The organism is Janthinobacterium sp. TPC_1, assembly GCF_056037845.1.
The window spans coordinates 1,486,794-1,598,792 of the sequence record NZ_CP195157.1; the positions used below are offsets into that span (position 1 = coordinate 1,486,794).

General features: G+C 63.5%; 104 protein-coding genes, 1 tRNA gene and 15 pseudogenes. 77 read left to right on the forward strand and 43 right to left on the reverse strand.

What is annotated here, in order from left to right:
- Window positions 1-6: 6 nt before the first annotated feature.
- Entirely contained in the window at window positions 7-327 is a 321-nt protein-coding gene (locus tag ACQVLG_RS07195) for a hypothetical protein (RefSeq protein WP_474293647.1), read from the reverse strand.
- Between ACQVLG_RS07195 and ACQVLG_RS07200 the strand changes: the two genes are divergently transcribed.
- Window positions 314-1,129 carry a type 1 glutamine amidotransferase domain-containing protein gene (locus ACQVLG_RS07200; protein WP_474293649.1) on the forward strand — a complete coding sequence of 272 codons (816 nt, stop codon included), beginning with the start codon at window positions 314-316 and terminating at the stop codon, window positions 1,127-1,129. The genes ACQVLG_RS07195 and ACQVLG_RS07200 overlap by 14 nt on opposite strands.
- A 14-nt stretch (window positions 1,130-1,143) precedes the next feature.
- Here the strand turns inward: ACQVLG_RS07200 and ACQVLG_RS07205 are convergent, their stop codons facing one another.
- Entirely contained in the window at window positions 1,144-1,884 is a 741-nt protein-coding gene (locus tag ACQVLG_RS07205; RefSeq protein WP_230540001.1) for a GntR family transcriptional regulator, read from the reverse strand.
- A 221-nt stretch (window positions 1,885-2,105) separates the two neighbouring features.
- Between ACQVLG_RS07205 and ACQVLG_RS07210 the strand changes: the two genes are divergently transcribed.
- The 14 genes and pseudogenes from ACQVLG_RS07210 (at window position 2,106) to ACQVLG_RS07275 (ending at window position 16,268) form a co-directional block, all read left to right on the forward strand.
- Complete coding sequence (locus tag ACQVLG_RS07210) at window positions 2,106-2,921, forward strand: serine hydrolase domain-containing protein (RefSeq protein WP_474293651.1); 816 nt, start codon at window positions 2,106-2,108, stop codon at window positions 2,919-2,921.
- The gene (locus tag ACQVLG_RS07215; RefSeq protein WP_474293653.1) at window positions 2,827-3,444 is read left to right on the forward strand and encodes a serine hydrolase domain-containing protein; all 618 of its coding nucleotides are present in this window, start codon (window positions 2,827-2,829) and stop codon (window positions 3,442-3,444) included. The genes ACQVLG_RS07210 and ACQVLG_RS07215 overlap by 95 nt, the downstream gene beginning before the upstream one ends.
- Before the next feature lie 130 nt (window positions 3,445-3,574).
- Window positions 3,575-4,399, forward strand: coding sequence for an FAD-dependent oxidoreductase (locus ACQVLG_RS07220; protein WP_474293656.1), 825 nt, complete (start codon window positions 3,575-3,577; stop codon window positions 4,397-4,399).
- Window positions 4,309-4,776, forward strand: coding sequence for an FAD-dependent oxidoreductase (locus ACQVLG_RS07225; RefSeq protein WP_474293658.1), 468 nt, complete (start codon window positions 4,309-4,311; stop codon window positions 4,774-4,776). The genes ACQVLG_RS07220 and ACQVLG_RS07225 overlap by 91 nt, the downstream gene beginning before the upstream one ends.
- Window positions 4,777-4,922: 146 nt before the next feature.
- Window positions 4,923-5,372 carry a YchJ family protein gene (locus ACQVLG_RS07230; protein ID WP_409027544.1) on the forward strand — a complete coding sequence of 150 codons (450 nt, stop codon included), beginning with the start codon at window positions 4,923-4,925 and terminating at the stop codon, window positions 5,370-5,372.
- Between the two features lie 40 nt (window positions 5,373-5,412).
- A pseudogene (locus ACQVLG_RS07235) lies at window positions 5,413-7,036 on the forward strand (carboxyl transferase domain-containing protein).
- A gap of 13 nt (window positions 7,037-7,049) precedes the next feature.
- Complete coding sequence (locus ACQVLG_RS07240) at window positions 7,050-7,838, forward strand: enoyl-CoA hydratase/isomerase family protein (protein WP_070223170.1); 789 nt, start codon at window positions 7,050-7,052, stop codon at window positions 7,836-7,838.
- 31 nt (window positions 7,839-7,869) lie between these two features.
- Window positions 7,870-9,210: an adenosylmethionine--8-amino-7-oxononanoate transaminase gene (bioA, locus tag ACQVLG_RS07245; RefSeq protein WP_474293660.1), complete on the forward strand. Its 1,341-nt coding sequence runs from the start codon at window positions 7,870-7,872 to the stop codon at window positions 9,208-9,210.
- Window position 9,211: 1 nt separating this feature from the next.
- A pseudogene (bioF, locus tag ACQVLG_RS07250) lies at window positions 9,212-10,407 on the forward strand (8-amino-7-oxononanoate synthase).
- Window positions 10,397-11,188, forward strand: coding sequence for a dethiobiotin synthase (gene bioD / locus ACQVLG_RS07255; RefSeq protein WP_474293662.1), 792 nt, complete (start codon window positions 10,397-10,399; stop codon window positions 11,186-11,188). The pseudogene bioF and the gene bioD overlap by 11 nt, the downstream one beginning before the upstream one ends.
- A gap of 38 nt (window positions 11,189-11,226) precedes the next feature.
- Complete coding sequence (gene bioB / locus ACQVLG_RS07260; protein WP_474293664.1) at window positions 11,227-12,276, forward strand: biotin synthase BioB; 1,050 nt, start codon at window positions 11,227-11,229, stop codon at window positions 12,274-12,276.
- A 94-nt stretch (window positions 12,277-12,370) separates the two neighbouring features.
- Window positions 12,371-14,400, forward strand: a pseudogene (locus ACQVLG_RS07265) (acetyl/propionyl/methylcrotonyl-CoA carboxylase subunit alpha).
- Window positions 14,401-14,411: 11 nt separating this feature from the next.
- Window positions 14,412-15,344, forward strand: coding sequence for a 2-hydroxyacid dehydrogenase (locus tag ACQVLG_RS07270; protein ID WP_474293666.1), 933 nt, complete (start codon window positions 14,412-14,414; stop codon window positions 15,342-15,344).
- Window position 15,345: 1 nt separating this feature from the next.
- Window positions 15,346-16,268, forward strand: a pseudogene (locus tag ACQVLG_RS07275) (hydroxymethylglutaryl-CoA lyase).
- 106 nt (window positions 16,269-16,374) lie between these two features.
- On the opposite strand, the gene ACQVLG_RS07280 reads toward ACQVLG_RS07275, so the two are convergent.
- Window positions 16,375-16,451 (reverse strand) — tRNA-Pro (locus tag ACQVLG_RS07280).
- 205 nt (window positions 16,452-16,656) lie between these two features.
- Here ACQVLG_RS07280 and ACQVLG_RS07285 point away from each other — a divergent pair.
- From ACQVLG_RS07285 to ACQVLG_RS07295, 3 genes are all read left to right on the forward strand, one after another.
- Window positions 16,657-17,250: a hypothetical protein gene (locus ACQVLG_RS07285; RefSeq protein WP_474293668.1), complete on the forward strand. Its 594-nt coding sequence runs from the start codon at window positions 16,657-16,659 to the stop codon at window positions 17,248-17,250.
- 89 nt (window positions 17,251-17,339) lie between these two features.
- Complete coding sequence (locus tag ACQVLG_RS07290; protein ID WP_474293670.1) at window positions 17,340-17,927, forward strand: nucleotidyltransferase domain-containing protein; 588 nt, start codon at window positions 17,340-17,342, stop codon at window positions 17,925-17,927.
- A complete protein-coding gene (locus ACQVLG_RS07295; protein WP_474293672.1) occupies window positions 17,866-18,303 on the forward strand; it encodes a hypothetical protein in 438 nt (145 codons plus the stop codon). The genes ACQVLG_RS07290 and ACQVLG_RS07295 overlap by 62 nt, the downstream gene beginning before the upstream one ends.
- A 5-nt stretch (window positions 18,304-18,308) precedes the next feature.
- On the opposite strand, the gene rsmI is transcribed toward ACQVLG_RS07295, so the two are convergent.
- Entirely contained in the window at window positions 18,309-19,217 is a 909-nt protein-coding gene (gene rsmI / locus ACQVLG_RS07300; protein ID WP_474293674.1) for a 16S rRNA (cytidine(1402)-2'-O)-methyltransferase, read from the reverse strand.
- Window positions 19,218-19,382: 165 nt separating this feature from the next.
- On the opposite strand from rsmI, the gene ACQVLG_RS07305 reads away from it, so the two are divergent.
- From ACQVLG_RS07305 to ACQVLG_RS07340, 8 genes are all read left to right on the forward strand, one after another.
- Window positions 19,383-20,249 carry a penicillin-binding protein activator gene (locus ACQVLG_RS07305; protein WP_474293676.1) on the forward strand — a complete coding sequence of 289 codons (867 nt, stop codon included), beginning with the start codon at window positions 19,383-19,385 and terminating at the stop codon, window positions 20,247-20,249.
- A 25-nt stretch (window positions 20,250-20,274) separates the two neighbouring features.
- Complete coding sequence (locus ACQVLG_RS07310) at window positions 20,275-20,586, forward strand: hypothetical protein (RefSeq protein WP_474293678.1); 312 nt, start codon at window positions 20,275-20,277, stop codon at window positions 20,584-20,586.
- 10 nt (window positions 20,587-20,596) lie between these two features.
- Window positions 20,597-20,956: a YraN family protein gene (locus tag ACQVLG_RS07315; RefSeq protein ID WP_474293680.1), complete on the forward strand. Its 360-nt coding sequence runs from the start codon at window positions 20,597-20,599 to the stop codon at window positions 20,954-20,956.
- A 57-nt stretch (window positions 20,957-21,013) separates the two neighbouring features.
- A complete protein-coding gene (locus tag ACQVLG_RS07320) occupies window positions 21,014-21,610 on the forward strand; it encodes a phosphoheptose isomerase (RefSeq protein ID WP_034752465.1) in 597 nt (198 codons plus the stop codon).
- On the forward strand, window positions 21,603-22,289 hold the full coding sequence (locus tag ACQVLG_RS07325) for a BON domain-containing protein (protein ID WP_230540020.1): 687 nt from the start codon (window positions 21,603-21,605) through the stop codon (window positions 22,287-22,289). Before ACQVLG_RS07320 ends, ACQVLG_RS07325 begins: the two co-directional genes overlap by 8 nt.
- 86 nt (window positions 22,290-22,375) lie before the next feature.
- Window positions 22,376-22,897, forward strand: a complete 522-nt coding sequence (locus ACQVLG_RS07330) for a peroxiredoxin family protein (RefSeq protein WP_474293683.1) — start codon at window positions 22,376-22,378, stop codon at window positions 22,895-22,897.
- Window positions 22,898-22,995: 98 nt separating this feature from the next.
- A complete protein-coding gene (locus ACQVLG_RS07335) occupies window positions 22,996-23,586 on the forward strand; it encodes a sigma-70 family RNA polymerase sigma factor (protein WP_230540022.1) in 591 nt (196 codons plus the stop codon).
- Window positions 23,583-24,278 (forward strand): anti-sigma factor, encoded by a 696-nt coding sequence (locus tag ACQVLG_RS07340; RefSeq protein WP_474293685.1) that lies wholly within the window; start codon window positions 23,583-23,585, stop codon window positions 24,276-24,278. The genes ACQVLG_RS07335 and ACQVLG_RS07340 overlap by 4 nt, the downstream gene beginning before the upstream one ends.
- 65 nt (window positions 24,279-24,343) lie before the next feature.
- On the opposite strand, the gene ACQVLG_RS07345 is transcribed toward ACQVLG_RS07340, so the two are convergent.
- Window positions 24,344-24,766: a PaaI family thioesterase gene (locus ACQVLG_RS07345; protein ID WP_070288962.1), complete on the reverse strand. Its 423-nt coding sequence runs from the start codon at window positions 24,764-24,766 to the stop codon at window positions 24,344-24,346.
- Between the two features lie 89 nt (window positions 24,767-24,855).
- Window positions 24,856-26,013, reverse strand: coding sequence for a PepSY-associated TM helix domain-containing protein (locus ACQVLG_RS07350; protein WP_474293688.1), 1,158 nt, complete (start codon window positions 26,011-26,013; stop codon window positions 24,856-24,858).
- Window positions 26,014-26,305: 292 nt separating this feature from the next.
- Here ACQVLG_RS07350 and ACQVLG_RS07355 point away from each other — a divergent pair, with 292 nt between their 5' ends.
- The 6 genes from ACQVLG_RS07355 (at window position 26,306) to ACQVLG_RS07380 (ending at window position 30,244) form a co-directional block, all read left to right on the forward strand.
- Window positions 26,306-26,776, forward strand: coding sequence for a YbhB/YbcL family Raf kinase inhibitor-like protein (locus ACQVLG_RS07355; RefSeq protein ID WP_474293690.1), 471 nt, complete (start codon window positions 26,306-26,308; stop codon window positions 26,774-26,776).
- Window positions 26,777-26,911: 135 nt separating this feature from the next.
- Window positions 26,912-27,586, forward strand: a complete 675-nt coding sequence (locus tag ACQVLG_RS07360) for a helix-turn-helix transcriptional regulator (protein ID WP_474293692.1) — start codon at window positions 26,912-26,914, stop codon at window positions 27,584-27,586.
- Window positions 27,587-27,653: 67 nt separating this feature from the next.
- The gene (locus ACQVLG_RS07365; RefSeq protein WP_474293694.1) at window positions 27,654-27,992 is read left to right on the forward strand and encodes a hypothetical protein; all 339 of its coding nucleotides are present in this window, start codon (window positions 27,654-27,656) and stop codon (window positions 27,990-27,992) included.
- 92 nt (window positions 27,993-28,084) lie between these two features.
- Complete coding sequence (locus ACQVLG_RS07370; protein ID WP_474293696.1) at window positions 28,085-28,339, forward strand: hypothetical protein; 255 nt, start codon at window positions 28,085-28,087, stop codon at window positions 28,337-28,339.
- Window positions 28,296-30,131 carry a TonB-dependent receptor gene (locus ACQVLG_RS07375; RefSeq protein WP_474293698.1) on the forward strand — a complete coding sequence of 612 codons (1,836 nt, stop codon included), beginning with the start codon at window positions 28,296-28,298 and terminating at the stop codon, window positions 30,129-30,131. The genes ACQVLG_RS07370 and ACQVLG_RS07375 overlap by 44 nt, the downstream gene beginning before the upstream one ends.
- A complete protein-coding gene (locus ACQVLG_RS07380; protein ID WP_474293700.1) occupies window positions 30,083-30,244 on the forward strand; it encodes a hypothetical protein in 162 nt (53 codons plus the stop codon). The genes ACQVLG_RS07375 and ACQVLG_RS07380 overlap by 49 nt, the downstream gene beginning before the upstream one ends.
- A gap of 72 nt (window positions 30,245-30,316) precedes the next feature.
- Here the strand turns inward: ACQVLG_RS07380 and ung are convergent, their stop codons facing one another.
- From ung to pdxR, 4 genes are all read right to left on the reverse strand, one after another.
- Window positions 30,317-30,985, reverse strand: coding sequence for a uracil-DNA glycosylase (ung, locus tag ACQVLG_RS07385; protein WP_474293702.1), 669 nt, complete (start codon window positions 30,983-30,985; stop codon window positions 30,317-30,319).
- Window positions 30,986-31,131: 146 nt separating this feature from the next.
- Entirely contained in the window at window positions 31,132-32,148 is a 1,017-nt protein-coding gene (gene lipA / locus ACQVLG_RS07390) for a lipoyl synthase (protein WP_474293704.1), read from the reverse strand.
- Entirely contained in the window at window positions 32,145-32,891 is a 747-nt protein-coding gene (gene lipB, locus ACQVLG_RS07395; RefSeq protein WP_474293707.1) for a lipoyl(octanoyl) transferase LipB, read from the reverse strand. The genes lipA and lipB overlap by 4 nt, the downstream gene beginning before the upstream one ends.
- Window positions 32,892-32,966: 75 nt before the next feature.
- Window positions 32,967-34,439, reverse strand: coding sequence for a MocR-like pyridoxine biosynthesis transcription factor PdxR (gene pdxR, locus ACQVLG_RS07400; protein ID WP_474293710.1), 1,473 nt, complete (start codon window positions 34,437-34,439; stop codon window positions 32,967-32,969).
- A gap of 126 nt (window positions 34,440-34,565) precedes the next feature.
- Between pdxR and ACQVLG_RS07405 the strand changes: the two are divergent.
- Window positions 34,566-35,770, forward strand: a pseudogene (locus ACQVLG_RS07405) (multidrug effflux MFS transporter).
- On the opposite strand, the gene ACQVLG_RS07410 reads toward ACQVLG_RS07405, so the two are convergent.
- The 3 genes from ACQVLG_RS07410 to ACQVLG_RS07420 form a co-directional block, all read right to left on the reverse strand.
- Window positions 35,763-36,059, reverse strand: coding sequence for a DUF493 family protein (locus ACQVLG_RS07410; RefSeq protein WP_070257888.1), 297 nt, complete (start codon window positions 36,057-36,059; stop codon window positions 35,763-35,765). The pseudogene ACQVLG_RS07405 and the gene ACQVLG_RS07410 overlap by 8 nt on opposite strands.
- Window positions 36,060-36,409: 350 nt before the next feature.
- A complete protein-coding gene (locus tag ACQVLG_RS07415) occupies window positions 36,410-38,203 on the reverse strand; it encodes a DUF6600 domain-containing protein (protein WP_474293712.1) in 1,794 nt (597 codons plus the stop codon).
- A gap of 111 nt (window positions 38,204-38,314) precedes the next feature.
- Window positions 38,315-38,956 (reverse strand): LysE family transporter, encoded by a 642-nt coding sequence (locus tag ACQVLG_RS07420; RefSeq protein WP_474293714.1) that lies wholly within the window; start codon window positions 38,954-38,956, stop codon window positions 38,315-38,317.
- 181 nt (window positions 38,957-39,137) lie between these two features.
- On the opposite strand from ACQVLG_RS07420, the gene ACQVLG_RS07425 reads away from it, so the two are divergent.
- The 10 genes and pseudogenes from ACQVLG_RS07425 (at window position 39,138) to ACQVLG_RS07470 (ending at window position 50,661) form a co-directional block, all read left to right on the forward strand.
- Window positions 39,138-40,085, forward strand: coding sequence for a DUF808 domain-containing protein (locus ACQVLG_RS07425; protein ID WP_230540037.1), 948 nt, complete (start codon window positions 39,138-39,140; stop codon window positions 40,083-40,085).
- An 84-nt stretch (window positions 40,086-40,169) separates the two neighbouring features.
- Window positions 40,170-40,601: an inner membrane protein YiaA gene (yiaA, locus tag ACQVLG_RS07430; RefSeq protein ID WP_230540038.1), complete on the forward strand. Its 432-nt coding sequence runs from the start codon at window positions 40,170-40,172 to the stop codon at window positions 40,599-40,601.
- 45 nt (window positions 40,602-40,646) lie between these two features.
- The gene (locus ACQVLG_RS07435; RefSeq protein ID WP_474293716.1) at window positions 40,647-41,822 is read left to right on the forward strand and encodes a diguanylate cyclase domain-containing protein; all 1,176 of its coding nucleotides are present in this window, start codon (window positions 40,647-40,649) and stop codon (window positions 41,820-41,822) included.
- Window positions 41,771-42,757 (forward strand): EAL domain-containing protein, encoded by a 987-nt coding sequence (locus ACQVLG_RS07440; protein ID WP_474295571.1) that lies wholly within the window; start codon window positions 41,771-41,773, stop codon window positions 42,755-42,757. The genes ACQVLG_RS07435 and ACQVLG_RS07440 overlap by 52 nt, the downstream gene beginning before the upstream one ends.
- A gap of 356 nt (window positions 42,758-43,113) precedes the next feature.
- Window positions 43,114-44,772, forward strand: coding sequence for a methyl-accepting chemotaxis protein (locus ACQVLG_RS07445; protein ID WP_230540040.1), 1,659 nt, complete (start codon window positions 43,114-43,116; stop codon window positions 44,770-44,772).
- Window positions 44,773-44,797: 25 nt separating this feature from the next.
- A complete protein-coding gene (gene hemN / locus ACQVLG_RS07450; protein WP_474293718.1) occupies window positions 44,798-46,246 on the forward strand; it encodes an oxygen-independent coproporphyrinogen III oxidase in 1,449 nt (482 codons plus the stop codon).
- Between the two features lie 9 nt (window positions 46,247-46,255).
- The gene (locus ACQVLG_RS07455; protein WP_474293720.1) at window positions 46,256-47,026 is read left to right on the forward strand and encodes a sulfite exporter TauE/SafE family protein; all 771 of its coding nucleotides are present in this window, start codon (window positions 46,256-46,258) and stop codon (window positions 47,024-47,026) included.
- A gap of 22 nt (window positions 47,027-47,048) precedes the next feature.
- A pseudogene (locus ACQVLG_RS07460) lies at window positions 47,049-49,477 on the forward strand (heavy metal translocating P-type ATPase).
- Window positions 49,478-49,479: 2 nt separating this feature from the next.
- The gene (gene ccoS, locus ACQVLG_RS07465; RefSeq protein WP_100875003.1) at window positions 49,480-49,662 is read left to right on the forward strand and encodes a cbb3-type cytochrome oxidase assembly protein CcoS; all 183 of its coding nucleotides are present in this window, start codon (window positions 49,480-49,482) and stop codon (window positions 49,660-49,662) included.
- 192 nt (window positions 49,663-49,854) lie between these two features.
- The gene (locus ACQVLG_RS07470; protein ID WP_474293722.1) at window positions 49,855-50,661 is read left to right on the forward strand and encodes a hypothetical protein; all 807 of its coding nucleotides are present in this window, start codon (window positions 49,855-49,857) and stop codon (window positions 50,659-50,661) included.
- A 458-nt stretch (window positions 50,662-51,119) separates the two neighbouring features.
- Here the strand turns inward: ACQVLG_RS07470 and ACQVLG_RS07475 are convergent, their stop codons facing one another.
- Window positions 51,120-53,255, reverse strand: a complete 2,136-nt coding sequence (locus tag ACQVLG_RS07475) for a T6SS effector phospholipase Tle3 domain-containing protein (protein ID WP_474293724.1) — start codon at window positions 53,253-53,255, stop codon at window positions 51,120-51,122.
- Window positions 53,256-53,501: 246 nt separating this feature from the next.
- On the opposite strand from ACQVLG_RS07475, the pseudogene ccoN reads away from it, so the two are divergent.
- The 6 genes and pseudogenes from ccoN to ACQVLG_RS07505 all read left to right on the forward strand — a co-directional run bounded on the left by ccoN (window position 53,502) and on the right by ACQVLG_RS07505 (window position 58,690).
- Window positions 53,502-54,928, forward strand: a pseudogene (gene ccoN / locus ACQVLG_RS07480) (cytochrome-c oxidase, cbb3-type subunit I).
- Window positions 54,929-54,943: 15 nt separating this feature from the next.
- On the forward strand, window positions 54,944-55,558 hold the full coding sequence (ccoO, locus tag ACQVLG_RS07485; RefSeq protein WP_086144255.1) for a cytochrome-c oxidase, cbb3-type subunit II: 615 nt from the start codon (window positions 54,944-54,946) through the stop codon (window positions 55,556-55,558).
- Window position 55,559: 1 nt separating this feature from the next.
- Complete coding sequence (locus ACQVLG_RS07490) at window positions 55,560-55,763, forward strand: cbb3-type cytochrome oxidase subunit 3 (protein ID WP_230540048.1); 204 nt, start codon at window positions 55,560-55,562, stop codon at window positions 55,761-55,763.
- On the forward strand, window positions 55,756-56,676 hold the full coding sequence (ccoP, locus tag ACQVLG_RS07495; protein WP_474293726.1) for a cytochrome-c oxidase, cbb3-type subunit III: 921 nt from the start codon (window positions 55,756-55,758) through the stop codon (window positions 56,674-56,676). Before ACQVLG_RS07490 ends, ccoP begins: the two co-directional genes overlap by 8 nt.
- A gap of 4 nt (window positions 56,677-56,680) precedes the next feature.
- Window positions 56,681-58,063: a cytochrome c oxidase accessory protein CcoG gene (ccoG, locus tag ACQVLG_RS07500; protein WP_474293728.1), complete on the forward strand. Its 1,383-nt coding sequence runs from the start codon at window positions 56,681-56,683 to the stop codon at window positions 58,061-58,063.
- Between the two features lie 102 nt (window positions 58,064-58,165).
- Window positions 58,166-58,690 (forward strand): FixH family protein, encoded by a 525-nt coding sequence (locus ACQVLG_RS07505; protein WP_230540051.1) that lies wholly within the window; start codon window positions 58,166-58,168, stop codon window positions 58,688-58,690.
- A 124-nt stretch (window positions 58,691-58,814) separates the two neighbouring features.
- Here ACQVLG_RS07505 and fnr read toward each other — a convergent pair whose 3' ends face one another.
- A complete protein-coding gene (fnr, locus tag ACQVLG_RS07510) occupies window positions 58,815-59,573 on the reverse strand; it encodes a fumarate/nitrate reduction transcriptional regulator Fnr (RefSeq protein WP_046681780.1) in 759 nt (252 codons plus the stop codon).
- Window positions 59,574-59,812: 239 nt separating this feature from the next.
- On the opposite strand from fnr, the gene ACQVLG_RS07515 reads away from it, so the two are divergent.
- From ACQVLG_RS07515 to ACQVLG_RS07525, 3 genes and pseudogenes are all read left to right on the forward strand, one after another.
- Complete coding sequence (locus tag ACQVLG_RS07515; RefSeq protein ID WP_474293731.1) at window positions 59,813-61,453, forward strand: cache domain-containing protein; 1,641 nt, start codon at window positions 59,813-59,815, stop codon at window positions 61,451-61,453.
- Window positions 61,345-61,581, forward strand: a pseudogene (locus ACQVLG_RS07520) (ATP-binding protein); the annotation flags it as partial. The gene ACQVLG_RS07515 and the pseudogene ACQVLG_RS07520, both read left to right, overlap by 109 nt.
- Before the next feature lie 193 nt (window positions 61,582-61,774).
- Complete coding sequence (locus ACQVLG_RS07525) at window positions 61,775-62,887, forward strand: response regulator (RefSeq protein WP_474293733.1); 1,113 nt, start codon at window positions 61,775-61,777, stop codon at window positions 62,885-62,887.
- A gap of 1 nt (window position 62,888) precedes the next feature.
- Here ACQVLG_RS07525 and ACQVLG_RS07530 read toward each other — a convergent pair whose 3' ends face one another.
- The 4 genes from ACQVLG_RS07530 to modA are packed head-to-tail and all read right to left on the reverse strand — an operon-like array spanning window position 62,889 to window position 65,862.
- Window positions 62,889-63,713, reverse strand: coding sequence for a TOBE domain-containing protein (locus ACQVLG_RS07530; RefSeq protein WP_474293734.1), 825 nt, complete (start codon window positions 63,711-63,713; stop codon window positions 62,889-62,891).
- Window positions 63,697-64,398 (reverse strand): sulfate/molybdate ABC transporter ATP-binding protein, encoded by a 702-nt coding sequence (locus tag ACQVLG_RS07535; protein WP_474295573.1) that lies wholly within the window; start codon window positions 64,396-64,398, stop codon window positions 63,697-63,699. The genes ACQVLG_RS07530 and ACQVLG_RS07535 overlap by 17 nt, the downstream gene beginning before the upstream one ends.
- 17 nt (window positions 64,399-64,415) lie before the next feature.
- A complete protein-coding gene (gene modB, locus ACQVLG_RS07540; protein ID WP_219134163.1) occupies window positions 64,416-65,087 on the reverse strand; it encodes a molybdate ABC transporter permease subunit in 672 nt (223 codons plus the stop codon).
- A 16-nt stretch (window positions 65,088-65,103) separates the two neighbouring features.
- Window positions 65,104-65,862, reverse strand: coding sequence for a molybdate ABC transporter substrate-binding protein (gene modA / locus ACQVLG_RS07545; protein ID WP_474293736.1), 759 nt, complete (start codon window positions 65,860-65,862; stop codon window positions 65,104-65,106).
- A gap of 523 nt (window positions 65,863-66,385) precedes the next feature.
- Between modA and ACQVLG_RS07550 the strand changes: the two genes are divergently transcribed.
- Entirely contained in the window at window positions 66,386-67,651 is a 1,266-nt protein-coding gene (locus ACQVLG_RS07550) for a DNA cytosine methyltransferase (protein ID WP_096238218.1), read from the forward strand.
- 90 nt (window positions 67,652-67,741) lie between these two features.
- Here ACQVLG_RS07550 and ACQVLG_RS07555 read toward each other — a convergent pair whose 3' ends face one another.
- The 3 genes from ACQVLG_RS07555 to ACQVLG_RS07565 all read right to left on the reverse strand — a co-directional run bounded on the left by ACQVLG_RS07555 (window position 67,742) and on the right by ACQVLG_RS07565 (window position 70,394).
- On the reverse strand, window positions 67,742-68,599 hold the full coding sequence (locus ACQVLG_RS07555; RefSeq protein WP_282409327.1) for a hypothetical protein: 858 nt from the start codon (window positions 68,597-68,599) through the stop codon (window positions 67,742-67,744).
- Window positions 68,600-68,817: 218 nt separating this feature from the next.
- A complete protein-coding gene (locus ACQVLG_RS07560) occupies window positions 68,818-69,831 on the reverse strand; it encodes a bile acid:sodium symporter family protein (RefSeq protein WP_474293739.1) in 1,014 nt (337 codons plus the stop codon).
- Between the two features lie 200 nt (window positions 69,832-70,031).
- The gene (locus ACQVLG_RS07565) at window positions 70,032-70,394 is read right to left on the reverse strand and encodes a BON domain-containing protein (RefSeq protein WP_034752546.1); all 363 of its coding nucleotides are present in this window, start codon (window positions 70,392-70,394) and stop codon (window positions 70,032-70,034) included.
- On the opposite strand from ACQVLG_RS07565, the gene ACQVLG_RS07570 reads away from it, so the two are divergent.
- Complete coding sequence (locus ACQVLG_RS07570; protein ID WP_474295922.1) at window positions 70,393-70,737, forward strand: hypothetical protein; 345 nt, start codon at window positions 70,393-70,395, stop codon at window positions 70,735-70,737. The genes ACQVLG_RS07565 and ACQVLG_RS07570 overlap by 2 nt on opposite strands.
- Here the strand turns inward: ACQVLG_RS07570 and ACQVLG_RS07575 are convergent.
- The 5 genes and pseudogenes from ACQVLG_RS07575 to ACQVLG_RS07595 form a co-directional block, all read right to left on the reverse strand.
- Window positions 70,672-72,044 (reverse strand): annotated as a pseudogene (locus ACQVLG_RS07575) (sigma 54-interacting transcriptional regulator). The gene ACQVLG_RS07570 and the pseudogene ACQVLG_RS07575 overlap by 66 nt on opposite strands.
- The gene (locus ACQVLG_RS07580; protein ID WP_474293742.1) at window positions 72,041-72,580 is read right to left on the reverse strand and encodes a hypothetical protein; all 540 of its coding nucleotides are present in this window, start codon (window positions 72,578-72,580) and stop codon (window positions 72,041-72,043) included. The pseudogene ACQVLG_RS07575 and the gene ACQVLG_RS07580 overlap by 4 nt, the downstream one beginning before the upstream one ends.
- Window positions 72,580-73,284 carry a sensor histidine kinase gene (locus ACQVLG_RS07585; protein WP_474295575.1) on the reverse strand — a complete coding sequence of 235 codons (705 nt, stop codon included), beginning with the start codon at window positions 73,282-73,284 and terminating at the stop codon, window positions 72,580-72,582. The genes ACQVLG_RS07580 and ACQVLG_RS07585 overlap by 1 nt, the downstream gene beginning before the upstream one ends.
- On the reverse strand, window positions 73,212-73,712 hold the full coding sequence (locus tag ACQVLG_RS07590) for a HAMP domain-containing protein (protein ID WP_474293744.1): 501 nt from the start codon (window positions 73,710-73,712) through the stop codon (window positions 73,212-73,214). Before ACQVLG_RS07590 ends, ACQVLG_RS07585 begins: the two co-directional genes overlap by 73 nt.
- On the reverse strand, window positions 73,706-73,993 hold the full coding sequence (locus tag ACQVLG_RS07595; protein WP_474293746.1) for a hypothetical protein: 288 nt from the start codon (window positions 73,991-73,993) through the stop codon (window positions 73,706-73,708). The genes ACQVLG_RS07590 and ACQVLG_RS07595 overlap by 7 nt, the downstream gene beginning before the upstream one ends.
- 280 nt (window positions 73,994-74,273) lie before the next feature.
- Here ACQVLG_RS07595 and ACQVLG_RS07600 point away from each other — a divergent pair, with 280 nt between their 5' ends.
- From ACQVLG_RS07600 to ACQVLG_RS07610, 3 genes are read left to right on the forward strand one after another with little or no spacing between them, the layout of a single operon-like run.
- A complete protein-coding gene (locus ACQVLG_RS07600; RefSeq protein ID WP_474293748.1) occupies window positions 74,274-74,843 on the forward strand; it encodes an insulinase family protein in 570 nt (189 codons plus the stop codon).
- On the forward strand, window positions 74,762-76,840 hold the full coding sequence (locus ACQVLG_RS07605; protein ID WP_474293750.1) for an insulinase family protein: 2,079 nt from the start codon (window positions 74,762-74,764) through the stop codon (window positions 76,838-76,840). The genes ACQVLG_RS07600 and ACQVLG_RS07605 overlap by 82 nt, the downstream gene beginning before the upstream one ends.
- A gap of 23 nt (window positions 76,841-76,863) precedes the next feature.
- The gene (locus ACQVLG_RS07610) at window positions 76,864-77,142 is read left to right on the forward strand and encodes a hypothetical protein (protein WP_474293752.1); all 279 of its coding nucleotides are present in this window, start codon (window positions 76,864-76,866) and stop codon (window positions 77,140-77,142) included.
- A 28-nt stretch (window positions 77,143-77,170) separates the two neighbouring features.
- On the opposite strand, the gene ACQVLG_RS07615 is transcribed toward ACQVLG_RS07610, so the two are convergent.
- Window positions 77,171-77,575, reverse strand: coding sequence for a VOC family protein (locus ACQVLG_RS07615; RefSeq protein WP_230540061.1), 405 nt, complete (start codon window positions 77,573-77,575; stop codon window positions 77,171-77,173).
- 57 nt (window positions 77,576-77,632) lie between these two features.
- Window positions 77,633-78,520, reverse strand: coding sequence for a helix-turn-helix domain-containing protein (locus ACQVLG_RS07620; protein WP_474293754.1), 888 nt, complete (start codon window positions 78,518-78,520; stop codon window positions 77,633-77,635).
- 132 nt (window positions 78,521-78,652) lie between these two features.
- Between ACQVLG_RS07620 and ACQVLG_RS07625 the strand changes: the two genes are divergently transcribed.
- Both ACQVLG_RS07625 and ACQVLG_RS07630 read left to right on the forward strand, forming a co-directional pair.
- Entirely contained in the window at window positions 78,653-79,696 is a 1,044-nt protein-coding gene (locus tag ACQVLG_RS07625; RefSeq protein WP_230540063.1) for a methyltransferase domain-containing protein, read from the forward strand.
- A 117-nt stretch (window positions 79,697-79,813) separates the two neighbouring features.
- A pseudogene (locus ACQVLG_RS07630) lies at window positions 79,814-80,565 on the forward strand (SDR family oxidoreductase).
- Here ACQVLG_RS07630 and ACQVLG_RS07635 read toward each other — a convergent pair.
- Window positions 80,562-81,461 (reverse strand): LysR substrate-binding domain-containing protein, encoded by a 900-nt coding sequence (locus ACQVLG_RS07635; RefSeq protein WP_474293757.1) that lies wholly within the window; start codon window positions 81,459-81,461, stop codon window positions 80,562-80,564. The pseudogene ACQVLG_RS07630 and the gene ACQVLG_RS07635 overlap by 4 nt on opposite strands.
- Window positions 81,462-81,573: 112 nt before the next feature.
- Between ACQVLG_RS07635 and ACQVLG_RS07640 the strand changes: the two genes are divergently transcribed.
- Window positions 81,574-82,842 (forward strand): MFS transporter, encoded by a 1,269-nt coding sequence (locus ACQVLG_RS07640; protein ID WP_474293759.1) that lies wholly within the window; start codon window positions 81,574-81,576, stop codon window positions 82,840-82,842.
- On the opposite strand, the gene ACQVLG_RS07645 is transcribed toward ACQVLG_RS07640, so the two are convergent.
- Window positions 82,839-83,498 carry a helix-turn-helix transcriptional regulator gene (locus ACQVLG_RS07645; protein ID WP_230540067.1) on the reverse strand — a complete coding sequence of 220 codons (660 nt, stop codon included), beginning with the start codon at window positions 83,496-83,498 and terminating at the stop codon, window positions 82,839-82,841. The two genes, ACQVLG_RS07640 and ACQVLG_RS07645, sit on opposite strands and share 4 nt — an antisense overlap.
- 125 nt (window positions 83,499-83,623) lie before the next feature.
- Between ACQVLG_RS07645 and ACQVLG_RS07650 the strand changes: the two genes are divergently transcribed.
- From ACQVLG_RS07650 to ACQVLG_RS07670, 5 genes and pseudogenes are all read left to right on the forward strand, one after another.
- Entirely contained in the window at window positions 83,624-84,106 is a 483-nt protein-coding gene (locus tag ACQVLG_RS07650; protein ID WP_474293761.1) for a DUF2165 family protein, read from the forward strand.
- A 56-nt stretch (window positions 84,107-84,162) separates the two neighbouring features.
- Window positions 84,163-85,275, forward strand: a complete 1,113-nt coding sequence (locus tag ACQVLG_RS07655) for an efflux RND transporter periplasmic adaptor subunit (protein WP_474293763.1) — start codon at window positions 84,163-84,165, stop codon at window positions 85,273-85,275.
- 12 nt (window positions 85,276-85,287) lie between these two features.
- Window positions 85,288-88,385: pseudogene (locus ACQVLG_RS07660) on the forward strand (MexW/MexI family multidrug efflux RND transporter permease subunit).
- 375 nt (window positions 88,386-88,760) lie between these two features.
- Complete coding sequence (locus ACQVLG_RS07665) at window positions 88,761-89,771, forward strand: efflux transporter outer membrane subunit (protein ID WP_474293765.1); 1,011 nt, start codon at window positions 88,761-88,763, stop codon at window positions 89,769-89,771.
- A 25-nt stretch (window positions 89,772-89,796) separates the two neighbouring features.
- Window positions 89,797-90,372: a DUF1349 domain-containing protein gene (locus ACQVLG_RS07670; protein WP_474293767.1), complete on the forward strand. Its 576-nt coding sequence runs from the start codon at window positions 89,797-89,799 to the stop codon at window positions 90,370-90,372.
- A 1-nt stretch (window position 90,373) separates the two neighbouring features.
- Here the strand turns inward: ACQVLG_RS07670 and ACQVLG_RS07675 are convergent, their stop codons facing one another.
- Entirely contained in the window at window positions 90,374-90,772 is a 399-nt protein-coding gene (locus ACQVLG_RS07675; RefSeq protein WP_474293769.1) for a DUF4440 domain-containing protein, read from the reverse strand.
- A complete protein-coding gene (locus tag ACQVLG_RS07680) occupies window positions 90,769-92,190 on the reverse strand; it encodes an MFS transporter (RefSeq protein WP_474293771.1) in 1,422 nt (473 codons plus the stop codon). The genes ACQVLG_RS07675 and ACQVLG_RS07680 overlap by 4 nt, the downstream gene beginning before the upstream one ends.
- Window positions 92,191-92,316: 126 nt before the next feature.
- Here ACQVLG_RS07680 and ACQVLG_RS07685 point away from each other — a divergent pair.
- Together ACQVLG_RS07685 and ACQVLG_RS07690 are read left to right on the forward strand one after the other, a co-directional pair.
- Window positions 92,317-93,218: pseudogene (locus ACQVLG_RS07685) on the forward strand (LysR family transcriptional regulator).
- 114 nt (window positions 93,219-93,332) lie between these two features.
- Window positions 93,333-94,163: a hypothetical protein gene (locus tag ACQVLG_RS07690; RefSeq protein WP_474293773.1), complete on the forward strand. Its 831-nt coding sequence runs from the start codon at window positions 93,333-93,335 to the stop codon at window positions 94,161-94,163.
- 24 nt (window positions 94,164-94,187) lie between these two features.
- On the opposite strand, the pseudogene ACQVLG_RS07695 reads toward ACQVLG_RS07690, so the two are convergent.
- From ACQVLG_RS07695 to ACQVLG_RS07710, 4 genes and pseudogenes are all read right to left on the reverse strand, one after another.
- Window positions 94,188-95,245 (reverse strand): annotated as a pseudogene (locus ACQVLG_RS07695) (bifunctional nicotinamide-nucleotide adenylyltransferase/Nudix hydroxylase).
- Complete coding sequence (locus tag ACQVLG_RS07700) at window positions 95,242-96,957, reverse strand: NAD+ synthase (protein WP_474293775.1); 1,716 nt, start codon at window positions 96,955-96,957, stop codon at window positions 95,242-95,244. Before ACQVLG_RS07700 ends, ACQVLG_RS07695 begins: the two are co-directional and overlap by 4 nt.
- 109 nt (window positions 96,958-97,066) lie before the next feature.
- Window positions 97,067-97,579, reverse strand: coding sequence for a ClbS/DfsB family four-helix bundle protein (locus ACQVLG_RS07705; protein ID WP_474293777.1), 513 nt, complete (start codon window positions 97,577-97,579; stop codon window positions 97,067-97,069).
- On the reverse strand, window positions 97,579-98,223 hold the full coding sequence (locus tag ACQVLG_RS07710; protein WP_474295577.1) for an ArsR/SmtB family transcription factor: 645 nt from the start codon (window positions 98,221-98,223) through the stop codon (window positions 97,579-97,581). Before ACQVLG_RS07710 ends, ACQVLG_RS07705 begins: the two co-directional genes overlap by 1 nt.
- Window positions 98,224-98,285: 62 nt before the next feature.
- On the opposite strand from ACQVLG_RS07710, the gene ACQVLG_RS07715 reads away from it, so the two are divergent.
- Complete coding sequence (locus ACQVLG_RS07715; protein WP_474293779.1) at window positions 98,286-98,774, forward strand: DUF2938 domain-containing protein; 489 nt, start codon at window positions 98,286-98,288, stop codon at window positions 98,772-98,774.
- Window positions 98,775-98,784: 10 nt separating this feature from the next.
- Here ACQVLG_RS07715 and ACQVLG_RS07720 read toward each other — a convergent pair whose 3' ends face one another.
- On the reverse strand, window positions 98,785-100,230 hold the full coding sequence (locus ACQVLG_RS07720; protein WP_474295579.1) for a mechanosensitive ion channel family protein: 1,446 nt from the start codon (window positions 100,228-100,230) through the stop codon (window positions 98,785-98,787).
- Window positions 100,231-100,319: 89 nt separating this feature from the next.
- Between ACQVLG_RS07720 and ACQVLG_RS07725 the strand changes: the two genes are divergently transcribed.
- Window positions 100,320-100,529 (forward strand): hypothetical protein, encoded by a 210-nt coding sequence (locus tag ACQVLG_RS07725; protein ID WP_474295923.1) that lies wholly within the window; start codon window positions 100,320-100,322, stop codon window positions 100,527-100,529.
- Between the two features lie 164 nt (window positions 100,530-100,693).
- On the opposite strand, the pseudogene ACQVLG_RS07730 reads toward ACQVLG_RS07725, so the two are convergent.
- A pseudogene (locus ACQVLG_RS07730) lies at window positions 100,694-101,206 on the reverse strand (DUF3772 domain-containing protein); the annotation flags it as partial.
- Window positions 101,207-101,474: 268 nt separating this feature from the next.
- Here ACQVLG_RS07730 and ACQVLG_RS07735 point away from each other — a divergent pair.
- The 7 genes from ACQVLG_RS07735 to ACQVLG_RS07765 all read left to right on the forward strand — a co-directional run bounded on the left by ACQVLG_RS07735 (window position 101,475) and on the right by ACQVLG_RS07765 (window position 106,907).
- Window positions 101,475-103,097 carry a methyl-accepting chemotaxis protein gene (locus tag ACQVLG_RS07735; protein ID WP_474293781.1) on the forward strand — a complete coding sequence of 541 codons (1,623 nt, stop codon included), beginning with the start codon at window positions 101,475-101,477 and terminating at the stop codon, window positions 103,095-103,097.
- A 146-nt stretch (window positions 103,098-103,243) separates the two neighbouring features.
- Entirely contained in the window at window positions 103,244-103,573 is a 330-nt protein-coding gene (locus tag ACQVLG_RS07740; protein ID WP_099408184.1) for a helix-turn-helix domain-containing protein, read from the forward strand.
- Window positions 103,560-104,807: a type II toxin-antitoxin system HipA family toxin gene (locus ACQVLG_RS07745; RefSeq protein ID WP_474293783.1), complete on the forward strand. Its 1,248-nt coding sequence runs from the start codon at window positions 103,560-103,562 to the stop codon at window positions 104,805-104,807. Before ACQVLG_RS07740 ends, ACQVLG_RS07745 begins: the two co-directional genes overlap by 14 nt.
- 37 nt (window positions 104,808-104,844) lie before the next feature.
- Window positions 104,845-105,054, forward strand: a complete 210-nt coding sequence (locus ACQVLG_RS07750; protein WP_474293785.1) for a hypothetical protein — start codon at window positions 104,845-104,847, stop codon at window positions 105,052-105,054.
- A gap of 47 nt (window positions 105,055-105,101) precedes the next feature.
- The gene (locus ACQVLG_RS07755; RefSeq protein ID WP_474293787.1) at window positions 105,102-105,932 is read left to right on the forward strand and encodes a hypothetical protein; all 831 of its coding nucleotides are present in this window, start codon (window positions 105,102-105,104) and stop codon (window positions 105,930-105,932) included.
- Between the two features lie 112 nt (window positions 105,933-106,044).
- A complete protein-coding gene (locus tag ACQVLG_RS07760) occupies window positions 106,045-106,413 on the forward strand; it encodes a hypothetical protein (protein ID WP_474293788.1) in 369 nt (122 codons plus the stop codon).
- Window positions 106,377-106,907 carry a hypothetical protein gene (locus ACQVLG_RS07765; protein WP_474293790.1) on the forward strand — a complete coding sequence of 177 codons (531 nt, stop codon included), beginning with the start codon at window positions 106,377-106,379 and terminating at the stop codon, window positions 106,905-106,907. Before ACQVLG_RS07760 ends, ACQVLG_RS07765 begins: the two co-directional genes overlap by 37 nt.
- 193 nt (window positions 106,908-107,100) lie before the next feature.
- Here ACQVLG_RS07765 and ACQVLG_RS07770 read toward each other — a convergent pair.
- From ACQVLG_RS07770 to msuE, 3 genes and pseudogenes are all read right to left on the reverse strand, one after another.
- A pseudogene (locus ACQVLG_RS07770) lies at window positions 107,101-108,124 on the reverse strand (methionine synthase).
- Between the two features lie 23 nt (window positions 108,125-108,147).
- Window positions 108,148-109,131, reverse strand: coding sequence for a DUF1852 domain-containing protein (locus ACQVLG_RS07775; protein ID WP_474293792.1), 984 nt, complete (start codon window positions 109,129-109,131; stop codon window positions 108,148-108,150).
- 70 nt (window positions 109,132-109,201) lie between these two features.
- Entirely contained in the window at window positions 109,202-109,783 is a 582-nt protein-coding gene (gene msuE / locus ACQVLG_RS07780; protein ID WP_474293794.1) for an FMN reductase, read from the reverse strand.
- Between the two features lie 129 nt (window positions 109,784-109,912).
- On the opposite strand from msuE, the gene ACQVLG_RS07785 reads away from it, so the two are divergent.
- Window positions 109,913-110,818: a LysR family transcriptional regulator gene (locus ACQVLG_RS07785; RefSeq protein WP_474293796.1), complete on the forward strand. Its 906-nt coding sequence runs from the start codon at window positions 109,913-109,915 to the stop codon at window positions 110,816-110,818.
- A 27-nt stretch (window positions 110,819-110,845) separates the two neighbouring features.
- On the opposite strand, the gene ACQVLG_RS07790 is transcribed toward ACQVLG_RS07785, so the two are convergent.
- Entirely contained in the window at window positions 110,846-111,964 is a 1,119-nt protein-coding gene (locus ACQVLG_RS07790) for a serine hydrolase domain-containing protein (protein WP_474293798.1), read from the reverse strand.
- Window positions 111,965-111,999: the final 35 nt, after the last annotated feature.

Below are 111,999 nucleotides of genomic sequence, written 5' to 3' on the forward strand. Positions count from 1 at the left end.
CAGTTTTTATTGCGAACGGTACTCGCCTGTTGCTTGCTCGGCAGCGCCGCCGCCGGCACCGCCGCAACCGCCGACCAGGACGAAAATGCCATCCGGGAAACCGTGCGCTTGTATCTGCACGGAACCAGCTTCAACGTACCGGACGAGATCAACCAGGCCTTCCATACCAATTCCCGCCTTTACCTGGACGGCAAAAACGATACGGAATGGGAGCTCAGCGGTCCGGAATACGCCAAACTCTTTCCCCAGAGAGAAAATAGGCCAATTCAATGGGCGCCACGGGCGACTGATCAAGGTGGAGGCGAGCGGCAAGGTGGCCACCGCCAAGGCCGAGATCCACATTCCCCAGCAAGGGGTACGCTATGTGGATGTCTTTCTTTTGAAAAAGATCGCCGGCAACTGGAAGATCATCAGCAAGTCGGCTGATCGCGAGCCCGCAGCCCCGCGCCATGCACGCAAAGTGCTGCTGGTCGTATCAAATGTGCATCAATATCCCGGTACAAAAATTAACGCGGGCAATAATTTTCCCGAGCTGGCCTATACCTATGATGCCTTTCGCAAAGCAGGGTACGCGGTCGACTTCGTCAGTCCCGAGGGAGGCGCCATTCCCCTGGAAATGATCGTCACGTCGGACGAGTTGCTCAAAAAGCATCTGTACGACAGTGATTTCATGTGGGCACTGGCCCATACCAAGCCCGTTTCCGAGGTCAGGGCAGACGAGTATGCGGGCATGGCTTTCGTCGGCGGCGGCGCGGCCATCGTCGGCATCCCGGACAACAAGCCGCTGCAGGACATCGCTATGCGTATCTACGAGCAACAAGGCGGGGTGATCGCGGCCATCTGCCATGGCACCGAGGGCATCAAGAATCTGAAGCTCAGTGACGGGACTTTCCTGATCCAGGGCAAGGTGCTCACCTCGTTCCCCGATGCGTATCTCAACAAGGAATCGCCGGTATACAAGGCCTATCCCTTCTCGGCGGAAGCCAGCATCAAGCGCCATGGCGGCATTTTCCGGCACGGCGCCAATGGCAAGAGTCACGTCGAGGTCGATGGCCGGCTGGTGACCGGCATGAGCTGGGAATCGTCCGTCGGCGTGGCCGAATCCATGATCCGCCTGATCCAGCAGTAATTCAGGCAGCTGAATTAAGGAGAACGGCGCATTTCCGCCACGAAGTCGTAATGGTCGCTGCGGCAATACGAATGCGTCAGTTCCACCGCTTCGCCCGAGTCCAGGTAGGCGATGCGCGTGATGAACAGCACGGCCTGGCCATCGGGGATGCCCAGCTGCTTGGCCAGCACATCCGTCGCATTCATGGCGCGGATGTGCTGCAAGGCGCGCACGGGGGCCTTCTTGATGCTGCTCAAGTATTCGTACAGCGAGTCGCCCATGGCGGCCGGGTCCGGCACCACGCTGAACGGCAGCACGCTCACTTCATATGCCATCACGACGTCGTCGGCCAGGCGCAGGCGCTCCAGGCGCGCCACTTTCGTGTTCTGCGCCAGGCCCAGGCTCAGCTGTTCATCGCTGCTGGCGATGACGACTTCGCGCTTGAGCCAGCGCGAGCCGGGACGGTAGCCGCGCTGCTGCAGCTGCTCGGAAAAGCTCGACAGGTTCGACAGGGGCTGCTCGATGCGCGGGGCAATATAGTTGCCCGAACCACGGCGGCGCACGACGAGGCCTTGCTCGACCAATTGATCGATGGCCTTGCGGGCAGTCACGCGCGATACGTCGAGCAGTTCGGACAGGGTACGTTCGGATGGCAGGGCCTGGTCTACCTGGTAGCGGCCGTTGCGTACGTCATCGCTCAGCTTGCGGGCGATCTGCATATATAAAGGCGAATTGTCATTTAAATCGACCTTGAGTTCTACGCTGGTCTGGCTCATACAGTTCTCCTTGTCCTCCTAGTGTAATAGCGATGGCGCTTGCGCGTAGCCCGTCCACCCATGAATAAATGGAAAATGGGCATAAATAACGGTTATACATTTAAAAAAACGATGTTTTACCATACGTATAGCTTTGCATTATAGATAAATAAGCAATTTTCATTAGCCATGGAAACCATCGCGCCCTATGCTGGCGGCGCATCCACACATGGTATGAGAATATGAAAAAGCGAATCACGGGTTGGCTCGGCTTGCTGCTGCTGGGCGGTATCTGGCCGGCAATGGCCGCACCACCCGGCAGCGCCAGCGCACCCGTAGCCGGCCCGCAACAGCGCGCGCTCGATGCGGCCCTGTCCGCCATCGTAGATGATGCGGCCCACCCGCTGGCCAGCCTGTCCGTGCTGGCCATCCGCCACGGAAAAGTGTCGTATCAGCAACAATTCGGCTACCGGCACATCGGCGCCACGCCGGCGGAAAACCTGCCCGTGACGCCGGCCACCCTGTTCCGCATCGCCTCCGTATCGAAGATGATGACGACCCTGGGCCTGATGCGGCTGGTCGAACAGGGCAAGCTGAGCCTGGATCAGGATGTGGGCATCTATTTAGGCTTTTCCCTGCGCAACCCGCATTTTCCCCAGCGGCCCGTGACCTTGCGCAGCCTGCTCAGCCACACTTCCTCGCTGCGCGACGCGGGCGGCTATGCCTGGGGCCCCGAACGCAGCCTGCGCGACGTGTTAACGGCCGGCGGCGACGCGATGTGGGATTCCAGCGCGGCGCCCGGCCGCTACTTTACGTATTCCAACCTGAACTGGGGCGTGATCGGCACCGTGATGGAGCAAGTCACGGGCGAGCGCTTCGACTTGCTGATGCGGCGTGCTGCTGCTGCTCGACCCGCTCGATGTGCGCGGCGGCTACCACCCGGCGGCATTCACCGCGGACGAGGTGGCGAACACGGCTACCCTGTACCGCAAGCGTACGCTGGAGACGGAAATCTGGCAGCCGCACGGGCCATGGATCGCCCAGGCCGACGATTTTGACCAGCATCCACCCGCCGGCCTGGCCAACTATGTGATCGGCAGCAACGCCACCGTCTTCAGTCCCACGGGCGGCTTGCGCATCTCCGCCGCAGGGCTGGGCACCGTCATGCAGATGCTGCTCGACGGCGGACGCTACCGGAATCAGCAGCTGTTGCAGCCGGCCAGCATCGCCCTGATGTTTAGCCGCCAATGGCAGCTGGCACCCGATGACAGCAATGGCAACAGCGAACGGGGCTTGTACCGCGCCTGGGGTCTGGGCAACCAGCAATTCGATGCCGTGGCGGGACAGGGCAATGGCCTTGTCGAGGGCGCCAGTTTTCATGCGGTCGGCCACCTGGGCGACGCGTATGGCCTCGTCTCCGCCTTCGTGCTCGATTTCAAGCACAAGAATGGCATGGTGATGCTGGTGGGCGGCACAGGCAGCGATCCCGAACGCTATCCGGGCACGTATTCCGCCATGGGCCGCAGCGAGGAATTGATACTCACCACCTTATACCGTGGTGCGATTGACAAGCATGAATAATTCGCACAAAAATAGTGCATTCCTGAAAGTTATGGCTGCACCATGATGTTTCATTGGCTCCCGTGATGGCCAGCCTCTAAGCTCTCATCGAATGCTCCCGCACCATGGGGGCGCAACGCAGCGAGGCAACATGCAGCAACACGTCATCATCATCATCGGCGGCGGCGTCGTCGGCCTGACATCGGCCTGGTGGCTGGCCGAGGCCGGCTACAAGGTCACGCTATTGGAACGCAATGAACAGGTGGCGATCGCCGCCAGCTACCGCAATGGCGGCCAGCTCAGCTATCGCTATGTGGCGCCGCTGGCCGATGCGGGCGTGCCCTTGAAAGCCCTGCAATGGCTGCTGCAGAAGGATGGTCCGCTGCGCTTCCATCCCGAAGCGGACTGGCGCCAATGGCGCTGGCTGGCCAGTTTCTTGCGCAATTGCAACAGCGCCAGCAATGCCCGCACGACGGCCAAGCTGCTGCAACTGGGAGAATGGAGCCGCGCCGGCATGGCGCAGCTGGAACTGACCGTGCCGCCCGAAGCGTATGCCTGGCGCGATGCGGGCAAACTCATCGTCTACCGCTCGCCCGCCATCTTTCAGCGGGCCGTGGCGCGGCCCGAGTCGGAAGAGGCGCGCATCGTCTTGTCTCCGGCGGAAGCCGTACAGCGCGAACCGGCGCTGGCGGCCTTGCAGGGTGCCCTGGCGGGCGGCATCTTTACCGAAGGAGAAGCCGTGGCCGATTGCCACGCCTTTTGCCTGGCGCTGGAAGCGCGTTTGCTGCAGCACCCGAATTGCTCGCTCATCCTGAAAGGCGAGGCGCGCCGCCGCTCCTCGCGCACAAGGGCAGGATCACGGGCGTCGACACCAGCCTGGGCCTGTTGCAGGCAGATCACTATGTGCTGGCGGCCGGCATCCAGAGCCGCGACCTGGCCGCCACGGCGGGCGTCTACCTGCCCCTGTACCCGCTGAAGGGCTACAGCCTGACGGCGCCCATCCGCGCACAGGACCGGGCGCCCGAGATCAGCATCACGGATTTCGAGCGCAAGGTGCTGTATGCGCGCATAGGCGGCGACCTGCGCGTGGCCGCCATGGTCGACATGGTGGGCGCCGACAACAGCATCGATTGGAACCGCATCGCCGGCCTGACGCGGCTGGCGCGCGAAGCCATGCCCCACGGCGCCGATTACGACCAGGCCACGGCCTGGGCCGGCCTGCGCCCCGCCACGCCGAACAGTGCGCCGCTGGTGGGCGCCAGCAAAGTTGCAAACCTGTGGCTCAACGTGGGCCACGGTCCGCTGGGCTTTACCTTTGCCGCCGCACGCACGCGCGCATCCTGGCCGACTTGATGCAGAACAAGGCGCCGCCGTTCGCGCTGGACTTCCTCGCGCCGCAAAAGTAGGCGCAGCGGCAGCAACGGCGACCAGCGCCGCCGTTATGGCGGATAATTGCGGAACTTTCCTGTTCCCTCTTTTCTGTTCCATATCGCCAGCGCATGCCCACACCTTCGAAATTGTCCGCCTGCCCCTGTGGCGGCGCCTCCTACGCCAGCTGCTGTGGCCCGTATATCGCGGGCGACGCCCTGCCGCCCACGGCCGAAGCCCTGATGCGTTCGCGCTACACGGCGTTTACCTTGCGCGATGAAGCGTATCTGCGCGCCACCTGGCATGCCAGCACCCGTCCCGCCGACGCTTTATTTGCCGAAGAAGAAAAAGTCCACTGGCTGGGACTTGAGGTAAAATCTGCTTTACGTTTACGTCAACGTAAAGCAGAATCAGCAGATCAAGCCGAAGAGATACATCGCGACACCGTCGAATTCGTGGCCCGCTACAAGGTCAACGGCCGCGCGCACCGCCTGCATGAGGTGAGCCGCTTTGTGCGCGAGGCGGGCGAGGGCGGTGGCGCCCTGCGCTGGTTTTATCTCGACGGCAGTTTTCCCGAATAGCGCGACCCGAGAGACCGGGCGATCATAAAAAGGAACCGCAATGCCGCATATCGAAAGCAAACTCAATCCGCGCAGTGAAGATTTCAAGGCCAATGCCGCGGCCATGCAAGCCATCGTCGACGATTTGCGCGACAAGGTAGAAAAGATCGCGGCCGGCGGCGGCGAGGCGGCGGCCGCCAAGCATCTGGCGCGGGGAAAACTGCTGCCGCGCGACAGAGTCCAGATGCTGCTCGATCCCGGCACGCCCTTCCTCGAGTTTTCCCAGATGGCGGCCTACGCCATGTACCAGGACGCCAAGGGCGTCGACGCGGCGCCTTCCGCCGGCATCATCACCGGCATCGGCAGGGTCTCGGGCCAGGAATGCGTCATCGTCTGCAACGACGCCACCGTCAAGGGCGGCACCTATTACCCGATGACGGTCAAAAAGCACTTGCGCGCCCAGGAAATCGCCGACCAGAACAATCTGCCCTGCATTTATTTGGTCGATTCGGGCGGCGCCAACCTGCCGAACCAGGACGACGTCTTCCCCGACCGCGACCATTTCGGCCGCATTTTCTATAACCAGGCGAACCTGTCGGCCAAGGGCATTCCGCAAATCGCCGTCGTGATGGGTTCTTGCACGGCCGGCGGCGCCTACGTGCCGGCCATGAGCGACGAATCGATCATCGTCAAGGAGCAAGGCACGATTTTCCTCGGCGGCCCGCCGCTGGTAAAAGCGGCCACCGGTGAAGTGGTGACGGCGGAAGACCTGGGCGGCGGCGACGTGCATACGCGTTTGTCCGGCGTGGTCGACCACCTGGCGCAGAACGATTTGCACGCGCTGTCGCTGGCGCGCACCATCGTCTCGAATCTGAACCGTAAAAAACCGCAGCAGATGGCTTTGCGCGATTCCGTCGAGCCGAAATACCCGACGCAGGAACTGTATGGCGTGATCCCCGTCGACACGCGCAAGCCCTTTGACGTGCGCGAGGTGATCGCGCGCATCGTCGACGGCAGCGATTTCGACGAATTCAAGGCCCGCTACGGCACCACCCTGATCTGCGGTTTCGCGCACATCTATGGCGTAAAAGTCGGCATCATCGCCAATAATGGCATCTTATTCTCCGAATCGGCCTTGAAAGGCACGCATTTCATCGAATTGTGCTGCCAGCGCAAGATCCCGCTCGTTTTCCTGCAAAATATCACGGGCTTCATGGTGGGCCGCAAGTACGAAAACGAAGGCATCGCCCGCAATGGCGCCAAGATGGTGACCGCTGTCGCCACGGCCGCCGTGCCGAAATTCACGGTGATCATCGGCGGCAGCTTCGGCGCCGGCAACTACGGCATGTGCGGCCGCGCGTTCTCTCCCCGTTTCATGTGGATGTGGCCCAATGCGCGCATTTCCGTCAGGGGGCGGCGACCAGGCGGCTTCCGTGCTGGCGACCGTCAAGCGCGACGGCATCGAAGGCAAGGGCGGCGAGTGGAGCGCGGACGAGGAAGCGGCGTTCAAGCAGCCGATCAAGGAGCAATACGAACACCAGGGCCACCCGTACTACGCCACCGCGCGCCTGTGGGACGATGGCGTGATCGACCCGGCCGATACCCGCATGGTGCTGGGCCTGGGCCTGTCGGCCGCCTTGAACGCGGAAATCCCGGACACGAAGTTCGGCGTATTCCGCATGTAAGGGAGAGAAAAGCATGGAATTTGAAACCTTAAAGCTGGTCATCGAGGGCAATGTCGCCACCGTGACCCTGAACCGCCCCGACGTGCGCAACGCCTTCAACGAGACGACGATCGCCGAACTGGCGCGCGCCTTCGAAGGCCTGGGACGCAGCGACATGGTGCGCGCCATCGTGCTGGCCGCGAATGGCGCGGCCTTTTGCGCTGGCGCGGACCTGAACTGGATGAAGAAGATGGCAGGCTACACGCATGCCGAAAACCAGGCCGACGCGCTGCAGCTGGCGCAGATGCTGCGCACGATTTACCTGTGTCCGAAACCCGTGGTGGCGAAGATCCAGGGCGACTGCTATGCGGGCGGCATGGGCCTCGTCGCCGCATGCGATATCATTCTGGTTGCGGAAGACGTGCATTTCTGCCTGAGCGAAGTGCGGCTGGGACTGATCCCGGCCACTATTTCACCGTATGTCATCAAGGCCATGGGCGAAAACGCGGCACGCCGCTATTTCCTGACGGCGGAGCGATTCTCCGCCCAGGAAGCGCTGCGCATCGGCTTTGCCCACGAGGTAGTCGAGGCAAGCGCGCTGGACGCGAAAACGGCCGAGGTGCTCAAGGCGCTGACGGGCAACAGCCCGCACGCCGTGGCGCAAGCGAAAACGCTGGTGCGCGAGATCGTTGGCCAACCCGTCGATGACGCGCTGCTGGCGGACACCGCCGAGCGCATCGCGCAAATCCGCGCCTCGGAACAGGGCCGCGAAGGCGTGCAATCCTTCCTCGACAAGCGCAAGCCGGGTTGGCTCATGGGCTAGCGCATGGATTAAGAAAATCATTGGAGCAGTTTTGAAAGCAGAAAAACAATCGGGCTGGGTCGAACGCAGTCTGCGCAGCGTGTGGCATCCGTGCACACAGATGCAGCACCACGCATCGGCCAACGACGCGGTCCCCTTGATCCCCGTCAGCCACGGCCGCGGCGCCTGGCTGTATGATCACGAAGGACGACGCTACCTGGACGCCATCAGCTCCTGGTGGGTGAACCTGTTCGGCCATGCCAATCCGCGCATCAATGCGGAACTGAAGGACCAATTGGACCGGCTGGAACACGCGATGCTGGCCGGTTTCACGCATGAACCGGTGATCGAGCTGTCGGAAAAGCTCTCCGCCTTGACGGGCGGCGTGCTTGGCCACAGTTTTTATGCGTCCGATGGCGCATCGGCCGTGGAAATCGCCCTGAAAATGAGCTTTCACGCCTGGCGCAACAGCGGCAAGGGTGAAAAACAGGAATTCGTCTGCCTGAAAGGCAGCTACCACGGCGAAACCATCGGCGCGCTGGCCGTCACCGACGTCGCCCTGTTCAAGGATGCCTACGGCCCCTTGCTGCGTGCCTCGCAGACGGTGATGTCGCCCGACTTCCGCCAGGCGGCCGAGGGCGAGTCCGCCGAGGACGTGGCGCGCCGCGCCGCGGCCGACGTGGAACGCCTGTTCCAGGAAAAAGCGGACAAAATCGCCGCCATCATCATCGAGCCGCTGGTGCAGTGCGCCACGGGCATGGCCATGCACGACCCGCTGTACCTGTCGCTGGTGCGCGCCCTGTGCGACCGCTACCAGGTGCACCTGATCCTCGACGAAATCGCCGTCGGCTGCGGCCGCACGGGCACGTTCTTTGCGTGCGAACAGGCGGGCATCTGGCCCGATTTCGTCTGCCTGTCCAAGGGCATCAGCGGCGGCTATTTACCGCTGTCCCTCGTGATGACGCGCGAAGATATTTATCAGGCGTTCTACAGCACCGACGTGCGCCGCGGCTTTTTGCATTCGCACTCGTACACGGGCAACCCGCTGGCCTGCCGCGCGGCGCTGGCCACGCTCTCCATCTTTGAGGAAGACGACGTGCTGGCGGCCAACCGGGTACGCGCAGGGAAAATCACGCGCGCCATGGCGCCGCTGGCGCAGCATGAAAAAGTCAAGAATTTCCGCCAGCAGGGCATGATCTGGGCGTTTGACGCCGTCGATGCGGCGCCCGATTTTTCGCGCCGCTTCTTCAGCACGGCGCTGGAACACGAACTGCTGATGCGCCCCATCGGCTCCACCGTCTACCTGATGCCGCCGTACATCCTCGACGACGCCGAAATCGCGGGCCTGGGCCAGCAGATGCTGGCCGTCTTCAACAAAGTGATCGGAGCCTGAGATGGAACTGATCGCGCAATTGCAACAGCAGCTGCAGGGGCTGGAAGAGCGCAGCCTGATCCGCCGCCGCCGCACCGTCGACACGCCGTGCGCGCCGCGCCTGACGGTCGATGGGCGCGACATGCTGGCCTTTTGCAGCAATGACTACCTGGGCCTGGCGTCGCATCCGCGCATCGTGGACGCGCTGAAAGAGGGCGCCGACCTGTATGGTGCCGGCAGCGGCGCTTCGCACCTGATCAGTGGCCACAGCCGCGCCCACGCGCTGCTGGAAGAGCGCCTGGCCGCGTTTGTCGGCGCCAACCTGGAACAGGCGCGCGCGCTGTATTTCTGCACCGGCTACATGGCCAATCTGGCCGTGCTGACGGCCCTGGCGGCCGGTGATGCCGAAGCCGAGATCTTCTCGGAAGCGCTGAACCACGCCTCGCTGATCGACGGCATGCGTTTGTCCCGCGTCAAGACGCGCGTGTATCCGCACGCGGACCTCGATGCCCTGGCGGCCCTGCTGGCGGCCAGCACGGCCAAAACGAAAATCGTCGTCACCGACAGCGTCTCAGCATGGATGGCGACCTGGCGCCGCTGCCCGCGCTGCTGGCCCTGTGCGAGCAATATGGCGCCTGGCTGGTGGTCGACGACGCGCACGGCTTCGGCGCGCTGGGAGCCAATGGCCGCGGCGCTCTGGAACACTTCGGCCTGCATTCGCCCTACCTCGTGTACGTGGGCACCCTGGGCAAATCGGCCGGCGTGGGCGGCGCCTTCGTTTGCGCGCATGAAGCCGTGATCGACACGCTGATCCAGAAGGCGCGCCCCTACATCTTCACGACGGCGGCCGCGCCCGCGCTCGCGCATGCGCTGCTGGCCAGCCTGGACATCATCGCCGGCGAGGAAGGAAAACAACGCCGGATGCACCTGGCCGCGCTGGTGGCGCAATGGAACGAGGGCTTGCAGCTGCAGCGCTGGCAAGCCTTGCCATCGCTCTCCGCCATCCAGCCCGTCATCATCGGCGAGAATGCGGACATGCTCGATATCGCCGCCCAACTCTACGAGCAAGGCCTGTGGGTCGGCGCCATCCGCCCGCCCACCGTGCCAGCGGGCACGGCGCGCCTGCGCGTGACCCTGTCGGCCGGCCATACGGCGCAGGAAGTGGCGCAATTGATCAATGCAGTCAACACCCTGGAAAGGACTCGCCATGAGCCTTGATGATCCCATCGTGGCAGAAGTGCTGGCGGACCTGGCGCCGGCCGTGCAGCCGGCACCGGCAGCCACCGCCCTGCCATCGCGCTTTGCCTGTTTCGTCACCGGCACGGACACGGAAATCGGCAAGACATTGACGTCGTCGGCCCTGCTGCACGCGCTGGTGGCGCGCGGCGTGCGCGCCTGCGGCATGAAGCCCGTGGCCGCCGGCGCCGAGATGCGCGACGGCGAACTGCATAATGAAGACGCCGACAGCCTGATCGCCGCCGGCAACGTCAGCATGCTGCGCAATATCACCACGCCCTACATGCTCAAAGAAGCGGCCGCGCCACACATCGCCGCCGCGCTGGAAGGCGTGAGCATCGAGTCGGTACCGATTCTGGCCGCCTACCTGGAAATCGCCGCCGCCTCGGACGCCGTCGTGGTCGAAGGCGTGGGCGGATTCCGCGTACCGCTGTCGCCCGGCTTCGATTCGGCCGACCTGGCGCAGCAGCTCGATTTGCCCGTGATCCTCGTGGTCGGCATGCGTCTGGGCTGCATCAGCCAGGCCTTGCTGACGGTGGAAGCCATCGAAGCGCGCGGCCTGACGGTGATCGGCTGGGTCGCCAACACCCTGGAAGTGGAAATGCGCTTCCTCGACGAAAATATCGATGCGCTGATCGAGCGCATCCCGGCGCCGCTGCTGGGCAGGGTGCCGCGCCTGGCGCAGCCGAGCGCGGAAGCGGCGGCCGCGTATCTCGATTTCACCGGCTTGCCCAACTGGCCGGCGCAGCATCCCAACACCTAACAATTCAACGCATTCAAAAATAGAAACGAAGGAATCACATGTCTCACGTCCAAGAAGCAGCAAAAACCGTCGAACTGCACCGCCCAGCGGCGCGCATCACCGTGCCGGAAGCGGCCACCTGGCCCGTCGCCGACGTGCTGGCCCTGTTCGACCTGCCTTTCAATGACCTGATGTTCAAGGCCCAGCAAACCCACCGCGTCAACTTCCCCGATGGCGACGTGGAACTGGCGACCCTGTTGTCGATCAAGACGGGCGGCTGCGAGGAAGACTGCGGCTACTGCCCGCAGGCGGCCCGCTACGACACGGGCGTGGAAGCGAAAAAAATCCTCGACATCGACACGGTGCTCGACGCGGCCCGCCAGGCGAAAGCCAATGGCGCCACGCGCTTCTGCATGGGCGCCGCCTGGCGCAGCCCGAAAGAGCGCGACATGGAAAAAGTCGAAGAGATGGTGACCAAGGTCAAGGCGCTGGGCCTGGAAACATGCGCTACTTTGGGCATGCTGGAAGAGGGACAAGCGGACCGCCTGAAAAACGCGGGCCTGGACTTCTACAACCATAACCTCGATACGGCGCCCGAGTTCTACGACAACGTCATCTCCACGCGCGAATACCAGGACCGTCTGGACACCCTGGGCCGCGTGCGCGAAGCGGGCTTGAAAGTGTGCTGCGGCGGCATCGTCGGCATGGGCGAAACGCGTCTGCAGCGCGCGGGCCTGATCGCCCAGCTGGCGAACCTGAATCCGTATCCGGAATCGGTGCCCGTCAACCACCTGGTACAGGTGGAAGGCACGCCTTTGTTCGGCCTGGAAGCGCTGGACCCGTTCGAATTCGTGCGCACGATCGCCGTGGCCCGCATCACCATGCCAAAGGCGCGCGTGCGTTTGTCGGCCGGCCGGCGCCAGATGGGCGAAGCCGTGCAAGCCATGTGCTTCCTGGCTGGCGCCAATTCCATCTTCTACGGCGACAAGCTGCTCACCACCGACAACCCGGAAGCGGAAGACGACCGCGTCCTGTTGAACAAACTGGGCCTGCAAACGCGCGGCGCCATGCTGGAATCGGTACAGAAAGAGAAGTGCGGCGGCTGCTGATCCAGCCCATGGAATGCGCCCCGCCCGGGCGCATCCCCTCCCAGCGACACCTCAGATAAAAAACTTCCAGCCACGAGCTGCAAAGAGAGAGACCATGTTCACTAAAATCCTGATCGCCAACCGCGGCGAAATCGCTTGCCGTGTCGCCGCTACCGCGCGCCGCATGGGCATCCAGACCGTCGCCGTGTATTCGGAAGCGGACGCCAACGCCAAGCACGTCGCCGTCTGCGACGAAGCCGTCCTGATCGGCCCCGCGCCGGCCAAGGAAAGCTATCTGTGCGGCGACAAGATCATCGCCGTAGCGCTGGCGACAGGTGCGCAGGCGATCCACCCCGGCTACGGATTTTTGTCCGAAAACGCCGACTTCGCCGACGCCTGCCACGCGGCGGGCCTGGTCTTCATCGGCCCGCCGGCGTCCGCCATGCGCGCCATGGGTTCGAAATCAGCGGCCAAGTCGCTGATGGAGAAAGCCAACGTGCCGCTGGTGCCCGGCTACCACGGCGAGAATCAGGATGCGGATTTCCTGCACGGCCAAGCCGACAAGATCGGCTACCCCGTGCTGCTGAAGGCTTCGGCCGGCGGCGGCGGCAAGGGCATGCGCGTCATCGAGAACAGCGCCGACTTCAAGGCCGCGCTGGCCTCGTGCAAGCGCGAAGCGATCAGCTCTTTCGGCGACGACAAGGTGCTGGCCGAAAAATACCTGTCGCGTCCGCGCCATATCGAAATCCAGGTGTTTGCCGACACGCTTGGCAACTGCATCTACCTGTTCGAGCGCGATTGCTCGGTGCAGCGCCGTCACCAGAAGGTACTGGAAGAGGCGCCGGCGCCGGGCATGCCGGCCGAGCGCCGCGCGGCCATGGGCGAAGCGGCCGTCGCCGCCGCCAAGGCCGTCGGCTACGTGGGTGCGGGCACGGTGGAATTCATCGCCAACCAGGACGGCTCGTTCTACTTCATGGAGATGAACACGCGCCTGCAGGTGGAACACCGGTGACGGAAATGATCACCGGCACCGACCTGGTGGAATGGCAGTTGCGCGTCGCCTTTGGCGAGCCGCTGCCGAAAAAACAGAGCGAATTGACCATCCACGGCCACGCCATCGAAGCGCGCATCTACGCGGAAAATCCTGAAAAAGGCTTTTTGCCGTCGATCGGCACCCTGCGCCACATGCAGTCGCCGGCGGCCGTGACGTTCGAGCTGGGCGGCACGCTGGTTCCCGCCGCCGTGCGCATCGATTCGGGCGTGCGCGAAGGCGACGCCATTTCTCCGTTCTACGACCCGATGATCGCCAAGCTGATCGTCTGGGGCGCGGACCGCCGCGAAGCGCTGGCGCGCATGGCGCAGGCGCTGGCCGACTACCAGATCGTCGGCCTGGCCAGCAATATCGCCTTTTTGAAGCGCCTGGTCGAAGGCCAGGCGTTTGCCGGCGCCGACCTCGATACGGGTTTGATCGAGCGCAATCAAGACACGCTGTTCCCCGCCCTGCAGGCGGCGCCCGACACGGCCCTGGCGCTGGCGGCAGTCAGCCTGCTGACGGAAGAAAAAACCGCGTCCGAAGCGCAGTCGAGCAATCCCGCCGACCCGTGGGGCAATGCCCTGGGCTGGCGCCTGAACAGCACCCTGGGTCGCAGCCTGGCGTTCGCCGACGAATTCGCGCTGGCGGGCGACAGCAAGGCCTATGCCGCGCGCATCGCCTACAAAACCGATGGCTGGCTGTTCAACGGCCAGCCCCTGAGCTTGACGGCGCGCAAAGGCAATGAGCTGCACATCAAGCTCGGTGAACGTGCCGTGCACGGCACGGTGCTGCGCGACGGCGAGCAGTTCCACGTATTCACCGGCGGCTTGCACTACACCTTGCACTACAGCGACCCGATGGCGCATGCGGGCGAGGTGGAAGCGGAGGGCGGGCGCCTGACGGCGCCGATGCCGGGCAAGGTCGTCGCCGTGCTGGTCAACAAAGGCCAGGACGTCAAGAAGGGCGAGCCGCGGGTCATCATCATGGAAGCGATGAAGATGGAGCACACGATCGCCGCGCCGCACGACGGCCTGGTGGAAGACGTGCTGTACGCGGTCGGCGACCAGGTGGCCGATGGCGCGCCGCTGCTGGCTTTCAAGGCTGCCGCATAGAGGCAGCCACGATGCGCATCCTTTTACAACGGTCGGACGGCAAGGAAGCGGCGTGGATCGCCGATTTTAAAGACTTGCTGCCCGAAGCCGAGATAGTCTTCTGGCGCGAAGGCGAAACGTTCGCGCCATGCGATTATGCCGTCGTGTGGCAGCCGCCCGCCGCCATGCTGCCGGCATTGAGCGAAGTCAAAGCCATCTTCAACACGGGCGCCGGCGTCGACGCGCTGCTGAAGTTCGGCGACGCGCTGCCGGCCCACGTGCCGCTGGTGCGCCTCGACGACGCGGGCATGGGCGTGCAGATGGCCGAATATGTGAGCCACGCCGTGCTGCGCCACTTCCGCCGCTTCGACGACTACGAGGCGCAGGGCCGCGCCGGCATCTGGCAGCCGCTGCCCGCCTTCGACAAGATGTATTTTCCCGTCGGCGTGCTGGGCATGGGCGTGCTGGGCACGCGCGTGCTGCAAGCGCTGGCGCAGTTCGAATTTCCCCTGCGGGGCTGGAGCCGCAGCCAGAAGCACATCGATGGCGTGCAGTGTTTTGCGGGCGAAGAGGGGCTGGAAGCCTTCTTGCGCGGCACGCGCGTGCTGGTGTGCATGCTGCCGCTCACGCCGGACACGCACAACCTGCTCGACCGCGCACGCCTGTCGATGCTGCTGCCGGGCGCCTACGTCATCAACGTGGCGCGCGGCGCGCATCTGGCCGAACCGGACTTATTGACCCTGATCCGCTCCGGGCATATCGCTGGCGCGACCCTCGACGTGTTCCGCAACGAGCCGCTGCCGCAGCAGCACCCGTTCTGGCAAGAACCGCGCATCACCATCACGCCGCATATTTCGGCCGCCACCCTGCGCCGCGAAAGCGTGGCGCAGATCGCCGCCAAGATGCGCCGCCTGCACGCCGGAGAGCTTGTGGCCGGCATCGTCAACCGTTTGCAAGGATATTGAGATGAACCCTACTACCAGTTTGCCCAAGCAGGTCAAGATCGTCGAGGTGGGCCCGCGCGACGGCCTGCAAAACGAGAAGGAGACCATCAACGCCGCCGTCAAGATCGAGCTGGTCGACCGCCTGACCCTGGCCGGCTTCGCCAACATCGAGGCGGCGTCCTTCGTGTCGCCGAAATGGGTGCCGCAGATGGCCACCAGCGCGGAAGTGATGGACAAGATCGCGCGCCACCCGGGCACCATTTATTCGGCGCTGACGCCGAACATGCAGGGTTTCGAGGCCGCGCTGGCGGCGAAGGCCGATGAAGTGGTGATCTTCGGCTCCGCGTCCGAGGCATTCTCGCAAAAGAACATCAATTGCTCGATCGCCGAATCGATCGCCCGCTTCGAAGGCGTGGCGAAGGCGGCCAAGGAACACGGCCTGCGCGCCTGCGCGGCAGCATCAGCTGCGCCTTCGGCTGCCCCTACCAGGGCGACGTGCCGCTGGACGCCGTGGCCGACGTGGTGGGCCGCATGCGCGACCTCGGTTGCGACGAGATCGACATCGCCGACACCATTGGCGTGGCCACGCCGAGAAAGACGCAGGCGGTGATGCAGCGCGCGATTGCCGCTTTCCACGTGGGCGGCCTGTCCGGCCACTTCCACGACACCTACGGCCAGGCGCTGGCGAACATTTACGCCAGCCTGGAAACAGGCATCGCGATCTATCATTCGTCGGTGTCGGGCCTGGGCGGCTGCCCGTACGCCAAGGGCGCCACGGGCAACGTGGCCACCGAGGACGTGCTGTACATGATGCAGGGACTGGGGATTAGTACCGGCATCGACCTGGACCTGGTGGTCGACGCGGGGCAGTTCATTGCGCAGCAACTGGGGCGCAAGGGTTCCAGCCGCGCCGGCAATGCGATTGCGGCGAAACGCCTGGGATAAAAAAAAAAGGGGCTGCGGCCCCTTTTTGCTGCCGGCCTCGCGCCGCAGGCGCTACAGACGAAAAAAAACCCAAGAGCCGAAACTCTTGGGTTTTTTTCTACAAATTTGGTCGGAGTACAAGGATTCGAACCTTGGACCCCCTGGTCCCAAACCAGGTGCGCTACCGGGCTGCGCCACACTCCGAAGACCAAGATAATACAGGCCGTATCGACTTCGGTCAAGGGTCAGGTGAAACTCTGTGTAAATTATTTACGCGCGGCACTGGAACCCATGTATTTTTCAAAACGATACAAGTATGCGACACTGGCTTGGCAAGTTTTCCCGATCAGACATGAAGGCGACGACGGCAATGGATTTCAGTATAGAAAGAAGCGGCGGCGGCCAGCCCATGCCGAATCGCCGCGGCATCGCGCTGGGCGTCGGCGTATCCTTGCTGCTGCATGGCGCCCTGATCTACCTGTGGCGCCACGTGCAGCCAGCCGCGCTGCCGGATGCCGCGCCGCGCGTGGAATCGATCGCCGTGTGGATACGTCCGCTGGCCGCCAAGCCCCCGCCGCCGCCTGTCGAGGTGGTCAAGCCGAAGCGAGAAGCCAAACCCGTCAGCAAGCCGACACGCGCCACTGTCCGCGAAACGCCAGCAGCGGCCACAACACCAGCGGCCAGCCCGCAAGCCATCACGGTCGTCCCGGCCACGCCGGCAGCCAGTCCCGACACCTTCAGGCAAGAAACTCCGGAAACGCCGAAATTCGATATGGAAGCGGCCAAACGCACGGCGCGCAAGATGGCGGGCGAGCGCGACCCGTCCAAGGTGGGCACGGCCGTGGGACAAATCCCCGACAAGCCCCTGCAAACGGAAACCCAGCTGGCGCGCGACATCGCCCAAGGCAAGCGCGGCGATTGCCGCACCGCCTATTCCGGCGCAGGCTTGCTGGCGCCCGTGCTGATGTTGCTGGACAAGAAGGATAGCGGCTGCAAGTGGTGATGGCCTGCTTGACTATACCCATATTGGGTACTATCATACCCAATATGGGTACTTTCGCAGATACATTGTTTTCCAAGACACAGCAGCGCGTGCTGGCTTTGCTCTTTGGCCAGGCACAACGGTCTTTCTATGCGAATGAAATCATCGCCTTCGCGGCCATCGGCTCGGGCGCCGTGCAACGCGAACTGGCCAAGCTGGTGAAATCGGCCCTGGTGACCGTCAAGAAAGTGGGCAACCAGAAGCATTACCAGGCGAATCACGATGCGCCGATCTTCGACGAGCTGCGCAGCATTGTGCTGAAAACCTTTGGCGTCGCCGATGTGCTGCGCGTCGCCCTGCAACCGTATTGGCAGGAAATCGACCTGGCCTTTGTGTACGGTTCGATGGCCAAGGGCACGGAACAGGCGCACAGCGACATCGACCTGATGGTCATCGGCAGCATGGCATCGAATGCCCAGTTGCTGGCAGCGCTGCAGCCTGCGCAGCAGCAGCTGGGCCGCAGCATCAACCCGACCTTGTATACGCGGGAAGAATGGCGGCAAAGAATAGACGACGGCAAGTCGTTCGTCGTGCGCATCCTCGAACAGCCCAAGATTTTTGTCAAAGGCTCCAACGATGACCTCACCGAACTCACAGGCGCTGGCGAACCTGGCGCGCATCGGCCAGCTCAAGGCTGAGCCAGCGGACGCACGCGAACGCGCAGGCTTGCTGCGCTCGGCCACCGTGCGCCTGCGCGATGCCAGGCAGCAGATACTGTCGCTGGAAAGCCGCTTCGACCTCGCGTATAACGCGGCACACGCGGCGGCCCTGTCTGCGCTGCGTCAACATGGTTATCGCAGCGACAACCGCTATCTCGTCTTTCAAAGCCTGGAACACACGCTGGGTTTCACGCCGCAGCAATGGCTGCTGCTAAATCAGGCCCACAAGAAGCGCAACCTGGCCGAATACGAGGGCGATCTCGATGTCACACAGGGTTTTGTCGACGAGTTGATCGAGCACGTGGAACAATTGCTTGCGGCGGCACAGGCACTCGATGTCCAGCCGCCGTCCTGATCGCCTTATTCCTGCCCCTTCAACTGCAACGCCCGCTCATACAGGGCATTTTTCTTGCGGCCCGTGATTTGCGCCGTCAGATTCGCCGCCTGCTTGACGCTGCATTCGGCCAGCAGGATATTGAGGATGCGTTCCGCTTCCACGTCTTCCGCGTCCTGCGCCTCGGTGGCCCCTTCCAGCAGGACGACGAATTCTCCCTTTTCGCGGTGCGCGTCGGCACGGATCCAGCTTTCCGCCTCGGACAGGGGGCAGCGGTGGATTTCCTCGAACAGTTTCGTCAGCTCGCGCGCGAACACCACCTGGCGCGTCGGCTCGAATGCTTCGGCCAGGGCCGTGGCGCAATCGAGGATGCGGTGCGGCGCTTCATAGAACACCATGGTGGCCGTCACGCCGCGCAAGCCGTGCAAGATGTTTTCGCGCTGCTTGGCCTTGGCCGGCAGGAAGCCGACAAAGTAGAACTGGTCATTCAACAAGCCGCTGGCGGAGATGGCGGTGATCGCCGCCGACGGGCCGGGCAGGGGCAGCACGCGCAATCCCGCCGCGCGCACGGCGTCGACGATGCGCGCGCCGGGATCGGACACGGCCGGCGTGCCGGCGTCGGAAACGAGGGCGATGCGCTCGCCCGCCTGCAGGCGCGCGATCAAAGTCTGCGCCACTTCGCGTTCGTTATGTTGATGTGCCGCAATCAATGGCTTGTTCAAGCCGAAGCGCGTCAGCAGGTGCGCGGTGTTGCGCGTATCTTCACAGGCGACGGCGTCGGCAAGGCTCAGCAAGTGCAGCGCGCGCAGGCTGATATCGGTCACATTACCGATGGGCGTGGCCACTATATACAATGTTGCGATAGGATAGACCTGGTGCGCCGCCTCTGTCATGATGGGCAGGCTGGCGATGGAACTGATTTCTTGTACGGTCATTTTGGAGGTTAAATGCTTGCTAATAGTGTGAAGTTACTGCTTGTTTGTGCCGCGACCGGCATGCTGAGCGCTTGCAGCACGCCTTGCGACGCGCCCGGGCAATTGTGCGCGCCTATTGAATCTAACACAAGGGCGCTGCCGCCACCGAAGCCGCTGCCGCCTCCCGTGCCGCCCAAGCCGCCCGCGCCCGAACCGGTGACGTTTGCCGTCGCCGTGCCCGATATTACCGCGTACGACGGCAGCGGCGCGCCGCTGGCGCCCATCACCACCAAGCCGGCCACGGGCACGCCACAGGACATGCCGGCCGCCACGGCGCCGGCGCCATCCGACGGCAATGTCCACCACATCGGCCTGCTGCTGCCGCTGCGCTCCGCTTCCCTGGGGCCGGCCGCCGAATTGCTGCGCGCCGGCTTCATGGCCGCGTATGAGCGCGACCGCAGCGGCTTCGAAGTGACGGTGATCGACACGGGCGACGGCAGCAGCGACGTGCTGAACAAGTTTGCGCAAGCGCAAGAGGAACAGGACGTCGTCGTCGGTCCCTTGTCGCGCTCGGCCGTGACGGCCGTGGCGAACAGCGATCTGGTGCGCAAACCGACGATCGCCCTGAACCACCCGGACAACCGCGGCGAAGCGCGCCTGCCGGCCAAGCTGCTGGTGATGGGCCTGTCGATCGAGGCGGAAGCGCGCCAGGTCGCCGCCTGGGCCGCCAGCGAACAGCCGGGCGCCAGCGCGCTGATCCTGTCGGCCGGTTCGCCCTCGCAGCGCCGCGTCAGCGCCGCCTTCAAGCAGGAATGGCTGCGCCAGGGCGGCAAGGTCGATGCGATGGACTTGACGGCCACGAATGGCTACCTGAGCGATGCGGAACTGGTGCAGCTGCGCGCGCGCCTGGCCGCGACGCCCCCGGGCCTGCTGTTTGCCGCGCTCGACGCCGACCAGGCGCGCCAGCTGCGCGTGGCCATCGGCAGCGATCTGCCCCTGTATGGCACCTCGTCACTGAATCCCGGCGCGCGGGCGCGGCGCCAGCGGGCCTGAACTGGACGGTGCGCGCCTGCTGGACTTGCCCTGGCAAGTGCAGCGCGACCATCCGCAAGTGATGGTGTATCCGCAGCCGCCGCAGTCAGGCGACGTCCGCCCGACGGCCGACATGGAACGCCTGTACGCGCTGGGCATCGATGCCTTCCGCGTGGCGCGCGAAGTGGCGCTGCGGCCGAATGCCCCATTCACGCTCGATGGCGTGACGGGCCGCCTGGCCGTGCGCTTTGAGAACGATCAAAGCGTGTTCGAACGCACGGAGCAAGCCGCCACCTACCAGCAGGGCGTGCTGGGCACCTGGCCGCCGGCCCCGCCGGCCGCGCCGCCAGTACAATAAGGACACGGCCATGCCGCCCTTCGCTTTCTGGAACAAACGGGAACAGGGACGGCAGGGGGAAGACGATGCGCTCGCGTATCTGCTGCTGCAAGGCCTGGTACTTCTGGAACGCAACTATCTGTGCAAGGGCGGGGAACTCGACCTGATCATGCGCGACGGCGCCGCCATCGTCTTCGTCGAAGTGCGGCTGCGCAGCAGTACAGCCTTCGGCGGCGCCCTGGCCAGCATCACGCCGGCCAAGCAGCGGCGCATGGTCGTGGCCGCGCAAACCTGGCTGCAGGGGCAAAAGAGCTTGCCGCCGTGCCGCTTCGACGCGCTGGCCATCGACGGCGGACGGATCAGCTGGCTGAAGAACATCCTCGATATGTAAGCATTTTTAACAGTGCTTGTCCGCCATGCCGCGCGCCTGCACTATAATCGGCAGACTATGAATAATCAACGCATCCTCTCGCACTTCCACGAAAGTGCCGAACTCAAGATCCAGGCCGCCACCGTGCTGGCGCAACCCATTGCGCAGGCGATCGACCTGATGTTTTATGCATTGTCCAACGGCAACAAGATCCTCGCCTGCGGCAACGGCGGTTCCGCCGCCGACTGCCAGCATTTCGCGGCCGAGCTGGTCGGACGCTTCGAACGCGAGCGCTTTCCGCTGCCGGCCCTGGCGCTGACGACCGATACGTCGATCCTGACGGCCGTGGCCAACGACTACAGCTACCGCGAAATCTTCTCGAAGCAGGTACAGGCCTTCGGCCAGGCCGGCGACATCCTGCTGGCCATCTCCACGTCGGGCAATTCGGCCAACGTGATGGCGGCCGTGGAAGCGGCGCTCGAGCGCGAAATGCGCGTCGTGGCGCTGACGGGCAAGGACGGCGGCGCCATCGGCAAGATGCTGACGGACGCCGACGTGCATATCTGCGTGCCGGCCGAACGCACGGCGCGCATCCAGGAAGTCCATCTGACCACCATACATTGCATCTGCGACGGCATCGACGTCGCGCTATTCGGAGGAGACGTGAATGACTAAATTCGGTACTGGCCCAGGCTGGAAACGCGTACAACGCCCGCTGGCCACCGCACTCTTGTGCGGCGCCATGCTCACTTCGCTCACCGGCTGCATCGAACTGATGGTCGGCGGCGCGGTGATGGGCGGCGTTGCCGCGGCGGACCGCCGCACCCTGGGCGCCCAGACCGAAGACAAGTCGATCGCCCTGAAAGGCGAATCGCGCATTCCCTCCATCGTCGGCGATGCCGGCCACGTGAATGTCACCAGCTTCAACCGCCGCGTCCTGCTGACGGGCGAAGTGCGCGACGAGGCGATGAAAAATGCCGTCGAGCGCGAAGTGCGCAATATCGAGGGCGTGGAATCGGTGGCGAATGAACTGATCATCGCCGGCCCGGCCAGCTACACCTCGCGCTCGAACGATGCGCTGATCACCACCAAGGTCAAGGCCAGCCTGGTCGACATGAAAACCATCTCGGCCGCCTCGTTCAAGGTCGTCACGGAAAACGGCACCGTCTTCCTGATGGGCCGCGTGACCCAGCGCGAAGGCACGGTCGCGGCCGACGTGGCGCGCGGCGTGGGCGGCGTGCAGAAAGTGGTCAAGCTGTTCGACTACATTTCGGAAGCGGAATTGAAGCAATTGCAGCCCGATCCGCCGCAACAGCGCACGACGAACACGGTCAGCGATACGGTCCAGCAATAAGCGCCTCCGCCGTTTGACCTACGGCGCCAGACTGGCGATGCGTCTATAATGGCCGCATCGTTGCTCTACATTAGTGAAACTTTGCCATGTCAACTTCGCCCTCCGCAAGCAAGTCCTGGATCAAGCCAGCCCTGATCGCCGTCTTCGTGGCGGGCGTGGCGGCAGCCGGCTATCTGTCGCTGAATGACAAGCAACGCGCGCCAGACGTGACCTTCCACGGCATCCATGGCGAGAAAATCACCTCCGCCAGCCTGCGCGGCAAGGTCGTGATGGTCAATTTCTGGGCCACCTCGTGCACTACTTGCGTGGCGGAAATGCCGGAAATGGTCGACACCTACAACAAGTACAAGGGGCAGGGACTGGAATTCGTGGCCGTGGCCATGAAATACGATCCGGCCAACTACGTGCTGAACTTCGCCGAAACGCGCCAGCTGCCGTTCAAGGTGGCGCTCGACGTGACGGGCGAGGCGGCCAAGGCCTACGGCGACGTGGCCCTCACGCCCACCACCTTCGTGCTCGACAAGCAGGGCAAGATCCTCAAGCGCTACGTGGGCAAGCCGGAATTTGCCGAACTGCATAAACTGCTCGAAACGGCCATCGCCGGTTAAGACACCGCGCAAACACGGCGCAAAACCCTGTTGCCAAGCGTTGTCAATCTGTTATAACCTTCCCAGGCGTGATCCCATTCACCTTGTGAAGGCCAGCCGTGTCCCCAGCCGCTCAATCGCTCGACCCGCAGCAACTCAAAGCCTGGCTGCTTGCCACCGGGAACAAGGACGCCACGGCGTTCCGCCAGCTGTATACTTCTACCTCATCGAAACTGTTTGGCTTCGCGCTGCGTATATTGCATAAGCAAGAGCTCGCTGAAGAAGCCTTGCAAGAGGGGTTCGTCGCCATCTGGAACAACGCCGCCGCTTACCAGAGCCATCTGGCGGCGCCGATGACCTGGATGGCCACCATCGTGCGCAACAAGGCGTTCGATGTGCTGCGGCGCAGCGACGATACCGTGGAAATCGATGCCGAACAGTTTGATAGCGAAGTCATGAATGCACTCCGGGACCCCCAGGCCACGCCGATCGAGTCGCTGCAACTGAGCGGTGACGCCAAGGCGCTGGCGTTTTGCATGTCCGCCCTGGAAGGGCTGCACCGGCAGGTGGTCGCCCTGGCGTTCTATCACGACCTGTCGCACAGCGAAGTGGCGCAGCAGATGTCGCTGCCGATCGGCACCGTGAAGACGTGGATACGCCGCAGCCTGGAACGGCTGCGCACGTGCCTGGCGAAACGGGAGGCATCATGAATATCCGCGGCAATGACGCGCTGCGCCAGAAACTGGCGTCCGAATACGTGCTGGGCACCCTGAAAGGGGGCGCTCGGCGGCGTTTCGAAGGCTGGCTGCACAACGACGCCGATTTGCGCAATATCACGGCCGAATGGCGCCAGCGCCTGGAACCGATGGCGGAATTCACCACGCCCGTGGCGCCGCCCAGGCGCGTGTGGCAACAGATCGAGCAGCGCCTGCACCTGAAGCCGCAGGGGGGCTGGTCCTTGTTCGGCGATGCGCTGTCGTTCTGGCGCGGCCTGGGCATGGCGTCGAGTGCCATCGCCGCCTTGCTGGTGATCGTCTTGGCCACGCGCGTGATGGAGGCGCCGCAGATCAGCTATGTGGCCAGCCTGACGGACGAAAAAGCGCAAACGGCCCTGCTGCTGACGGCCGACAGCCGCCACGGCGCGCTCGAAGTGCGCATGGTGGGCAACGCGCCCGTGCCAAGTGATAAGGATCTGGAACTGTGGGCCGTGCCGAAGAGCGGCAACCCCCGTTCGCTCGGCTTGCTGGCCGACAAGGGCAATATAAAACTGGCCCTGTCGCAGCGCGCCCTCGGCAACGACGTGGCATTGCTGGCCGTTACCCTGGAACCGAAAGGCGGTTCGCCGGATCCGAACGGACCGACGGGACCAATCTTGTATAAAGGTAACTGGGTGAAAATCTAGCGAACCCAAAAGCAAGAACCGGGGTCGTACCCTGCAGGGTACGACCCCAGATTTTGTCCTTCGGGTTATTTGGGATATAAAATCATCTGCGTGCAGCGAAACAGGGCGATGGTCTTGCCCGTTTCCTTGCTTTTCACCACGGCATCCCACACTTGCGTGTTGCGGCCCTTGTGCTCGACCTTGGCCGTGCACGTGAGCGTGCCTTCGCGGGCCGTGCCCAGGTGGTTCGATTTCAGTTCGATGGTGGTGAAATTCGTCGCGCCTTCGGGCAGGTTGACGATGCAACCGTAGCCGGACGCCGTGTCGGCCAGGGTCACGACGCTGCCCGCGTGCAGGTAGCCGTTCGGCGCCAGCAAATGCGGCAGCACGGGCAATTCCGCCGTCAGCTGGCCGTCGCCCACGGCCGTGATGACGATGCCCAGGTGGCCGGGCAGGCGGCCGGTGCCGCGTTCATTCAACATTGCTACGGTGATGTCGGGATTGCTCATGCTGGTCCTTGTGCGGGTGAGTCCGGACAGTGGATACGCCGGAAAATACTATGATGATAGCAACTTTCCCCGCAACGGTTTGACCGCAGCTATTTTTTGCCGCGCCGCCGTTTCCACCACACCAGGGTGCCCGTCAGCAGGAACAGCAAGGGCATCAAACCGAAGACGGTAATGAAGGCGCGTCCGGCCACGCCGAACGCCTGGCCCGAATGCAGGGGGAATTGCCAGCCCAGGAAGACATCGCCGGCCGGCGCCCGCAAGGGATCGCGTATGCGCAGGGGCAAGCCGCTGCGCGCGTCCAGGGTGATGCGGGTGGCGCCGTCGCCGTGGGCGATTTCACCGGGCTGGCGCACGCGCACGTCGTACGGCTGGTCCTTCTTGCCCGGCAGCACGATGCGCGACACGCGCGCCTGCGGGTACAGCTGCTGCGCGGCGGCCATGGCCTGGCCCGCATCGAGCACGGTGCCGTCCCGCGCCACATTTTTCAATTTTGCCGTATCCGGCACCGTCGACACGAGCTCCACCAGCGGCACGATCAATTGCGGCAAATTGAAATAGATGCCGGAAAAGGCGAGCACGGCCAGCACGGGCGCGGCAAAGAAGCCCGCCGCCTTGTGAAACGTGTAATTAAAACGCGGCCAGGAGCCACCATGCGACACGGTCAGGGCGCGCTTGATCGCCGTCCACTGCAGGCGCGGCCACCACAGGTAAATGCCGCTCAGGGCCATCAGCAGCATGGCCACGCCGGAAATGCCCGTAATGGTCTTGCCCGCGTCGCCGGACAATAAATAACGGTGCAAATGAAACATGCCCGACATCAGCAATGGCCGCGTGAGGCCGAAGCGCCCCCAGTCGCGCTCGCCTTTGACTTGCAGGGTGTAGGGGTCGACCATCACCTGGCGCACGATGGCCTGGCTAAACGGGGACGGTTTGCCGGCCTGGCGGTACGAGGCCACGTACACGTCGCGCGCGTCGGCGGGCGGATTGAGCTGGCTCGGCTTGCCATAGGCGGGATCGGCCGCTAGCCCGTCCACCACCGCCTGCACCGTGCGCGGCGTCACCTGGAACACCTGGCCAGGCGCGGGCGTGCTCGCCTGCAACAAGGTCGGATTCAGATACGCGTCGAGTTCCGGCATCCAGGCGATGGCGGAGCCCGTCAAGCCCAGCAGGACGAACAGGGCGCCGAACCACAGCCCCACGTACAGGTGCAGTTTGCTGAGCAACCACTTGATCGGGCGTCGGGACATGGAAACTTTGGGAAATTTGGGCTGCGGAACGATAGCATGAAAGCCCGACAGTGAAAATCATGCGCGGCCAGAAAGCGGCAAACCACACAACACGCTCATGGCAACGTTGGAAATAGGAGAAAACGAGCGTTTCGGCACCATCAGCGAGCGCATCGGCATCGTGGGTAAATGTTGCACGGCATACACTTTCCCCTATACTTATCGAAAGGAAAACCATGAACCCCTCCCGCCTCCTCGCCGCCACCTTGGGCCTCTCGCCCTTCACCTGGGCACCCACGCCGCCGATTTCACGGTGACCAGTACCGACATCGCCCCTGGCCAGCGCCTGGTGCCCGCGCAAGTATTCCAGGGCTTCGGCTGCACGGGCGGCAACCTGTCGCCGCAATTGTCGTGGAGCAACGCGCCGGCCGGCACGAAAAGCTACGCCATTACCCTGTACGACCCGGACGCGCCCACGGGCAGCGGCTGGTGGCACTGGAGCGTGTTCAATGTGCCGACCAGCACCACGTCCTTGCCTGCGGGAACGACAACCGCCACCTTGCCGGCCGGCGCCGTGCAAGGGCGCAACGATTACGGCGACAGCGCCTACGGCGGCGCCTGCCCGCCACCGGGCGACAAGGCCCACCGCTACCAGATCACGGTCTGGGCGCTGAAAACAGACAAGCTGCCGCTGGACCGGCACGCCAGCGGCGCCATGCTCGGCTACATGCTCAACGCCAACGCACTGGGCAAGGCACAGCTGACGGGACTGTATGGCCGATGACATGGAAGCGGTAGCCCTGAGCGAGCTGCGCATCGCCCACGGCACCATCGAGGCACGCCGCGCGCAAAACCTGCGCCGCGTGCCCGTCTTCCAGAGCGCCCTGTGCCGCGTGCGGCAGGGAACGAAACTGCTGGAATGGGGCGCCCGCCAGGCCCGCGCCGGCACGCACGACGTGGTGCTGATGCCGGCCGGGCAGGAACTGGGCGTGGCCAACCTGCCCGGCGCGCAAGGCTACCGGGCCGAAGTGCTGAGTTTTTCGCCGGCCCTGATCGCCCGTTTCCGCGCGCGCCACGGCGGCCTCGTCGACAACCAGCTGCGCCAGGCGGCCACGGCCAGCCTGTGCGTGCCGCTCGATGCCCACGCGGCGCTGGCCTGGGACCAGCTGACGGCCAGCCTGGCCAGCAGCACGCCGCCCGCGCTGCTGGCGCACCAGGCGGAAGGCTTGCTGCTGGCCCTGGCACTGGGCGGCCATTGCGGCCCGCTGCTGCGGACCGCCGCGATCCGCTGGCCGCGCGCGTGCAGCAAGTGCTGCTGCTGGATCCGGGCGCCGACTGGAGCGTGGCCAAGGTCGCCAGCCATCTGCACCTGGGCGCCTCGACCCTGCGCCGCCAGCTGGCTCTGGAACAGCGCCATTTCCGCGCCATCCTGGAAGACGTACGGCTGGGACTGGCCTTGCAGGAATTGCAATCTGGCATCTTGCCCATCGGCGACATCGCGGCCGCCTGCGGCTACGCCTCGCCCTCGCGCTTCGCGGCCCGTTTCCGTCAGCATTACGGCCTGTCGCCGCGCGAGCTGCGCGCCACCGTGTAAGGGCGCGCTGGCGCAAATCACGCAACAAGCGCTGACAAGGCGGCGATTTTCTTGCTACTATGCGCCCATGTCTTCCCGCCAGCCATCCCGCAAGCCTTACCCGGCGTCCGCCCTCGCGCGCACGCCGTGGCAGCTGTGCGTGGCGCTGTTCAGTGCGCTGGCCCTCGTGTTCCTGCTGTCGACGGCCGCCTCGCACCTGCACAAGACGACGCTCGACGCGGAAGAGTGCGCGCTGTGCGCCACGGTCATCGACAAGGTGGCCGACATCGCCGTGCCGCCGGCCATCGCCGAGCCGCCCGCCCAGTTACTGCCGTACCGCCTGCTGGCCCTCGCGCCCGCCACCCTGGCGCCCGTCGCCGCCCTCGTCCTGCCGCCCGTGCGCGGCCCGCCTGCCGCCTCACTGTAGTTCCCACGCTGTTTTTATCCTTTTCAGGCTGCCCCTTGCCGCACTTTGATGCGCGCCGGGCCGCCTGGCGTTGACTATTTTCGAGGTTTACCATGCAACACACACCACGCCTGAGCGCGCTGTCGCTCGCCCTTGCCAGCCTGTTTACCGTTTCCGCCCACGCCGCCGAGCCGGCCGAAGCCACTAGCGATGGCGCCCCGCCAGAAATGCAAAAGGTGGAAGTCACCTCCGCCCATCTGAAAAGCGCGCGCATCGCGCTGTCGCCGAAAATCGGGCACCACCATCTACAGCATCGACAGCCACATGGTCGACATGCTGGGCCAGGGCGACAACACGCCGTTCAATGAAGTGCTGCTGCGCCTGCCGGGCGTGTCGCAGGATTCGAAGGGCTCGGGTGCCCTGCACGTGCGCGACGACCATGCCAACGTGCAATATCGCATCAATGGCGTGCAACTGCCCGAAAGCATCAGCGGCTTCGGCCAGTCGATCGACACGCGCTTGATCGACAAGACGGATTTCATGACGGGCGCCTTGCCGGCCCAGTTCGGCCTGCGCACGGCCGGCATCGTCGATATTGAAACGAAGGAAGGCGGCTTGAGCCCTGGCGGGCGCATCGGCATCATGGTCGGCAGCCACGACCACGTGGAGCCGAGTGCCGAATTTTTCGGCAGCGTCGGCAAGTTCAATTACTACCTGTCCGGCAGCTACCTGGGCAATTCCCTGGGCGTGGAAAACCCGCAAGCCACGCGCAGCGCCCTGCACGACAAGACGCGCCAGAACAAATCGTTCGGCAGTCTGTCGTATTTCCTCGATGACAATACCCGCCTGGGCGCCATGTTCGGCACGTATAACGGCCGCTTCCAGATCCCGAACAACCCGGACCAGGCGCCGGGCTTCTCGCTGGCCGGCCACAGCGATGCACAGGCGGGCACGTCCACGCTGCCGTCGTCGCAGCTGAATGAAAACCAGCGCGAAGTGAACCGTTTTCTCGTGCTGTCGCTGCAAAAAAGCCTGGGCGACGTGAATTATCAGGTATCCGCCTTCCACCAGTATTCGGAACTGCATTTCACGCCCGACGCCATCGGCGACCTGATCTACAACGGCGTGGCCTCGGACTCGCGCCGCGCCAACAGCGCTTCCGGTGCCCAGTTCGACATCAGCTACAAGCTGCACCAGGACCACACCGTGCGCGCGGGCCTGGCCTACACGCGCCAGAAGACGACCAGCGACAACACGGTGGCCGTCTTCCCGAGTATTGACGGGGCGCAAACCTCCACCACGCCGGTCAGCATTCTGGATAACAGCGGCAAGACGGGTACCCTGGCCAGTGTCTATCTGCAGGATGAATGGCATATCAGCAAGCCATTGACCCTGAACTACGGCGCCCGCTTCGACAAGGTCTCGGCCTACACGAACGAGCAGCAATGGAGCCCCCGCGTCAACCTGGCGTACCAGATCGCGCCCGGTACGGCCCTGCACGCGGGCTATTCGCGCTACTTCACGCCGCCGCCGCAGGAACTGGCGGCGCAGGGCAGCATCGACCTGTACGCGAACACGACGAATGCGCCGGAAATCGGCCAGTCCGACAACGTCAAGGCCGAGCGCACGCACTACTATGACGTGGGCATCAGCCACCAGGTGAGTTCAAAACTGACCGTGACGGCCGATGTGTACTATAAAAAGATCAACAACCTGCTCGATGAAGGCCAGTTCGGCCAGGCATTGATCCTGACCCCGTTCAACTATGCGGACGGCTATGCCAAGGGCCTGGAATTGTCCGCCATCTACAGCGAGAAAAACTGGGGCCTGTTCCTCAACGCCAGCACGCAAAAGGCGCAGGGGCGCAACATCAATTCGGGGCAAGCCCTGTTTGGCGCCGATGAGTTGAACTACATCAGCAAGAACTATGTCTACCTCGATCATGACCAGAAATACACGCTGTCCGGTGGCGGCCATTATCACTTCGGCGATTCGCAAGTGAGCGCTGACTTCCTCTACGGCAGCGGCCTGCGCATGACACCGGACGGCGGCGCACCGAATTCCGGCCATTTGCCGAGCTACTTCACCGTCAACACGGCGCTCACGCACACATGGAAAAAAACACGCCGCTCGGCAAGGTGGAAGGACGGCTGGCCCTGATCAACCTGTTCGACAAGTCGTACCTGCTGCGCGACGGTTCCGGCGTGGGAGTGGGAGCGCCGCAGTATGGCGCCCGCCGCAGCATTTACGCAGGCCTGTCGACCAGTTTTTAACCGTTACCACCGTTACGCGCGAAGAGACAGCGGCAGGGAGCAACGCCTGCCGCTGTCGGTTGCCGTCAGGAATCAGCCATCACCCCAGGCGATAGGCGCCTGGCCATGCGCCTGCAGATACGCATTCGTCAAGCTGAACGGCTTGCTGCCAAAGAAACCTTTGCTGGCCGACAATGGCGAAGGGTGGGGCGCCACCAGCACCAGGTGCTTGCCGGGGTCGATCAGGCTGCGCTTGGCTTGCGCATAGCCGCCCCACAGGATGAACACCAGGTGTTCGCACTCGGCGGACAGGTGGCCGATGGCGCTGTCCGTCAGCTTTTCCCACCCCTTGGCCGCGTGCGAACCGGCCGCCCCGGCGCGCACCGTCAGCACGCTGTTGAGCAAGAACACGCCTTGCTCGGCCCAATCGGACAAATCCGTGCGCGTGCGCGCCACGCCCACGTCCGTGGATAATTCCTTGAAGATATTCTGCAGGCTAGGCTGCGGCGGCGTGCCTTCGGGAATCGAAAAGCACAGCCCCATGGCGGCGCCCGGCGTGTGATACGGGTCTTGCCCCAGGATCACCACCTTGACTTGCCCGAACGGCGTCAGGTCGAAGGCGCGAAAAATGAGTTTACCGGGAGGACAACACGGCCCCGCCGCGTACTCTTCCTTGACGAAGGCGGCCAGGCGTTCCCAGTAAGGCTGGGCAAACTCCCCCTCCAGCCGCGCCTTCCACGATGCGTCGATGCGTACGTCCATGCGTCACCTCATAGCCTATTCGTCAACCATGCTTTTTCAGCATGCCAGTATAGGACGCTCAGCCGCATGAGGTGGACACGATACGAACAGGCAAAAAAAAAAAGCCGCCACGCGATCGCGGGCGGCTTTGATCTGGCGCAAGCTGCTTAGAAATTCAGCGCCGATTCCACGCCGGCGCTGTGCGCCTGTTCATCCGCATGGTACGAGCTGCGCACCATGGCGCCCACGGCGGCGTGGGTGAAGCCCATTTTATAGGCTTCTTCCTCGAACATTTTAAACACGTCCGGGTGCACGTAGCGGCGCACGGGCAGGTGGCTGTTCGATGGCGCCAGGTACTGGCCGATGGTCAGCATGTCGATATCGTGCTCGCGCATGTCGCGCATCACTTGCAGGATTTCCTCGTCCGTCTCGCCCAGGCCCACCATGATGCCGGACTTGGTTTTGACGTCCGGGTACATGGCCTTGAAATCTTTCAACAATTTCAGCGAGTGCATGTAGTCGGAGCCGGGACGCGCTTCCTTGTACAGGCGCGGCGCCGTTTCCAGGTTGTGGTTCATGACGTCAGGCAAGCCATCCTTGAACAAATTCAACGCTTTTTCCAGGCGGCCACGGAAGTCCGGCACCAGCACTTCGATGCGGGTGTTCGGCGACAGGGCGCGCGTTTGCTGGATGCACTCGACGAAATGGCCGGCGCCGCCGTCGCGCAAGTCATCGCGGTCGACGGAGGTGATGACGACGTAGTTCAGGCGCAGCTTGGCGATGGTTTTCGACAGGTTGGCCGGCTCGTCCTTGTCCAGCGGGTCCGGACGGCCATGGCCGACGTCGCAGAACGGGCAGCGGCGCGTGCACTTGTCGCCCATGATCATGAAGGTGGCCGTGCCCTTGCCGAAACATTCGCCGATGTTCGGGCAGCTGGCTTCCTCGCACACGGTCACGAGTTTGTTTTCGCGCAGGATATCCTTGATTTCATAGAAGCGGGTCGAAGCCGACGCGGCCTTGACGCGGATCCAGTCCGGCTTTTTCAGGCGCTCGACTTGCTCGATCGGAATGATCTTGATCGGGATGCGCGAAGTCTTGCTGGCGCCTTTTTGCTTTTCGCTCGGGTTGTACGCAGGAGCGGCAGTAGCGGCGGGGGCGGTGCTGGAAATGGTCTCAGAAGTCATGGCTGCAAGCCCTTGACGGGCATGTTGGTTTGTTTGCTCAGGCATCCGCTGCCTGAGGCGCGCCTGCGGCGCTGTTTACTTCGCTTACATCGAGTAATACGGTCAATTCCTGGGCCAGCCCGCTGCACCTCGGCCAGCGGCGCCACCACGCCCATGCTGCGCATGTCCACCGTCTTCAGGCCGGAATAGCCGCAAGGGTTAATCCAGGAAAACGGCGCCAGGTCCATCGCCACGTTGAGCGATACGCCATGGTAGGTGCAGCCGTTGCCGCGCACTTTCAACCCCAGCGCGGCGATCTTCGCACCCTTGTCTGGCCCGCCGGCAATATAGATGCCGGGCGCGCCATCGATGCGCTCGCCAGCGAGATTATACGCCGCCAGCACGTTGATGATGGCTTGCTCGATTTTATGCACGAACTGGCGCGCATACAGCTTGCCGCCCGGCTTGTTGCGGCGCAAGTCCATCAGCAGGTAAATCACCACCTGGCCGGGGCCGTGGAACGTCACTTCGCCGCCCCGGTCCGTCTGCACCACGGGGATCGCATCTGCCCCGGCCAGCAGGTGGCCGCGGTCGGCCGCCAGGCCCAAAGTAAATACGGGCGGATGCTCGACGATCCACAGTAGTTCGTCGCGCGTGTCGGTCGTGCGCGCGTCGGTAAAGGCGCGCATGGCGGCAAAGGTCGGCTCGTAATCGACGCGGCCCAGCTCGCGGATCAGCGCCGTTTCGGTGCGGGTGGTGGTCATGACGGATTCTGTAATCAGCTGCCGGCGCCCTGCGGACGCTGCGGCGAAGCCGTGATTATAAGCCAGGCCGCCGTTTCATTCAGCCGCGGGCGCCGGCGGCAGCAGCAACCTGCCCAATTTTTGCGCAGCATGGCGTATCTGGGCGGCATTCAGGGCCGTGTAGCCGAGCAGCACGGCCGGCGCCAATTTTGCGCTGTGACAAAAATCACCGAGCGGCTGCAGCGCCAGCCCCTCCTGCGCCGCGCGCGCGCAAAAGGCCCGCTCGTCAGTATCCGGCGGCAGCCACAGCACGCAATGAAAACCCGCCTGCTGGCCGGAAATCGCGTAACGCCCGGGCGCCGTCTGCTCGAGGCAGGCCAGCAGCAGGTCGCGCCGCTCCTTGTAGGCCAGCCGCGCCTGGCGCAGATGGCGCACGAAGGCGCCTTCCTCCATCCAGGCGGCCAGCGCCAGCTGTTCCGTCACGCCCACGGAGCGGCCCGTCAACTGCACGATGCGCAGCAGTTGCGGGCGCAATGCGGGCGGCAGCACCATGAAACCCACGCGCAGGCCGGCAAACAGGGTCTTATTAAAACTGCCACAATAAATCACGCGCTGGTACTGGTCCAGCGCCTTCAGGGCCGCCAGCGGCGCGCTCTGGTAATTGAATTCGCTGTCGTAATCGTCTTCCACCACCCAGGCGCCGCTGTCGTTCGCCCATTCCAGCAAGGCCAGGCGGCGCGTGACGGACATGGTCACGCCCAGCGGCGACTGGTGCGCCGGCGTCACGTAGGCGAGGCTGGCATCAGTGTGCGCGGCCAGCGCGGCGCAATCGATGCCCTCGGCGTCGACGGCAATATCCACCGGCACGGCGCCGGCCAGGGCGAACAGGGCGCGCGCGGCCGGGTAGCCCGGTTCTTCCAGGCACACCTTGTCGCCATCGCGCACGATGCTGCGCGCCAGCAAGTCGATCGCGTGGCGGATGCCGGTCGTGACGACGATGTCGTGCGGATCGCAGCGGATGCCGCGGTACTTGGCAAGGAAATCGGCGATCTGCTGGCGCAGCTGGGGCAGGCCGGCAGGATCGGCGCTGCACAGCTGTTCCGGCGTGGCGGCGGCCAAGGCCCGCGTGGCGCACTTGGACCAGGCGGCCATGGGAAACAGGCTGGCGTCGGCGCGCCGCGCCACGAAGGGCAAGCCGTCGCGCACGCCCGTGTCCGGGGCGGGTACGTGCGCGCTGGCCGGTGCGGCCGGAGTGGTTTCTGCAAATCCTGCCATCAAAAAACGCTCCGGCACGACGGCGCACACGCGCGTGCCGGAACCGGGCACGCGCGTCACGTACGCTTCCGCGTGCAGGCGGTCGAACACGGTTTCGATGGTGCCGCGCGACAACTCCCACCGTTCCGCCAGGGTGCGGCTCGATGGCAGCCGGCTGCCGGCCGGCAGCATCTTCGTCAGGATGGCCGAGCGCAGCGCTTCATACGCGCCATCCTGCTTGTTGACGCCTGCCTTGTCGAGCCAGCTGGTCGGGCGAGGCAAGTCCAGGGCGTGTGGTGATTTTCCTCGCGGCATGATAATCGTCCAAGTGGTCCAATGAATTTTCTGATGACTGGCACTTCGCATTACACCACAACCATCCTATTCTCACCGTTCCGGTGCGCCAGCGGGGCGCATCATGCAATCTTACGTTTGGAAAAAATGGTCAAAAACACATCCCTGCCGCTGTGGGCCTGGGGCGGCATCGTGCTGCTGCTGGTCTGCCTGTCGCGCATCAGCATCGACATCTATCTGCCTTCGCTGCCGGCCATGGCCGATGCCCTGCATGCCAGCGATGCCCAGTTGCAACTGACCCTGAGCCTGTTCATGGCCGGCTCGGCCGCTTCGATGCTCGCTTGCGGGCCGCTGGCCGACCGCTACGGGCGCCGCCCCGTGCTGCTGGCCGGCACGGGCATTTTTGTGCTCGCCAGCATCGTCTGCACCGTGACTTCCGACGTGCACGTGCTGATCGCCGCGCGCGTGCTGCAGGCGTTCGGCGGCTGCAGCGGCACCATCATCGGCCGGGTCATGGTGCGCGACCGCTTCGACCCCGCCACGCAGGCGCGCATGCTGGGGCAAATCTCGATGGTGATGGGCTTGTCGCCTATCCTGGCGCCGCTGGCCGGCAGCGTGCTCGACGCGGCCTTCGGCTGGCGCGCCGTGTTTGGCGTGCTGTGCCTGCTGGGCGCGCTGTCGCTGTGGCTGATCGCCGCGTACGTGCCGGAAACCAAGCCGGCCAGCGTCGTACCACAGGGCAATACCCTGGCGCTGTACTACCGCCTGCTGGGCGACAGATATTTCCTGCGCTATGCGCTGGCCATCGGCTGCGTGTATTGCACCTATTTCCCGTTCATCGCGGAATCGTCGTGCTGTTGCAAAGGGGCATGCACCTGTCGCCCGGCGCGTATGCGCTGGTGTTCGGCCTGACGGTGAGCGGCTATATCGCGGGGTCGAGCCTGTTCCGCGCGCTGGGACCGCGCCTGGGCGCCGATCACATGCTGGGCGTGGCGGTACTGATCAATGTGGCGGGGGCGGCCAGCCTGTTGCTGGCGGGTACGTTGGCGCCGCGGCACGTGGCGTCGCTGGTGGCGCCCATGCTGCTGGTGATGGTGTCGGTGGGCATGGCGATTCCCGCCTGCCAGCTGGCCGTGCTGCAGCCGTATGGCGCCCAGGCGGGCAGCGCCTCGGGCCTGTTCTTCTTCGTGCAGATGGCCATTACGGCCGCCTGCGGCGCCGTTATCGCCGCCATCACGGATGGCAGCGAAAAACCGCTGCTGTGGGTGACGGCGGCGGCCAGTGGCGCTTTTGCCGCCGTCTGGCTGCTCACGAAGAGCCGGGCCAGCGTGGCGGCAGCCAGCCTTACATGACGATCTTCACCATCGGGTGGCCCGACAGCGCCATGTACAGGGCGTCGAGCTGCTCGCGGCTGATGGCGCGCACGGTGACGGTCAGGCCCGTGTAATTGCCCTTGCCCGATGGGCGCTCTTCCATGCGGCCAGCGTGGAAGGTCGGATCGTGGCTGATGACCAGTTCCAGCATGGTCGGCGCGAAGTCGACATGCGTCGGGCCCATGATCTTGATGGGAAAATCGCTCGGGTATTCGATCAGCGATTCGCTGGGAGGAATCGTCACTTCGGTCGGTGGGGTGGTTTGCATGGGAAATCCAATCAGTGCCGGTCAGAACAGGCGGCGCAGCGTACATCGCGCGGCGGCTGCATAAAAGCGTATTGTAGCCAACTTTGGCGGCACTTGCGCCCGCCGCCATGGCGCCAGGGGCGCGGAAAAAAAAAGCCAGCTGGGTAAGCTGGCAAAAAACTATTTCGTTTGGACAAAATAGCCGGAAAATCGGTGCTGTCAGCCGCGTCGCATTGCGCTGTCTTGCAATGACTCCACTGTAGACAAAACACCGCGGCTTGACCGCTGAAATGTGACGAACTGTCGGTTTGGCGGCTTGAACGTCGATAATCCATGACCGGACGGACAAGCGGCCAGCGCCAGCGGCCCGTTCAGCGCTCCGCTTCCTGCATCCGGCCACCGCGGCCAGGCCCGCCGCGCTCCTTGCCTCTTTCATTCCCTCTTTCATTGCCCCGCTCATGATTCCTGGCACGCTCGCCGCCGCGCGCTTCCTGTGCCGGGCCGGCGGCAGGGGCTGGCATCGGCGGCGCGGGCCGCGGCTGGGCCACGGGCGGCGGGGCAGGCAAGGACGGCGGCGACGCCGTCTGCAGCACTTCGCGGCGGGGGCCGCGTTCTCCGCGCTCTGCACGCTCCCAGCGGCTGCCGTCCGGGCGCGGCTGCGGCCGCTCGGCGCGGGACCGCTCTTCGCCACGCCAGCCGGGACGGGCCACCGGATCTTGCACCGGTGGCAAGGCCGGCACGGCCGGCATCACGGGCTGGGGCGGCACGGACGGCTGCTGAGGCCGTTGCGGCTGTTGCGGCACGGGCGGCCGGTTCGGCTGCATGGGACGCGGCGCCAGATGCGTCTGCCCATCGTCCGTCTGCAAGCGGCCGGGACGGTTGCCCCAGTCGCGGCGGAAACCGTCTTCCTGGCGCGGCATCCCGGCGGCGGGGCGCTGCCAGTTGCCCGCCGGCGCAGGCGGCGTGCTCAAGGGCATGCTTTGCAGCACGGGGGCGGGCATGATGGTGCGGTGACGGCGCGGCACGTCGACCGTGCGCGACCCGCCAAAACGCTCGCCCGGCAGCATCGTCATGCCTTCGCGGCGTTCGCGTTCGCCCGCCACGGATCGGCGTCCTTCCGCCACGCGGTTGATGCGGCGTTCATACTCCGCGCTGGCGCGGTAGCCAGGCACGTAGCGCTCGTGCGGCGACAGGGGGAACCAGCCCACGCCGGGGCGCTGGCCGTGATTGCCGCCGACCCAGCCCACCAGGGCCGGCGCCCACGGCACGCGGCCGCGCTCGCGCCCCGGCGCCCAGCCCCAGCGCTGGCCCAGCAGCACCCAGCGGCCGTAGTGCGAGGGCGCGTAGCCCCACGGCGCATTGTCGACCCAGGTCCAGCCCCACGGCGCGATCCACGTCCAGCGCCCGTCGCTGTACGGCGCCCAGCCGGCCGGCACGCTGCTCGGCAGCCACAGGGGGCCGTATTCCGCATCGTCCTGCCAGGCGCCGTAGCGGTCCAGCTCTTCATAGCCGGTGGTATCGTCCGTGACATAGCGCAAGGCCGGCGCCGCAGCGGGCAAGGCTTCGGGCCAGTTGTCAAACGCCACGCGCTGCACCGCGCCCGTGCGCAATTCCTCATCCGTCAGCTCGGCGCGCTTGCCTGCACGCAAGGTGACGCTGCCCGTCGCGCCATCCACGTCGGCCGCCCCTTCGAGCACGCTGACGACGCTGGTGCCGGGCTGGCGCCCCGCCTCGATGCGCACCCAGCCCGGCTGGGTCAGGATCACGCGCGCCTGGGCCGTGGTCAGCTCGAAACCGCGCAGCGCGTCCGGGTTGCGCACGCGCACGCTGACGGTGCCATAGCTGAGGTGCAATTTGAAACTGTCGTCATCGAGCTCGCTCACTTCCAGCTCGGAATCGCCATCGAGGCGCACGGCGGCCGCGCCCACGCGAAACTCGGCCAGCGCGCCGCGCATGGTGCTGAGCCGGTTATCCGTCGTGACAGGCCAGTTCAGCAAGGCGTTTTGCGCCTCGCCATCGCCGGCGCGCACCAGTACCTGCCCTTCGACGGTGGAAATACGCCCCACGCGGGCGGGCGGGTCCTGCGCCAGGGCCAAGGCGCACGCCGACGACAGCAGCACGGCGCACACGGTGTTCAGCAGGGGGAGAGACAGGGTCGGACGCATGGCGCGCTCCAGGCAGGACGGACAGAAATGAAAGATGGACAACAGCCCGATTACATTCCTATCGGGCCGGCATCGCAAGCGGGCTTACAAATGTTTGCATGTTGACCTGGCTCAGGCAGCCGCCTGGCTGCCGCGCTTGACGAAGAACAAGGCCGTGCCGACGGCCATCAGCAAGCCGCCGAAGAAGCGGTTCTGCTTTTTCACGGCGCGCGCATCGCGGAAAAAACGCTGCATCGACGAAGCTAAAAAGGCGTAGCTGTGCATGACGATCTGGTCGATCGTGCACATGGTGACGGCCAGGATCAGCAATTGCGGCAGCAGCGGCGCTGCCGGGCTGATAAATTGCGGCAATACCGCCACCATGAAGATGATGCCTTTCGGGTTCGTCACGTTGGTCAGAAAGCCCGTCAGCACGCGCCGGCCCATGGAAGGCACCACGGCGTCGGCATGCAGGTCGCCCGTGATGGCCACCTTGGCGCGCCACTGCGACAGGCCCAGGTAGATCAGGTACAAGGCGCCCACCGTCTTGACGATATTGAACGCCACTTCGGACGCGAGCAGCAGGGAACCGACCCCGGCGCCGGCGATGCCCAGCACCACCAGCAGCCCCAGTTGCAGGCCAAGGATGGTGGCGCTGGCCTTTCTGACCCCATACGACAGGCCGTGCGACATCGACAGCACGGCGCCCGATCCCGGCGAGACGGCGATGATGGAAGCGGCGATGACAAAGGCGATCCAGGTGGCGAAGTGCATGCGGTGTCCAGAAAATGGTGATAAGAGGCAATTTTAACCCGGTCAGTGCGGCCCTGCTGGCCTTCGCTGAGGTAAGATCGGGGTCGTGCTTTTCCTTGCCGTACAACCAAGAACAACATCATGAAAAACAATACTTTCCAAGCTCCAACATTCCCTGCCACCGCCACGGGAGCGCGCTGAGATGGCCGGCTCCAGCCTGCTGGCCCTGCTCGACGACATCGCCAGCATCCTCGATGACGTTTCCCTGATGACCAAGGTGGCCGCCAAGAAGACGGCCGGCGTGCTCGGCGACGACCTGGCCCTGAACGCGCAGCAAGTGGCCGGCGTGCGCGCCGAGCGCGAATTGCCCGTCGTCTGGGCCGTCGCCGTCGGTTCGCTGAAGAACAAGGCCATCCTCGTGCCCGCCGCGCTGGCCATCAGCGCATTTGCGCCGTGGGCCATCACGCCGCTCTTGATGGTGGGCGGCGCCTACCTGTGCTTCGAGGGTTTCGAAAAGATCGCCCACAAATACCTGCACCCGGACGACAGCCACAAGGCCGAGCTGGCGCAGGCGCTGCGCGACCCGCAAGTCGACCTCGTGGCGCTGGAAAAGGACAAGATCAAGGGCGCCATCCGCACCGATTTCATTTTGTCGGCGGAAATCATCGTCATCGCGCTGGGCACGGTGGCCACGGCCACCTTCGCCGAGCAGGTGGCCGTCGTCGTCGGCATCGCCCTCATCATGACGGTGGGCGTGTATGGCCTGGTGGCCGGCATCGTCAAGCTCGATGACGCGGGCTTTTACCTGGCGGCGCGCAAGGGCGCGGGCGCGCTGATGGACGGCGTGCGCGGCTTTGGCCGCATGCTCGTGTCGGCGGCGCCAAAACTGATGAAGTTTCTTTCCGTGGTGGGCACGCTGGCCATGTTCATGGTGGGCGGCGGCATCCTGACGCACGGCTGGCCGTGGGCCAGCGCCATGCTGCACCACGCGGAAGAAGCGGTCGGCGGCGTGGCCGGCATCGGCCCCGTGCTGGCGGCCGTCACGCCCAGCCTGATCAACGCGGTGGCCGGCCTCATCGCCGGCGGCCTGGTGCTGGCCGGCGTCACCGCCGTGTCGGCTTTGTTGCGCATGATCAAGCCAAACAAATAGACTTTCTGGTCTGATGGGGCGGCAGGCGCATCCGTGCCTGCCGCCCCGGCCATGCCGGCGGCGCCCGCTGCCCATGGAGACCCTATGCAGACTTCCCCCGCCCCACGCCCCAGCAGCGCCTTCATCGGCGCTTCCTGGGCGGCATTACTGATCGGCATCGTCACTTATCTGTCCGGCCTGTGGAACGCCGGCATGGCCCTCAACGAGAAGGGCTATTATTTTACGATCCTCATGTACGGCCTGTTCGCCGCCATCTCGCTGCAAAAATCCGTGCGCGACCGCGCGGAAGGCATCGCCGTGACGGGGATCTACTTTGGCTTGTGCTGGATTTCCGTCCTGCTGGCCTTGCTGCTGCTGACGGTCGGGCTGTGGAACGCCGCCCTGCAAAACAGCGAAAAAGGTTTCTATGCCATGGCGTTTTTACTCAGCCTGTTCGCCGCCGTGGCCGTGCAAAAGAACGTGCGCGACGTGGCGCGCGCGGCGCCGGCCACCTCTGCCGAGGTACCGGGAACTTAAATAGCGGCGGCGCATCTATCCCTGTATCCATGTCGGGAGGGGATGATGGGCGACCAGCAGAAACGTTTGCAGATGGCACTGGAGGCGGCGCACATGGCCATCTGGGATTCGCGCATCGTCGATGGCCAGGTCATCGACGGCACGGTCAGCTGGTCGGCCAAGGGCGCTGCCTTGCTGGGCCTGGAAGAACGCGCCCTGACGCAGCCGTTTCGCAGCTTTCTCGACTGCGTGCACGCCGGCGACCGCGACAAGGTGATCAAAGTGCTGCAGGACGGCGTGCGCCGGCGCGAAGGCTACGCCCTGCAATACCGCGTCATCTGGCCCGATGGCAGCGAACACTGGCTGGCGGCCAAGGCGCAAGTGTTCATGGATGACGCCGGGCAACCTGAACGCACCCTGGGCATCATCTGGGATATCACCGAGCACATGGCGCGCGAGCTGATGATTGCCGAGCGCAAGGAACTGGCCGAAGTGACGCTCAGCTCCATCGGCGACGGCGTCATCACCACCGATCCGCAGGGCAAGACGCGCTACCTGAACCGCGTGGCCGAGCAGTTGACGGGCTGGAGCAACGACATGGCGCGCGGCCTGGACATCGCCCAGACCATGCCGCTGGCCGACGAGCGCACGGGCGAAGCGCTCGAGCACGTGGCCCTGCGCTGCCTGCAACAGCGCCAGGCCATCGGCATTTCCCCCCGCGCGCAACTGGTCACGCGCGACGGCCGGCGCATCGCCATCGAGGAGTCGGCCGCGCCGATCTGGTCGCGCGACGGCGCCATCCTCGGCGCCGTCGTCGTGTTCCGCGACGTCAGCCACGAACGCAAGCTGAGCCAGCAACTGTCGTGGCAAGCCACGCACGACGCCCTGACGGGCCTGATCAACCGGCGCGAATTCGAACACCTGGTGGCCGGCGCCCTGCACACGGCCAAGCAGGACGGCCACGTGCATGCGCTGCTGTACCTGGACCTGGACCAGTTCAAGGTCATCAACGACACCTGCGGCCACGGCGCCGGCGATGTGCTGCTGCAATTGCTGGCCAAGATGCTGCAGGGGCGCATGCGCGACAGCGACATCCTGGCGCGCCTGGGCGGCGACGAGCTGGGCGTGCTGCTGCCCCACTGTCCGCTCGAGCACGCGCGCGCCTGGTCGGCGAACAGCTGCGCCAGTCCATCCGCGAATTCCGCTTCGCCTGGGACGAACGCAGCTTCGAGCTGGGCGTGAGCATCGGCATCGTGGAAATCAACCAGGACAGCAAATCCATGAGCGAGCTGCTGAGCGCCGCCGACCAGGCTTGCTACCTGGCCAAGGAGCAGGGCCGCAACCGCCTGCACGTGTACCAGGAGTCGGACGTCATGCTGGCGCAGCGGCATGGCGAAATGCTGTGGATTTCACGCCTGAACGAAGCCTTCGAACACGATTATTTCCGCCTGTACGCCATGCCCATCGTGCACCTGCACGACCATCCCGAACACCACGACGAAGTGCTGATCCGCATCCGCAACAGCAAGGGCGACCTGATCTTGCCGGGCGCCTTCATCCCCGCCGCCGAACGCTACGACATGATGCTGTCCATCGACCGCTGGGTCATCCGCGCCGTCTGCGCGCATATCCAGAGCGTGCGCGACAGCCTGCCGCCGCTCGAGGCGCTGGCGGAGAGCCGGCGCCGCAGCCCGGCCCTGTATTCCGTCAACCTGTCGGGCCTGTCGCTGGCCGATGCCGGCTTGCACGACTACATCACCGGGCAGTTCGTGCAGTTTGCGATTGCGCCCGAGCAAATCTGCTTTGAAATCACGGAAACGGCCGTCATCGCCAACCTGCCCAAGGCGCAAGTGTTCATGCGCCAGCTCAAGGCCCTGGGCTGCCGCTTTTCGCTCGACGACTTCGGCAGCGGCTTTTCCTCGTTCGGCTACCTGAAGGCCCTGCCCGTCGACTACCTGAAGATCGACGGCGTCTTCGTGCGCGACATCGCCACCAATGCCATCAACCGCGCCATGGTCAAGGCCATCAATGAAGTGGGCCACGTGATGGGCCTGCAAACGGTGGCCGAATACGTGGAAGACGCGGAAACCCTGGCCATCATCCGCGAACTGGGCATCGATTACGCGCAAGGCTACGCCGTCGGCAGCCTGCGGCCGCTGACGGCGGGCGTGGATTAAGAGCCTATCCCGGTAGATGAATACATCCCCTGCTGGCGCCCGTCAGAAGCGGAGACTGCGTTGCTCGTCGTCGCGTGGCTCGCCACGCGTCCTCCTCACGCCTTGTCCGCGCTCCTGATGCGCTGCCAGCAGAAGACGCTCCCTACCGGGATAGGCTCTAAGCGCCGCCGACAACCAGTAGCTTTAAAACAATGCCGCATTGCTATCGCTAAATGCGTGCAAGCACGACCAATCTGGAGGATTTTGATCTACATCAATAAATTTGCGCAGGCGACTCCTTACACTGATCTCCATTCTTGCAATCGTGCAAGTCTTACTCACCAATTGCTCATTTAACCGATCAGGAAGCCGCGACCATGCGACAAAATTTGCCAGTGACTAACCGTGAAGTCCTCGTCTTGGACGATCAGGCCATCGTGTCGAAAACGGATATGAACGGCAATATCGTCTACGTGAATCCCTACTTCAGCCAGGTCAGCGGCTTCAGCGAGGCAGAGCTGCTCGGTTCGCCCCAGAACATCGTGCGCCACCCGGACATGCCGGCCGAAGCGTTTGCCGACCTGTGGGCCTCGATCCAGGCCGGCACGCCATGGACGGGCCTGGTCAAGAACCGCTGCAAGAACGGCGATTTCTACTGGGTGCGCGCCAACGTCACGCCCATCCGCGAAGCGGGCAAGACCATCGGCTACATGTCCGTGCGCGTGAAGGCCGACAAGGACCAGGTCAAGGCGGCCGAGGAAGCCTATGCGGCCATCCGCAACAAGGAAGGCGGCAACATCGTCATCAAGCACGGGCAGATCGTGCGCCCGGGCCTGGCGCACCTGCTGCACAGCCTGACGCACATGTCGCTGAACCTGCGCATCTGGGCCGCCACCTCCATCGTCAACTGTTTGCAATTGCTGGTGTGCATCATCAGCCTGTTCGCCAGCGGCGGCAAGATCACCAATTACGCCATCTTCGGCGCCACCCTGTTCGGCTTCCTGATCAACGTCTTCCTCTGGTACACCTTGCGCATGTCCGTGCTCCAGCCGCTGGGCAAGGCATTGAACGGCGCGCGCGCCATTGCCGCCGGCGACCTGTCGGGCAGTTTCGAAACGGACAGCACGGATGAAATGGGGCAATTGCTGCGCGCCCTGCAGCAGATGAACAGCAACCTGATCGCCACCATCCGCGACGTGCGCATCAACGTGGAAACCATGGCCGTGGCCACCAAGCAAATCGCCGTCGGCAATATGGACCTGTCGGGCCGCACGGAATCGCAGGCGGCCAGCCTGGAAGAGACGGCGTCGAGCATCGAGGAATTCTCGTCGACCGTGAAACAGAACGCGGACAACTCGGTGCAGGCGAACGAGCTGGCCGTGGCCGCCTCGAAAGTGGCGGTGCAGGGCGGCGAGATCGTTGCCGAAGTGATCACCACCATGGACGACATCAATACCTCGTCGAAGAAGATCGTCGACATCATCGGCCTGATCGAAGGCATCGCCTTCCAGACCAACATCCTGGCCCTGAACGCGGCCGTGGAAGCGGCGCGCGCCGGCGAGCAGGGCAGGGGCTTCGCCGTGGTGGCGGGCGAGGTGCGCAACCTGGCGCAGCGCTCGTCCGTGGCGGCCAAGGACATCAAGCAGCTGATTGAAATTTCCGTCGGCAAGGTGGGCGCCGGCATGCTGCAGGTGAACCGCGCCGGCGCCACCATGGAGCAGGTGGTCAGCTCCGTCAAGCAGGTGACGGCCATCATGCAGGAAATTTCCATCGCCTCGCGCGAGCAGAGCATCGGCGTCGACCAGGTCAACCAGGCCATCGCCCACATGGACCAGGTGACGCAGCAGAACGCGGCCCTGGTGGAAGAAGCCGCCGCGGCCGCCACGCGCCTGGCGGAAGAAGCGGCCAGCCTGTCGCAAGCCGTGAGCCTGTTCAATTTCGGCAAGATGCCGCCACCGCGCCGCGTTGCCATGCCAGGCGGCAAATCGGGTGCCGCAAACGCCGGCAAACCCGCCATGAAACGCCTGGCCGCCTAAACCTTTCAAGACATCAAAACACATCATGCCTACACTACTCAGCAGTGCTTCCGCCGAACTCGATGCGGTCGTCGAATTCGACCCGGTCATCATCGGCAAGATGAGCCAGTCCGGCCCCCGCTACACGTCGTATCCGACCGCCGACCGTTTCAATGCCGAATTTGGCTACGGCAACTTCCTCGAAGCGCTGGCCGCACTGCGCATGCGCGGCGGCCGCCGTCCGCTGTCGCTGTACGTGCACGTGCCGTTCTGCGACACCCTGTGCTACTACTGCGCCTGCAACAAGATCATCACGAAAGACCGCAGCAAGGCCGCTACCTACCTCAGCTACCTGAAGCAGGAAATCGCCATGCAGGGCAAGCTGTTTGCCGGCATGAACCACATCGAACAGCTGCATTTCGGCGGCGGCACGCCGACTTACCTGAGCGAAAAGCAGATGGACGAGCTGATGACCCACCTGCGCCAGCATTTCGAGTTCGCTTCCGATGAAGATGGCGAATATTCGATCGAAATCGACCCGCGCACGGTATCGCGCGAGCGCGTGTTTTCGCTGCGCGCGCAAGGTTTTAATCGCATCAGCCTGGGCGTGCAGGATTTCGACGCGGACGTGCAAAAAGCCGTCAACCGCATCCAGCCGGAAGCGGAAACGGTGGCCATCATGCAGGCGGCGCGCGACGCGGGCTTCCGCTCGATCAGCATAGACCTGATCTACGGTTTACCCAAGCAAAGCCTGGAGACGATGACGGAAACCTTGCGCAAGGTCATATCGGCCAGCCCCGACCGCATCGCCCTGTACCACTACGCGCACATGCCGCACCTGTTCAAGCCGCAGCGCCGCATCCTCGACGCCGACATGCCCGACAGCGCCACCAAGCTGGCCATGCTGGGCCTGTGCATCGCGCGCCTGACGGCCGCCGGCTACGTCTACATCGGCATGGACCATTTCGCCAAGCCGACGGACGACCTGGCCGTGGCGCAGCGCCAGGGCCGTTTGCACCGCAACTTCCAGGGATACTCGACGCGCGCGGAAGCGGACCTGATCGCCTGCGGCGTGTCGGCCATCAGCTCCGTCGGCGCCGTCTACAGCCAGAATGAAAAGACGCTCGACGCGTACTACGAAAAACTCGACGAAGGCGTGCTGCCGATCGCGCGCGGCATCAAGCTCGATACGGATGATTTATTGCGCCGCATCATCATCCAGATGCTGATGTGCAACTTCGAATTGTCGATCGCCACCATCGAGCAGGCGCACCCCGTCAAGTTCCGCAGCTATTTCGCCGCCGAGCTGGAAAAGCTGCGCGAACTGGCGCGCGACGGCTTGCTCGTCATCGAGGAAGACTGGCTGACGGTGACGCCGAAAGGGCGCTTGCTGATCCGCAATATCTGCATGGTCTTCGACCGCTACCTGACCCTGGCCCGGGCCAACGCCACGCCGGATGCGCCGCAGCCGCTGCGCTACTCGAAAACGGTGTAACGCCGCCCGATGAACGCCCTGAGCCTTCTGCCGCTGTTCATGGTCGGCCTGGCCGGCAGCGTACACTGCATCGGCATGTGCGGCGGCATCGTCGGCGCCCTGTCGATCAGCGGCGGCGCACCGGCGGCGCCGGCCCGCCCCGTGATCGCCATCGCCGTGGCGCGCCCGGCATTGCAGACAACCGTGCAGGCTAACGTCCTGCGCGTGCTCGCCTACAACGGCGGGCGCATCGCCAGCTACATGCTGGCCGGCGCACTGGCCGGCAGCCTGGCGGGCGCCGGCATGCTGCACCTCGCTTCCCTGCAAGTGGCCGGCTACTGGCTGGCCAACCTGATGCTGGTGGCTTTGGGCCTGTACCTGATGGATGCCTGGCGCGGCCTGGCCCATCTGGAAGCGGCCGGCAACGTCGTCTGGCGCCGCGTGCGGCCCCTGCTGAAACCGCTGATGCCGATGGATACCGTCTTCAAGGCGCTGGCCGTGGGCGGCCTGTGGGGCTGGGTGCCGTGCGGCATGGTCTACAGCGCGCTGCTGACGGCCATGATGCAAGGCTCGGCCCTGAGCGGCGCGGCCGCCATGGGCGCCTTCGGCCTGGGCACCCTGCCCACCCTGCTGGGCATGGGCTTGCTGGGCACGCGGCTGCGCACGCAGATGCAGCGCCGCCCCGTGCGCATCGCCAGCGGCGTGCTGGTGCTGGGCTTTGGCCTGCTGGGCCTGTTGCGCGCCGCGAATGGCGTCTCGCTGGGCTGGCTCGACGCCCTGTGCGTCACGGGCCATCCATGAAAAGACGCATGAAAACAAACCTATGAATGCTGTTTTACAACCCTCCGCCTGTTTCCATTGCGGCTTGCCCGTGCCAGGCGGCTCGAACTGGAACGTCACCATCGACGACGTGCCGCGCGCCATGTGCTGCCCCGGCTGCGAAGCGGTGGCGCAAACCATCGTCGACATCGGCCAGAGCGCGTATTACCGCGACCGCGACGAGTACGCCGTCAACGCGGCCGGCGCCGCCATGGTGCCGCCCGAACTGCGTCTGTACAGCAATGACGACGCGCAATTCGCGCGCGACGCCAGCAGTTGCGAGGCGACGCTGTCCGTCGAAGGCATCCGCTGCGCCGCTTGCGTCTGGCTGATCGAACGTCAATTGACGCGCCTGCCCGGCGTGCAGGCGGCCAGCCTGAACGTCGCCACGGAGCGCCTGTACGTGCGCTGGAGCCGCGCCGAATGCGAGCCGGGCGACATCCTGCAAGCCGTGCGGCAAGTCGGCTACACGGCCTATCCCTACGACGCCGTGCGCCATGGTGAACGCCTGCAAAAGGCCAGCAAGACCCTGGGCCGCCAGCTGTTCGTGGCCGGCCTGTCGATGATGCAGGTCATGATGTACGTGGCGCCTTCCTACCTGGCGGCCGAGGATGGCACGCTGGACGAGAATATGGCCAGCCTGATGCGCTGGGCCAGCCTGCTGCTGACCTTGCCGGCCATCTGCTACTCGGCCATGCCGTTTTTCCAGGGCGCCTGGGCCAGCTGCGCGCGCGCACCCTGGGCATGGACGTGCCCGTGGCGCTGGGCATCCTGGCGGCCTTCTTCGGCAGCGTGGTGGCGACCTTTACGGGACGCGGCGAGGTGTATTACGACTCGGCCACGATGTTCATCTTCCTGCTGCTGTGCAGCCGCTATTTCGAGCTGCAGGCGCGCCGCAAGGCGGCTTCCGCGCTGGAACGGCTGCAGCATGCCTTGCCCGCGTCCGCCTCGCTGATGGCGGGCTTCCCGGACAACCGCGCCGCCACCCTGGTGCCGGCCGGCAGCCTGGCCGTCGGTGACGTGATTCTCGTCAAACCGGGCGAGGCGATCGCCGCCGACAGCGTCATCATCGAAGGCAACAGCGCGCTCGATTTATCGCTGCTGACGGGCGAGAGCGCGGCGCAGCGCAGGAAGACCGGCGAGCGGGTGCCGGGCGGGGCCATCAACGCCAGCGCGGCATTGATCTTGCGCGTACTGAAACCGGCGCGCGAAAGCACCCTGTCCGACCTGCTGAAACTGATCGAGCGGGCCGGCAGCGGCAAGCCGCAGATCGCGCAGTGGGCCGACAAGGTCGCCGCCTGGTTCGTGCTGGGCTTGCTGCTGTTTGCCGTCGCCGTGTTCGCCTTCTGGAGCTGGCACGATGCGGCGCAGGCGTGGCCCGTGGCCATTGCCGTGCTGGTCGTGTCCTGCCCCTGCGCGCTGTCTCTCGCCACGCCGACGGCGCTGGCGGCCGCCACCGACAGCCTGCTGCGGCGCGGCGTGCTGATCGTCCAGCCGCACGTGCTGGAAACCCTGCACCGCGCCACCCACATCGTCTTCGACAAGACGGGAACATTGACCCTGGGCCGGCCCGTGCTCAAGCAGATCGAGGGCCTGGACGGCATGACGGAAGACGATTGCCTGCAGGTGGCCGCCGCGCTGGAAGCGGGCAGCGCCCATCCGCTGGCGCAGGCGATCCTGGCAGCAGCGGGAGAAACACCGCGCATGCTTGCGGAACAATTACAGGAAGTGCAGGGCCAGGGCCTGGAGGGTATCGTCGACGGCGTGCGCTACCGCCTGGGCAATGCGGCCTTTGTCGCCGCCGTCGCCGGCCCGCCGCTGGGCGACACGGCCGTCGGCATGCAGGGCATGACGCCGCTGTACCTGGGCACGCAGGGCCGGTGGCTGACGCGTTTCCTGCTCAGCGATGCGCTGCGCCCGGAAGCGCGCGACGTCGTCGCGTATTTCCACCGGCGCGGCAAGCAAGTCGTGCTGCTGAGCGGCGACCAGGAAGCGCTGACGCAAAGCGTGGCGGCGGAACTGGGCATCGCCACGGCCTGCGGCGAGTGCCTGCCCGATGAAAAGCTCGATTTCGTGCAGCAATTGCAGGCGACGGGCGCCGTCGTGGCCATGGTCGGCGACGGCATCAACGACGCCGCCGTGCTGAGCGGCGCCGACGTCTCCTTCGCCATGGGTTCCGGCGCCGCGCTGGCGCAAGCCCATGCGGACACGGTGCTGCTGTCGAGCCAATTGGTCTCCGTGCTGGACACGGCCAAGACGGCGGCGCGCAGCATGCGCATCATCCGCGAAAACCTGGGCTGGGCCACGCTGTACAATCTGACGGCCATCCCGGCCGCAGCGCTGGGCTTTTTAAACCCCTGGCTGTCCGGCGTCGGCATGGCTGCCAGCTCGGCCGTCGTCATCGCCAACGCCCTGCGCCTGCGGAAAGCCTGAACATGGAAGCACTGTATCTCCTCATCCCCTTGAGCGTCGTGGTCGTCTTCATCGCGCTGTGGGTGTATTTCACGGCCTCGGACAGCGGCCAGTTCGACGACCTCGTCGGACCGGGCCTGCGCGTGCTGCAGGACGACGATACGCCGCCGGAAGCGGCCGCCCCGCCCGCGCCTCAGCGCGAATAACCCTGCGACCCCGGCCGCGCATCGAAGCGCCGGCCCCACCACGGTAAGAACACGGTATTGCCGCGCGCGCGCGCGGAACCACGGCTGTTCGTGGTCGACGCGCACGACGGCCGGCGGCGCCACCACCACGGCAGTCGCGCTCTCGCTGTCGCTGCTGCCCGCCACCAGCACGGGCCGGCCCACGTGGTTCGCATGGGCGATGGCCAGCGCCACGTTGGTCAGCGCCGTGCCGGCGCCCGTTTCACCCAGCAGCGCCGGCATGTTGAAAGTCTGCTTGTTGAAATCGAAGTCGGGCAATTGCTGCGTCAGGCTTTGCGCCAGCGGGCCAATGCGCTCCGACGAAACAGGATAGCTGCTGCCCGCATCGTGGATGACGTAGCCGATGGCGTCGTCGTTCAATTGCGCGTTCCGGGCGGCAGCGTCGATGGCAGCGCTCCACGCCTGCACGGCGCGCGGGGACAGGCCCTTGCCGGCAGTGAAATCGGCGACCTTGCGCGTGGCGGGAAAGCCCAGCCACGCCAGCGGCGCGCGCTCCGTCTTGTAGCCGGGACCGGCCAGCACCAGCAAGACCATGTTTTCATTGATCTGCTCATCCCTGGGCGGATAACTGGGCGCATCCCAGTTCATCACCCACACCGTCTTGTCGGGATTGGCCTGCAGGTAAGCCAGGCCCGCCGCCAGGGACGTAAAGCCCGCGTTGGCGCCGCCCAGGGTGACGCGCACGTCGGGCGGCGTGGCCGTGGTCCAGGAATCGGGGAAATGGGGGTTGCCGATGCTGAAGGCATCGGTAATCGTTTCAACGACATACTTTCCCGCCTCGTCTGGATCAAGGCGTCCAGCCGGCAACGCATATTCGACATGGATGCCGGCCAGTTCACGGCGCGTGGATTTGTCGGTCAGCGAATGGGCGTTGTAAAAATACTCCTGATTAGAAAAGTAAATATCGTGAAACAACATAATCATTTTGTACACATATTTCTCGTGAAACCCTACGAATGATTCTTCACCATCATTACCAGAAGCAATCATGCCGATCGATTGTACCTTGCCAAAACGCACGGGGTTCTCTTTCACTTTGCTATCGTCCTTGTTCGGCTTGGCCAGGCCCAGTGTCCACAGCAATTGCCACTCGGTCGGATAATCGCGCCGCTGCAGGGGATTGAGCCACTGCACGCCCACCACCTGCGCCATATACGGTTGCGCGGGCGCAGCAGGGATAACGGCGGCAAATGTTGACGCCACAGGTGCCTTGCTGGCGCAGGCCGATGTTAAAAAAAGCACGGCAAGCGCCAGCAATGCCGGCATCAAGAATAGTCGTTTCATCAGCAATCCTTCTTCAAGAGGAACGTCGATTGGCGGGGCCTGCAATACCGACCAGAGTGCAATACCAGACGCAAGACTGAAAACAAAGATGCTCCAGCCCAGCCTGCGCGGAAGAGTAGCAATCAAGTTGTACATCAGGATGTCTCCGGGCGCTTGTACATACGCTCATCCACTATCTCGGCAGGCATCCTTCCCGTACTGCCATCACATTGAACCCATTCCAGCAAAGATAATTGATTAAATTTTCCAGTGGAGAAATACTCAAAAAAGCTCTTGCTGGGCTTATCTTTCCCAACATCTTCCAACAACCGCCAATCTGCAATCACTCGTAAATTTCGCATCGCCTTCTCGCTGATATGACACACCCCAATCGCCACGTCATACGCCAGCGCCTTTTCCGCGTGCCCAGGATTAGTCAGGATGGTGGAGTGGTCGGTGGCATGCGTGTCGCAGGTGGCCGCCAGCTGCCCCTGGATTTCCTGCTTGCGCCATTGCAAATATTCCGGCGTGGCCGTGGACAGGTCGTCTTCCATCATCGCCTTGCCGTCAAGGCCGTCGAGCTTCCCGCGGCGGGCCTTCATGCGCAGGCGGGCGTGGTCTTCGTAGCGCAGTGCCGCCTCGGTATCGCGGTCGCCCTGCGGCGTGCCGCCCACGCTTGTATCGGCATACGGCTCGCCTTTCTGACGTGCCTTGCCCGCATGGCGATGCGTGCCGGGCGGATCGAGATTCTGGTCGAACTGCGGACTAGGTACGCCAAAGCGCACGGCCTGCGGTGTAAACACTTCCGGCAAGGCGGGCGCCGTCACGGGGATGCGCCAGTCGTCCGGCGGCACGGCATTGATGGGCGTCTTCAGCATCTTCATGAGGGCCGACATGGCGGAGGCCGTGCGCACGGTCCCCGCCTTTCCGGCCGCGCTGGTACTGGCGCGCACGCCCTTGTCCGGGTCGTATCTGGAGATCGGCGAACGGGGATGCCAGAAATCGGCGCTGCCCCGCGCGGGCTGGCGATAGTGATTGCTCCAATAGTCATAATCGCCGTGCTGGCCAACGGGAAAGCCTTGCGCAAACACCCGCTGGGTAAACACGCCGGCGCCGCGCGTGGCCTTGATCTCTTCGGCGCTCAGACCCAACCAGCCCATGCCCTGGATGGGCGTGGCGGAAATCACCTGGTCGTGCGGATTGCAATACAGGGTGACGCGGCCGCGCGTCGTGGGCTGCGGGCCGCAGGCATAGGCGGCCCTGTCCTTGTCCAGGGTGAAATCATGGCGCACGTTGGCGGCCATGTCCGCCAGCGCGGCAGACATGGGCGGCTCCGTGGCCTGGCCGCGCACGATGTCGAAAAACGCCGCCAGGGTCTTGCGGCGCGCCTCGCCGCTTTGCCGGCCCACATTGCCATCGACATCCCTGACCTGCCCCTGCAGCCAGCCTTCCGTGTCGTTTCTGCGCAACAGGCTGTAGGGCGGGTTGCACAAGACATAGGTATCGGCCACGCAACGGCCGCTTTTGCCCGCCGCATCCTGCACCTCGGCCATCTTATTGCCCAGAAACGCGGCCGCCATGCCCACCATATTGCCCTGGCTGTGGCAGACCAGGGTAATCGGCACGTCGGCCTGCTGCCGGCGGATGGCCGCCACCAGGTGCGCCAGGCGCAGCGCGGCCAGCACGAAATAGGGACGCGGCGGGCAGGCATACACGATGCGGTCGTTGACGGGATTCAGATGCTCGATGTGGATGAACAGGAAGAGGGCGTCCGACAGACCCTCGCCCCACAGGTCAGGCAGGGAGGAGCAGCCATTGGCGAACGGGCCGCCGCCCCAGTAAGCGTGTTCGTTCAGGTAGACCGAATCGCCATATTGCTGCAATTCCCTGTCGCTGGCCTTGTAGCCCCAGCGGAACTGGATCACGGGCGAGAAATGCGCTTGCGGCCCGATGAAGGTGGCGGCCGTGTAGTCGGGATCGACATAGCCGTCATCGCTCAGTTCGCTCCGATAGCCCACCGGCGTCAGTTGCCCCGCCTGCGCCGTGGCATGCGCCATGTGCTCGTCGCAGCGCTTCATGCGCGTGTTCAGGCCCTGGCACAAGCCGGCTTCGGCGGCGCGGTACCACTCGCCGCCGGAATTGACGCCATGCACGAAGATGACGATGCCCGGCGACGGCGCCTGCACCAGGCAAGCGAGCTTGCCGTGATCGAACAGGGTCGTGCCCTCGGCCTTGCCGACGACCAGGTCCACCGGGGCATCAAACGGGTCGCGGCGTTCGGGGTCTTCCATGGCGGGCCTTGGGCGTGTCTGGACAAGCCACTGTAAGTCATTGCTTCCATGCACGTTTTACGCCATGTCAAGCCAGCTGTTGCAGGGATCTTGCATGGCTTTTTTGACCGGAATATCACTTTATTTCGATGCCAGTTCGCTACGCTTATTTCATCCGGGGAATTTTGATCCACATCAAAGTTTTTTCGCGGTCAAACACTTACTCTCTGGCCACCATCATAAATAGTAATTCCAGGGAGAGTCTTTGTGGATCAATCGCTGAACTATAACTACAAGATCGTGAAGCAATTCGCGGTCGCTACTGTGGTATGGGGCATCATCGGCATGCTGGTAGGCGTTATCATCGCCGCTCAGCTGGCCTGGCCTGCCCTGAACCTCGACATACCATGGCTGACATACGGACGCTTGCGTCCGCTGCACACGAATGCGGTGATTTTCGCCTTCGGCATCTGCGGCCTGTTCGCCACCTCGTACTACGTGGTGCAACGCACCTGCCAGGTACGCTGTTTTCCGACAAACTGGCCGCCTTCACGTTCTGGGGCTGGCAAGCCGTGATCCTGTGCGCGGTCGTCAGCCTGCCCATGGGCCTGACCCGCGGCAAGGAATACGCCGAACTGGAATGGCCTATCGCCATCCTCATCGCCGTCGTCTGGATCGCCTACGCGATCGTCTTCTTCGGCACCTTGATCAAGCGCAAGGTCAAGCACATCTACGTGGCCAACTGGTTCTTCGGCGCCTACATCCTGGCCGTGACGATTTTGCACGTGGTCAATGGCGCCGTCATGCCAGCCTCGTTCACCAAGTCGTATTCCGCCTACGCGGGCGTGCAGGACGCCATGATCCAGTGGTGGTACGGCCATAACGCGGTGGGCTTCATCCTGACCGCCGGCTACCTGGGCATGGTCTACTACTTCATCCCGAAACAGGCCGAGCGCCCCGTGTACTCGTACCGTCTGTCGATCGTCCACTTCTGGGCGCTGATCTTCACCTACATGTGGGCGGGGCCGCATCACCTGCACTACACGGCCTTGCCTGACTGGACGCAATCGATCGGCATGGTCTTCTCGCTGGTCCTGCTGGCACCAAGCTGGGGCGGCATGATCAACGGCATCATGACCCTGTCGGGCGCCTGGCACAAGCTGCGCACCGACCCGATCCTGAAATTCATGATCGTTTCGCTGTCGTTCTACGGCATCGCCACCTTCGAAGGTCCGATGATGTCGATCAAGACCATCAACTCGCTGTCGCACTACACCGACTGGACCGTTGCCCACGTGCATGCGGGCGCCCTGGGCTGGGTGGGCTTCATCACCATGGGTTCGATCTACTATCTGCTGCCACGCCTGGCGGGCCGCACGCAGATGCACAGCACGCGTCTGGTCGACGTGCACTTCTGGGTGGCCACCATCGGTATCGTGCTGTACATCGCTGCAATGTGGATCGCCGGCGTGATGCAGGGCCTGATGTGGCGTGCGGTCAATCCGGACGGCACCCTGACCTACACCTTTGTCGAGAGCGTGAAAGCAACGTATCCGTACTACGTGGTGCGCGTGGCCGGTGGCCTGCTGTACCTGTCGGGTATGTGCATCATGGGCTACAACACCTGGATGACCTTGCGCGGCAGCAAACTCCCCGTCGCCCGCATTCCAGAACTGAACGCGGCGCACGCCTGATAGGAGCATAAGCAAATGAAATTTTCACATGCATGGATTGAGAGAAACCCCTGGCTGCTGATCGCCCTGGTCACGGTGGTGATCAGCATCGGCGGCGCCGTCGAGATCGTTCCCCTGTTCTTCCAGAAGAGCACGACGGAGCCGGTCGCCGGCCTGAAGCCGTACTCGCCGCTGCGCCTGGCGGGCCGCGACATCTACGTGCGCGAAGGCTGCTACAACTGCCACTCGCAGATGGTGCGCCCGCTGCGCGCGGAAACGGAACGCTACGGCCACTATTCGGTCGCCGGCGAGTTCGTCTACGACCGTCCGTTCCAGTGGGGTTCCAAGCGCACGGGGCCCGATCTGGCCCGCGTGGGCGCCCGCTACAGCGATGAATGGCACCGCACGCACTTGAACAACCCGCGCGACGTGGTGCCCGAGTCGAACATGCCGGCCTACCCCTGGCTGGCGAAGACCAAGCTGGTGCCTGACGACATCATGCCGAAGATGCGCGCCCTGAAACGCCTGGGCCAGCCGTACAGCGATGAAGAGATCGCCGCCGGCCCCGCGCAGCTGCAGGACAAGACGGAAGAAGACGCCCTGGTCGCCTATCTGCAGGGCCTCGGTACATTAATCAAAACAAGGAATTAGCATGGCAATCGAAAACCTGTTTGACAGCGCCAGCAGCGTCATGACGGTGGTTTCCTTTACGACGTTCGTGGGCATCCTGTGGTGGACGTTCAGCCGCAGCAATGGCGACTTCGACGCGGCGGCGCGCCTGCCGTTCGCCGACGACGCGCTCGACTATCCGGCCGAGGCCGAGATGAACCTGGCGAAGGAGCATAACCATGGCTGACTTTACCAATGGCTTCTGGAATATCTACGTCATCGTGCTGTCCCTGCTGGGCATCATCGGCTGCGGCGTGCTGCTGTACTCGCAGTCGAAAGTGAAAGTGGCCGCCGGCGCCCCCGCCGACGGCACCACGGGCCACGTGTGGGACGAGGACTTGAAGGAACTCAATACGCCGATGCCGCGCTGGTGGATGTGGTTGTTCTACATCACCATCGTCTTCGCGCTGGCCTACCTGTTCCTGTATCCGGGCCTGGGCAACTACGCCGGCAGCCTGGGCTGGAAATCCACGGGCCAGTACGAGGAAGAGCTGAAAAAGGCGGAAGCCGACTACGGTCCCCTGTTCAACAAGTACCTGAGCCAGGACTTGAAGACGGTGGCCGCCGATCCGCAGGCGCAAGCCATCGGCCAGCGTTTGTTCCTGACCTACTGCGCGCAATGCCACGGTTCGGATGCGCGCGGCAACAAGGGCTTCCCCAACCTGACGGACAAGGACTGGCTGTATGGCGGCGATCCCGACATCATCAAGACCACCATCATGCACGGCCGTAATGGGCAAATGCCGCCGATGGGCGCCGCGCTCGGTTCCGAAAAGGATGTCGAGAACGTGGCCCATTACGTGCTGAGCCTGTCCGGTTCCACCTCGGATCCCGTCAAATCCGTGCTGGGCAAGGCCAAGTTCGGCGCCTGCATGGCCTGTCACGGCGCCGATGCGAAGGGCAACCAGATGCTCGGTTCGCCTAACCTGACGGACAAGATCTGGCTGTACGGCGGCAGCGCCGATACCATCATGGAAACCGTGCGCAAGGGTCGCTCCAACACCATGCCGGCCTTCAGCGATTTCCTCGGCGAATCCAAGGTACACGTGCTGTCGGCGTATGTCTGGAGCCTGTCGAATCCCCAGACGCCCGTGAAATGATGTAATGGAACCTCAAGTCATCAAGATGTATGCGGCCCGCGAGCAAATCTACCCTCGCGAGGCCAAAGGACGCTACGCTACCTGGCGATGGGTATGCGTATGGCTTACCCAGCTCGCGTTCTACGGCTTGCCGTGGTTGACCTGGAATGGCAGGCAAGCCCTGCTGTTCGATTTGACCACGCGCAAGTTCTACATTTTCGGCGTCGTGCTGTGGCCCCAGGATTTCATCTATCTGGCGGCCCTGCTGATCATCTGTGCGTATTTGTTGTTCCTCGTCACGGCCATTGCCGGGCGGGTGTGGTGCGGGTTCTCTTGCCCGCAAACGGTATACACGGAAATCTTCCTGTGGGTCGAACGCCGCATCGAGGGCACGCGCAGCGCGCGCATGGCCCTCGACAAGCAGGGTCCGTCCCTGCGCAAGGCGTTCAAGAAGACGGCCAAGCACCTGGTATGGGGCGCCATCGCCCTGTGGACGGGCTTTACCTTTGTCGGCTACTTCACGCCGATCAAGGAACTGGCGCACGCGGTGACCACGCTCAATTTCGGTCCCTGGGAGTGGTTCTGGGTCTTGTTCTACAGCCTGGCAACCTACGGCAACGCGGGCTGGCTGCGCGAGCAGGTGTGCAAATACATGTGCCCCTACGCGCGCTTCCAGAGCGCCATGTTCGACCAGGACACCCTGATCATCACCTACGATGCCAAGCGCGGCGAACCACGCGGCGCCATGAGCAAGAAGGCCGGCAACAACGACAAGCTCGGCGATTGCATCGACTGCACCCTGTGCGTGCAGGTGTGTCCGACCGGCATCGATATCCGCAACGGCCTGCAGTATGAATGCATCGGCTGCGCCGCCTGCGTCGATGCCTGCAACAGCGTGATGGACAAGGTCGACCGGCCGCGGGGACTGGTACGCTACAGTACCGACCATGCGATGGAAAACAACTTCAATTCGAAGCAGATACGCCAGCGCGCCATGCGCCCGCGCGTCTTGATCTACACTTCCATCCTGGCCCTGATCATCATCGCCGTGTGTACTTCGCTGGCCCTGCGCACGCCGCTGAAGATGGACGTGATCCGCGACCGCGGTTCGATGGGACGCGAAGTGGAAGACGGCATGATCGAAAACGTCTACCGCCTGCAGATCATGAACACCTCGGAGCAAAGCCAGCATTTCAAAATCAGCGCATCCGGCTTGCCGGGCCTGACCTTGCTGACGCGCGAAGAAGTGACCTTGCAGCCAACGGAAACGCTGGGCTGGCCGATCCGCCTGCGCGTGCCGCACGGCGTCGGCGAGAAAGGCTCGAACAAGATTGCGATCGAATTGCAATCGCTGGACGACCCGTCGCTGCATGTGCGTGAAAGCGCGGTATTCATCGTGCCACGTTAACAAGGAAAGGCGGACGGGGACCGGGTGCCCTCGCCGCCGCCACGAAGTTGCAGGAAGGCCGGTTCCCGCATGGGGACTGGCTGATTAAACAGGAGAAATAGCATGTCCGACAGTCTGAAACTGCAACCTCCCGTTGCCCCGTGGTACAAGCACCGCTGGCCATGGCTGCTGATGATCGGTCCCGGCCTGTCCGTGGTCGTCGGCAGTTTCATGGGCTATATTGCGTTTACGCAACCCGATGCGCTGGTGGTGGGCGATTATTACAAGCAGGGCAAGGCCATCAACCAGGATTTGAAGCGCGACACGGCCGCCAGCAACCTGGCGATGGATACCAGCCTGTCGTATGACGTCGCTGCAGCGCGCCTCAGCGGTTCCGTGCACAGCTTCGGCAAGGCGTACCAGGGTCCGCTGCAGCTGCACCTGGCGCATGCGACGTTGCCGGAAAAGGATATCAAGCTGCTGGTGCAGCCCGATGCGGCCGGCAATTTTTCCGTGACGCTGCCGATGCTCGAACGCAGCCGCTGGCAGGTGCTGGTGGAAAACGATAAGCGCGAGTGGCGCCTGTCCGGCATCTGGACCTGGCCGTTGCAGCGCAGCATCGCGCTGCATGCGGATGAAGAACTATAACGTACAGTGCCGGGAAAACCGTAGCGAGCGGCAGTGATTTGTGGCTGAGAAGCACAGCTGTGCTATAGCACAGCGAGCATCGCAGGCCGCAAAGCGCGACGCGCAGTAGGTTTTGACGGTGCTGTTATTTGCAGACGTCCGTACCGGCCGTAATGGCCTTCAGTTTCGCCGGCTGCAGGATCTCGATCTCGCGGTTGGAGACGCGCAGCCAGCCTTCCTTCTTGAATTTCGACAATAAGCGGCTGACGCTCTCGATGGTCAGGCCCAGGTAGTTGCCGATTTCCTCGCGCGACATGCGCAGCTGGAATTTGCTGCTCGAATAGCCGCGCGCCTCGTAGCGCGACGCCAGGTTGACGATGAAGGCGGCAAAACGCTGCGTCGCCTGCATATTGCCCAGCAACAGCATCACGCTTTGCTCGCGCGTGATTTCCTGGCTCATCATGCGGTGGAAATGGCGCAGCAGGGTCGGCATGTTGCCCAGCAATTGTTCCAGGCTGGAAAACGGGATTTCACACACTTCACTATCTTCCAGGGCCACCGCATTACAGTGGTGGCGGTCGGCGCTGATGGCGTCCATGCCCAGCAGTTCGCCGGCCATCTGGAAACCCGTCACCTGCTCTTCGCCGCCGGGATTGATCTGGTACGTCTTGAAGTGGCCCAGACGGATCGCGTACAGGTTCTGGAACGAGTCGCCGATGCGGAACAGCGAGGCGCCGCGCACGATCTTGCGGCGGCGGCCGATGATCTGGTCCAGTCTGTCCATGTCGCCCACATCGAGGCCCATCGGCAGGCACAATTGATGCATGCTGCAAGTCGAGCATCGCGCACGCAACGCCTCCACGTTCACGGTGGGCAAGGTTGGAGTGAGTAGCGCTTCAGTCATGTCGGTACCTTTTAGAAAATGCAACAACAAGTTTACTGCATACAGGGTTGCCGTGTGCCAATTTCACCGCAATTTCGCTGAATAAACGACGTTCCGACTTTAATTATATGGCAACATCGTCAAAAGGCCGTACGGGGCAGGCAATTTGCGCGGTGGCGCTTGCCAAGCTGGGGCATTGATAGGAAAATTCCTGACAGCATTATCTGCCGCCTGTGCCGCCCGGTACTGAAAAGGAAATCATGAAGCCTCTCGGCATCAAAGCAAAAGTCGCGCTGGCCACCAGCCTGACCTCGATCGCCATGATCGCGCTGGTCACGATGATCCAGGTGCAGCACATGCGCGACGATTTCACCCGAGTACTGCTGAGCCAGCAGTCGTCCCTGATCACCCGCACCGCCGCCGAACTCGACGACAAGCTGGCCATGCTGCTGCAGATCGTCACCCTGACGGCCAGGCAGCAGCCGCCGGAACTGATCGCCCAGCCCGCCCAGTTGCGCCAATACTATTCGCGCCGCTCGATGCTGGTGCTGTTCGACGACGTGCTGGTGCTCGACGCGCATGGCGCCGTCGTGGCCGACATGCCGGAAGTGGCGGGGCGCGCCGGCATCAATGTTGCCGAGCGCGAATACTTCCAGACCGTCCTGCGCACGCGCCAGCCCATGATCACGGAACCGATGCTGGGCAAATCGAGCGGCATGCCCATCGTGCAGATGGTGGCGCCCGTGCTGGCCGCCGATGGCCAGGTGGCCGGCGTGGTGATCGGCGTATTGCGCCTGTACAAGGACAACCTGCTGGGCCGTTTGCGTTCGGAAAAGATCGGCAAGAGCGGCTATTACTTCATCCTCACGCGCGGCGCCGTGCCGCGCTACGTGCTGCACCCGGACACCAGCCGCTTGCTGCAGCCGCGCCTGCCGAACGCCAACCTGACGACGACCCAGCTGCTGAAGGACGATGGCGAAGGCAGCATGGTCAGCACCAACAGCCGCGGCATTACGGCCGTCAACAGCTTCAAGCGCCTGAAATCGGTGAACTGGCTGCTGGCCGCCTCGCTGCCCATCGACGACGCCTTCGAACCGTTCGATGGCGTGCTGTACCGGCTGGTGCTGTGGAGCATCCTCGCCTCGCTGCTGGCCGCGGCAGCAGTGCTGGGCTGGGTTACCGTGCGCCTGCTGTCGCCCCTGGTGCGCCTGCGCGATACCCTGCAGGCGCTGCGCACCAGCGGCAGCCGCTTCACCCCCGTACCCGTGCAGCAGCGCGACGAGATCGGCCAGCTGACGGAAGCCTTCAACGGCCTGATGAGCGAACGCGACCGGCTGCAGCAGGAGCTCGAAGCGCGCGCGGCGGAGCTGGAACAGGAGCGCGACCGGGCCGAGGCGGCCAACCGCGCGAAGAGCGATTTCGTGGCCAACATGAGCCATGAAATCCGCACGCCCCTCAATGCCGTGCTGGGCATGGTGTATCTGCTGGGAAATACCAAGCTCGATACGGAACAGCGCAAGTATCTGACCATGGTGCGCGTGGCGGGCCAGTCGCTGCTGGGCATCCTCAACGACGTGCTCGATTATTCGAAGATCGAGGCGCGCCGCATGGAATTGTCGCCCGTCGAATTCGACCTCGACGAAGTCATGAACACGCTGGCCACGACGATGACGATGAATGCGGGCGAAAAGGAGCTGGAACTGGCATTGCCGTCGAGCCCGACGTGCCGCGGCGCCTCGTGGGCGACGCCCAGCGGCTGCAGCAGATCCTCGTCAACCTGGCCGGCAACGCCATCAAGTTCACGGAGCAAGGCGAAGTGGTGGTGGCCGTCAGTCTGGCCGAGAAGGACAACGGCCGCGCCTGGCTGCGCTTTGAAGTGCGCGACACGGGCATCGGCATGACGGAACTGCAGCAACAGCAGCTGTTCGCCGCGTTTTCGCAGGGCGACCAGAGCATCACGCGGCGCTTCGGCGGCACGGGCCTGGGCCTGGCCATCAGCAAGCAGCTGATCCACATGATGGGCGGCGACATCGCCGTCGCCAGCAGCGAAGGCAAGGGCAGCCGCTTCTGGTTCAGCGTGCCGTTCGACATGCTGGCGCAGCCGGCCGAAACGCGGCGCACGCCCACCCTGGGCCAGCTGCGCCTGCTGGTGGCCGACGACAACCGCACCACGCGCGAGCTGATCGTCAAGCTGATCGAGGCGGGGCTGGCTGGCCGACGAAGTGGATTCCGGCTTTGCCGCCATCGAGCTGTACCGCGAGCGCCTGGCGCAGCAGCAACCGTACGACGTGGTGCTGGCCGACTGGCACATGCCCGTGATGGACGGCCTGGCCACGGCCAAGGCCATCCGCCAGGCGGCGGCCGGCCAGCGCCAGCCCATCGTGGTGATGGTCAACGCCTTCGCCCGCAACCACCTGGAGGAAATCTCCAGCGCGGCCGAGGCCGACGTGGTGCTGATGAAGCCGATTACGGGCTCGAGCCTGTTCGATGCCCTGCACCAGGCGCTGATTGCCAAGCACGACGGCGGCGAGCAGCGCATCCTGCACCAGCCGCTGGGCACGGAACTGGCCGGCGTGCATTTCCTGCTGGTGGAAGACAATCATCTGAACCAGGCCGTGGCGCGCGGCATCCTCGAACACATGGGCGCCACCCTCGACGTGGTGGGCGACGGCTTGCAGGCGGTGGAACGGCTGCGCACGGAGGCGCTGCGCTACGACATCGTGCTGATGGACATGCAGATGCCCGTCATGGACGGCTTCAGCGCCACCCACATCATCCGCACGGAACTGCGCTTGAGCCTGCCCGTGATCGCCATGACGGCCGGCGTGCTGGCGTCCGAACGCGAACGCTGCATGACGGCCGGCATCAGCGACTTCATCGCCAAGCCCGTCGTGGTGGAAGAGATGATGGAAGTCATCCTGCGCCACCTGCCCAAGCGCCCGCCAGTGCAGGCGGCAGGGCCGGCGCCCGTCGCCGATGAGGAGGTCTTTTCCATGGCGCCGCTGATGCGCGTGATGGGGCGCGACGCGAAAGGGCGCGGCGTGCTGCGGCGCATGGTGGAAGATGCGTTGAACAAGGGCATGACGCCCGTGCGCGACGCCGAAACGGCCTTGCAGGCGGGCCGCCACAGCGACGTGGCGCGCATCCTGCACAGCGTGCGCGGCTCCGTCGGCACCCTGGGCACGAAGCGCCTGATCCGCGCCGCCTTCGCCACCGAGGAAGCCATCGACGCGGGCCGCCTGGACGAGGTGCCGGCACTGCTGGCGCAGACGGCGCAGGAACTGGAACAGGCGCTGGCGGCGGCGGCGGATTGGTTGTCGCGCCTAAAAGATTAATTTATGCGGGTACGCCCAAAATCACGCTGGACGCCTTGAAAATCGCCGTCACATTGCTGCCGATCTCGATGCCCAGGTCGGTGCTGCTCTGGTTCGTGATGATGGCGGCAATCGTGCCGCCACGCGGCAAGTCCAGCACCACTTCCGTGTTGACGGCGCCCGTCTGCACGCGCGTCACCACACCGGTCAATTGATTGCGCGCCGAAAAGCGCGCGCCTGCGCTATCGGCCACGAGGATGATGGACGAGGCCTTGATCAGCGCAAACGCTTCCGCGCCCGGCACCAGGCCCAGGCTGGCGCTGCTGCCCTGCGTGACGATGGCCACGATGTGCTGTCCGCCCGGCAATTCCAAGGTGACTTCGTCGTTGACGGCGCCCTGTTTCAGTTCGGCAACTTTACCGAGGAATTGATTGCGTGCCGTGGTTTTCATGGCCATTCTCCGTATGAGTAAAAGATCGTCGGCGATGCCTTCCGCCTGGCTGCCCAGCTGGCGCAGGTAGCGGGCATGCTCGCGCTCGATGATGCGGAAATTGTCGACCAGCTGGCGTCCCCGTGGCGTCAGCCGCGTGCCGCCGCCGCCCTTGCCGCCCGTCAAACGCTCGACCAGCGGCTCGCCGGCCAGGTTGTTCATGGCATCGATGGCATCCCAGGCCGCCTTGTAGCTCATCTTGACGAGTTTGGCCGCCTGCGTGATGGAGCCGCACTCGGCGATGGCGCCCAGCAATTCCACCCTGCCGGCGCCGCCCAGGTTTTCTCCGCCCACCGTCATCCATACCGAGCCTTGCAGGCCGATTTCTGTTGCCGCTGCTTTATCCAATGCGTTCACCTAATGCCTTATTTTCTTCCATGCTGTCAATTTGTCCGTCACGCAAGTAAAGCACATGTTCGCCCAGGATGCGCGCATCTTCGGGATCATGTGTGATCAGGATCATGGGCACGTCCAGGCGCTGCTGCCACTGGCTCAGTTCCAGCCGCATTTTGACACGCAGGGCCGGATCGAGGGCGGCAAACGGCTCGTCGAGCAGCAACGCGGCCGGCTCAGCCACGAGTGCCCTCGCCAGCGCCACCCTTTGGCGCTGGCCACCGGACAACTCGTCGGGGAACTGGTGCGCCAGTTCCTGCAAGTGGAATGCATCGAGCCAATGCTCGACCTTCTGCAATTTTTCGCGCGCGCGCGGGTTGAACCAGCCGCGGCTCAGGCCGAAGCCCACGTTCTGGCGCACCGTCAGGTGCGGGAACAGGGCGTAATCCTGGAACAGGTAGGCGACATTGCGCTGCTGCGGCGGCAAGTTGATGCCGGCGGCCGAATCGAACAGCGTGCGCCCGTTCAGGCGGATATGGCCCGCGTCCGGTGTAAACAGTCCGGCAATGGCTTTCAGGGTCATGCTCTTGCCGGCGCCGGAGGGGCCATACACGGCGATGCGCTGGCTGCTGGACGTGCATTGCACGTGCATGTCGAAGCGGCGTTTGCCGGAGCGCAAGGTGGCGCGGAGGTCGAGGTCGAGTTGCATGGGCGTCATCATCAGCGTCATTTGTGCGCGATGCGCCCGGGCGCCAGACGGCCAGCCGACAGCAGCACCACGATGCAGACCAGGGAGATAATCACGACCAGCGTATTGGCCACGTCGTCCTGCCCCGCCTGCACGGCCTCATACACGGCCACCGACAGGGTCTGCGTCTTGCCGGGAATGCTGCCGGCCACCATCAGGGTGGCGCCGAATTCACCGAGCGCGCGCACGAATCCCAGCAGCACGCCGGCGAGGATGCCGCGCCAGGCCAGCGGCAAGGTGACGCGGAAGAAAATCGCCATTTCCGGGAGGCCCAGCACGCGGGCCGCCTGCTCCAGCTGGCCGTCGACCGCTTCGAAGGCGGCGCGCGCGGGCTTGAAGACGAGCGGAAAGGCGACGACTGTGGAAGCGATCACGGCGCCCTGCCACGTAAAGATCAGGTTGATGCCGAAGTTGTCCTGCAGCCAGATGCCCAAGGTGCCGCGCCGGCCCAGCAGCACCAGCAGGTAATAGCCGAGCACGGTGGGCGGCATCACCATCGGCAGGGTCAAGAGGGCATCGAGCAGTTCGCGCCCGGGAAAACGCGTGCGCGCCAGCAGATAGCCCGTTCCGATGCCGAGCAGCAAATTGAGCGCCGTGGCCCACGCCGCTACCTTGAGCGACAGGGCCAGCGCGGTCCAGGCGATATCCATGTGCAGTCGTTTTACTTTATGGCTTTTTAAACCCGTACTTGGCGAGGATGGCTTGCGCCGGCGCCGTCTGCAGGTAGCTGACGAAGCGCTTCGCTTCGGCCGTATTGCCGCTGCCCTTGATGGTGGCGATCGGGTACAGCACGGGCGAGGCCAAAGGCACCTCCAGCACCACGTTGACCTTGTCTTTCATGATGGCCGCGTCGGTGGCGTAGACAAAGCCCGCATCGACTTCGCCGCGCGCCACGTAATCGAGCGACTGGCGCACGTTCTGCGTGCCGATGGCCTTGGGCTGCACGGCATCCCACAGCTTCGCCTTCTTCAGCGCGCCTTCGGAATAGCGGCCGACGGGCACGCTGGCCGGATTGGCGATGGCCACGCGGGTCACGCCCTTGTGCGTCAGGTCGGCCAGAGCCTTGATGCCCAGCTTGCTATCGTGCGGCACGATCAGCACCAGGCTGTTGCCGACGAAATCCATGCGGTCGGCCGGCAATACCAGCCCCTGCTTTTGCGCCGCATCCATGGTTTCCTGGTCGGCAGAGGCAAACACATCCACGGGCGCACCCTTGACGATCTGCTGCAGCAGCACGCCCGAGGCGGCAAAGTTCAGGGACACCTTGCTGCCCGGATACTGCGCCTCGTAGCCTTGCGCCGCATCCTTGAACGCGTTCGTCAGACTGGCCGCGGCCGACACCACCACTTCGCCGGCAAAGGCGGAAGTGGTGGCGGCGGCGAGAAGAGCGGCGCCAAGCAGGCGGGCGAGGGAGGTGAGGCGCATGATCGTATCCTTGTAAAGTGAACGGTGACAAGGATCGTAATATACACGCATATATAGCGTTCTGCCATGGCGCAGGTCAAGCCAGCACAAACCAGATATCCTGATATACTGTATATAAATACAGTTATATCATTGAGCCTTGGAATTGACGAAGCAACTAGCCGGGAGAAGAATGCAACACGTGAATCCGCGAGCAATCGTCCCCTTGGGCAACATGACGTTAAAGCAGATGCTGCATGATGACACGGCCTCGAAGAGGGTACTGGCCGGCAAGAATTTGCAAAAATATCATTTAGGCTCATCAACTTAATTTATGTTGGATCTAAATAGCAGACCGCGGCTCTTAATCAAAAAGTAAACTGTAGATAAATTATTACAATCTGCACATTACAAGTCAGCATACCGACGATTGGTAAAGACACTACAAGTTTCGATTCAGTGGCAGAAAACGATCGACTTTTGACGACCAACAAAGTAAAATACAGTTAGTTTTTTTGAATCAGTACGAAGTATGGAGAATTACATGAGCCGTCCAATAGGAATCGACTTGTTTGCAGGGGCAGGCGGTTTATCGTTAGGTTTTGAACAAGCTGGATTTGATATTGCTGCGGCTATCGAAATCGATCCGATTCACTGCGCGACGCACGAATATAATTTCCCAAAAACAAAAACGATTTGCGCGAGCGTAGTCGATCTATCAGGTAATGATATTCGCATTCAAAGTGGAATAGGTAATCGCGAAATTGATGTAGTGTTTGGTGGTGCACCATGCCAAGGCTTTTCAATGATTGGAAAACGCGCACTGGACGACAATCGTAATCAGTTGGTCTTTCACTATGTTCGTCTTGTGCATGAACTAAAACCAAAATATTGCGTTTTTGAAAATGTAAAAGGATTGACGCTTGGCAAACATTCACAATTCCTTACTGAGCTAATCGATGCATTAGGTGATGCAGGATATAATGTTCTGATGCCATATAAAGTCCTAAATGCATCTGCATTTGGTGTCCCACAGTCAAGAGAACGACTCTTCCTTATGGCCGCTCGAAAAGATCAAGTGCTCCCTGAATATCCAGTAGCAGCTAAGGATTGTGTAACGGTGGGAGACGCTATAGCTGATTTGCCAGACGTAAATCAACACCGCGCTTTAGAAAACTCAGACTCAGTAAAGCTGCAATGGAAAACCGATTCTAAATACGCACGCTGCTTACGAGGAATGATCAAAGATTCATCCGATTACAGCTACAGGCGTGCTTTCGACGTAAATGAGCTGACATGCAGTTCGATCACCGAACATACAGAAACGTCAAAGGCTCGATTTCTTGCAACAACACCAGGCCAGACCGAAAAAATCAGTCGTTTCTTACGACTTTCTCTCGAAGGAGTCTGCAACACGCTACGCGCCGGTACAGATAGCGCTAGAGGAGCGCATACATCTCCTCGTCCGATCCATCCAGTTTACCCACGAGTTCTGACTGTCCGCGAGGCTGCGCGTCTTCACTCATATCCCGATTGGTTCCGAATGCATGTCACTAAGTGGCATGGATTTAGACAAATTGGCAATAGTGTTCCGCCATTGCTTGGACGTGCTGTTGCATCGGCTGTTATACAAGCGCTGGGCATCCAACCGACGATTCCAAACGGCACAATAAAGCTTGGCGATCCAGCACTTTTAGCTATGAACATGGGACAAGCAGCGTCTTACTTTTCTGTCCTGCGAACAGTTATTGCCCAGCGAAATAGAAAACCATCGGAAACATCAAAGACTGCAGACCTATTTGAAAAATAGCACCTTTACCGGAGCATACTTCAGTTTATTATTCAATGTCCTTAGCCAATCGCAGGAAACTCCCTGCGATTGAAAAAAATTCTTTGTTTACTATATACCTTGAACCGATGGTTGCAAAACAAACATAGCTTCCCGATGAAAAATTGGTACATCGAACGTTGCGATATCAGCGCGGTGAACCGATTTAAATTCAACGACATACATTCCCTTGCCTTTAATTGCAGCAATTGCTGTGGGAACAATTAAGTCATTCGAAGTAGATTCAAAAGCAGCTTTAACCTGTCGGGCTATCTGCTCAGTCAAAATGCGTTGATTCCCTTGTTTAGCCTCCACTGTGATAAGTACACTACCTGATGGGTTTACAATACTAGGAATACATTTCGCAAGATATAATGCATCGATTTGGACCTTTCGCAATTTAATGTCCATCTGCAGATGATTTAATTCCAATGCCTCAATTTGTCTGTTTTCACCAATAGCAAAATGACTTTCAATAATACGAAGATTCACTGCTACCTGTAAAAGCCACGATTCGTCAGTTCGGCCAAGTGCCTTAGATGCAAGTGGCAGGCTTAAGCTTTGAATCTGATAGCGGGGCGTATCGTCCGTTGGGCGGAAATCAACATCGAAGCTCTCTGAAACACCTGCGACCACAGGCACGAATGCAAATACATTTCCATCACCGGTTCGCTGCTCACCAATAAACCCTAGCTGTCGAACACTGTCAGGCCAAATCTTGGCAGCTCCTGTTCCTCGTACTATGTCTTTCATGAAGTTGTATGGATTACTATCCAACTTGATGGTGGCACCTAAAAAATCATTGCAGTAACGTTTTGCATCCTCCAAATCTTTTGCAGTAACGACACTTCTACTTAACTTACCCGTGCTTGGATCGTACAATAAATTAAAGATACGCTCGATAACGATAGTTTTCTGACTTTTTGACATTGATGACCTATTTTTATTTAAAATCCTAAATGATTAATTATCTTCAACAATATTGATTTTTTACTTTAGCGAATCATGATAATTTTGACAATGCGCAAGGTTTAATTCAAGTTTAGATCAGTGGTTTTGAATTTAGCAAGGCCAATTGAATAATTATTTTTCACACCGTCAACAGGGATATGAAACTGTATATTGGTGATTGAAAAAGTTCTCTTTATTTAAGGCGTAGATATCGAAACTTTCGATATCTGATCACGCCGCGCATAGCGCTGCGCGATCACGGCGCAGATCATCAGCTGAATCTGGTGGAACAGCATCAGCGGCAAAATCACCATGCCCAGCGAGTGCGTGGCAAACAAGACCTTGGCCATCGGCACGCCGCTGGCCAGGCTTTTCTTCGAACCGCAGAAAACGATGGCGATTTCATCTTCCTTGTTAAAACCCAGGCGGCGGCTGATGAACGTCATCAGGCCCAGGACCAGCGCCAGCAGCACGATGCTGAACAGGCTCAGGGCGACCAGGGTTTCCACCGAGATCGTGTGCCACAGGCCTTCGCTGACGGCTTCGCTGAAGGCCGTGTAGACCACCAGCAAAATGGAACCCTGGTCGACGAATTTCAGCATGGCCTTGTGGCGGTCGACCCAGCGGCCTATCCAGCGGCGCAGGAACTGGCCGGCCAGGAAGGGCAGCAGCAGCTGCATGACAATCGACAATACCGCGTCGACCGACGACTTGCTTTCCGCTCCCTTGGCCACCAGCAAGCCTACCAGGATGGGGGCAAGAAAAATGCCGATGAAATTCGAAGCCGAGGCGCTGCAGATGGCGGCTGGCACGTTACCGCGCGCCATGGCCGTCAAGGCGATCGACGATTGCACGGTCGACGGCAGCGCGCACAGGAACAGGATGCCCACGTACAGCTCGGGCGTGAGGAAAGTCAGCGCCAGCGGGCGCAGGGCCAGCCCCAGCAGGGGGAACAAAATAAAGGTGCTGGCCAGCACCAGCAAGTGCAGGCGCCAGTGCATGACGCCGGCCACCACGGCTTCGCGCGACAGCTTGGCGCCGTGCAGGAAGAACAGGGCGCCGATGGCCACCGTGGTGATATTGCCGAAGACCACGGCCGTCTGGCCCGTGCAGGGCAGGAAACTGGCCAGCGCCACGGTGACGAGCAGGGCGATGGTGAAGTTGTCGGGTTTGAGATTGCGCAACAGGGCGGCGGGAAAGAATGAAGACATGCGGTAGCCTGGTAGCGGCCCAGCCTTGCAACACTGCGCCATGGATGACAAAAAGCGCCGGAAACGGCGCCAGTGCTGGCTATTCTAACCCCATTGCCGAGCTATCTGCCTGGAAGCAGGCGTGGCTTGTGGACACAATGGCACAAAAAAATGCCCTGTCCGCAGACAGGGCAACCCGGAGTAAAGTACAGCGCGAGGGCTTAGCCGGCGGCTTTGACTTTCAGCTCGTTCTTGATTTCTTTCACGCCGCTCACGGAAGCGACGATCTGCACGACGCGGTCACCCGCTTCGGCGCTCGGCACGTCGCCCGACAGGACGACCACACCTTGCTGGGTTGCCACCTTGACTGGCAGGGCAGCGGCTTGCGCATCGGCGCTCAGGGCGGCCTTGGCCGAGGAAGTGATGGTTTCATCAGGGACGGCAGCGGCGGCGTTGGCGGCCACGACGGTGTCAGCAGGAGCTTGTGCTTTTGGGGCGGAGTCAGCTGCATGCGAAGCGGTGATCGAGGCGCCCGACAGTACGATAGCGGCGACCAGGGTATTGAACAGTTTCGATGTTTGCATGGTAGTTCCTCTCAATGAAGTTAAAAGCTTCTTACTTGGCTATAGCAATAAACAGCAACACTTTGAAGCGTCACATCTACCCATACAGCAAGCACCGTGCCAGCTTTTAATTTTCCTTCAAAATCAACAACTTACATGCAAACTCGATTTTTCCAGCGCGTTTCCGCCGGATCCGGCGCGAAAAACCGGGCTTTTTGTCGCCTGCCAGCGACAGCCTGTGGCAACAATATCAATGTTTCAGGCTAAGCCGCTGATTTTTAACACTTTATTTTTGTCGCTAATCAGCGACAGGGTCGCCGTCGGCCCGGAACAGGGCCGGTGTCAGCTCGTATTTCTGCAGTAAACGGTAGAACTCCTCCTGCGGTTGCGGTCGGCCAGGCGGGCCGCGTCGGCCACGTTGCCATCCGTCAGGCGCAGCAGCTGGATCAGGTAGTCGCGCTCGAAGCGCTGCTTGGCTTCGTTATAGCTGAGCGCTTCGAGCGACGGCACGCGCAAGGCGCGCTGCACCAGGCTCAAGGGCACCAGCGGCGCCGTGGCCAGCGCGCACACTTGCTCGACGACATTGACCAGCTGGCGCACGTTGCCGGGCCAGGGCGCGCTGACTAAGGCCGTGAGGGCGTCGGGCGCGAAGCCGTTCAGGGGCTTGTCGTACTTGGCGGCCAGTTTCTGCAAGAAATGGTTCGCCAGCAGGGCGATGTCTTCGCGGCGCTCGGCCAGCGGCGGCAGGGTCAAGGTGACCACGTTCAGGCGGTAATACAGGTCTTCGCGGAATTGCCCTTCCGCCATGGCCACGTCCAGGTCGCGGTGCGTGGCGGACAGCAAGCGCACGTCGACGGGCCGCGTCTGGTCGGCGCCGACGGGACGCACGGCCCGCTCCTGCAGCACGCGCAGCAGTTTCACCTGCAGCGGCAAGGGCATGTCGCCGATCTCATCTAAAAACAGGGTGCCGCCATCGGCCGCCTGAAACAAGCCTTCGCGGTTGCCGACGGCGCCCGTAAACGCGCCTTTGACGTGACCGAACAGTTCCGATTCCAGCAACTGCTCGGGAATGGCGCCGCAATTGACGGCGATGAACGGCGCCTTGGCGCGGCGGCTGGCGTTGTGCAGCGCGCGCGCCAGCAATTCCTTGCCCGTGCCGCTGGGGCCGCGGATCAAAATGCTGGCGTCGGAACCGGCCACCAGCTTGGCTTCGGCCAGCAGCTCGGCCATCTGCGCGCTGCGGCTGATCAGTTCGGCACGCCAGCTTTCATCGCCGGACGCCGGTGCCGGCATCACGGTGGACAAGTTGATGGCGTACGCCACTTTTTCCATCAGCAACTTGCCGTCGAACGGCTTCGTCAGGTAGGCAAACGCACCGCGTGCCGTCGTCGCGTCGACGGCGTCGGGAATGGTGCCGTGCGCCGTCAGCAGAATGACGGGCAGGGCCGCGTGCTGGCGGCGGATTTCATCGAACAGGGCCAGGCCGTCGCGGCCCGGTAGTTGCACGTCGGTAATAACCAGGGCCGGCAATTCCACGGCCAGGCGCGCCAGCGCCGCTTCCGCGCTGCCCACGGCCGTCACGCGATAGTTGCCCGCCTTCAAGCGGATGGTCAGCAAACGCAGCAGGTCGGGATCGTCGTCGACCAATAAGATGTGGGCGTGCTCGCTCATTTCGGCGCTCCCGCGGCGGGGCGCACGGACAGGCTGCGCTCGATGTTTTTCAGCGCTTCCAGCTTTTCATTGAGCAAGTCGATGCGGCGCTGGGCGTCGCGCAGCTGCGCATTGAGCTTGTCGATGCTCTCTTCCTGGCGGCGCAGTTCCGCGTACTGGCTGCCCAGCAATTGCGCCAGCGGCGCCAGCAATTGCGCGTCCTTGCCCGTGGCCGTGGCCAGCGGTTCCAGCAGCGCTTGCGCGCGGGCCAGGTCGCCGGGGCCGCGCACGGTCGATTGCAGCATGGCGCGGCGTATCGTGTTGTGCGGCGCATGATCGGCTTTCGTTAGGTCCAGCTGCGCTTTCGCCAGTTCCGACGGCGTCATCAGGCGCAAGGCGCTTTGATACGCCAGCAGTTCGGTCAGCTGGGGATCGGCGACCACCACCACGCGGGGCGGCGTCTGCACCAGCACGGGCGTCTGTTTGGGAGGCTTGGCGGCGCAAGCGCCCAGCAGCAGCGCGCAGGCGGCCATGCCGGCCAGGGAAGTTCTCGTCATCATAAAGGCAGTTCTATCCGAAAATGCGCGCCAGCCTGGCGCGGTAAAAGAGTGACGCTGCCATCATGGGCGGCGATATATTCGCGCACGATGGACAGGCCGATGCCATTGCCGTTGCGCGCGCCGGCCGCCTGGCGCACGCCCTGGTAAAACGGCTCGAAGATGCGTTCGGCATCCTCTGGCGCCGCCACGCCGGCCCCCTCGTCGATGCAATCGATGCGCACGCGGCCGCCTTCACCAGACAGGGTAAACCGCACGGTGCCGCCTTCCGGGCTGAAGCGCACGGCATTCGACAGCAGGTTCGCCAGCACAGTTGCCAGCTTGTCGCGGTCGGCCTGCACGATCAGGGACTCTCCCTGCACCTCGACCGTCAAACGGCGCGCCAGCCATTGCAGGCGCTGCCCGGCCACCACATCTTGCAGCAAGACCAGCAAGTCGACCTTGCTGTGCGCCAGATGCTGGGCGTCAAAGGCGGCGGTATTGTAGCGCAGCAAGTCTTCGATCTGGGTTTGCAGCGAGGCCGTGTTTTGCTGCAGGATGCCGGCGATTTCGCGCTGGCTGTCGCTGAGCTTGCCGGCCACCTCGTCTTCCAGCAGGGCCACGCCTTCGCGCAGGGCCGCCAGCGGCGTCTTCAGCTCATGCGAGATGTGGCGCAGAAAACGTTCCTTGTCGGCATCGAGATCGCCAGGCGCTGGCGCAGCCAGTCCAGCTGGTGGCCCAGGCGGCGCGTGTCGGCCGGGCCGCCGACGACGATGGGCTGGTCGTAGCGCTTGTCGCCCAGACGCTCGATGGCCGTCTCGATGCGGCGCAGCGGGCGCGAGAGTAAAAAGCCGAAGCAGGTGGCCAGCACGGCCGCCAGCAGCACGGCGCCGCCCACCAGCAGGCCCAGCAGGCGGCGCTGGCGTTCCAGCTCGGCCAGCAGGGCATCGTTGCGGCTGCCGATTTCCGTCTTGCTTTCGCGCGCCAGGCTGTCATTGATCTGCGTCATGCGGGCAAACGCGCGGTACACGACGGCGTGGCCATCGCGCTTGCGGCGCTTACCCGCTTGCAACACTTCCCAGGCCGCTTGCGCCTGCGCCGTCCACTCGTCGGCCAGCTGGGGGGCGAACTCGGGCGTGGCGCGGTTCAGCACTTGCAGCGCCGCCGCCGCTTCGTCGCGCGCCGCCGCGTAGCGCTCGCGAAGACGGGGTCGTCCAGCACGAGGAATTGGCGCGCGCTGCGCTCCATGGCCAGGGTGCGTTCGGACAGGCGCTGCGACTGTTCCGTCAGGGCAATCGCCTGCGCCGCCGTCTCGCGCCCCAGGCGCGCCAGGTGCTCCAGGGTCAGCAAGGCTTGCACGGAAGTGGCCGTCAAAATGCCCGTCGTCAAAATGAAGGCGGCAAATAACAGTTGGCGAAAAGAAAGTCTGGACAAGGTGCGGCCTTCGCTACAGTCTGGTAAAAAAACGCATGGTACGCGAAGCGCCGATTCGCAGACGCCAGCCACCCTGAAATGGCAAATTTGGCAACACTGTGGCTTTTCCGGCCGCCGGCAAGTCCACGTCGGCGGCGCACGAATACTCCTAGTACAATAGGGAAAAACTTCACACAGGCATCAAAGTGGCCGCCGGCCCTGGCAATACGCCGCTTTGCCCCCAGATGTGATGCACGTCCACCGACTATCCGAACCATCTACCGCAGAGATCCCATACCGCATGAGCACATTTGAAAAAGTCAGCAGCAACTTCATTCCAGTCTTGCAGGCAACCATCGAGCAATATGTCGAGCCAGCAACGGGCATGCGCCATATCCACATGCATACCGAGCAGGCTGAAATGGTGTTCCTGGTGGCCTTTCCCACTGTGCCGGAAGTGAGCGACGGGCGCGCCCACATCCTCGAACACCTGGCCTTGTGCGGCTCGGCCCGCTACCCGGTGCGCGACCCGTTCTTCTCGATGCTGCGCCGCTCGACGGCCACCTTCATGAATGCGATGACCTACCCGGACCGCACCGTGTACCCGTTCGCCAGCACCGACCGCAAGGATTTCTTCAATCTGCTCGACGTGTACCTGGACGCGGCCTTCTTCCCGAACCTCGATTACCTGAATTTCCGCCAGGAAGGCTGGCGCCACGCGTTCGAAGGCGACAAGCTGGTGTACCAGGGCATCGTCTTCAATGAAATGAAGGGCGCCTTCAACAGCCCATGCGCGCTCTCGACAGCGGCATCGCCAGCGCCTTGCTCAAGGGCACGACGTATGAAGTGGAATCGGGCGGCGATCCGCTGAATATCCCCGAGCTGACACACGATATGCTGAAAGAATTCCACGCCAGCCACTATCACCCTTCGCAAGCCGTGATCATGACCTCCGGCAATATCGAAGCGTCGGCCGTGCAAGAGCAAGTCGCCGAGCGCGTGCTGTCCAAGCTCAGCGGTTTTAGTCCGCGCCGCCTGCCGCAACTGGCGCCCGCGTGGACGGCGCCGCAGGAAAATGTGGTGAAAATTCCGTCGCAGGAAGCGCGCGACGATGAATTCGGCCTGCAATTTGCCTGGCTGATGGGCGAGTCGAGCGACCCCATCGCCTACTACCACGCGCATCTGCTGTCGCACGGCTTGCTGGGCGAATCGTCGGCGCCCGTCATGCGCGCCATGGAATCGGCCGGCTATGGCCGCCCATCGGACATGAATGGCCGCGACGCGGGCATCCGCCAGATGGTGTTCCACATCGGCATGGAAGGGTTAACCAAAGAACAGATCGCCGACGCGCACCAGCGCATCTGGACGGCGCTGGAAGAAACGGCGGAAGAAGGCATTCCCGCCGCCGTGCTGCACGCGGCCTTGCGCGACATCAAATACAGCCAGCGCGAAATCAGCAGCGGCCGCATGCCTTACGGCTTGGGCCGTTTGCTGCACGCCTTGCCGCTGGCCATGTACGACGGCAACGTGATGGACGCCTTCGACAATGCGGCGATTTTGGAAACGCTGGAGCAACAGATCGAAGACCCGGCCTTCTTCAAGCAGTTGGTGCGCGAACTGATCGCCAATCCCACCCGTTTGACGACGCACGTGGTGCCCGACAGCGCCTATTTCACGGACCGCGCCGCGCAGGAAGATGCCAATCTGGCCGCCCTGCAGGCAAAGCTGACGGACGCCGAGCGCGAGCACATCGTGGCCGAGTCGGCCGCGCTGGAAGCGCATCAGCAACTGCCATCGAATTCGGAAGTGCTGCCGCGCATCCGCCCGGGCGACGTCAGCGCCGCGCCGCGCCCGGCGCTGCCGATTCCGCCCGCCGTCGACGGCGCCGTGGCGTTCAGCATTGCCTCGAACGGCATCAGCTATGCCAACGTGCTGTACGACGTATCGGGCTTGCCGGAAGCGTCGTGGCCCTGGCTGCGTTTATATACGGACCTGGCGCCGGAACTGGGCGTGGGCGACATGTCGTTCGATGACGCCAGCGCCTGGCGCCAGAGCATGGTGCCGTCGTTCCACATCGGCCTGGAAGCCATTCCCCGCCCGCAACAGGCGATGCGCGTGGAATTGTCGTTCTCGGCCAGCGGCTTGCGCGAAGAACATGCAGCGATTGCCGCCGTGCTGTCGGCCTGGATCGCCAAGCCCCGCTTCGATGAAGAAGAGCGCCTGGCTTTCCTGATCGAAAGCCTGGTGCAAGACAAACTCTCCAGCCTGGCCGAATCGGGCAACCGCTACGCCATGCTGGCCTCGGCGGCACCGCTGTCGCCGACGCGCCGCTTCGACGACATCGTCGGCGGCCCGGCAGCCTTGCCGTTCTACCGCCGTTTGCAGCAGCTGAGCAAGACGTCCGAGGGCTTGCAGGAAATCGCGCGCGAACTCGACACCCTGCACGCGCACATCATCGCCCAGCCGCCGACCGTGCTGTGCGCTGGCCTGGAGCAAGATGGCATCACCCTGGCCCGTTTGCTGGAATTGCCGGCCGCCGGCACGCAGGCGGATGCGCCAGCCGTTGCCGCCGCACCGGCCGCATTGCCGCTGGCCAACACGGCCCTGCATGCGACGAGCCAGATCAACCATTGCTTCGTTTCCTGGGCCGTGCCAGGCGTGCACAATCCGGACGCTGCCGCCCTGGCCGTGGCCGCCGAACTGATGACCAACCAGGTGCTGCATACGGCCCTGCGCGAAAAAGGCGGCGCGTATGGCGGCAGCGCCAGCTATGCGGCCGGCGCCGGACGTTCACGCTCAGTTCCTACCGCGATCCGCGCCTGGCCGGCACGTTCGCCGACTTCGGCACGACGCTGGACCAGATCCTAGCCGGCGATTTCTCGCAGGAACAAGTGGAAGAAGCCATCATCTGCGTCATCAAGGGCCTCGACAAGCCGCATTCGCCGTACGCGGAAGCGCTGACGGCGTGGAACATGCAGCAGCGGGGCACGACGGAAGCCGTGCGCCAGCAGTTCCGCACCGGCGTGCTGAATTGCACCTTGAGCCAGATCAAGGACGTGACGCGCACCTGGCTGAAAAACGGCCAGCAAAGCCGCGCCGCGTTTGCGGGCAACACGACGCAAGACCTGGCCGGGCTGGACGTGGTCGATCTGCTGGCGCTGGCCAGCTAAGCACGCTGTACCGGATTCAATACCGCAACTATTGCGGTATTGAATTCGCTTCCATGTACATCAATTCCCATTGATGCCCATCGGGGTCCTGGAAACTGTGGCCATACATGAAGCCGAAATCGATCGGCTCCTTGTAGATGCTGCCGCCCGCCTGGACGGCTTTCGCCACCAGCTCATCGACTTCGCCCCGGCTCTCGGCCGACAAACACACGAGCACTTCCGTCGCCACCGTGGTATCGCACAGCTGCTTGGGCGTGAATTGCTTGAATTTGTCGTGCGTCAATAACATCACGAAAATATCGTCGGCGACGATCATGCACGTCGCCGTTTCATCCGTGAAATGGGCATTGAAACTGAAGCCCAGCGCCGTGAAAAACGCCACGGAACGTTCGAGCGACTGGACGGGCAGATTGACAAAGATTTTGCGGGCCATCATGTCTCCTTGTGGGTCGTATGAGTACATCGTGCCCGCCGATTCTACACCGGCTTTTTACCCGCCCGCGCGCCCCACGGTCTTCGGCGCGTAGCCGAAATGGCGGCTGAAGGCGGCGCTGAAATTGGCCGGATGCCGATAACCGGTCTGCCAGCCCGCCTGCGCCACCTGGCAACCATTTTCCAACAGTAACTTTGCCCGCTGCATGCGCAGCGCCAGCAGGGTGCGCTGGGGGCTGTCGTTGTAGCGGTAGCGCCACCCCTGCTTGAGTTTGAACAAACTCAAGCCCACTTGCGCGCACAGGTAATCGAGCGTGAGTGCCTGCGCCATCTGCTCCTGCATCAGCGCGTGGACGCGCTCGAGCTTGATGATGTCGGCCTCGGACCAGCGCGGCACAAGAACGGGCGGCGGCCGCAGTCCCCGCAACTGTTCCGCCAGGATACTCAGCACGCCGATATGCACGGCCAGCGGGTCCGTCGCGCGCAGCAGGGCGCGCGCGTGCTGGGCGACAGCTGCCGTGGTGGCCGCATGCGCCAGCTGGCGCGCGCCGCCGTGGGGCAGCAGGGATGCCAAGCCCTCGGGCCAGTAGCGCGCCAGCGCATCCTCGTCGACCAGCACGCGCAATTGCGCCGCCCGTTGCTGCGCCTCGAAACGGCGCTCGCCGCTGACGTGGTGAAACACCGTCATGGTCGTGTGGCCGCCCTGGAAACGCAATTGCCCGCCATCGCGCGTGGCGTAGGCGGACGCGCCTTCCAGGCCGATGGTAATGACCATGCCGCCCGCGTCGTCATGCTGCGATTGCTCGGCGAGCGCCAGGCGCGGGCGGTAATCGGAATGCACGAGCAGCACGCCCTGGTCGACTTGCCGCTGGTCGGCGCGGCACTCTTTCAACCCCGGGTCCAGCTGGCGCCGCACCCAGCCTGCCGCTGCCCTGTCCTGTTCCATCATCGCTCCTCCCCGTTTTCCCGCGCGCCGTCCCGCATACGAAAAACGCCGCCGCGCATACAAATGCAAATGATAATTATTCTCATTGTTGCATAAAATGACGTTGATGCCCACCTCGCCGAAAGGAAGATCATGTCATTCGATACGCAACACGCTTTGCAGCCGTACTGGGACCTGGCCGTCGCGCCCGTCCAGGCCGATGGACTCGCCGCCGCCCTGGAACTGGGTATTTTCGAGGTGCTGGCCACGCCGCACACGGCGGCGCAACTGGCCGAGGCCCTGTCGCTGCATGCGCCGCACACGGCCCTGCTGCTGGAATTGCTCTGGAGCATGCAAGTGCTGCAGCGCGACGGGGCCGACGCGGGTGCAGATGCAAGCGATCAGCGCTACCGCTGCGCGGCCGCTACCGTGCAGTATTTCTGCCGCGACTCCGTGGCCTTTTGCGGCGACGCCTGGCTGTACCGGCTGCACGCGCTGCGCCATTTCGCCACGCAATTGCACACGCTGGTGCGCGACGGCGGAAAAGCGGCGCCGTACAGCACGGCGAGCGGGGTCAACTGGGCCGCCGCCGCGCAGCAGCAGATCGGCCAGGAGCAACGCGCCGTCACCATGCGCGCCGCCCTGTCCGTGATGCAGCGCATCGCGCCGTTTGCGGACGGCAACACGCCGCTGCGCCTGCTCGACGCGGGCGGCGGCCCGGGCTGGGTGGCCATTGCGCTGGCGCAAGCCCATGCGGGCGTGCAGGGCTGCGTTTTCGACTGGCCGGAAACGGTGGCCGTGGCGGCCGCGAACATCGCCCATGCGCAACTATCTGAGCGCCTGGAGACCCTGGGCGGCGACCTGGACTGCGACGACATCGGCAGCGGTTACGACCTCATCTGGTGCTCGTCCGTGCTGCATTTCGTGCCTGACATGGCGGCGGCCTTGCGCAAGATGCAGGCGGCATTAAAACCCGGTGGCGTGCTCGTCTGCGTGCAGGCGGAAATCGCCCCGGCAGCCGGCGACGCGGCGCGCGTGCTGCCGTATTACTTGCCGATGCGCATGCTGGGCCGCGCCGTCACGCGCCAGGGAGAACTGGCGCAGCTGCTGCGCGACACGGGCTGGCGGCAAGTGGAACAATACAGTGCCAGCGATTTTCCCATGGCGCCCGTGCAAGTGCTGATTGCTCGCGCCTAACAATTATCATTTAATAATTATCTTTTTTATAGCAAAAAGGGACGCAAATGCGCTAAGCTGTGCCGGCATTGATCGATGTCATCCGCAGCACTGTGCTGCCTTCACAGGGAACCCATCATGAGTCAAGCTATTGCAGGGAAAGTCGTCGTCATCACCGGTGCCAGCAGCGGCCTGGGCGAAGCCACCGCGCGCCATCTGGCCGCATTGGGCGCCTGCGTCGTGCTCGGTGCGCGCCGCATGGATTTGCTCAATGCCATCGCCGAGGAAATCACGGCGGCCGGCGGCCAGGCCGCCATTGCCCGGACCGACGTCACCCGGCCCGAGGATCTGCAGCGCCTGGTCGAAACGGCCCTGGCCGTGTTCGGCAAAGTCGACGTGCTGATCAACAATGCGGGACTGATGGCCATCGCGCCGATGAGCGCCTTGAAAGTCGACGAGTGGAACAGCATGATCGATATCAACATCAAAGGCGTACTGAACGGCATCGCCGCCGTCCTGCCATATTTTCAGGCGCAAAACAGCGGCCACTTCATCAATATCTCGTCGGTGGCGGGACAAAAAGCTTCAGCCCGGGCGGCACCGTCTACAGCGGCACCAAGTTTGCCGTCAGCGCCATTTCGGAAGGCTTGCGCCACGAGCTGGCGGCCAGCGGCGGCACCATCCGCACCACCGTCATTTTGCCAGGCGCCGTGGATACGGAGTTGAGCCAGGGCAGCAGCCACGCCGACAGCGCCAAGGCCGTCAAGGAGTTCTATCAGATCGCCATTCCCGCCGCGTCGGTGGCACGCGCCATCGCGTATGCGATCGAGCAGCCGGCCGACGTGGATATCAATGAAATCGTGCTGCGCCCGACGGCGCAGGCGTTTTAAGCGGCATCCTGTTGCAGCGACTCGATGATCAGGGCCGCCAGGCGCTCGACGGGCGGCCTGGACACGCTTGAGGCGCGCAGCAATTCCAGCGACAGCGGGGGCAGGGCGGGCAAGCCCGCTTCCACGTGATCGAGCGCGCGCACGGTCGAGGGCAAACCCAGGCCCGTGCGCACCGTCACGCCCAACCCGGCGGCGGCGGCCGCCCATAGTCCCGCCAGGCTGGGGCTGGTAAACGCCGTGCGCCAGGCGATGCCGGCCCCGTCGAGCGCCTGCGTGGCGCAGCGCTGGAACAGGCATTCGCGGTCGAACGTAATGAGCGGCAACGGCTCGCCCGACCCGGGCCGCCAGGCCAGGCTGGACGAGGCGATCCAGCGCATGGACGGTTGGGCAATATGCTGGCGCTGCAGCGGCGGATAGGCGGCCACGTCGGCGATGCAGGCGCCGCCCCACAGCAGGGCCAGGTCCAGCTGGCCCATGGCCAGCCCTTCCATCAGGGCCGTGTTGCGCGCCACATGCGCTTCGATGCGCACTTTCGGATGCGCGCGGGCAAAACGCCCCAGCACGTCCGGCAGCAAGGCTTCGCCAAAATCTTCCTGCAAGCCGAGCCTGATCCAGCCTTCCAGTTCCGCGCCGCGCAAGGCCACGGCCGCTTCGTCATTGAGTTCCAGCAGGCGGCGCGCATAGCCGAGCAAGACTTCGCCGGCCGGCGTCAGCGCCAGCCCCCGGCCATCCTTGCGGAACAGGGGCATGCCCGCCTGCTCCTCGAGTTTTTTCAGCTGTGCACTGACGGCCGAGGTGGAGCGGCCCACCTTGTCGGCCGCGCGGGCAAAGCTGCCCAGCTCGATGCCGGCCACATAGCTGCGCAAGAAGGCGATGTCGAAATTGAGCTGGTGCATGGCGTGATGTTAATCGTCCTGTTTTATGGGATGGTTCAGCGTAAATTATCTGATATTCAGAATGATCGTAGCGCGCCACACTGCCAGGGTCAACCACTATCCTCTCCCTGCCATGACTACCAGCTGCCAAGCCATTCCTGTTCCTGTCCCCGTCACCGCGCCCGCGCCGGGCGACGCCCACCGCTGGAAAGTGCTGGCCGTCGGCGTGGCGGCCAACGCCAGTTTTTCCGCCGCCGCCAACGGCATGCCCACGACGGCCATCTGGCTGCGCAGCGGCTATCACCTGAGCAATACTGAACTGGGGGTGGCGCTGGGCGCCATGGGCCTGGGCGTGGCCCTGACCGAATTGCCATGGGGCATGGCCACCGACCGCTGGGGCGACCGGCCCGTGCTGCTGACGGGCTTGCTGGGCACCATGCTGGCGCTGCTGGTCCTGCTGCTGTGGATGACGCCCGCTGGCGGGTCCGTGCCGCCGTTATGGGCGCTGGCGGCCGGGCTGGCGGCAGTCGGCGTGCTGGGCGGCAGCGTGAACGGCGCCAGCGGCCGCGCCGTGATGCGCTGGTTCGGCGCGGGCGAACGGGGTTTCGCCATGAGCATCCGCCAGACGGCCGTGCCGCTGGGCGGCGGCCTCGGTGCCCTGATTTTGCCCAGCCTGGCATCGCGCTACGGCTTCATGCCCGTGTTTGGCGCCCTGGCCCTCGTATGCGGCCTGTCGGCGTTTTTGACGTGGCGCTGGATGTATGAGCCCGATTTCTCTGCCGAGGCCGCCACGGGGCCGCAGAACGCGTCCACGAGCCTGTTTGAGGTCAAGCCGCCACCGCCGTTGCAGAATCGCAAGGTCTGGCGCATGGTAGCGGCCATCGGCTTGCTGTGCGTGCCGCAGTTTGCCGTACTCAGCTATGCCACCGTCTTCCTGCACGACCATGGCCGCCTGGGCCTGGCGGCCATCACGGCCGTGATGGTGGCCCTGCAAATGGGTGCCATGGTGATGCGCATCTGGAGCGGACGCCACACGGACCGCCACGCGAACCGGCCCGCCTACCTGCGCGGCTCGGCCCTGGTGGCGCTGGCGTCATTCATTTTGCTGGGATGCATCGCCTGGCTGCAGGCGCCGGGCTGGCTGCTGATGGCCTCCGTGGTGCTCGCCGGCATCGCCGTGTCCGCCTGGCATGGCGTGGCCTACACGGAACTGGCGACCCGCGCCGGCGCCGCCAATGCGGGCACGGCCCTGGGCATGGCGAACACGGCCGTCTACGTGGGGCTGTTCCTCACGCCGGTCACCCTGCCGCACGTGCTGGCGGCCGGCAGCAGCTGGCCCGTCGTGTGGTGGCTGGCGGGGCTGGTGGCGCTGCTGACCTGGCCGCTGTTTCCGAAGGATTAGGACAGCACCGTGATCCGATAGACGCAGCGCATCGCATTGGCCAGCACGTGCTGCTCGCGCACGATGCTGGCGTTCGGTCCCACCACTTCCTGGAACAGCTGCAGTTCGGAGCGGCAAAAGCCCTGGCAGGTGCGCGCGGCCGCGCAGATGGGGCAATGGTCTTCGATCAGCAGCCAGTCGTCGCCGTCCGCTTCCACGCGCGCCATATAGCCCTCTTCATCGCGCACGGCGGCCAGCTGCCGCAAGCGCGTGGGCAAGTCCGGCGCCGAGCATGCGAGCGCATACGCGCTGCGGCTTTCCTCTTCGCGCTGCGTGATCAATTTGTCCAGTCCCGCTTCGCCGAACAGCTGGCGCACAGAGCCGATCAGCTTGATCGTCAGCTGCGCATGCGTATCGGGAAAGCGCGCATTGCCAGCTTCCGTCAAGACCCAGTTCTGGCGCGGCCGTCCGGCACCCGCCTGCGCTTCCTGGCGCCCCTCGATCAGGCCCGCCGCCACCAGCTTTTGCACTTGCTGGCGCGCCGCCTCGCCCGTCATGTCCAGGGTCTTGGCCAGGGTCGCCGTGGAGACGGGTCCCTTGGTCTTGATGAAATACAGGATGCGCTCCGTCGTTTGCGGCGCCTCGCTATTATCCAAACGTTTACTTGTGTAATTCATTTCGCTCAACTATCATGGGGCCAGTTAACCAACTAATTGCTTGCATAATAGGCCGGTAGCTCCCCGCTGTCGAGGAGTTTCCACGTCCGCATGCTGGCAAGGTACTCTTTTGACAGGATTTTCCCATGCAACTGTCTCACTCCATCTGGCTGTTTCACGCCATCCTCGCTACCGGCCTGGCCTCCTGGCTCACCCTGGCCGCCATCAACAACCTGCACGCCTTCCACGGCTCCGTCTGGGCCATCGGCAACACCATGCGCATGGACCCGCTGCGCCAGGACCCGACCATCCAGACGCCGCTGCTGCGCCGCGCCCTCACCTCATTGACCCTGCACCGCTTGTCGCTGGGCGTGGTGCTGGCGCTGCAACTGCTGGCCGCCATCGCCGCCTGGACGGGCGTGGCGCTGTTTTTCGGCGGCGGCCTGGCCGCCGGCTTGCCCTGGCTGAACCTGGCCTTGTGCGCCATGGCCGCCTTTTTGCTGCTGATGCACCTGGGCGGCCTGTGGTTCGGCTACTGGATCGCGCAGGAAGGCTTGCAGACGACGCACCTGGTGCTGCTGCTGTGGACCATGGCGCTGTTTTTCACCTTCAACGCGCAGCGGACCTGATCAGCCTCCGCTGCGCCTCTTCTTTTTTCCCTTTTACTGCTGTAAAGGACTTCATCATGAACACGAAAATCGTCGGCGCCTCCGCGCTGGCCATCGCCCTGGCCGTCGCGGGCGCCGCGCTGTATCCGCGCGCTGCATCACAAGCCGCTACGCATGCGGCCGATGCCGCCGCCTACCCCGCCACCAAGGTGGCGCTGGTGCCCGTCGTGCTGGGCACGCAGGAACGCTTTTTTGCCGGCGTGGGCGAACTGGAAGCGGCGCGGCAAGTACAGGTGGCCGCCGAAACGGGCGGCCGGATCACGCAGATCCGCTTCGAATCGGGTCAGCAGGTGGCGGCTGGCGCCGTGCTGGTACAGCTCAATGACGCCCAAGAACAGGCAATGCTGCTGCGCCAGCGCGCCCAGCTGAAAAACGCGGAAAGCAGCCATGCCCGCACGGCGCAGATGGTCAAGGACAAGGCGGCCACGCAGGAGCAGCTCGACACTGCGCTGGCCGCGCGCGACGCGGCCCTGGGCGACGTGCGCCAGACGGAGGCGCTGATCGCGCAAAAGACCATCCGCGCGCCGTTCGCGGGGCAGCTGGGCATCCGCAAGGTACACGCGGGCCAATACCTGAACGCGGCCGACACGGTGGCCAGCCTGATCGACACGAAGGCGCTGCTGGTGAACTTCGCCCTCGATGAACAGAGCAGTGCCAAGCTGGCGCCGGGCCAGGCCGTGCAAGTGCTGGTGGACGCCTATCCGGGCGACGTTTTTACGGCGAAGATCAATGCCATCGACCCGCTGATCGCCCGCTCGCGCATGGTGCAGGTGCAGGCGGCGCTGACCAATCCGCGCGGCGCCCTGAAAGCGGGCATGTACGCGAACGTGCGCGTGGCGCGCGAAGCGGGCCAGCAGCTGACGGTGCCGGAAACGGCCGTGACCTACAGCGCGTATGGCGACACGGTGTTTGTGGCGCAACAGGAGGGCAAGCAGCCGCTCACCGTCAAGCGCGTGGGCGTGAAACTGGGTGAGCGGGCCGGGGGCCGCGTGGCCATTATCGACGGCTTGCGCGAAGGCCAGCGCGTGGTCGCCTCGGGCCAGCTGAAACTGGCCGACGGCATGGCCGTGCAGGCAGTCGCCAACACCCTGGACGAGGCCAAGCGCGCCGCGCCCAAGGCCGGTTCTTAAGGGAAGGCCGCCATGAAATTTACCGATTTATTTGTGCGCCGCCCCGTGCTGGCGCTGGTGATCAGCACCTTGATTCTGATGCTGGGCGTGATCGCCATCCTGCAGCTGCCGATCCGCCAGTATCCGATGCTCGAATCATCGACCATCACCGTGAAAACCACGTATCCGGGCGCCTCGGCGGAACTGATGCAGGGGTTTGTCACGCAGCCGATTGCGCAAGCCGTGTCGTCGGTGGAAGGCATCGATTACCTGACATCGTCGTCGGTGCAGGGCAGCAGCACGGTCACCGTGCGCATGGAGCTGAACCGCGATTCCACGCAAGCGTTGACGGAAGTCATGGCCAAGGTCAACCAGGTGCGCTATAAATTGCCTGAAGGCGCTTTTGACCCCGTGATCGAGCGTTCGGCCGGCGATTCATCGGCCGTCGCCTACGTGGGCTTTGCCAGCGAGAGCGTCTCGGCGCCCGCGCTGACCGATTATCTGGCGCGCGTGGTGCAGCCGATGTTCGCCACCATCGACGGCGTGGCCAAGGTCGACGTGTACGGCGGCCAGCAGCTGGCCATGCGTTTGTGGATCGATCCCGCCAAACTGGCGGCGCGCGGCTTGACGGCGGCCGACGTGGCCGACGCCGTGCGGCGCAATAACTACCAGGCGGCACCGGGCAAGGTGAAGGGACAGTTCGTCGTCTCCAACATCAGCGTCAACACGGATCTCACCAGCGTGGAACAATTCCGCGACATGGTCATCACCAAGGGCGGCGATGCAAAGGACGGCGCGGCCCTCGTGCGGCTGAAGGACGTGGGCACGGTGGAACTGGGCGCGGCCGCCACGGAAACGAGCGGCATCATGGACGGCGTGCCGGCCGTGTACCTTGGCCTGTCGCCCACGCCGGGCGGCAACCCGCTGGTGATCGTCGACGGCATCAAGAAACTGCTGCCCGAGATCCAGAAAACCCTGCCGCCCGGCGTGAAGGTCGAGCTGGCGTTCGAGACGGCGCGCTTCATCCAGTCGTCCATCGACGAGGTGGCGCACACCCTGCTCGAAGCGCTGCTCATCGTCGTCATCGTCATCTATTTGTGCATGGGTTCCCTGCGCTCCGTGCTGATTCCCGTCGTGACGATACCGCTGTCGATGCTGGGCGCGGCGGCGCTGATGCTGGCCTTCGGCTTCAGCATCAACCTGCTTACTTTGCTGGCGATGGTGCTGGCCGTGGGCCTGGTGGTCGACGACGCCATCGTCGTGGTGGAAAACGTGCACCGGCATATCGAGGAAGGCAAGACGCCCGTGGCGGCCGCGCTGGTCGGTGCGCGCGAAGTGGCCGGCCCCGTGATCGCCATGACGATTACGCTGGCGGCCGTGTATGCGCCGATCGGCATGATGGGGGGTCTCACGGGAGCGCTGTTCAAGGAATTCGCGCTGACCCTGGCCGGCGCCGTGGTGGTGTCGGGCGTGGTGGCGCTGACCTTGTCGCCCGTGATGAGCTCATTGCTGCTGCAGCCGAAACAATCGGAAGGGCGCATGGCGCGCGCCGCCGAGCATTTCTTCGAAGGTTTGACCAGCCGCTATGCGCGCCTGCTGGACCGCTCGCTGCACCACCGCTGGCTCAGTGCCGGTTTCGCCGCGCTGGTGATGGTGAGTTTGCCGTTTTTGTACCTGCTGCCGCAGCGCGAACTGGCGCCGGCGGAAGACCAGGCCAGCGTCTTGACGGCGATCAAGGCGCCGCAGCACGCCAACCTCGATTACGTCGAACGTTTTTCCTACAAGCTCGATGACATCTACAAGAACATCCCCGAAACGGATTCGCGCTGGATCATCAACGGCGGCGAAGGTCCGGCGTCGAGCATCGGCGGCATCAACCTCACGCCGTGGGCCGAACGCGCGCGCAACGCGGCCGTCATCCAGGCCGAATTGCAGCACGCCGTGGGCGACGTGGAAGGCACCAGCATCTTCGCCTTCCAGCTGGCGCCCCTGCCCGGGTCGAGCGGCGCTTGCCCGTGCAGATGGTCTTGCGCAGCGCGCAGGATTACGCCACCCTGTTCCGCACCATGGAAGACGTCAAGCAGCGCGCGCGCGACAGCGGCCTGTTTGCCGTCGTCGACAGCGACCTCGATTACAACAACCCCGTGGTCAAAGTGCGCGTGGACCGTTCCAAGGCGAACAGCCTGGGCATCCGCATGCAGGACATCGGCGAATCGCTGGCCGTGCTGGTGGGCGAAAATTACCTGAACCGCTTCGGCATGGATGGCCGTGCCTACGACGTCATCGCGCAAAGCCCGCGCGAACAGCGACTCACGGCGCAAGCCCTGACGCAGCAGTACGTGCGCGCCGACGATGGCAGCCTGCTGCCGCTGTCCGCCGTCGTCTCGGTGACGGAACAAATCGAACCGAACATGCTGACCCAGTTCAACCAGCAAAATGCGGCCACCTTCCAGGGCGTGCCTGCGCCCGGCGTGACCCTGGGCGACGCCGTGGCCTTCCTCGACGGCGTGGCCAAGACCCTGCCGCCCGGCTTCAGCTACGACTGGCAATCGGACGCGCGCCAGTTCGCCACGGAAGGCAATGCGCTGCTGCTGGCCTTCCTGGCGGCCGTCGTCGTCATCTATCTGGTGCTGGCGGCGCAATATGAAAGCCTGACGGACCCTTTGATCATCCTGATCACGGTACCGCTGTCGATCTGCGGCGCGCTGATTCCACTGGCGCTGGGCTACGCCACCGTCAACATCTACACGCAGATCGGCCTGGTGACCCTGATCGGCTTGATCAGCAAGCACGGCATCCTGATGGTGGAATTTGCCAACGAATTGCAGGTGCATGAACGGCTCGACCGCATCACGGCCATCCGCAAGGCGGCGCAGATCCGCTTGCGCCCGATTCTGATGACGACGGCCGCCATGGTGGTGGGCCTGGTGCCGCTGCTGTTCGCCTCGGGCGCGGGCGCCAACAGCCGCTTCGGCCTCGGTGTGGTGATCGTCTCGGGCATGTTGATCGGCACCTTCTTTACCCTGTTCGTGCTGCCCACCGTGTACACCTTTCTGGCCCGCCGCCACACGGCCGACCATGCCACGCCGCGCGCCCGCGATTTGTCGCAGGCGCTGAAGGAATCCCCATGAAAAATTACCGCTATCTTATTGCCCTTTTCCCCGTGCTGGCCGGCTGCGCCGTCAGCCCCGCCTACGTCACGCCGGGCACGCCAGCCATCGCCCTGGCCAGTCCGCAGCAGGCGCAGTTTGCGCCAGGTCAAACGGCAACCAAGGATGCCGCCTGGTGGACGTTTTTCGACGATGCGCGGCTGTCGCAGCTGATCGCCAGCGCCCTCGAACACAACCTTGATATCGCGCAAGCGCAAGCGAATCTGCTGGCCGCGCGCGCCATCTTCGACGAGCGCCGCCTCGATGAACTGCCCACCGTCACAGGCCAGGCGGGCTGGCAGCGCACGGTGCAGCAAAATACACCCGATAGCCGCGCCGCCAGCACGAATAACGCGCGTGGGATTCGACGCGCAATGGGAGATCGACCTGTTCGGCCGCCTGGCGCATATTTCCCGCTCGGCGCAGGCGCGCGCCGACGCCGCGCAGGCCGATTTGCGGCAAGTGCAGCTGACGATCGCCGCCGAGGTGGCGCGCAATTACTACGAGGCGCTGGGCTACCAGCAAAACCTGGCGCTGACGCAGGCGCAGATACAAAGCTGGCGCGATACGGTGGCATTGACCGACGCGCGCATCCGCGCCGGCAGCGGCTTGCCGGAAGAACGCCACAACGCGCTGGCCAACCTGGCGCGCAGCGAGGCAGCCTTGCCGCCGTTGCAGGCGGGCCTGCGCCAGGCGCAGTACCGGCTCGATGTGCTGAGCGGGCAAGCGCCTGGCGCCATCGCGCTGGCGACCACGCCGCGGCAACAGGCGCCGCTGGCGGGCCAGCTGCCCCTCGGTGACGTGAACCGGCTGATCAAGCAGCGGCCCGACGTGGTGCGCGCCGAGCGCCTGCTGGCCGCCTCCAGCGAAGACGTGGGGGCCGCCACGGCCGACCTGTATCCGCGCCTGAGCCTGGGCGGCTTTTTAGGCTTCTTCGCCCTGCGCGGCAGCGGCGTGTTCGACGGCGGCGCGCGCGCCTTTGAGGTGGCACCCTCCGTCAGCTATCCGGCCTTCCGCCTGGGCAGCGTCAAGGCCCGCTTGCGCGTCACCCAGGCCGAAGCGCAGGGCGCGCTGGCGCGCTACGAGCAGACGATGTTATTGGCGCAGGAAGACGTGGAAAATGCCGTCACGCAGCTGGCGGAAAACCAGACGCGCTTGGCGTCCCTGCTGGAATCGGCGCGCCATGGCAACGCGGCCCTGGGCATCGCCACGACGCGCTACCAGGGCGGTGCCGGCAGCTATCAGGCCGTGCTGGAAAACCAGCGCGCCTTGTTCGATATCCGGCGCGAAGCGCTGCAGGCGGAAACGGCGTCCTACATCGATGCGATCGCCCTGTACAAGGCGCTGGGATGGGGGCACACTATGTGATCTTTTTAGCTCGGAAAGGCACGCGATGTTCACGCAAGGCAGCTGGCTCAATCCACCGGAAAACTGGTCCGCCGACGGCGCGCAATTGCGCGTGACGACGGATGCGAACACGGATTTCTGGCGCAAGACCTCGTATGGTTTTATCCGCGACAGCGGCCATTTTTTCGGCACTGAAATCCATGGCGATTTTACGGCGCAGCTGCACGTGGCGGCGCAGTATTCCGCGCTGTATGACCAGGCCGGCATGATGGTGCGCATCGACGAGCAGAACTGGATCAAATGCGGCGTCGAATTTTCCGACGGCCAGCTGTTATTGAGCTCCGTATTGACGCAGGACAAATCCGACTGGGCCGTCAGCATCGCCCCGGCCATGCCCGATGGTTTCTGGCTGCGCGTGACGGTGGCGCAAGGCGTGATCCGCGTCCAGTATTCGACCGATGGCCGGCGCTGGCCGCTGCTGCGCCTGGCGCCATTTCCCGAGGCCGGCAGCTACCGCGTCGGACCCATGTGCTGCACGCCGGAACGGGGTGGCCTGGAGGTGGCGTTTTCCCGGTTTTCCATCGCTCCGGCGCAGCAAAAAGGCTTGCACGATTTGAGTTAGATCAGGCGGTCCACGTCTCATGCAAATGGCGCCACAGCAGCGTTCCAGCCGGTGTCTTCTCATACACGACGGTCGACAGCCGCTCCGTATTTTCTCCCCCCGGCAGCGATTGATACTCGCGGTAAGTCACGCTGGCGCCGACGGCGTTGTCCTGGATCAATATCAGGTCGGAAATACGCATGATGAGGCCCGGACGGCTGCCGCCGGCGCCCTGGAAAAATGCCGTCAAGCCAGCATGATCGAGCTGCTTGCCGCCGGGCGACACCATCGTGTAACCGGGCGAGAAACGCGCGAGCAAACCGGCGCAATGTTCGGGTGCCGTGGCTTCGCCGGCGAGCCACTCGCGGATCAGCACATGCGTGGATAAGACGTCGTCAAAATAAGGATTTGTAGCGTTCATTTTTTGCTTGCTCCATGGTGATGTAAAAGGTCGAGAACGGCGCGGTTGTCGATGCGCAGGCACAGCGCCAGCGGCAGCACGCACGAGACGGCGGCCAGGGCAAAACACCAGTGAAACACCTGCGCCGCGCGCGCATGCTGGGCGGGGTCGTCCAGCGTCGAAATTCCCTGCGCCGCCAGCAAGCCGTTGAGCAGTACGCTGAGCAGCGCCACGCCCAGGCAAAAGCCCAGCTGGCGGTTGATATTCCACACGGCGCTGGCCTGGCTCAGCTGCCCGTCCGGCGTGCGCAAAAACGCCGTGCTTTGCGCCGTGCTGCTGCACAAGCCGCCGCCAAAACCCATCACCGCATACGCGCCGGCCAGCCAGAACAATTGACCCGCCGAGTCCACCCGCAGCAGCATCAGCATGCCCGCCGCCTGCAGCAGCGCGCCAGCGATGAACAGCGGCTGCGGCCCCACGCGGCGATAGCTTTTGCCCGTGAGCGAAATGGCGCCAAACGAGGCCAGCGCCCACGGCAGCATCAAGGCGCCCGCCGTCGATGCCGGCATGCCCAGCACGCCCTGCAGGTACAGCATGGCCAGCAGGCTCACCCCCATGAAGACACCGGGCACCAGCAGATACATCAGCATGGCAACGCGCAGCAGCGGCTCGGCGGCCAGGCGCAGGTTGAGCAGCGGCGTGGACTTGCGCAGCGCGCCGCGCACATAGCCCCAAGCGCAAGCGGCGCCCAGCGCCAGCACGCCGGCGCCGGCCAGCAACTCGCCCGGCGTACCCAGCATGGTCAAGCCCAGCAACAGCAGCAAAATCGCCGTGCTGCCCGCCAGCAGGCCGCCCACGTCGAGGCGGGGGACGGCCGCGCACGGTGCGTCGGGACGCAGCCAGCAGGCGGCCAGCAGCAGCGCCAGCGCCGCGAACGGCACGTTCAGGTAAAAGATCCAGCGCCACGACAGGCTGTCGACGATGACGCCGCCCAGCGCGGGCGACAGGGCCGGCGCCAGCAAGCCCACCAGCATGATGACGGAGGACAGGCCAGGGCGCTCGGCAGGCTGATACAGCTGGTAGGTCATGCTTTGCCCCAGCGGGATCAGCAAGCCGCCACCGAGGCCCTGCACGCAGCGCCAGGCGATCAGCGCCTCGATCGACGGCGCCAGGCCGGCGCCGATGCTGGCGCATAAAAAAGTTAGCAACGATGCCATAAACACGGTTTTGCTGCCATAATAGGCAGCCAGCCAGGCGCTGGCGGGGATGACGATGGTCAAGCCGAGGATGTAGGCGGTGCTGATCCAGGCCAGCTGCGCCACCGAGGCGTGCAGGGCATGGCCGATGTCGGGGTAGGCGACGCTGGTGATGAACATGTTGATCAGGTCGACGAAAAAACCCAGCAGATAGATGGCCGCCACCTTTTTGCGATAGTCCATGGTGCTCCGAATGGCAAACGGCCAGCTTAAGCTTTCATCGCCATTTGCGTAACGGGCCAGCCCCGATTACACTGTCAAATAAAATTTGACAAACCTCCGACACCCGCATGTTTACTTACTCTTATCATGATCAGTCTTGACCGCCTGGGTATTTTCATCGCCATCGTCGACGCCGGTTCGCTGACGGCGGCCGCCGCCGTGCTGGGCCAGAGCAAGGCCGTCGTCAGTTTTAACTTGAAACAGCTGGAGGCGGAGCTGGGCGTGTCGCTGCTCACACGCAGCACGCGCAGCCTGGCACTGACGGACGTGGGGCGGCGCTTTTACGAGGATTGCCAGCGCGTGCTGAGCGAAGCGCACGGCGCCATCGAGACGGCGCGCCAGGGCCAGCAAGGCTTGCGCGGCACCCTGCGCCTGACCACCACCGTCGAATACGGCAGCCGCACGGTGATTCCCGCGCTGATCGCCTTCGCCGCCGCCCACCCGCAGCTGCAGATCCAGCATTCGTCGTCGTCCTCGCATGAAGACCTGATCTCGGGCCGCTACGACCTGGCCATCCGCATGGGTCCCTCAACGATTCGAGCTACCGCGCCGCGCTGATCGAGCCGTACGCCATCTGGCCCGTCGCCTCGCCCGCCTACCTGGCCAGCCTGCCCGGCAGGGACATCGCCACCTTGGACGACTTGCAGCGCGCGCGCTGGCTGGCGCACAGCCGTCTGGCCTCGCCGCTGCGCTGGGACGTGCACACGCCGGACGGCCCGGCCGCCTTTGCCGCGCAGGACGACGCCGCCATCCATTCCGACTCCGCCTCGGCCCTGCTGGGCTTTGCGCTGGGCGGCTGCGGCGTGGCCCTGCTGCCGCAGTGGCTGGTGGAAGGGGAGGTGCGCGCGGGACGCCTGCGCCGTCTGCTGCCCGGCGCCGTCTTCCCGGAACAGGGCGTGTATGCCGTGTATCCGAACACCCAGCATATTGCGGAAAAGGTGCGCGCCTTTATCGACTTTTTGCGCGCGTTCGTGGGCACGCCGGACTGAGGTTTCACGTCGTCAATACTTGATCAGTACAACGATTCCAGGGGGCAAACGGGCGCCCCTTTCGGTGTGCGCGGCCTACACTGAAAGGACGTTGTTCATCGAATGGAGACCATCATGGCACATACATTGGCAGCAGTTTTCGCCGTGCGCGACATGGCCGAGCGCGCCCGGCACGACCTGATCACGGCGGGCTTCCCCGGCGCCAGCATCCGCCTGCACGATGCGGGCAGCGACGACTTTTCCGCCACGGAAAATATCCGCCGCGACGACAGTGACAGCCTGCTCGACAGCATCAAGCATTTCTTTACGGACCTGTTCGGCAGCCATGCCGACCGCCACATCTATGCGGAAGCCGTACGGCGCGGGCACGTCGTGCTGACGCTGGAGGGAGCGAGCGACGCCGATCTCCAGCGCGCCACCGACCTCGTCGAGCGCTACGCGCCGCTCGACATCGATGCGCATGCCGAGCACTGGCGCGCCGGCGGCTGGCAAGGCGCGCCGCAAGATGACAGCGCGCGGCGCCAGGGCGCCAGCATGCAGTCCGGCGCGCCATCGCAGCAGGGCACGCCCAGCGGCAACCTGAACGAAGCGGCGGCCGTATCGCAGCAATTTGCGGGCGGCATGGCCCCGCCGCCTTCCGGCACGGGCGCCAACGTGCGCCGCTATCCAGGCGCGGAGAACCTACCCGGCACCAGCTACGACGACGAGCAGTACTACCGCAGCCACTGGAGCACCACGTATGTCGCCACCGGCGCGCGCTTCGAGGACTACGATCCCGCCTACCGCTATGGCCATTCGATGGCCAACAGCGACAGCTACCGGGGCCGCCCATGGGACGAGGTGGAAGCGGACCTGCGTTCCACGTGGGAGCACACGTATCCCCAGTCGGCGTGGGACAACTTCAAGGCGGCCATCAAGCATGGCTGGGAACGCGTGACGTCCTGACGCGCGCCGATAAGGTTGCTGCCCTCAGCGCCCCTCGTGCGTGAGCTTGAGGAAGTGGTTCAGGATGTGGAAGTGGTCTTCGAAGAATTGCTCTTCCATGGCCGGCAGCGAGGCCACGGGCACCCACTGCGCCAGGGCCGCGTCGTCGGCCGCCGTCACGGCCGGCAGCTGGCGCGTCTTCAGGTCGAAATAATGCGCGTGCGTGATGGTGCGCCCGCGCTGGCTGCGGTCCGGGTGGTCGAACACGGCCACGCCGACCAGCGCCTCGACGAGGGTGGGCGCCAGCACGCCCAGCTGGGTCTCTTCCGCCAGCTCGCGCAACGCGCCCTGCAGCAGGCGTTCGCGCGGCTCCAGGAAGCCGCCCGGCAAGGCCCACAGGCCCTTGCCCGGATAGCCGCCACGGCGCACCAGCAGCACGTGGCCGCCCGTCTGCACCAGCGCGTCCACGGTCGTGAAGATGGGCGGATACGGCGCCGTGCGCCAGCGCGCCTTGTAGGCTTCGATGGCGCGGTATTCCTGCACCAGCGGCGCGTACCACGGCAGCAAGGTCCACGCTTTGACATACTGGCCGATGGCCGCCGGCAGCAGCTGCGCGCCACGGCGCTCAGCGACACGTCGACGTCTTCCGCCTCGAACAGCACGTTGCGGATGGCCGTCGCGCCGATCGGTGCGCCGGGATCGATCTCCAGATTCAATAGCTGCCAATGCGGGAAGTGGTGCAGGTAATAGCTGGTGGCGTCCTTGAAGCAGGCCACCAGGGTGACGCGCTGCGCCGCGGGCACGGCGCCCGCCACGGCGCGCCGCACGGCGTCGGCCCACAGGCCATCGTCGTAGTAATCGCGCACGGCCACGTAATGCACGCGCGCGCGCTGCGCCTCGGGTAACGTTGCGGCGATCATGGCGGCCCGCTCCTGCCACGTAAACGGGTTTTTGGGACTGCGCGCATGGAAGGCGGAACCGAGCACCACCACCACTTGCGCGGCCGTCGCCAGCGCCTTCTGCAGCAAGCCCGCATGGCCATTGTGAAAAGGCTGGAAGCGGCCGATCAGGATGGCCGCGTCGGCGCAATAGGATAAGGTCATGCGTCGTCTCCGGTGGGGTAGTGGGCGGCGATCGGCAATTGACGCCCGCTGCCAAAGGCGCGCGAACGCACGCGGATGATGGGCGCCGCCTGGCGCCGTTTGTACTCGCTGCGGGCGACCATGCCGAGGATGCGCGTCACGAGAACCCGCCCCTCGTCCGTCTCGCGCAGCTGGTCGACCAGGGTCAGCGCCTGCGCGCTTTCGGCCGCAGGCAAACGCCGTCCCTCGATATGCCACTTTAAAATTTCATCGAGCACCGGGTATGGCGGCAAGCTGTCCGTGTCGCGCTGGCCGGGCGCCAGTTCCGCCGACGGCGGTTTCTCGAGCACGGCGACGGGGATCAGTTCGCGCCCGGCGCTGGCGTTGAGGTGGCGCGACAGCGCGAAGACCTCGGTTTTATACAGGTCGCCGATCAAGCCCAGGCCCCCGTTCGTGTCGCCGTACAGGGTGCAGTAGCCGACCGAGATTTCGCTCTTGTTGCCGGTGGTGAGCAGCAGGGCGCCGAACGCGTTCGAGTATTCCATCAGGATCGTGCCGCGCACGCGCGCCTGCAGGTTTTCCAGTGGCAGCCCCTGCAGCTTGCCGTCAAAGGCCGCCGCGTAGCCTGTTTCGTACTGCGCCACGATGTCGCGGATCGGGTGCGTGGTCAGGGCGATGCCGAGGTTGGCGCACAGGGCCACGGAATCGGTGACGGAGCCGGCGCTGGAAAATACGGACGGCATGGTGATCGCCACCACATTGTCGGCACCGAGCGCCTCGACGGCCAAGGCCAGCGTCAGCGCCGAATCGATGCCGCCCGAGCAGCCGACGACGACTTTGCTAAAACGGCAGCGGCGCGCGTAGTCGCGCAAGCCGAGCACGATCTGGCGCCGCGCAAACTCCACGGCGGGGATACCGTCCGGGTCCGGCACGGGGAAGGGCTGGCCATCGGCTTGCGCGAAACGCCCATCGGCAAAACGCAGCAATTGGAAATCCTCGACGAAGCGGGCCGCCTCGAATTGCAGGCCGTCGCCGGGCGAGATGGCGAACGAGGCGCCGTCGAACACGAGCTGGTCCTGGCCGCCCACCTGGTTGACGAACAGCAGGGGCAGATTCACGCGCTGGCAGGCGGCGCCAAACACGGCGTGGCGCTGCGCGCGCTTGCCGATGTCGGACGGGCTGGCGTTGATGCTGACGACCAGGTCGGGACGCGCCGCGTGCAGGGCCTCAAACGGGTTGACGGCGTAGGCGCGGCCATCGTCGTTCCAGCCATCCTCGCAAATCATGAAGCCCACCTTGCAGCCGGCGATAGTCAAGGTGCAGGCGCCGGGCGGACCGGGCTCGAAATGGCGGCCCTCGTCGAAGATGCCGTAGGTCGGCAGCAGCTGCTTGTAATATTCGGCGACGATATGCCCGTCGCGGATGGCCAGCAAGGCGTTGTACAGGGGCTTGCCGACGCCGGGATTCGGACGCGCCGTGCCGATGACGGTGACGAGTTCCGGCCAGCGCGTCGATGCTTCCAGCAGCTGATTCAGTGCCTGCTGCAGGCCGCGCAGGAAGGCGGCATCTTCGAACAGGTCGCCCGGGTAATACGCGCACAGCGACAGTTCCGGGCATACGAGCAGGTCGGCCCCATCGCTGCCGGCGCGGGCCATGCGCGCAGTGATGGCGGCGACATTGGCGTCGAAGTCGCCCACGGTGGGATTCATCTGGGCGAGGGCGATGGTCAGCATGGCGATCCTTCAATTGGTTACGCATAATTGTGGCACTTGAGACCACTATCCTGCCTGAAAAATTTTCAGAGCGTACTGATGCAATCGTGCAAGCCTGCCGATCCTGCCGCTACAAAGTTTTGAGCCAGGCCCGCAAGCGGGTGCGCGCATTCGCATACGGCGACGACGTATTGAACTGGATCATGCGCCCCATCGTGTAATGCGTGTACCAGGGCTGGCCATACAATTGCGCATCGTCATGGCTTTCGATCAGCGCCAGCAGCCGGTTCTTCGCCTGTGCCAGGCGCTGCAGCAAGTCGTCCATGCCCAGTTCAGCATAGTCGGCATAAAAGCGCTGCGCCAGAGCGCCGAGAGCGTTCCACGTGAAACCTTCGGCGGGAAAGGCGATATCCTCGATGCGTTTGCCCTCGCGCAGCTGCGCGTGCCAGTGCAGGACCAGCTCATTCCAGCCCACCAGGTAGGCGAGCAAATCGCACACGCTCATGCGCGTGCCTTTCACTTGTCCCTCCAGCACGGGATCGCGCGCCAAGGCCGGCGGCACGCGCGCCAGCTCCTGCGCCAGTTTCGCGTACGTGGTGGTAATCGCCTCGACCAGTTCCTGCTTGCTGTTCGGGATCGCCATCACGCCGCCTTCACGACAGGCAAGCCGGCCGCCTGCCAGTCGTCGTAGCCGCTGCCGAGGCGGCGCGCAGGCAAGCCGTGCTGGCGCAGGGCGGCCACGGCCTGCACGGACAGCACGCAATACGGGCCGCGGCAGTAGGCGGCGATCTCCGCGTTCGCGGGCAACTCGCCCAGGCGGCGCTGCAAGTCATCAAACGGAATATTGATCGCCCCGGGCAAGTGGCCGGCGGCAAATTCCTGCGCTGGCCGCACGTCGAGCACGGTGATGCTCGCTTCCTGCATGCGTTCCAGCAACTCGTCACCCGTGATGGCTTCCACGTGCTCGCCCCGGCCCAGCGCCTGCAATTCGCTGCGCTGGTGCTGCGCATACAGCTCCAGCGCATCGAGCAACTGCATCACAGGGCCGCTGCCCAGGCGGTACAGCACGCGCTTGCCGTCGCGCCGCGCCTGCACGAAACCGGCGCGCCGCAGCTGCTGCAGATGCTGCGAGGTATTCGCCACGGACAGGCCCGTCAACTCCACCAACTGCTCCACCGCATATTCGCCGTGCGCGATCTGTTCGAGCAGGCGCAAGCGCGGCGCGCTGCCTAAAATATGGGCAAATCCGGCGGAACCGGCAAGCAATTCGATATCGGCATTTTTCATTGACACGATGCTAGCACCCTTATAACATCAAGCAATCAATTGAATGTTATAAGGGAGACACGATGCAAATACTCTGGCTGGATGCCCTGGCGATCGGCGTGGGCGCGACGGCGGTGATGGATGTGTGGGCGGTGGCATTAAAACGTTTCTGGTGCATACCCTCGCTGAACTTTGCCATGGTGGGGCGCTGGCTCGGCCATCTGCCGCGCGGCACTTTGCGCCACGTCAACATCGCCCAGGCGGCACCCGTGCGCGATGAAGCGATTCTGGGCTGGACGGCCCATTACGTCATCGGCGTCCTGTTTGCGGCCGTGCTGCTGGCGCTGGTGGGACAGGACTGGGTGCAAGGGCCGACGTTCGCGCCGGCCCTGCTGGCGGGCCTCGTGAGCGTGGCCGCGCCGTTCTGCATCTTGCAGCCGGGCATGGGCGCCGGCCTGGCCGCCAGCAAGACGCCGCATCCGACCGCCGCCCGCCTGCGCAGCCTGATGGCCCACACGGCGTTCGGCATCGGCCTGTACCTGGCGGCGCTGCTGTGGTCGACCGTGCGCTGACTTGTGCCGGCTAGCTCGTCAGCGGCGGCACGGGGGCGGCCACCGCCGGGATCAGCGGCGCCTCGGACTGCGCCGGCACGGTGCTCAGCACCATGGTGCTGGGCTTGGCGATCGCGATATGCGCCTCGTCCAGGCGCTTGAGCAGCTCGAACAGCAGGGCGCTGCGGATGCCCGACGTCAGGCGCGGCGACGAGGCATAGCCGGTGGCGTTGAACAGCAACAAGCCATTGTCGATGCCGTCGAGCTGCACATTGGGCGCCGGCGTGTCGAGCACGTCGGGATTGTCGACAAATGCGGACAGGATCAGCGCGCGCGCCGCTTGCGCATCCGTGCCCAGCGGCAGCGGCAGCTTGACTTGCACCAGACCCAGCGGATTGGCCAGGGTGACGTTGCGCACCGTCTTGGTGATGAATTCCGAGTTCGGCACGATCACCGTGGAACGGTCGCCCAACTGGATTTCCGTGGCGCGCACATTGATGCGGCGAATGTCGCCCTCCACGCCGCCCAGCGACACCCAGTCGCCCACTTTCACAGGGCGCTCGGCCAATAGAATCAGGCCGGAAACGAAGTTCTGCACCACGGCCTGCAAGCCGAAACCGATACCCACCGACAAGGCCGACGCCACCCACGCGATGCGTTCCAGGCCGATGCCGGCCGCCGACAGGGCCAGCGCCACGGCCAGCACGCCGCCGATATAGCCGAACAGGGTGATGAACGACACTTGCATGCCGGAATCGAGATTGGTGGTCGGCAAATAACTGTTTTGCAGCCAGCGCTTGAACAGGCCCAGCGCCACGAAGCCGACGACCAGCACCAGCAGCGCCTGGATCAGGGCGGACGGGCGGATCGCCACCTCGCCGATGGCCAGGCCATCCTGCAGCTTGCCGACGCGCTGGAACAGCTCGCCCGGCCCTTCACCGAACGGCGCCAGCAGCAGCATCAGGGCCAGCAGTACGACGATGGCACGGCCGATGCCCGACAGCAACACGGCCGCCTGGTCGCGCGCCTTGGGCGTGGCCAGCACGGGGTTGACGGCGTCCGGCGGCGGCGGGGTGGAGGCCAGCAGCATGCAGATATCGTCGACCAGCACCGTCAGCAGATAGGTGCTGCCCACCACCACGATGACCCAGGCGATTTGCTTGGCAACAAAACTGCCGAAGGCCACATAGCCGACCAGCAAGCTGATGACGCTCGACGCCAGCGCCAGCCACAGCAGCACAGTGATGCAGCGCAGCCAGAACGGCGTGAGCAGGGTGGCGGGGTCGGCCTCGCGCAACAGGCGCCAGCAGCGCTCGGCGCGCATCAAGCCGTAGGCGATGGTCGTGCTCATCACGAGGGCGACGATGCAATTGACGGCCACGGCCGTCGACAGGCCCGCATTGATGACGATGGTGACGCGCTCCGTCGCCCACACGAGCACGACGATAAAGGAAAACATCGACGGAAAATGGCGCAAGCGGTGCGCCAGCGCGTCGGCGTCGGGCGGGGGGCAGCAAACGCCACGACACGCGCCACGGCGACAGCAGCGCGTGACCGAGGCCCGCCGTGAAACCGGCAAAACAGATGATGCCGATCAAGCTGCTGAGGAAAGTCGACGTCTTTTCGGACAGGCCGCCTTCCCAGCGCAAGCCCATGGCCAGCAATTCCGCCACCAGCCCCGGCGTGGCGGCCGCCAGCACCAGCACGGCCAGCGCATGCAGCGAGCGGCGCAAGCGGCCATGCGGCACGCGCGTGGCCGTGATCACCAGCAGATAGCGCGACGCCCAGATGCTGGTGCCGATCACGGCCACGATGCCGGCCAGCAAGCCGCCCCAGGCCGACCACGGCGTGGCGCTGGCCGCATTCGCCAATTCCAGCTCCAGCGCCCGCAGGCGCTGCAGATTCTGCGGCAATTCCGCATGCAGCTGTTTCCAGAACGAACCGGCCAAAATCGACGCCGTGCGCTCGCCCAGGCGCGCCTGCAACTGCGCGCGGCGCGCCGTCGACACCTGTTCCGACGCTTGCGTCGCTTCCACGGCCAGCAGGCGCGCCAGTTTCACCTGCGCGTCGAGGGCGCTGCTGGTGCGGTCCAGCTGGCTGCGCTGCGCCGCCACGTCGGGGGCATCTTTCGTGCCCGCCGCCGGCTTGCCCAGCTCGGCCAGCCGCGCCTGCACGCTCGACAGCGTGGGCGTGAGCGCCTCGGCCACCTTGTCCGCCTCGGCGCTGGCCGCCAGCGCATCGGCGCGCATCTGCGACAGGGTCGCGTCATCGAGTTCCGCCTCGCCATCGAGCGCCTTCTGGATGGCCGTGATCTGCTTGCGCAAGCCGTCGAGGCGCTGGTCGGCCGTGGCGGCATCGTCGACGGGCTGCGACCAGGCGGGCGGCGCAGCCAGCGAGCACGCCAGCAGCAAGGCCAGCAGGAAGGGAAAGAAACGGAGACGGAAAGAAGTCATGCGGACCTATGGCTGAAAATGAGAAAAACTGCCGGATTGGCAGCGGCGCCGGTCATGGCGCGCGGCCCGGCGGGTGCCTGCCAATATAGCGGAAAACACCGGCAAGCCGCAGGATAAGCGGAACTGGCGTGTGCCACGGGGAGAAACTAGGCATATTGCCCTATGGAAATATCGAACAAAAAGGTCTAGGATCGTCGTCCGCTTGGCGGCGCGGCAGCCATCTGCACGCCGCCGACCTTTTTACCATTCCCTCCGTATCGAGACAGCCATGAAGTTTTTATCCCACCTGACCATCGGCACACGCCTCGCCACAGGCTTTGGCGCCATCGGCGCCATGCTGGTCATCATCTCTTGCCTGGGCATTGCCATGCTGGGCAAGATCAACCAGGGCACCGGCCACATCGTGCATGACAGCATGCCCAAGATCGCGCTCGCCAACAGCGTGTCGGCCAACATCAACGACATCGCCATTGCCTTGCGCAACATGATGCTCAGCGCCGATCCGGCCGACCAGCGCAAGCAGACCGACGCCATCCTGGCCGCGCGCCAGGCGGCGGCCGGCAATCTCGGCAAACTCGCCAGCATGCTCGATTCCGAGCGCGAACGCGCCTTGCTGGCGAAGATGAACGACGCCAACACGCGCTACGCGCAGGGGCAGGAGGTGCTGCTGGCGCTGATCAAGAACGGCACGCCGGACGACAGCAGCGCCTACCTGTACGGCCAGCTGCGCCCCGTATTACTTATCTACAAACAATTGATTGCCGAACAAATCAGCTTGCAAAACACCCTGGCCACCACGGCGGGCGACAACGCCAATGCCACTTATGCCAATACGCGCACCTTGCTGATCGGCATGTCGCTGGCGGCGCTGGCCATCGCGGCGGCGTTGGCGTACGGCATCACGCGCTCGATCACCGGCCCCGTCGCCACGGCGCTGCAGGTGGCCAACACGGTGGCCGCGGGCGATTTGCGCAGCCGGATCACCGTGCAGTCGAGCGATGAAATGGGGCAACTATTGCAGGCGCTCAAGCGCATGAACGACAACCTGGCGCACACGGTGGGCACGGTGCGTGCCGGCACGGAAACGATCGCCTCGGCCTCGTCCGAAGTGGCGGCGGGCAGCCTGGACCTGTCTGCGCGCACGGAGCAGCAAGCCAGTTCGCTGGAAGAGACGGCCTCGTCCATGGAAGAGCTGACCTCGACCGTCAAGCAGAATGCCGACAATGCGCGCCAGGCGCACGTGCTGGCCGACACGGCCTCGGGCGTGGCGCAGCGCGGCGGCGCCGTCATCGCGCAAGTGGTGGCGACCATGCGCCAAATCGACGCCGCGTCAAACAAGATTGCCGACATCATCGGCGTCATCGATGGCATCGCCTTCCAGACCAACATTCTGGCCTTGAACGCGGCCGTGGAAGCGGCGCGCGCAGGCGAGCAGGGCCGCGGCTTTGCCGTGGTGGCCACGGAAGTGCGCAGCCTGGCGCACCGCTCGGCGGCGGCGGCCAAGGAAATCAAGACCCTGATCGACGACTCGACCCAAAGCGTGGCGGCCGGCAGCGAGCTCGTACACCAGGCCGGCAGCACCATGCACGACCTGGTCGACAGCGTGCGCCGCGTTACCGACATCATGGAAGAGATCACCTCGGCCAGCGCGGAACAGACGGCCGGCATCGAGCAAATCAACCAGGCCATCAGCGAGATGGACAACGTCACCCAGCAAAACGCGGCCCTGGTGGAAGAATCGGCCGCCGCCGCGGCCGCCATGCAGGAGCAGGCGGCTACTCTGGCGCAGGTGGTGAGCGCCTTCAAGCTGGACGGCGCGGCTGCAGCGACCTTGCCAGCCCCTGCCACGCCGCAACGCGCCTGCGCACCGGCGCAGTGGGAGGAATTTTGAAAATAGGGCAACGGCGCGCACCATGAATATAAGATTGAATTTAGCATCATTAAATTCAATTTTATGTTTACCTTCAAAATGAAGGACTGTGGACATATTCTTTCAATTAAGGACTACAATATAAAAAATATGTTCACTTCCTTATCATGACAAAACGTGCCCGCCCGGAAGACGCCATGCCGACGCTCGTCAACGAGCGGCTCAGGATATGGGGCCAGTGCGTGCGCAAGCAGCGCGTGCAGCAAAACATCACGGCACGCGACCTGTGCGCCCGCCTCGACATTTCACACCCCACCCTGCAGCGCATGGAAAGGGGGGAAGCGTCCGTCAACGTGGGCCTGTTCCTGGCCGCCTTCCACGTGCTCGGCATCCTCGCCATCACGGCGCCGGAACCCGACGCGGTGCTGTGGCAAATGGACAGCGCCAACATCCGCAGCCGCCCCGCCTTGAACGAGGGCGACGATGGCTACTTCTAGCCGTCCCTTGTTTGTCTATCTGCAGCGGCCCGACAACGGCGCGTGGGTAGTGGTGGGCCGCTATATGCTCGATGCGCAGACCGGCATCGGCAACTTTCTGTACGCGCCCAGCTATGCCGATGCGGGCTTGTCCTGGAGCATCGATCCCGTCAATCTGCCTTTCATTCCCGGCATGGAACACCTGGCGCGACGACGCTATGGCGGCCTGCATGACGTGCTGCGCGACGCGAGTCCGGATTCCTGGGGACAGATGCTGATACGCCGCGCACACCAGCTGGGCGAAAAAGCCACGGCCATCGAGTTCCTGCGCCTGTCGGGCAATGGCGACCGCTGGGGTGCGCTGGCCGTGGGCGACACGCCCAAACCGAACATTGCCAAGCTGGCCAGTCCCAGGCTGCATCAGCTTGACGCGCTGGTGCAGGAACTGCTGGCCATCGCGGAAAGCCGGCCGCCACTCAATGCGCCCTTGCGCAAGCGCTTGTTCGCCACCCCGAGCATGGGCGGCGCACGCCCGAAGGCCACGGTGCGGGACGGCGAAGACTATTGGCTGGTGAAACCGGGCCTGATGACCGATACGGTCGACCTGGCGCTGCTGGAATACGCGACCATGCAATGGGGCAAGGCGGCCGGCCTGCGTTTCGCCGACACGCGCCACCATGCATTGACGGCCGAACGCAGCGTCGTGCGCATCCTGCGCTACGACCGGCGCGGCGCGCAACGCGTCATGACGGCCAGCGCCGCTTCGCTGCTGCAAGTGCAATATCCGCCGGTGGACGCGGCCGACAGCGATGGCGCCAGCTATCCCCGCCTGGCCGAAGAACTCCGGCGCATCGGCGCGCCGCCGGAAGACGGCATCGAGCTGTTCGGCCGCATGGTCTTCAACGGTGTCGTCGGCAACAACGACGACCATCCGCGCAACCACGCCGTGCTGTTCGACCTGGATGAACAGTGCTGGCGCCTCTCGCCCGCGTTCGATGTCGTGCCGGATACGGAAGACGACCCGCAAACGCTGCTCATGCAAGTGAGCGCCGGGCGCCGCGACATCACGCGCGACGCCATGTTGCGCGATCACACCCGTTTCGGCTTCGCCACGCGCCTGCAGGCGGAGGAGCATGTCGATGCCTTGCTGCGGCGCATCGCCGAAGCTTTTGCGCAGGTGGCGCCGCTGCTGAACGCGGCCTTGCGGGCACGGATGGCGGAGCGCTTGCGGGTGATGCTGGTACGGTTGGCTTAGGGCAGGCATAAGGCGGTTTATACCGTCAGCAGTGTTCATGACAGATATCAACTTACCGGCTTTCAGCATCCAGTATGCTGCGGATATGGACATGCTTAGCGAACTCATATGCTACAAACAAGCTCCGACCTTGCTCGAACGAGTGTGTGCATCCATGGAGAAAAGCACCAGTGATAGAGAAGTGTGCGCCAGAGACAAAGCAGCGATTGCCATCCAGAATATCAAGATCAGTACCTTGGCACAGTGATTTGGCAAAATATATCAAAGTTCATTGTTGGCTTGGGCATTGTGCTCATGCTGGCGTTCCTGGCGGCAGCTGGCCGAATGATGAATCCGGATAAAACATGCACGGTTAGCTGGGTTGACGAAGACAACCGTCTTATCGAGGGTCTTTTCAGTAGCTGTCCGGCTACGCTGCATACGCGTTCGTTCGGCGGCCTGAACTATACGCAGTTTGGAAATTCGATTTACCGCGTCCACCGTGTTGTGCAGAGAATACCTGGTGAGCTGTTACGGCCACGTGTGTCAGAGTTGCTCCTGTTTCAAAAATATATTGATGGCCCCGTCGACTTTGAAACGCTGGCGCCCCTTCCCGGCAACGATTCCTTTCTCAGCGATGGCACGAACCAGTTCGTACACGGGCGCCGCCTGTCACTGACGCCACCTCTCGATTTTGAAAAAATAAAACCCGTCCCACCAAAAACATCGATGCACTACACGAGTTTCCATACCGATGGCACCTGGGTCTTGCACAGGGATCAGCCTATCCCAGGTGCTGATGCAGCGACGTTTCACGAATTGCTGGTACTTAGAAAGGATGGCCTTGCCATATCGTCGGGTGGGCTGGAAGAGTTAGCTGCAGACAATCATGCAGCGTATTACGGCGGCCAAAAAATTAAGGGCGCCGATCCGGCAACCATCAATGCCATTGCCTACTGGTCCAGTGAAGATGCTCCACCTGGTGTCACAGTGCAAGAACCAAATGGTTCGATTGTCTTCGACCGTCGCCATGCTTGGCGCGTCACTCTCGCCGGAATCGAGCGTATCGACGTTTCTGAAACACAGTTAAAAGCGCTACGCGCGGATTTGCAGCAAGCCCGTTCGGCTGCCGCCATTGGCTGGTAGGGGACATTTAAATTCATTAGATCCTGATCAAACGATAACTGGAACGTTAGATGTCAGAGCGACAGAGATCACCTCAGCAGTGAACGAAAAAAGTCTCACTATTGGAGCAAATATGCGCAATGCTGTCGGTCTGCAAGCTTACTTCTGGCTGTCCTTGATTGCTGCATTCGTGGCTGGATATATCCTCCCGTTCCAATTGAAAGATCATTACACAGGCATGTTCCTGATCTTTACCGTGGCGCCCGCTATCTGGTTGACAACGCTATTGGTGAATTTGATATTGATTGCAAGAACCCGGGGAGAGGTATTCTGGAAGCTGATGCTGCTGGCCTGCTGGCTTTCGCCGGATGCTCTGTTTGGGCCATCTTCGGCCCCAAGGATTTTGAAATTGCCGCGCGCAAGCGCGAGGTGGCATTTGAGCGTGCGGCAGGTTCCTACCTCTTCATGGTCAACAAGGGGGAATACCGCAATGCAGAGATAGTTTTCCTGGAGGCGGTCCATGCAAATGCATCCGATTTTCCCAACAAGGCCGTATGCGTGGCTGCAGAAAAAGCAAGTCTGCAAGGATTGGCGTTCACCATCAAACTGCAAAAAAGGCTAAAGGAACAGCTTGCGCGCCAAGACGAACAGCCTTGCCGGGCAATTTCCTGGGCCGTTGAAAATGGCGCCATACAGGTTGCACGAACGGCGATTGAAAGCGGCGAAGTATTCGGCATGTGGGCGCTGCAGGCGACGGTATCGACAGATTGTTGCCTTGAGAAACAGACGCTCACCGAAGCGCAGCGGATTGCCTTCTATGAGCTAGCTCTGCAACATGGACAGGTACCGCGCGAACTGATGCCGTCATTGCTCGCTACCGCAGAGCGTCAGCAATCGATGCGACTGGCCGCAGTGATTAAGAGAGGTGCTGAAGAGATAAGCGGCCGTCCCGATGCAAAGAACAAGGTCATGGGAAATAGCAGGGATAGCAAATAAGCGAAGCTGACGAGCGTTCAATGTTCGAGACAAGATTTAATGCATTCCAGGATATTTTCATCGTCTTGCTCAATACCCTGCGGGGATCCCCGCAGGGTCAAGCACACACTTGCATCATGCATCTGATGTGATTATCAATAAACAATAAAGTTGCACACCCCGCTCAATACGGCAAGGGCATGTCACCAGCCAGCTAGGAGATTTCTCTTCGGATGATGTCCGCGCCCGCGCTAAGCGCATGCAATTTGCCTCTTGCCACGCGGCGCGACAATGGCGCCATGCCGCAGTTGGTGCTCGGGTAGAGCTTGTCGGCATCGACAAAGCGCAGCGCCTTGCGCAGGGTGTTGGCGACTTCCTCCGGCGTTTCAATGGTATTGCTGGCCACGTCGATGGCGCCGACCATCACTTTTTTGCCGCGTATGAGTTCAATCAGGTCGATGGGCACGCGCGAGTTGTGGCATTCCAGCGAGATGATGTCGATATTCGACTGCTGCAGCTTGGGGAACGATTCCTCATATTGCCGCCATTCGGACCCCAGCGTATTTTTCCAGTCCGTATTGGCCTTGATGCCGTAACCATAGCAGATATGCACGGCCGTTTCGCATTTGAGCCCTTCGATCGCCCGCTCCAGGGTGGCGATGCCCCAGTCATTGACTTCATCGAAGAACACATTGAATGCGGGTTCGTCAAACTGGATGATGTCGACGCCGGCCGCCTCCAGTTCCCGCGCTTCCTGATTGAGGATCCTGGCAAATTCCCAGGCCAGTTTTTCGCGGCTTTTATAGTGGCTGTCATACAGCGTATCGATCATCGTCATCGGACCTGGCAGCGCCCATTTGATCGGCTGCGTTTTGCTGGCGTAAAAATCTGGCGTCGTCGACAAACACCGGCTTCGGGCGGCTCACGGCGCCCACAACGGTCGGCACGCTCGCATCGTAGCGGTCACGAATGCGGACGGTCTCGCGTTTGTCAAAATCGACGCCGCTCAGATGCTCGATGAACGTGGTGACAAAATGCTGGCGGGTTTGCTCGCCATCACTGACGATATCGATGCCTGCCTGCTGCTGTTCCTGCAGCGACAAGCGCAAGGCATCCTGTTTGCCCTCGATTAATTCCTCGTCCTGTAATTTCCAGGGCGACCAGAGTTTTTCAGGCTGCGCCAGCCAGGAAGGTTTGGGCAAGCTGCCGGCAGTTGAAGTAGGTAATAATTTTTTCATGATGGTGATTTCGTGTATTGTGATTAATCAACGAGCGTGGCGGCAGCCCATTGTTCAAGAATATGCTTGTAGGGCTTGATGAAGTGCTCTTCCGTATATTTGCCCTGCTTGACAGCCAGCTGGCTGCTGCGCTCTTCCCGGTCATAGACAATTTGCGTCAGTGAATAATCCTGATTCTTCAGGCTGGGCTGATAGCATTTCCCCGCCGCGGCATTGGCGTTGTAAATCTCGGGCCGATAAATCTTCTGGAATGTTTCCATCGTGCTGATGGTGGCGATCAGCTCCAGATTGCTGTAGTCGGCCAGCAAGTCGCCGATAAAGTAAAACGCCAGCGGGGCGGCACTGTCTGGCGGCATGAAATAGCGCACTTGCATGCCCATTTTTTCGAAATAGGCATCCGTCGAGGAGAACTCATTTTGCTGATACTCGACTCCCAGGATGGGATGCTGATTTTCCGTGCGCTGATAGGTCTTGCTGCTCGAAGCGCTGAGGCAGATGACCGGCGGCTTGCTGAAGCGCTCTTGATAAGCATCGGATCTGACAAAGTGCTTGAACAGCTTGCCATGAAAATCGCCGAAGTCCTCTGGTGCGCTGAATGTGGCTTGATTATTGTTGTGTTCTGGCAGCAGCACGCTGAAATCGTAATCGCGCACGTAAGAGGAGAAGTTATTCCCCGCAATGCCCTCGATGCGTTGTCCGGTTTTTTTATCGATGATATTCGGCTTCAATATCTCGATCAGCGGGATGTTGCCGCCTTTGACATCGATATTCAACTCGACGGAAATGATTTCGAGCTCGACAGAATAACGGTCTGCCTTCGGGTTGTCCCAGTGCGCCAGGCTGTTGAAGCGGCTGTCGATCATTTTCAGGGTGTTGCGCAAGTTCTCCTGGCGGCTCTTTCCCCTGGCCAGATTGGCAAAGTTGGTCGTCAGGCGCGTATTGTCCGATGGATGATAGTTTTCATCGAAAACAATGCTCTTGATGCTGAATACAAAGTCGTTGCTCATGGTGATCTGCTATCCTGATTTCTGCGAAAAGGTGAATGGGTTGATTGCCTGGCGACTGTGGCCATGCGTCTCAGGCGGCGGCCAGCTCTTGCGTCGTGGCAGAGCTCGCATGGCGCGTCAATCCGACCAAGGGCAAGGCACGTTGCACCGCCAGTGCGGCCCGCTGGATCAGGGCCTCGTCCTGCAGGCGGTAGTCGAGGAAATCCTTGTCGGTCGCGTAGACGCCCAGCGGCAAGGTGCGTGCCTGGAAGAAACTGAACAGCGGCCGCAACTGGTGGTCGATCATCAGGGCATGGCGCTCGCTGCCGCCGGTGGCCGCCAGCAGGACAGGCTTGTCGATCAAGGCGTCCTGATGAATGAAGTCGAAGAAATGCTTGAACAGCCCCGTGTACGAGCCGCGATAGACCGGTGTGGTCACCACCACGATGTCGGCTTGCTCGACGGCCGCAAGTTCCCGCTCCACCGTCTCGGGCAGCTGCGAGCGCCAGACGGCGCCGGCCAGCTGCGGCGCCAGCTGGCCCAGTTCGACCAGGCGTTGCTCGCACAGCACTTCGTCCGCGATCAGGTCCATCAGGTGCTCGGCCAGGGCTGCCGCCTTGGACGGGCGTTGCAGGCCGCCGGAGACGGCGACTAAACGCAGTGGGCGTGTCATGTTTGCTTTCATAGGGAGTGATGCGCGAAGGCCTGGTAAATGCCGGCAACAGGAAAGTGGATGATAGCCGGAGGAATCGATGAAGTATAATGGTCATATTTCATACATCCATGAATATGGCTCATTCCAATGCTTGAACGCATCCACCTCAGCATCGTCCAGCAAGTCGAAAAACAAGGGTCGTTGACGGCCGCCGCAGGCGTGCTGCACCTGACCCAGTCGGCCCTGAGCCACAGCATGAAGAAGCTGGAACAGCAACTGGGCACCGACGTCTGGCTGCGCGAAGGGAGAAATTTGCGCCTGACGCAGGCCGGCCAGTACTTGCTGGCGGTGGCGAACCGGGTGCTGCCACAGCTGGACCTGGCCGAAGAGCGCCTGGGCCAGTTTGCGCAGGGCGAGCGCGGTGCGCTGCGCATCGGCATGGAATGCCACCCTTGCTACCAGTGGCTGCTCAAGATCGTGTCGCCGTATCTGGCCGCGTGGCCCGACGTGGATGTGGACGTCAAGCAGAAGTTCCAGTTCGGCGGCATCGGCGCGCTGTTCGGCTACGAAATCGACTTGCTGGTCACGCCCGACCCGCTGTACAAACCAGGGCTGACCTTCGAACCCGTGTTCGACTACGAGCAGGTGCTCGTCGTGGCCAAGGGCCACGCCCTGGCGTCGGCGGCGTATGTACAGCCGCAGCAACTGACCCGGGAAGTGCTCATCAGCTACCCCGTGGACATCGAGCGCCTGGATATTTACAATCAATTCCTCTTGCCGGCCGGTGTCACGCCCAAGCGCCACAAAGCCATCGAAACGACCGACATCATGCTGCAGATGGTGGCCAGCGGCCGCGGCGTGGCCGCGCTGCCGCGCTGGCTGGTCGAGGAATACGCGGCCAAGATGGACGTGGTGCCCGTGCGCCTGGGCGCGCGCGGCATCGCCAAGCAGATCTTCCTGGGCGCACGCGAGACGGACACCGCCATCGACTACGTGCGCGCCTTCATCGCACTGGCGCGCCAGCCGGCCATTGCGATTGCGCAAGGAAGCTAAGCACGCACGCCTGTTCGCTGAGGCCGGCTACCGCGGGCCTTCCATGGCTTCCACGGTGTCGAAAATATGCGCCAGCGCGCTTTCCATGGCCGCGGCCGTAGCGTCGCCGCTCTGGTTGGTGATGATGAAGACGCCAAGCTGATATTTGGGAACGACGTAGGCGTAGCTTTGCGCACGCGGCACGCCGCCATGGTGCACATAATGCGTGCCCAGCTGGCGATTGCTGCCGATGTTCCAGAAATAAGCAATGCTGAAGTCGTCCTGAAAGCGGACCAGCGGCTGGTGCGATTCGACGACGGCGGGATGGGCGCCCAATTGCAGGCGCAGGTATTTCGCCATGTCCGGCATCGTCGACTTCAGGTTGCCCGCCGCCCCCCAGGGCAGCTGCGGCATCGGCGTGGTGACGACGGGATTGTCGCTGTGGTAGCCGGGCGCCAGCCGGCCCGCATCCTTGGCGGTGATGCTCAGCCTGGTATCCTGCATGCCCGCTTCGCGCGCGAGCCATTGCGTGAGCAGGACTTCATAGGGCATGCCATAGATTGTTTCGAGCGTGTGCGCAACGAGTTCCGTACCGGCGCTGGAATACGCGTAGTCCTTGCCCAGCGGGCCCTTGATGCTAACCGTGTGCAAGTCCTGCCAGAATTGCCGTTGCCCGTAGCCAGCGTAGGCGGCATTGAGCTTTGCCGGCGTGGCGTGTGCCGTGAAATCCTGCAAGACGGTGTTCACCTGCAAGGGCAGCATGCCCGGCATATTGCTCGTGTGCGTGATCAAATGGCGCAAGCGAATGGGCTGCCCCTGCGACTGCAGGTTCGGGTAGGCGGCCGGCAGGTACGTTTGTATGGGATCGTCGAGCGCGGCCTTGCCATCGAGCACGGCGTTCGCCAGCAGCAGGCCGGCAAAAGTCTTGCTGACCGAACCGATTTCATACAGCGTTGTGTCGTCCGGCGGATTGGCTTTGCCGGTCTCCAGCTCGCCTTGATGCAGCATGAATTGCTTGCCCCGATACACGACGGCAATCGAGGTCGCGTGCAGCAATGGCGACTGCAGCAGGGTGGTCGCGGTCTGGCGCATGGCCGCAGGAATGTCGTGCGCAGGTGCCGTGGCTGCGGGCTTGCAAGCGGCCAGCACGAGTGTCATGCCAGTCATGATTGCGGCGAGTTTGATCATCATGCGCACCATCG

Bases quoted from the DNA above. Each gene is read 5' to 3' on its own strand.
- ung (WP_474293702.1), bottom strand. From the start codon at position 30,985: ATGGACGTACGCATCGACGCATCGTGGAAGGCGCGGCTGGAGGGGGAG.
- fnr (WP_046681780.1), bottom strand. From the start codon at position 59,573: ATGACTGAAGCGCTACTCACTCCAACCTTGCCCACCGTGAACGTGGAG.
- ACQVLG_RS07565 (WP_034752546.1), bottom strand. From the start codon at position 70,394: ATGCAAACATCGAAACTGTTCAATACCCTGGTCGCCGCTATCGTACTG.
- ACQVLG_RS07270 (WP_474293666.1), top strand. From the start codon at position 14,412: ATGCGCATCCTTTTACAACGGTCGGACGGCAAGGAAGCGGCGTGGATC.
- ACQVLG_RS07745 (WP_474293783.1), top strand. From the start codon at position 103,560: ATGGCTACTTCTAGCCGTCCCTTGTTTGTCTATCTGCAGCGGCCCGAC.
- ACQVLG_RS07570 (WP_474295922.1), top strand. From the start codon at position 70,393: ATGGTAGTTCCTCTCAATGAAGTTAAAAGCTTCTTACTTGGCTATAGC.
- ACQVLG_RS07325 (WP_230540020.1), top strand. From the start codon at position 21,603: ATGACTAAATTCGGTACTGGCCCAGGCTGGAAACGCGTACAACGCCCG.
- ACQVLG_RS07420 (WP_474293714.1), bottom strand. From the start codon at position 38,956: ATGCACTTCGCCACCTGGATCGCCTTTGTCATCGCCGCTTCCATCATC.
- ccoS (WP_100875003.1), top strand. From the start codon at position 49,480: ATGGAAGCACTGTATCTCCTCATCCCCTTGAGCGTCGTGGTCGTCTTC.
- ACQVLG_RS07760 (WP_474293788.1), top strand. From the start codon at position 106,045: ATGCGCAATGCTGTCGGTCTGCAAGCTTACTTCTGGCTGTCCTTGATT.
- ACQVLG_RS07535 (WP_474295573.1), bottom strand. From the start codon at position 64,398: ATGCAACTCGACCTCGACCTCCGCGCCACCTTGCGCTCCGGCAAACGC.
- ACQVLG_RS07555 (WP_282409327.1), bottom strand. From the start codon at position 68,599: ATGTCAAAAAGTCAGAAAACTATCGTTATCGAGCGTATCTTTAATTTA.
- ACQVLG_RS07645 (WP_230540067.1), bottom strand. From the start codon at position 83,498: ATGAATTACACAAGTAAACGTTTGGATAATAGCGAGGCGCCGCAAACG.
- modA (WP_474293736.1), bottom strand. From the start codon at position 65,862: ATGCGCCTCACCTCCCTCGCCCGCCTGCTTGGCGCCGCTCTTCTCGCC.
- ACQVLG_RS07785 (WP_474293796.1), top strand. From the start codon at position 109,913: ATGCTTGAACGCATCCACCTCAGCATCGTCCAGCAAGTCGAAAAACAA.
- ACQVLG_RS07640 (WP_474293759.1), top strand. From the start codon at position 81,574: ATGACTACCAGCTGCCAAGCCATTCCTGTTCCTGTCCCCGTCACCGCG.
- pdxR (WP_474293710.1), bottom strand. From the start codon at position 34,439: ATGCCGCGAGGAAAATCACCACACGCCCTGGACTTGCCTCGCCCGACC.
- ACQVLG_RS07320 (WP_034752465.1), top strand. From the start codon at position 21,014: ATGAATAATCAACGCATCCTCTCGCACTTCCACGAAAGTGCCGAACTC.
- ACQVLG_RS07600 (WP_474293748.1), top strand. From the start codon at position 74,274: ATGAGCACATTTGAAAAAGTCAGCAGCAACTTCATTCCAGTCTTGCAG.
- ACQVLG_RS07360 (WP_474293692.1), top strand. From the start codon at position 26,912: ATGGGGCGCCCGCCAGGCCCGCGCCGGCACGCACGACGTGGTGCTGAT.
- ACQVLG_RS07790 (WP_474293798.1), bottom strand. From the start codon at position 111,964: ATGACTGGCATGACACTCGTGCTGGCCGCTTGCAAGCCCGCAGCCACG.
- ACQVLG_RS07620 (WP_474293754.1), bottom strand. From the start codon at position 78,520: ATGGAACAGGACAGGGCAGCGGCAGGCTGGGTGCGGCGCCAGCTGGAC.
- ACQVLG_RS07370 (WP_474293696.1), top strand. From the start codon at position 28,085: ATGCAACACACACCACGCCTGAGCGCGCTGTCGCTCGCCCTTGCCAGC.
- ACQVLG_RS07705 (WP_474293777.1), bottom strand. From the start codon at position 97,579: ATGGCGATCCCGAACAGCAAGCAGGAACTGGTCGAGGCGATTACCACC.
- ACQVLG_RS07580 (WP_474293742.1), bottom strand. From the start codon at position 72,580: ATGACGAGAACTTCCCTGGCCGGCATGGCCGCCTGCGCGCTGCTGCTG.
- ACQVLG_RS07365 (WP_474293694.1), top strand. From the start codon at position 27,654: ATGTCTTCCCGCCAGCCATCCCGCAAGCCTTACCCGGCGTCCGCCCTC.
- ACQVLG_RS07330 (WP_474293683.1), top strand. From the start codon at position 22,376: ATGTCAACTTCGCCCTCCGCAAGCAAGTCCTGGATCAAGCCAGCCCTG.
- ACQVLG_RS07350 (WP_474293688.1), bottom strand. From the start codon at position 26,013: ATGTCCCGACGCCCGATCAAGTGGTTGCTCAGCAAACTGCACCTGTAC.
- ACQVLG_RS07455 (WP_474293720.1), top strand. From the start codon at position 46,256: ATGAACGCCCTGAGCCTTCTGCCGCTGTTCATGGTCGGCCTGGCCGGC.
- ACQVLG_RS07605 (WP_474293750.1), top strand. From the start codon at position 74,762: ATGCGCGCTCTCGACAGCGGCATCGCCAGCGCCTTGCTCAAGGGCACG.
- ACQVLG_RS07560 (WP_474293739.1), bottom strand. From the start codon at position 69,831: ATGTCTTCATTCTTTCCCGCCGCCCTGTTGCGCAATCTCAAACCCGAC.
- ACQVLG_RS07550 (WP_096238218.1), top strand. From the start codon at position 66,386: ATGAGCCGTCCAATAGGAATCGACTTGTTTGCAGGGGCAGGCGGTTTA.
- ACQVLG_RS07740 (WP_099408184.1), top strand. From the start codon at position 103,244: ATGACAAAACGTGCCCGCCCGGAAGACGCCATGCCGACGCTCGTCAAC.
- ACQVLG_RS07765 (WP_474293790.1), top strand. From the start codon at position 106,377: ATGGTCAACAAGGGGGAATACCGCAATGCAGAGATAGTTTTCCTGGAG.
- ACQVLG_RS07490 (WP_230540048.1), top strand. From the start codon at position 55,560: ATGGCAATCGAAAACCTGTTTGACAGCGCCAGCAGCGTCATGACGGTG.
- ACQVLG_RS07220 (WP_474293656.1), top strand. From the start codon at position 3,575: ATGCAGCAACACGTCATCATCATCATCGGCGGCGGCGTCGTCGGCCTG.
- ACQVLG_RS07285 (WP_474293668.1), top strand. From the start codon at position 16,657: ATGCCGAATCGCCGCGGCATCGCGCTGGGCGTCGGCGTATCCTTGCTG.
- ACQVLG_RS07445 (WP_230540040.1), top strand. From the start codon at position 43,114: ATGCGACAAAATTTGCCAGTGACTAACCGTGAAGTCCTCGTCTTGGAC.
- lipA (WP_474293704.1), bottom strand. From the start codon at position 32,148: ATGACTTCTGAGACCATTTCCAGCACCGCCCCCGCCGCTACTGCCGCT.
- ACQVLG_RS07735 (WP_474293781.1), top strand. From the start codon at position 101,475: ATGAAGTTTTTATCCCACCTGACCATCGGCACACGCCTCGCCACAGGC.
- hemN (WP_474293718.1), top strand. From the start codon at position 44,798: ATGCCTACACTACTCAGCAGTGCTTCCGCCGAACTCGATGCGGTCGTC.
- ACQVLG_RS07750 (WP_474293785.1), top strand. From the start codon at position 104,845: ATGACAGATATCAACTTACCGGCTTTCAGCATCCAGTATGCTGCGGAT.
- ACQVLG_RS07295 (WP_474293672.1), top strand. From the start codon at position 17,866: ATGACCTCACCGAACTCACAGGCGCTGGCGAACCTGGCGCGCATCGGC.
- ACQVLG_RS07710 (WP_474295577.1), bottom strand. From the start codon at position 98,223: ATGAAAAATGCCGATATCGAATTGCTTGCCGGTTCCGCCGGATTTGCC.
- ACQVLG_RS07470 (WP_474293722.1), top strand. From the start codon at position 49,855: ATGGGCGATGGCCAGCGCCACGTTGGTCAGCGCCGTGCCGGCGCCCGT.
- ACQVLG_RS07230 (WP_409027544.1), top strand. From the start codon at position 4,923: ATGCCCACACCTTCGAAATTGTCCGCCTGCCCCTGTGGCGGCGCCTCC.
- ACQVLG_RS07210 (WP_474293651.1), top strand. From the start codon at position 2,106: ATGAAAAAGCGAATCACGGGTTGGCTCGGCTTGCTGCTGCTGGGCGGT.
- ACQVLG_RS07635 (WP_474293757.1), bottom strand. From the start codon at position 81,461: ATGCACCAGCTCAATTTCGACATCGCCTTCTTGCGCAGCTATGTGGCC.
- ACQVLG_RS07340 (WP_474293685.1), top strand. From the start codon at position 23,583: ATGAATATCCGCGGCAATGACGCGCTGCGCCAGAAACTGGCGTCCGAA.
- ACQVLG_RS07625 (WP_230540063.1), top strand. From the start codon at position 78,653: ATGTCATTCGATACGCAACACGCTTTGCAGCCGTACTGGGACCTGGCC.
- ACQVLG_RS07240 (WP_070223170.1), top strand. From the start codon at position 7,050: ATGGAATTTGAAACCTTAAAGCTGGTCATCGAGGGCAATGTCGCCACC.
- yiaA (WP_230540038.1), top strand. From the start codon at position 40,170: ATGCAGACTTCCCCCGCCCCACGCCCCAGCAGCGCCTTCATCGGCGCT.
- modB (WP_219134163.1), bottom strand. From the start codon at position 65,087: ATGGATATCGCCTGGACCGCGCTGGCCCTGTCGCTCAAGGTAGCGGCG.
- ccoP (WP_474293726.1), top strand. From the start codon at position 55,756: ATGGCTGACTTTACCAATGGCTTCTGGAATATCTACGTCATCGTGCTG.
- rsmI (WP_474293674.1), bottom strand. From the start codon at position 19,217: ATGACCGTACAAGAAATCAGTTCCATCGCCAGCCTGCCCATCATGACA.
- ACQVLG_RS07700 (WP_474293775.1), bottom strand. From the start codon at position 96,957: ATGCTGACCATCGCCCTCGCCCAGATGAATCCCACCGTGGGCGACTTC.
- ACQVLG_RS07650 (WP_474293761.1), top strand. From the start codon at position 83,624: ATGCAACTGTCTCACTCCATCTGGCTGTTTCACGCCATCCTCGCTACC.
- ACQVLG_RS07670 (WP_474293767.1), top strand. From the start codon at position 89,797: ATGTTCACGCAAGGCAGCTGGCTCAATCCACCGGAAAACTGGTCCGCC.
- ACQVLG_RS07375 (WP_474293698.1), top strand. From the start codon at position 28,296: ATGGTCGACATGCTGGGCCAGGGCGACAACACGCCGTTCAATGAAGTG.
- ACQVLG_RS07675 (WP_474293769.1), bottom strand. From the start codon at position 90,772: ATGAACGCTACAAATCCTTATTTTGACGACGTCTTATCCACGCATGTG.
- lipB (WP_474293707.1), bottom strand. From the start codon at position 32,891: ATGACCACCACCCGCACCGAAACGGCGCTGATCCGCGAGCTGGGCCGC.
- ACQVLG_RS07380 (WP_474293700.1), top strand. From the start codon at position 30,083: ATGGAAAAAAACACGCCGCTCGGCAAGGTGGAAGGACGGCTGGCCCTG.
- ACQVLG_RS07425 (WP_230540037.1), top strand. From the start codon at position 39,138: ATGGCCGGCTCCAGCCTGCTGGCCCTGCTCGACGACATCGCCAGCATC.
- ccoO (WP_086144255.1), top strand. From the start codon at position 54,944: ATGAAATTTTCACATGCATGGATTGAGAGAAACCCCTGGCTGCTGATC.
- bioB (WP_474293664.1), top strand. From the start codon at position 11,227: ATGTCTCACGTCCAAGAAGCAGCAAAAACCGTCGAACTGCACCGCCCA.
- bioD (WP_474293662.1), top strand. From the start codon at position 10,397: ATGAGCCTTGATGATCCCATCGTGGCAGAAGTGCTGGCGGACCTGGCG.
- ACQVLG_RS07205 (WP_230540001.1), bottom strand. From the start codon at position 1,884: ATGAGCCAGACCAGCGTAGAACTCAAGGTCGATTTAAATGACAATTCG.
- ACQVLG_RS07505 (WP_230540051.1), top strand. From the start codon at position 58,166: ATGTCCGACAGTCTGAAACTGCAACCTCCCGTTGCCCCGTGGTACAAG.
- ACQVLG_RS07315 (WP_474293680.1), top strand. From the start codon at position 20,597: ATGCCGCCCTTCGCTTTCTGGAACAAACGGGAACAGGGACGGCAGGGG.
- ACQVLG_RS07775 (WP_474293792.1), bottom strand. From the start codon at position 109,131: ATGAGCAACGACTTTGTATTCAGCATCAAGAGCATTGTTTTCGATGAA.
- ACQVLG_RS07615 (WP_230540061.1), bottom strand. From the start codon at position 77,575: ATGGCCCGCAAAATCTTTGTCAATCTGCCCGTCCAGTCGCTCGAACGT.
- ACQVLG_RS07435 (WP_474293716.1), top strand. From the start codon at position 40,647: ATGGGCGACCAGCAGAAACGTTTGCAGATGGCACTGGAGGCGGCGCAC.
- ACQVLG_RS07415 (WP_474293712.1), bottom strand. From the start codon at position 38,203: ATGCGTCCGACCCTGTCTCTCCCCCTGCTGAACACCGTGTGCGCCGTG.
- ACQVLG_RS07655 (WP_474293763.1), top strand. From the start codon at position 84,163: ATGAACACGAAAATCGTCGGCGCCTCCGCGCTGGCCATCGCCCTGGCC.
- ACQVLG_RS07755 (WP_474293787.1), top strand. From the start codon at position 105,102: ATGCTGGCGTTCCTGGCGGCAGCTGGCCGAATGATGAATCCGGATAAA.
- ACQVLG_RS07475 (WP_474293724.1), bottom strand. From the start codon at position 53,255: ATGGAAGACCCCGAACGCCGCGACCCGTTTGATGCCCCGGTGGACCTG.
- ACQVLG_RS07715 (WP_474293779.1), top strand. From the start codon at position 98,286: ATGCAAATACTCTGGCTGGATGCCCTGGCGATCGGCGTGGGCGCGACG.
- ACQVLG_RS07410 (WP_070257888.1), bottom strand. From the start codon at position 36,059: ATGCAAACCACCCCACCGACCGAAGTGACGATTCCTCCCAGCGAATCG.
- ACQVLG_RS07515 (WP_474293731.1), top strand. From the start codon at position 59,813: ATGAAGCCTCTCGGCATCAAAGCAAAAGTCGCGCTGGCCACCAGCCTG.
- ACQVLG_RS07680 (WP_474293771.1), bottom strand. From the start codon at position 92,190: ATGGACTATCGCAAAAAGGTGGCGGCCATCTATCTGCTGGGTTTTTTC.
- ccoG (WP_474293728.1), top strand. From the start codon at position 56,681: ATGGAACCTCAAGTCATCAAGATGTATGCGGCCCGCGAGCAAATCTAC.
- ACQVLG_RS07345 (WP_070288962.1), bottom strand. From the start codon at position 24,766: ATGAGCAATCCCGACATCACCGTAGCAATGTTGAATGAACGCGGCACC.
- ACQVLG_RS07690 (WP_474293773.1), top strand. From the start codon at position 93,333: ATGGCACATACATTGGCAGCAGTTTTCGCCGTGCGCGACATGGCCGAG.
- msuE (WP_474293794.1), bottom strand. From the start codon at position 109,783: ATGACACGCCCACTGCGTTTAGTCGCCGTCTCCGGCGGCCTGCAACGC.